At 73.3% G+C, this 114,804-nt stretch carries 102 protein-coding genes, 3 tRNA genes and 1 riboswitch (1 of these 106 only partly in view); of the genes, 64 read left to right on the forward strand and 41 right to left on the reverse strand.

Going from position 1 to position 114,804, the window contains the following annotated elements; translation table 11 throughout:
- Nucleotides 1-1,077: 1,077 nt before the first annotated feature.
- From ACFQTY_RS14720 to ACFQTY_RS14730, 3 genes are all read left to right on the forward strand, one after another.
- Nucleotides 1,078-1,341, forward strand: a complete 264-nt coding sequence (locus ACFQTY_RS14720; RefSeq protein ID WP_378101853.1) for a type II toxin-antitoxin system Phd/YefM family antitoxin — start codon at nt 1,078-1,080, stop codon at nt 1,339-1,341.
- A gap of 1 nt (nt 1,342) precedes the next feature.
- Nucleotides 1,343-1,735: a type II toxin-antitoxin system VapC family toxin gene (locus tag ACFQTY_RS14725; protein ID WP_378101856.1), complete on the forward strand. Its 393-nt coding sequence runs from the start codon at nt 1,343-1,345 to the stop codon at nt 1,733-1,735.
- 200 nt (nt 1,736-1,935) lie between these two features.
- Nucleotides 1,936-2,328 carry a hypothetical protein gene (locus ACFQTY_RS14730; protein WP_378101859.1) on the forward strand — a complete coding sequence of 131 codons (393 nt, stop codon included), beginning with the start codon at nt 1,936-1,938 and terminating at the stop codon, nt 2,326-2,328.
- A 23-nt stretch (nt 2,329-2,351) separates the two neighbouring features.
- Here ACFQTY_RS14730 and ACFQTY_RS14735 read toward each other — a convergent pair whose 3' ends face one another.
- From ACFQTY_RS14735 to ACFQTY_RS14745, 3 genes are all read right to left on the reverse strand, one after another.
- A complete protein-coding gene (locus ACFQTY_RS14735; protein WP_378101862.1) occupies nt 2,352-3,470 on the reverse strand; it encodes a tyrosine-type recombinase/integrase in 1,119 nt (372 codons plus the stop codon).
- Nucleotides 3,471-3,645: 175 nt separating this feature from the next.
- Nucleotides 3,646-3,716, reverse strand: a tRNA-Gly gene (locus tag ACFQTY_RS14740).
- A gap of 45 nt (nt 3,717-3,761) precedes the next feature.
- Complete coding sequence (locus ACFQTY_RS14745) at nt 3,762-4,466, reverse strand: hypothetical protein (protein WP_378101865.1); 705 nt, start codon at nt 4,464-4,466, stop codon at nt 3,762-3,764.
- A gap of 260 nt (nt 4,467-4,726) precedes the next feature.
- Here ACFQTY_RS14745 and tig point away from each other — a divergent pair, with 260 nt between their 5' ends.
- From tig to ACFQTY_RS14775, 6 genes are all read left to right on the forward strand, one after another.
- Nucleotides 4,727-6,130: a trigger factor gene (tig, locus tag ACFQTY_RS14750; RefSeq protein WP_378101867.1), complete on the forward strand. Its 1,404-nt coding sequence runs from the start codon at nt 4,727-4,729 to the stop codon at nt 6,128-6,130.
- Between the two features lie 265 nt (nt 6,131-6,395).
- Nucleotides 6,396-7,013 (forward strand): ATP-dependent Clp protease proteolytic subunit, encoded by a 618-nt coding sequence (locus ACFQTY_RS14755; protein ID WP_337975204.1) that lies wholly within the window; start codon nt 6,396-6,398, stop codon nt 7,011-7,013.
- Between the two features lie 28 nt (nt 7,014-7,041).
- Nucleotides 7,042-7,743, forward strand: a complete 702-nt coding sequence (locus tag ACFQTY_RS14760) for an ATP-dependent Clp protease proteolytic subunit (protein ID WP_337975205.1) — start codon at nt 7,042-7,044, stop codon at nt 7,741-7,743.
- A 229-nt stretch (nt 7,744-7,972) separates the two neighbouring features.
- A complete protein-coding gene (gene clpX / locus ACFQTY_RS14765) occupies nt 7,973-9,253 on the forward strand; it encodes an ATP-dependent Clp protease ATP-binding subunit ClpX (RefSeq protein WP_337975206.1) in 1,281 nt (426 codons plus the stop codon).
- Nucleotides 9,250-9,588, forward strand: coding sequence for a chorismate mutase (locus ACFQTY_RS14770; RefSeq protein ID WP_291762093.1), 339 nt, complete (start codon nt 9,250-9,252; stop codon nt 9,586-9,588). The genes clpX and ACFQTY_RS14770 overlap by 4 nt, the downstream gene beginning before the upstream one ends.
- 71 nt (nt 9,589-9,659) lie before the next feature.
- Entirely contained in the window at nt 9,660-10,847 is a 1,188-nt protein-coding gene (locus ACFQTY_RS14775) for a hypothetical protein (protein ID WP_378101874.1), read from the forward strand.
- A 77-nt stretch (nt 10,848-10,924) separates the two neighbouring features.
- Here ACFQTY_RS14775 and ACFQTY_RS14780 read toward each other — a convergent pair whose 3' ends face one another.
- From ACFQTY_RS14780 to ACFQTY_RS14795, 4 genes are all read right to left on the reverse strand, one after another.
- Nucleotides 10,925-12,739, reverse strand: coding sequence for an AMP-dependent synthetase/ligase (locus ACFQTY_RS14780; protein WP_378101877.1), 1,815 nt, complete (start codon nt 12,737-12,739; stop codon nt 10,925-10,927).
- Between the two features lie 116 nt (nt 12,740-12,855).
- Nucleotides 12,856-15,513 (reverse strand): valine--tRNA ligase, encoded by a 2,658-nt coding sequence (gene valS / locus ACFQTY_RS14785; RefSeq protein WP_378101881.1) that lies wholly within the window; start codon nt 15,511-15,513, stop codon nt 12,856-12,858.
- A 48-nt stretch (nt 15,514-15,561) separates the two neighbouring features.
- Nucleotides 15,562-16,659, reverse strand: a complete 1,098-nt coding sequence (locus tag ACFQTY_RS14790; RefSeq protein WP_378101884.1) for an alpha/beta hydrolase — start codon at nt 16,657-16,659, stop codon at nt 15,562-15,564.
- 1 nt (nt 16,660) lies between these two features.
- Nucleotides 16,661-17,218, reverse strand: a complete 558-nt coding sequence (locus ACFQTY_RS14795; RefSeq protein ID WP_378101887.1) for a CGNR zinc finger domain-containing protein — start codon at nt 17,216-17,218, stop codon at nt 16,661-16,663.
- Between the two features lie 84 nt (nt 17,219-17,302).
- Between ACFQTY_RS14795 and ACFQTY_RS14800 the strand changes: the two genes are divergently transcribed.
- From ACFQTY_RS14800 to cofE, 3 genes are all read left to right on the forward strand, one after another.
- Nucleotides 17,303-18,322, forward strand: coding sequence for an EamA family transporter (locus ACFQTY_RS14800; protein WP_378101892.1), 1,020 nt, complete (start codon nt 17,303-17,305; stop codon nt 18,320-18,322).
- Between the two features lie 71 nt (nt 18,323-18,393).
- Nucleotides 18,394-19,407, forward strand: coding sequence for a TIGR03557 family F420-dependent LLM class oxidoreductase (locus ACFQTY_RS14805; protein WP_337975212.1), 1,014 nt, complete (start codon nt 18,394-18,396; stop codon nt 19,405-19,407).
- Nucleotides 19,404-20,231 carry a coenzyme F420-0:L-glutamate ligase gene (cofE, locus tag ACFQTY_RS14810; RefSeq protein ID WP_378101896.1) on the forward strand — a complete coding sequence of 276 codons (828 nt, stop codon included), beginning with the start codon at nt 19,404-19,406 and terminating at the stop codon, nt 20,229-20,231. Before ACFQTY_RS14805 ends, cofE begins: the two co-directional genes overlap by 4 nt.
- 64 nt (nt 20,232-20,295) lie before the next feature.
- Here cofE and ACFQTY_RS14815 read toward each other — a convergent pair whose 3' ends face one another.
- The 3 genes from ACFQTY_RS14815 to ACFQTY_RS14825 are packed head-to-tail and all read right to left on the reverse strand — an operon-like array spanning nt 20,296 to nt 21,924.
- Nucleotides 20,296-20,682 (reverse strand): YbjQ family protein, encoded by a 387-nt coding sequence (locus tag ACFQTY_RS14815; RefSeq protein ID WP_337975214.1) that lies wholly within the window; start codon nt 20,680-20,682, stop codon nt 20,296-20,298.
- 45 nt (nt 20,683-20,727) lie between these two features.
- Complete coding sequence (locus ACFQTY_RS14820; RefSeq protein WP_378101899.1) at nt 20,728-21,303, reverse strand: HhH-GPD-type base excision DNA repair protein; 576 nt, start codon at nt 21,301-21,303, stop codon at nt 20,728-20,730.
- A gap of 57 nt (nt 21,304-21,360) precedes the next feature.
- Nucleotides 21,361-21,924, reverse strand: coding sequence for a MarR family winged helix-turn-helix transcriptional regulator (locus tag ACFQTY_RS14825; RefSeq protein ID WP_378101903.1), 564 nt, complete (start codon nt 21,922-21,924; stop codon nt 21,361-21,363).
- A 44-nt stretch (nt 21,925-21,968) separates the two neighbouring features.
- On the opposite strand from ACFQTY_RS14825, the gene ACFQTY_RS14830 reads away from it, so the two are divergent.
- Both ACFQTY_RS14830 and ACFQTY_RS14835 read left to right on the forward strand, forming a co-directional pair.
- Nucleotides 21,969-22,625: an NADPH-dependent F420 reductase gene (locus ACFQTY_RS14830; RefSeq protein ID WP_378101905.1), complete on the forward strand. Its 657-nt coding sequence runs from the start codon at nt 21,969-21,971 to the stop codon at nt 22,623-22,625.
- A 165-nt stretch (nt 22,626-22,790) separates the two neighbouring features.
- Nucleotides 22,791-25,466: a phosphoenolpyruvate carboxylase gene (locus tag ACFQTY_RS14835; RefSeq protein WP_378101907.1), complete on the forward strand. Its 2,676-nt coding sequence runs from the start codon at nt 22,791-22,793 to the stop codon at nt 25,464-25,466.
- Here ACFQTY_RS14835 and ACFQTY_RS14840 read toward each other — a convergent pair.
- Nucleotides 25,429-25,959 (reverse strand): NUDIX domain-containing protein, encoded by a 531-nt coding sequence (locus ACFQTY_RS14840; RefSeq protein WP_378101910.1) that lies wholly within the window; start codon nt 25,957-25,959, stop codon nt 25,429-25,431. The genes ACFQTY_RS14835 and ACFQTY_RS14840 overlap by 38 nt on opposite strands.
- A gap of 95 nt (nt 25,960-26,054) precedes the next feature.
- Between ACFQTY_RS14840 and ACFQTY_RS14845 the strand changes: the two genes are divergently transcribed.
- The 6 genes from ACFQTY_RS14845 (at nt 26,055) to ACFQTY_RS14870 (ending at nt 32,278) form a co-directional block, all read left to right on the forward strand.
- Nucleotides 26,055-27,101, forward strand: a complete 1,047-nt coding sequence (locus tag ACFQTY_RS14845; protein WP_378101912.1) for a sigma-70 family RNA polymerase sigma factor — start codon at nt 26,055-26,057, stop codon at nt 27,099-27,101.
- A gap of 73 nt (nt 27,102-27,174) precedes the next feature.
- Complete coding sequence (locus ACFQTY_RS14850) at nt 27,175-27,807, forward strand: hypothetical protein (RefSeq protein ID WP_378101914.1); 633 nt, start codon at nt 27,175-27,177, stop codon at nt 27,805-27,807.
- 40 nt (nt 27,808-27,847) lie between these two features.
- The gene (locus tag ACFQTY_RS14855) at nt 27,848-28,840 is read left to right on the forward strand and encodes a VOC family protein (protein ID WP_378101916.1); all 993 of its coding nucleotides are present in this window, start codon (nt 27,848-27,850) and stop codon (nt 28,838-28,840) included.
- Between the two features lie 37 nt (nt 28,841-28,877).
- Nucleotides 28,878-29,678, forward strand: coding sequence for an LLM class F420-dependent oxidoreductase (locus ACFQTY_RS14860; RefSeq protein ID WP_378101919.1), 801 nt, complete (start codon nt 28,878-28,880; stop codon nt 29,676-29,678).
- 56 nt (nt 29,679-29,734) lie between these two features.
- On the forward strand, nt 29,735-31,555 hold the full coding sequence (locus ACFQTY_RS14865; protein WP_378101922.1) for a metallophosphoesterase: 1,821 nt from the start codon (nt 29,735-29,737) through the stop codon (nt 31,553-31,555).
- A 51-nt stretch (nt 31,556-31,606) separates the two neighbouring features.
- The gene (locus tag ACFQTY_RS14870) at nt 31,607-32,278 is read left to right on the forward strand and encodes a metal-dependent transcriptional regulator (RefSeq protein ID WP_378101925.1); all 672 of its coding nucleotides are present in this window, start codon (nt 31,607-31,609) and stop codon (nt 32,276-32,278) included.
- Between the two features lie 24 nt (nt 32,279-32,302).
- Here the strand turns inward: ACFQTY_RS14870 and ACFQTY_RS14875 are convergent, their stop codons facing one another.
- Nucleotides 32,303-34,051 (reverse strand): helicase HerA-like domain-containing protein, encoded by a 1,749-nt coding sequence (locus ACFQTY_RS14875; RefSeq protein WP_378101928.1) that lies wholly within the window; start codon nt 34,049-34,051, stop codon nt 32,303-32,305.
- An 88-nt stretch (nt 34,052-34,139) separates the two neighbouring features.
- Between ACFQTY_RS14875 and leuS the strand changes: the two genes are divergently transcribed.
- The 5 genes from leuS (at nt 34,140) to holA (ending at nt 41,941) form a co-directional block, all read left to right on the forward strand.
- A complete protein-coding gene (gene leuS, locus ACFQTY_RS14880) occupies nt 34,140-37,070 on the forward strand; it encodes a leucine--tRNA ligase (RefSeq protein ID WP_378101931.1) in 2,931 nt (976 codons plus the stop codon).
- A gap of 65 nt (nt 37,071-37,135) precedes the next feature.
- On the forward strand, nt 37,136-38,092 hold the full coding sequence (locus tag ACFQTY_RS14885) for a DegV family protein (protein ID WP_378101935.1): 957 nt from the start codon (nt 37,136-37,138) through the stop codon (nt 38,090-38,092).
- A gap of 463 nt (nt 38,093-38,555) precedes the next feature.
- Nucleotides 38,556-39,251, forward strand: a complete 696-nt coding sequence (locus ACFQTY_RS14890) for a helix-hairpin-helix domain-containing protein (RefSeq protein WP_378101938.1) — start codon at nt 38,556-38,558, stop codon at nt 39,249-39,251.
- Nucleotides 39,248-40,879, forward strand: coding sequence for a ComEC/Rec2 family competence protein (locus ACFQTY_RS14895; protein ID WP_378101941.1), 1,632 nt, complete (start codon nt 39,248-39,250; stop codon nt 40,877-40,879). The genes ACFQTY_RS14890 and ACFQTY_RS14895 overlap by 4 nt, the downstream gene beginning before the upstream one ends.
- A 51-nt stretch (nt 40,880-40,930) precedes the next feature.
- A complete protein-coding gene (gene holA / locus ACFQTY_RS14900; protein WP_378101945.1) occupies nt 40,931-41,941 on the forward strand; it encodes a DNA polymerase III subunit delta in 1,011 nt (336 codons plus the stop codon).
- Nucleotides 41,942-41,961: 20 nt separating this feature from the next.
- Here the strand turns inward: holA and ACFQTY_RS14905 are convergent, their stop codons facing one another.
- Together ACFQTY_RS14905 and ACFQTY_RS14910 are read right to left on the reverse strand one after the other, a co-directional pair.
- Nucleotides 41,962-42,570 (reverse strand): EAL domain-containing protein, encoded by a 609-nt coding sequence (locus ACFQTY_RS14905; RefSeq protein ID WP_378101948.1) that lies wholly within the window; start codon nt 42,568-42,570, stop codon nt 41,962-41,964.
- 184 nt (nt 42,571-42,754) lie between these two features.
- Complete coding sequence (locus tag ACFQTY_RS14910) at nt 42,755-43,474, reverse strand: EAL domain-containing protein (RefSeq protein ID WP_378101951.1); 720 nt, start codon at nt 43,472-43,474, stop codon at nt 42,755-42,757.
- A gap of 201 nt (nt 43,475-43,675) precedes the next feature.
- Between ACFQTY_RS14910 and ACFQTY_RS14915 the strand changes: the two genes are divergently transcribed.
- Together ACFQTY_RS14915 and ACFQTY_RS14920 are read left to right on the forward strand one after the other, a co-directional pair.
- Nucleotides 43,676-43,804 carry a hypothetical protein gene (locus ACFQTY_RS14915; protein ID WP_263730224.1) on the forward strand — a complete coding sequence of 43 codons (129 nt, stop codon included), beginning with the start codon at nt 43,676-43,678 and terminating at the stop codon, nt 43,802-43,804.
- 104 nt (nt 43,805-43,908) lie between these two features.
- Entirely contained in the window at nt 43,909-45,228 is a 1,320-nt protein-coding gene (locus ACFQTY_RS14920) for a helix-turn-helix domain-containing protein (RefSeq protein WP_378101954.1), read from the forward strand.
- A gap of 238 nt (nt 45,229-45,466) precedes the next feature.
- On the opposite strand, the gene rpsT is transcribed toward ACFQTY_RS14920, so the two are convergent.
- The gene (rpsT, locus tag ACFQTY_RS14925) at nt 45,467-45,727 is read right to left on the reverse strand and encodes a 30S ribosomal protein S20 (protein ID WP_291762142.1); all 261 of its coding nucleotides are present in this window, start codon (nt 45,725-45,727) and stop codon (nt 45,467-45,469) included.
- Nucleotides 45,728-45,913: 186 nt separating this feature from the next.
- Nucleotides 45,914-46,450: a type II toxin-antitoxin system PemK/MazF family toxin gene (locus tag ACFQTY_RS14930; protein ID WP_378101957.1), complete on the reverse strand. Its 537-nt coding sequence runs from the start codon at nt 46,448-46,450 to the stop codon at nt 45,914-45,916.
- Between the two features lie 79 nt (nt 46,451-46,529).
- On the opposite strand from ACFQTY_RS14930, the gene ACFQTY_RS14935 reads away from it, so the two are divergent.
- The 5 genes from ACFQTY_RS14935 to hemW all read left to right on the forward strand — a co-directional run bounded on the left by ACFQTY_RS14935 (nt 46,530) and on the right by hemW (nt 53,061).
- Nucleotides 46,530-48,107 (forward strand): circularly permuted type 2 ATP-grasp protein, encoded by a 1,578-nt coding sequence (locus ACFQTY_RS14935; protein ID WP_378101960.1) that lies wholly within the window; start codon nt 46,530-46,532, stop codon nt 48,105-48,107.
- Nucleotides 48,101-49,030 carry an alpha-E domain-containing protein gene (locus ACFQTY_RS14940; protein ID WP_378101962.1) on the forward strand — a complete coding sequence of 310 codons (930 nt, stop codon included), beginning with the start codon at nt 48,101-48,103 and terminating at the stop codon, nt 49,028-49,030. The genes ACFQTY_RS14935 and ACFQTY_RS14940 overlap by 7 nt, the downstream gene beginning before the upstream one ends.
- Nucleotides 49,027-49,863, forward strand: coding sequence for a transglutaminase N-terminal domain-containing protein (locus ACFQTY_RS14945; RefSeq protein ID WP_378101964.1), 837 nt, complete (start codon nt 49,027-49,029; stop codon nt 49,861-49,863). The genes ACFQTY_RS14940 and ACFQTY_RS14945 overlap by 4 nt, the downstream gene beginning before the upstream one ends.
- 79 nt (nt 49,864-49,942) lie before the next feature.
- A complete protein-coding gene (gene lepA, locus ACFQTY_RS14950) occupies nt 49,943-51,826 on the forward strand; it encodes a translation elongation factor 4 (protein ID WP_337975236.1) in 1,884 nt (627 codons plus the stop codon).
- The gene (hemW, locus tag ACFQTY_RS14955) at nt 51,823-53,061 is read left to right on the forward strand and encodes a radical SAM family heme chaperone HemW (protein WP_378101968.1); all 1,239 of its coding nucleotides are present in this window, start codon (nt 51,823-51,825) and stop codon (nt 53,059-53,061) included. The genes lepA and hemW overlap by 4 nt, the downstream gene beginning before the upstream one ends.
- 127 nt (nt 53,062-53,188) lie before the next feature.
- Here the strand turns inward: hemW and ACFQTY_RS14960 are convergent, their stop codons facing one another.
- Nucleotides 53,189-53,668 carry a DUF4870 domain-containing protein gene (locus ACFQTY_RS14960; protein WP_337975238.1) on the reverse strand — a complete coding sequence of 160 codons (480 nt, stop codon included), beginning with the start codon at nt 53,666-53,668 and terminating at the stop codon, nt 53,189-53,191.
- 134 nt (nt 53,669-53,802) lie between these two features.
- Nucleotides 53,803-54,660 carry a DUF3097 domain-containing protein gene (locus ACFQTY_RS14965; protein WP_378101972.1) on the reverse strand — a complete coding sequence of 286 codons (858 nt, stop codon included), beginning with the start codon at nt 54,658-54,660 and terminating at the stop codon, nt 53,803-53,805.
- A gap of 124 nt (nt 54,661-54,784) precedes the next feature.
- Between ACFQTY_RS14965 and hrcA the strand changes: the two genes are divergently transcribed.
- Genes hrcA through ACFQTY_RS14980 form a run of 3 tightly spaced genes read left to right on the forward strand, consistent with a single transcriptional unit; the run spans nt 54,785 to nt 57,751 of the window.
- Entirely contained in the window at nt 54,785-55,810 is a 1,026-nt protein-coding gene (gene hrcA, locus ACFQTY_RS14970) for a heat-inducible transcriptional repressor HrcA (protein WP_378101975.1), read from the forward strand.
- 35 nt (nt 55,811-55,845) lie between these two features.
- Complete coding sequence (gene dnaJ / locus ACFQTY_RS14975; protein ID WP_263730235.1) at nt 55,846-56,970, forward strand: molecular chaperone DnaJ; 1,125 nt, start codon at nt 55,846-55,848, stop codon at nt 56,968-56,970.
- Nucleotides 56,971-56,983: 13 nt separating this feature from the next.
- Complete coding sequence (locus tag ACFQTY_RS14980) at nt 56,984-57,751, forward strand: 16S rRNA (uracil(1498)-N(3))-methyltransferase (RefSeq protein ID WP_378101979.1); 768 nt, start codon at nt 56,984-56,986, stop codon at nt 57,749-57,751.
- Between the two features lie 130 nt (nt 57,752-57,881).
- Here ACFQTY_RS14980 and ppdK read toward each other — a convergent pair whose 3' ends face one another.
- Nucleotides 57,882-60,590, reverse strand: coding sequence for a pyruvate, phosphate dikinase (gene ppdK, locus ACFQTY_RS14985; RefSeq protein WP_337975242.1), 2,709 nt, complete (start codon nt 60,588-60,590; stop codon nt 57,882-57,884).
- 185 nt (nt 60,591-60,775) lie between these two features.
- Here ppdK and ACFQTY_RS14990 point away from each other — a divergent pair, with 185 nt between their 5' ends.
- From ACFQTY_RS14990 to ACFQTY_RS15035, 10 genes are all read left to right on the forward strand, one after another.
- Nucleotides 60,776-61,849, forward strand: coding sequence for a PhoH family protein (locus ACFQTY_RS14990; RefSeq protein WP_337975243.1), 1,074 nt, complete (start codon nt 60,776-60,778; stop codon nt 61,847-61,849).
- Complete coding sequence (gene ybeY / locus ACFQTY_RS14995) at nt 61,846-62,298, forward strand: rRNA maturation RNase YbeY (RefSeq protein ID WP_291762161.1); 453 nt, start codon at nt 61,846-61,848, stop codon at nt 62,296-62,298. Before ACFQTY_RS14990 ends, ybeY begins: the two co-directional genes overlap by 4 nt.
- The gene (locus ACFQTY_RS15000; protein WP_378101984.1) at nt 62,295-63,596 is read left to right on the forward strand and encodes a hemolysin family protein; all 1,302 of its coding nucleotides are present in this window, start codon (nt 62,295-62,297) and stop codon (nt 63,594-63,596) included. Before ybeY ends, ACFQTY_RS15000 begins: the two co-directional genes overlap by 4 nt.
- On the forward strand, nt 63,593-64,507 hold the full coding sequence (gene era, locus ACFQTY_RS15005; RefSeq protein WP_337975245.1) for a GTPase Era: 915 nt from the start codon (nt 63,593-63,595) through the stop codon (nt 64,505-64,507). Before ACFQTY_RS15000 ends, era begins: the two co-directional genes overlap by 4 nt.
- A gap of 17 nt (nt 64,508-64,524) precedes the next feature.
- Complete coding sequence (locus tag ACFQTY_RS15010; RefSeq protein WP_378101987.1) at nt 64,525-66,102, forward strand: alpha/beta hydrolase family protein; 1,578 nt, start codon at nt 64,525-64,527, stop codon at nt 66,100-66,102.
- Nucleotides 66,103-66,202: 100 nt separating this feature from the next.
- On the forward strand, nt 66,203-67,054 hold the full coding sequence (locus ACFQTY_RS15015) for a PP2C family protein-serine/threonine phosphatase (protein WP_378101990.1): 852 nt from the start codon (nt 66,203-66,205) through the stop codon (nt 67,052-67,054).
- 9 nt (nt 67,055-67,063) lie between these two features.
- Nucleotides 67,064-68,518: a hypothetical protein gene (locus tag ACFQTY_RS15020; protein WP_378101993.1), complete on the forward strand. Its 1,455-nt coding sequence runs from the start codon at nt 67,064-67,066 to the stop codon at nt 68,516-68,518.
- Between the two features lie 166 nt (nt 68,519-68,684).
- The gene (gene leuA, locus ACFQTY_RS15025) at nt 68,685-70,481 is read left to right on the forward strand and encodes a 2-isopropylmalate synthase (RefSeq protein WP_378101996.1); all 1,797 of its coding nucleotides are present in this window, start codon (nt 68,685-68,687) and stop codon (nt 70,479-70,481) included.
- Between the two features lie 76 nt (nt 70,482-70,557).
- The gene (gene recO / locus ACFQTY_RS15030) at nt 70,558-71,289 is read left to right on the forward strand and encodes a DNA repair protein RecO (protein WP_378101999.1); all 732 of its coding nucleotides are present in this window, start codon (nt 70,558-70,560) and stop codon (nt 71,287-71,289) included.
- Nucleotides 71,289-72,080, forward strand: a complete 792-nt coding sequence (locus ACFQTY_RS15035) for an isoprenyl transferase (RefSeq protein WP_378102002.1) — start codon at nt 71,289-71,291, stop codon at nt 72,078-72,080. Before recO ends, ACFQTY_RS15035 begins: the two co-directional genes overlap by 1 nt.
- A 10-nt stretch (nt 72,081-72,090) precedes the next feature.
- On the opposite strand, the gene ACFQTY_RS15040 is transcribed toward ACFQTY_RS15035, so the two are convergent.
- From ACFQTY_RS15040 to ACFQTY_RS15050, 3 genes are read right to left on the reverse strand one after another with little or no spacing between them, the layout of a single operon-like run.
- Entirely contained in the window at nt 72,091-73,083 is a 993-nt protein-coding gene (locus tag ACFQTY_RS15040; protein WP_378102004.1) for a metal ABC transporter permease, read from the reverse strand.
- Entirely contained in the window at nt 73,080-73,880 is an 801-nt protein-coding gene (locus ACFQTY_RS15045; protein WP_378102007.1) for a metal ABC transporter ATP-binding protein, read from the reverse strand. The genes ACFQTY_RS15040 and ACFQTY_RS15045 overlap by 4 nt, the downstream gene beginning before the upstream one ends.
- A complete protein-coding gene (locus ACFQTY_RS15050) occupies nt 73,877-74,869 on the reverse strand; it encodes a metal ABC transporter substrate-binding protein (RefSeq protein WP_378102010.1) in 993 nt (330 codons plus the stop codon). Before ACFQTY_RS15050 ends, ACFQTY_RS15045 begins: the two co-directional genes overlap by 4 nt.
- Before the next feature lie 101 nt (nt 74,870-74,970).
- On the opposite strand from ACFQTY_RS15050, the gene ACFQTY_RS15055 reads away from it, so the two are divergent.
- From ACFQTY_RS15055 to dusB, 7 genes are all read left to right on the forward strand, one after another.
- Entirely contained in the window at nt 74,971-76,356 is a 1,386-nt protein-coding gene (locus ACFQTY_RS15055) for a glycine--tRNA ligase (protein WP_378102013.1), read from the forward strand.
- 100 nt (nt 76,357-76,456) lie between these two features.
- Complete coding sequence (locus tag ACFQTY_RS15060) at nt 76,457-77,407, forward strand: ABC transporter ATP-binding protein (protein ID WP_378102016.1); 951 nt, start codon at nt 76,457-76,459, stop codon at nt 77,405-77,407.
- Nucleotides 77,404-78,228, forward strand: a complete 825-nt coding sequence (locus ACFQTY_RS15065) for an ABC transporter permease (RefSeq protein ID WP_378102019.1) — start codon at nt 77,404-77,406, stop codon at nt 78,226-78,228. The genes ACFQTY_RS15060 and ACFQTY_RS15065 overlap by 4 nt, the downstream gene beginning before the upstream one ends.
- Nucleotides 78,229-78,275: 47 nt before the next feature.
- Complete coding sequence (locus ACFQTY_RS15070) at nt 78,276-79,457, forward strand: sensor histidine kinase (protein WP_378102023.1); 1,182 nt, start codon at nt 78,276-78,278, stop codon at nt 79,455-79,457.
- On the forward strand, nt 79,454-80,077 hold the full coding sequence (locus tag ACFQTY_RS15075; RefSeq protein ID WP_337975258.1) for a response regulator: 624 nt from the start codon (nt 79,454-79,456) through the stop codon (nt 80,075-80,077). Before ACFQTY_RS15070 ends, ACFQTY_RS15075 begins: the two co-directional genes overlap by 4 nt.
- 110 nt (nt 80,078-80,187) lie before the next feature.
- Nucleotides 80,188-80,583, forward strand: coding sequence for a VOC family protein (locus ACFQTY_RS15080; RefSeq protein WP_378102027.1), 396 nt, complete (start codon nt 80,188-80,190; stop codon nt 80,581-80,583).
- Nucleotides 80,584-80,675: 92 nt separating this feature from the next.
- The gene (dusB, locus tag ACFQTY_RS15085) at nt 80,676-81,875 is read left to right on the forward strand and encodes a tRNA dihydrouridine synthase DusB (protein WP_378102030.1); all 1,200 of its coding nucleotides are present in this window, start codon (nt 80,676-80,678) and stop codon (nt 81,873-81,875) included.
- An 80-nt stretch (nt 81,876-81,955) separates the two neighbouring features.
- Here dusB and ACFQTY_RS15090 read toward each other — a convergent pair whose 3' ends face one another.
- A complete protein-coding gene (locus ACFQTY_RS15090) occupies nt 81,956-82,849 on the reverse strand; it encodes a carbohydrate kinase family protein (RefSeq protein ID WP_378102033.1) in 894 nt (297 codons plus the stop codon).
- A gap of 87 nt (nt 82,850-82,936) precedes the next feature.
- Between ACFQTY_RS15090 and ACFQTY_RS15095 the strand changes: the two genes are divergently transcribed.
- The gene (locus ACFQTY_RS15095) at nt 82,937-84,439 is read left to right on the forward strand and encodes an alpha-amylase family protein (RefSeq protein WP_378102036.1); all 1,503 of its coding nucleotides are present in this window, start codon (nt 82,937-82,939) and stop codon (nt 84,437-84,439) included.
- Nucleotides 84,440-84,485: 46 nt separating this feature from the next.
- Here ACFQTY_RS15095 and ACFQTY_RS15100 read toward each other — a convergent pair whose 3' ends face one another.
- Complete coding sequence (locus ACFQTY_RS15100) at nt 84,486-86,192, reverse strand: glycoside hydrolase family 13 protein (protein ID WP_378102038.1); 1,707 nt, start codon at nt 86,190-86,192, stop codon at nt 84,486-84,488.
- Between the two features lie 125 nt (nt 86,193-86,317).
- Nucleotides 86,318-87,382 carry a LacI family DNA-binding transcriptional regulator gene (locus tag ACFQTY_RS15105; RefSeq protein ID WP_337975264.1) on the reverse strand — a complete coding sequence of 355 codons (1,065 nt, stop codon included), beginning with the start codon at nt 87,380-87,382 and terminating at the stop codon, nt 86,318-86,320.
- Between the two features lie 218 nt (nt 87,383-87,600).
- Between ACFQTY_RS15105 and ACFQTY_RS15110 the strand changes: the two genes are divergently transcribed.
- The 8 genes from ACFQTY_RS15110 to ACFQTY_RS15145 all read left to right on the forward strand — a co-directional run bounded on the left by ACFQTY_RS15110 (nt 87,601) and on the right by ACFQTY_RS15145 (nt 98,769).
- Complete coding sequence (locus ACFQTY_RS15110; RefSeq protein WP_378102043.1) at nt 87,601-88,848, forward strand: extracellular solute-binding protein; 1,248 nt, start codon at nt 87,601-87,603, stop codon at nt 88,846-88,848.
- 124 nt (nt 88,849-88,972) lie between these two features.
- The gene (locus ACFQTY_RS15115; protein WP_378102046.1) at nt 88,973-90,592 is read left to right on the forward strand and encodes an ABC transporter permease subunit; all 1,620 of its coding nucleotides are present in this window, start codon (nt 88,973-88,975) and stop codon (nt 90,590-90,592) included.
- 1 nt (nt 90,593) lies between these two features.
- Complete coding sequence (locus ACFQTY_RS15120) at nt 90,594-91,523, forward strand: sugar ABC transporter permease (protein WP_378102048.1); 930 nt, start codon at nt 90,594-90,596, stop codon at nt 91,521-91,523.
- A complete protein-coding gene (locus ACFQTY_RS15125) occupies nt 91,520-93,391 on the forward strand; it encodes a glycoside hydrolase family 13 protein (RefSeq protein ID WP_378102051.1) in 1,872 nt (623 codons plus the stop codon). Before ACFQTY_RS15120 ends, ACFQTY_RS15125 begins: the two co-directional genes overlap by 4 nt.
- Before the next feature lie 43 nt (nt 93,392-93,434).
- Nucleotides 93,435-94,727, forward strand: a complete 1,293-nt coding sequence (locus ACFQTY_RS15130) for a deoxyguanosinetriphosphate triphosphohydrolase (protein WP_378102432.1) — start codon at nt 93,435-93,437, stop codon at nt 94,725-94,727.
- A gap of 17 nt (nt 94,728-94,744) precedes the next feature.
- Nucleotides 94,745-96,712 (forward strand): DNA primase, encoded by a 1,968-nt coding sequence (gene dnaG, locus ACFQTY_RS15135; protein WP_378102054.1) that lies wholly within the window; start codon nt 94,745-94,747, stop codon nt 96,710-96,712.
- A gap of 99 nt (nt 96,713-96,811) precedes the next feature.
- A complete protein-coding gene (locus tag ACFQTY_RS15140; protein ID WP_378102057.1) occupies nt 96,812-97,714 on the forward strand; it encodes an ATP-binding cassette domain-containing protein in 903 nt (300 codons plus the stop codon).
- Nucleotides 97,711-98,769: an ABC transporter permease gene (locus tag ACFQTY_RS15145; RefSeq protein ID WP_378102059.1), complete on the forward strand. Its 1,059-nt coding sequence runs from the start codon at nt 97,711-97,713 to the stop codon at nt 98,767-98,769. Before ACFQTY_RS15140 ends, ACFQTY_RS15145 begins: the two co-directional genes overlap by 4 nt.
- Before the next feature lie 17 nt (nt 98,770-98,786).
- Here ACFQTY_RS15145 and ACFQTY_RS15150 read toward each other — a convergent pair whose 3' ends face one another.
- The 8 genes from ACFQTY_RS15150 to ACFQTY_RS15185 form a co-directional block, all read right to left on the reverse strand.
- The gene (locus tag ACFQTY_RS15150; protein ID WP_378102062.1) at nt 98,787-99,467 is read right to left on the reverse strand and encodes a LysE family transporter; all 681 of its coding nucleotides are present in this window, start codon (nt 99,465-99,467) and stop codon (nt 98,787-98,789) included.
- Nucleotides 99,464-100,201: a spermidine synthase gene (locus tag ACFQTY_RS15155; protein ID WP_378102065.1), complete on the reverse strand. Its 738-nt coding sequence runs from the start codon at nt 100,199-100,201 to the stop codon at nt 99,464-99,466. Before ACFQTY_RS15155 ends, ACFQTY_RS15150 begins: the two co-directional genes overlap by 4 nt.
- Complete coding sequence (locus ACFQTY_RS15160) at nt 100,198-101,238, reverse strand: LacI family DNA-binding transcriptional regulator (RefSeq protein WP_378102067.1); 1,041 nt, start codon at nt 101,236-101,238, stop codon at nt 100,198-100,200. The genes ACFQTY_RS15155 and ACFQTY_RS15160 overlap by 4 nt, the downstream gene beginning before the upstream one ends.
- 44 nt (nt 101,239-101,282) lie before the next feature.
- Complete coding sequence (gene galK / locus ACFQTY_RS15165; RefSeq protein WP_378102070.1) at nt 101,283-102,476, reverse strand: galactokinase; 1,194 nt, start codon at nt 102,474-102,476, stop codon at nt 101,283-101,285.
- Nucleotides 102,477-102,497: 21 nt separating this feature from the next.
- On the reverse strand, nt 102,498-103,469 hold the full coding sequence (galE, locus tag ACFQTY_RS15170; protein ID WP_378102072.1) for a UDP-glucose 4-epimerase GalE: 972 nt from the start codon (nt 103,467-103,469) through the stop codon (nt 102,498-102,500).
- A gap of 202 nt (nt 103,470-103,671) precedes the next feature.
- Nucleotides 103,672-103,744, reverse strand: a tRNA-Asn gene (locus ACFQTY_RS15175).
- 66 nt (nt 103,745-103,810) lie between these two features.
- On the reverse strand, nt 103,811-104,317 hold the full coding sequence (locus tag ACFQTY_RS15180; protein WP_378102075.1) for a hypothetical protein: 507 nt from the start codon (nt 104,315-104,317) through the stop codon (nt 103,811-103,813).
- A gap of 72 nt (nt 104,318-104,389) precedes the next feature.
- Nucleotides 104,390-104,463, reverse strand: a tRNA-Ile gene (locus ACFQTY_RS15185).
- A gap of 108 nt (nt 104,464-104,571) precedes the next feature.
- Nucleotides 104,572-104,647, forward strand: a riboswitch (cyclic di-GMP riboswitch).
- An 18-nt stretch (nt 104,648-104,665) separates the two neighbouring features.
- Between ACFQTY_RS15185 and ACFQTY_RS15190 the strand changes: the two genes are divergently transcribed.
- The gene (locus ACFQTY_RS15190) at nt 104,666-104,878 is read left to right on the forward strand and encodes a BldC family transcriptional regulator (protein ID WP_263730281.1); all 213 of its coding nucleotides are present in this window, start codon (nt 104,666-104,668) and stop codon (nt 104,876-104,878) included.
- A 90-nt stretch (nt 104,879-104,968) separates the two neighbouring features.
- On the opposite strand, the gene ACFQTY_RS15195 is transcribed toward ACFQTY_RS15190, so the two are convergent.
- The 3 genes from ACFQTY_RS15195 to ACFQTY_RS15205 are packed head-to-tail and all read right to left on the reverse strand — an operon-like array spanning nt 104,969 to nt 108,454.
- The gene (locus ACFQTY_RS15195) at nt 104,969-105,505 is read right to left on the reverse strand and encodes a TetR/AcrR family transcriptional regulator (RefSeq protein WP_291762353.1); all 537 of its coding nucleotides are present in this window, start codon (nt 105,503-105,505) and stop codon (nt 104,969-104,971) included.
- A gap of 13 nt (nt 105,506-105,518) precedes the next feature.
- The gene (locus ACFQTY_RS15200) at nt 105,519-107,651 is read right to left on the reverse strand and encodes a YhgE/Pip family protein (RefSeq protein ID WP_378102079.1); all 2,133 of its coding nucleotides are present in this window, start codon (nt 107,649-107,651) and stop codon (nt 105,519-105,521) included.
- Nucleotides 107,652-107,698: 47 nt separating this feature from the next.
- Entirely contained in the window at nt 107,699-108,454 is a 756-nt protein-coding gene (locus ACFQTY_RS15205) for an AAA family ATPase (protein WP_378102082.1), read from the reverse strand.
- A 154-nt stretch (nt 108,455-108,608) separates the two neighbouring features.
- Between ACFQTY_RS15205 and def the strand changes: the two genes are divergently transcribed.
- Together def and ACFQTY_RS15215 are read left to right on the forward strand one after the other, a co-directional pair.
- The gene (def, locus tag ACFQTY_RS15210) at nt 108,609-109,097 is read left to right on the forward strand and encodes a peptide deformylase (RefSeq protein WP_378102085.1); all 489 of its coding nucleotides are present in this window, start codon (nt 108,609-108,611) and stop codon (nt 109,095-109,097) included.
- Nucleotides 109,098-109,248: 151 nt separating this feature from the next.
- A complete protein-coding gene (locus tag ACFQTY_RS15215) occupies nt 109,249-109,749 on the forward strand; it encodes a DUF3145 domain-containing protein (protein ID WP_263730287.1) in 501 nt (166 codons plus the stop codon).
- A gap of 102 nt (nt 109,750-109,851) precedes the next feature.
- On the opposite strand, the gene ACFQTY_RS15220 is transcribed toward ACFQTY_RS15215, so the two are convergent.
- The 5 genes from ACFQTY_RS15220 to ACFQTY_RS15240 form a co-directional block, all read right to left on the reverse strand.
- Nucleotides 109,852-111,096, reverse strand: coding sequence for a beta-ketoacyl synthase (locus tag ACFQTY_RS15220; protein WP_263730288.1), 1,245 nt, complete (start codon nt 111,094-111,096; stop codon nt 109,852-109,854).
- 94 nt (nt 111,097-111,190) lie between these two features.
- Nucleotides 111,191-111,439, reverse strand: a complete 249-nt coding sequence (locus ACFQTY_RS15225) for an acyl carrier protein (RefSeq protein WP_263730289.1) — start codon at nt 111,437-111,439, stop codon at nt 111,191-111,193.
- A 61-nt stretch (nt 111,440-111,500) separates the two neighbouring features.
- Nucleotides 111,501-112,508, reverse strand: coding sequence for a beta-ketoacyl-ACP synthase III (locus ACFQTY_RS15230; protein ID WP_263730290.1), 1,008 nt, complete (start codon nt 112,506-112,508; stop codon nt 111,501-111,503).
- Nucleotides 112,505-113,479, reverse strand: coding sequence for an ACP S-malonyltransferase (locus tag ACFQTY_RS15235; RefSeq protein ID WP_378102090.1), 975 nt, complete (start codon nt 113,477-113,479; stop codon nt 112,505-112,507). Before ACFQTY_RS15235 ends, ACFQTY_RS15230 begins: the two co-directional genes overlap by 4 nt.
- An 89-nt stretch (nt 113,480-113,568) precedes the next feature.
- Nucleotides 113,569-114,804 carry the 3' portion of a PucR family transcriptional regulator gene (locus tag ACFQTY_RS15240; protein WP_378102093.1) on the reverse strand. The gene runs 36 nt beyond the window's last position, so 1,236 of the gene's 1,272 nt are visible here — the last part of the coding sequence; its start codon lies beyond the right edge, outside the window; it ends in the stop codon at nt 113,569-113,571.

The following is a 114,804-nucleotide window of genomic DNA, read 5'->3' on the forward strand; positions in this document are numbered from 1 at the left end:
CCACAGGGTCAATTCCAACCCGTCGTTGACAATCGGTCGTCGGAGTCGACGGCGACGTGATGAGAGGGGTTCGGCTCAGCGAGCTCGCCGACCGCCGCCTTCCCGGAACCTGCGGCCGTCCCGCGGCTTCGCAGGGCCGAAGTCGGGGTCTGGTGACCGCCTTGTTCACCGTAGACAGCACCTCTCCGCCGGTTGACCGACCTCGCGAGTAGCGATCGGGCCTGCAGCCTGGTCGCCCGACGTCGTCGTTCGGCCTCGCCGCATCGTCGTCACCCTCTCCGCCCCCCGTCGCACGCCACGTGTCACGGCGCACCGCCGTTGATGCCTCCGTGCAAGGCCAGTTCTCGGTCACTCCTCTGGCACTAGGGCGCAGCGGGCCTTGTCCCGTCCCACCCGCAGCCGCCTGACGGCGATGGTCGTCCCGATCGGCGCGTTGCCATCTGCACGGTCTCGGACGCGATCGGCAGGGCGCCGGAGAGGCTCATTGATCGGAGACTCTTCTTGCACCGCGCTCCGCGCCGGTGGCAGTGGAGGGCGACGGAGGCATCGCGCAGCTCGCAAGGTGGCATTACCGGCGTCCGGCCCCATGATCGGTCTGTGAGCGAGATCGAGGGGACGCCAGGTCATTCTTCCTGGGTGCTCTCGCCAGGCGGCTGGTCTGCTCCGGGGCGCTCGGCGCCCGGATGGAACTGGTTGCCGCCGGGCGGAGCTCGACCGCGTCTCGACTTGATGCCGAGGTGGGTGCGGGTCTGGTACCGGACACCGTTCATCGACCGATATGCGCACGTCTGGATGTGGCACCACGGCGGTTGGGAGGTCACCTTCCGATCCGGCGACTACGGCGACCCAGCAGGGGTTCGGGAGCCTCGTCGGCCAGCCCCGCCCGGTCCCGCCCTCTCCGCCGAGAGGTCGACCGTCCCACTGACCAGGCGTTCCGGGCTCGGGCCGCGTCGGGCACGCAGAGGTCGGTAGGTGTCCCTCGCTCCTCGGGTACTCGTCGAACACTGCAGGGCCGTTTGGCACACCGCTACGACGGAAGTCTGAGGGGCCGGCGACAGATGTTCTACACTGAAGAACATGAGCCAGGTGGGGATCAGAGCGCTGAAGCAGAACGCCTCGGCAGTCGTCGCCGAGGTGGTGGCGGGGGAGACCGTGACCATCACCGACCGCGGCCGTCCGGTCGCGCAGCTGTCCCCGATCCCGAGCTCGCCGCTGCACCGGTTGATCGCGGCCGGCGTAGCCAGGTCGGCGCGCCGCTCGATCGCCGAGCTCCCAGCGCCACAGCCCGGCGGTGCGCTGTCCGACGAGCTCGCGACCATGCGCGACGCCGAGCGGTATTGAGGTGGCGTTCTACCTCGACACCGCCGCGCTGGTGAAGCTCGTCGTCGCCGAGCAGGAGACGGCCGCGCTGCGTGCCTGGCTGGGCGAGGCGGACCGCCACCCGGTGTCGTGCGACCTCGCCCGCACCGAGCTGATGCGTGCGGTCCGTCGCGCAGCCCCGGACCGCGTGGTGCAGGCCCGCGCTGTGCTCGACGCGCTGACGCTGCTGGAGGTGACCACCGCGGTGTTCGAGGAGGCGGGGCGCCTCGATCCGGCCGTGGTGCGCAGCCTCGACGCGATCCACCTCGCCGCCGCACTGAGCCTGGGGGACGATCTCCAGGGTCTGGTCACCTACGACGAGCGGCTCGCCGACGCTGCCCGAGCCAACGGCGTCGCCGTCGTCGCACCCGCGTAGTCCGGTCGCCAGCGAAAGGGCCGCTGACCAGGCAGGGTGATCCGCCTGTCGATAGGGCCGCACCACGCCGTGATCACCCTGTCTATCGGGCTGTCTATCGGTCGGCGGTCACCGTGATGCCTGGTCAGGGTGCGTGTGATTGTTCTGTCTATCCCTCCTGTGGACGCTGGCGGCCTCGTCTCACCGAGGGGGTAGACGGCATGGCGATCAACGGCGAGACAGAGCGCGCTGACCGCCTCGAGCCCGTGACCGGCACCTTGCTGGACGCCCGGTCGGCGGCGGCCCGAGTGGGCGTCAGCGTCGACACCCTGCGTGCCGCCACCGCCACCGGCCAGGTCGCCCACGTCCGGTTGCGGGCGCGCGGCACCGGGAAGCGGGACGCCGTGCGCTGGCTGCCCCAGGACCTGGACGCCTGGATCGGTTCGCATCGCATCCCCGCGTCGCGGTCCGCCGTGGCACCGCGCTCCTCCGGCCACACCGTGGAATTGCCCGCTCCGGTACCCCACGGCTCGCGCTCGCGCGGGCGCGCAGCCCCGCTGCTGTCGGCCCGGGCGGTCCTGCGAGCGACGGGGAAGCGGAGCGACCACGGCTGAGCCGACGGCGGGCACGGCGACAGCTACCGGGAGGCGGCCCCACGGCCGCGGGTGGGAAGGGGCAGCACCTTCGCCCCGCCGGTGACCCCGGCCGCGATGCTCTCGGCGATCAGCGCATCCCGCTCGTCCACCGCGCGCTGGTAGATCATCGCGGCCCGCGGCGTCGACTGACCCATCCGCCGCATGATCTCCTTCGTCGACGCCCCGGTCTGTGCCGCGAGGGTGCCTCCGAGGTGACGGAAGCTGTGGAAGGTGACGCCCTCGAGCCCGATGTCGTCGGCCGCCCGGTGGACGAGGGCGTTGATCCAGTTGGTCGGCGGGGGAGTGCCGTTACGGGTGGTGAACACCAACGCGTCGGCACTCGGACCGACGTAGGCGGCCAGGTGCGCCTGCAGCAAGCCCTGGATCATCTTCGGCAGGAAGACGAGGCGTTCGGACGCCGGCCGCTTCGTCTCCCGGAAGGCGCCGCGGTACCACTGCCGCTCGATGCTGACGGTCATCCGCAGGACGTCGATGTCCCGGCGGCGGAGCGCCACGAGCTCGCCGTACCTGGCGGTCGACGTCGCGGCGAGCACGACGAGGAAGCGCCACCGGTGCGGCATGCGGGCCGCGATGCGTCGAGCCTGGACCAGGTCCGGCGTGGGCTTGGGCTTGTGCCGAGTCGTCCCGCCGCTCTTGATCCGGCACGGGTTGGCGGTGATGGCCCCGTCGTCGACGGCGACGTTGAGGATCTGCCGCAGCAGGGCGTAGGACCGGGCGCGGGCGGTCGGGGAGTTCTTCGACTCCATCGCGGCGTACCAGGCGCGCACCGTCGCCGGGCTGATCTCGCCGAGCTCCATCAGACCAAGGGTGGGCAGCAGGTGGTTGTCGAGGTACCCCGCGTACAGCTCCTTGGTGGTCGACGCGATGCGGGCGCTGGCGAGCCACGAGGTCGCGAAGCGATCGAACCGTTGGTGCGCCGCCGCCGGGTCGAACCACGAGCCTCGCTCGCGCTGGCGAACCAGCTCGTCGAGCCAGTCGCGCGCGTCCTGCGCGGCGGGGAAGTGGGTGGGGCAGTAGACGCGACGGCCGTCGGCGCCGGGGTAGAACGCCTGCCACCAGCCGGCCGGTCGACGGCGGACCCCGCCGAAGCTGCGCGCCATGATCCCCCGCTCCGGGCGCCCGTTTGATAGCCAGTCGCCCTCTGCCCGTGGAACCGAGTTGGAACCGAAGCGGGCTGAAACGAGCGTAGAACGGCCCGCGTGGAACCGAAAGGGCGTCTGTGCTGGACGGCTCAGCGGGGGGTCGATATCGCATCTGATCTGCGGAGATACACGGAGCGGACGACGGGAATCGAACCCGCGTAGCCAGTTTGGAAGACTGGGGCTCTACCATTGAGCTACGTCCGCACAGGTCCGCCAGGGCGGACCGCGGCCCTCAGGGTACCGGGCCGATCAGGCCTTCCGGCGCACCACCCGAGCTGCTTGGGCGGCGGCGATCCCGCCGATACCCCCGCGTCCCGCCCGCAGCCGCGTGAACGCCGACGCGTCCGGTCCGCCGGGCACCCGCCGCGGCAGCGAGTCGACGGCGACCAGCCAGCTCGGCCAGCCGAGCAGCCGTGCCACCGCCTGCAGCCGCTCCGACTCGTTCTCGCTCTCGCCGAGCCGCTCGGCCAGCAGCTCCTGCAGCTCGTCGGCGGCCTGCGCCCGGTCCGCCGCACGTGCGAGGGCCGAGGCCCCGTGCGCGCCGACCGGCCCGTCGGAGATCCCCATGGGGTTGCCGAACGGGTCCAGCTCGAGGGGAGCGTCCTCCGCACCGACGCTCGGGTCGCTGACGTAGTCGACCAGCTGCGCGCCTCCTCGGCCCGCCCACAGCCGCAGCAGCTCGTCCTTGACCACGACGACCGAGGCCACCACGGCGTCGGTGCGGTCGCTGATCGCCTCCGCGAGCTCGGGCAGCCGCCGTCGGTGCGAGGCGACGTGGCCGACCGGCGACTCGGGCACCGCGACCGTCCACCCGGCCTCCGTCGGCGCCACCCAGCCGGAGAACCGCTCCAAGGTGAGGATCTCCAGCAGCTCGTCGTGCGCCAGCCGGGTCACCAGCACGGCGTAGGTCAGCCCGTTGGGGCCGCCCACCTCGGTCTCGCCGTAGAAGCTCATCGGCGCCAGTCTGCCGGACCTCGGCGGTCTGCAACCCCGGACCGGGCCGGCCCGTGCGACCGCCCCTGGGTCCAGGCGGCGCGCATCAGTACCGCAGCCGGAGGGTCGGGGCCGATTGGGGCGCGAGGATGCCGTGACGTACGATCGAGGGTCGCCAGCGCGAGGTCGACGCCGCCCTGCTCGATCCCGGGCGGTACGCGCGACGCACGCGCCCCCGCCGGAGCACCGGCGCCCGCCGAACCAGTTGGAGAGCACCCGAAGTGAAGAGCGCCGTCGAGACCCTGGAGCCCACGAAGGTCAAGCTGACCGTCGAGGTGACGTACGACGAGCTCAAGCCGAGCATCGAGCACGCGTACCAGCACATCGCCGAGCAGGTCACCGTGCCGGGCTTCCGCAAGGGCAAGGTGCCGCCGCGCATCATCGACCAGCGTGTGGGCCGTCCCGCCGTCATCGAGCACGCCGTCAACGAGGGGCTCGGGGAGTTCTACGCGGAGGCCGTGCGCGACAACAAGCTGCGCCCGCTCGGCCAGCCGAACGTCGAGGTGACCCAGGTCCCGGGCCTGACGAGCACCAAGCCGGGCGAGGAGGGCGAGCTGCACTTCACCGCCGAGGTGGAGGTGCGCCCGGAGATCACCGTGCCGGAGCTCGACGGCGTGAGCGTCGCGGTCGACGACATCGAGGTGACGGACGAGGACGTGCAGGCGCGTCTGGACGGGCTGCGCGAGCGCTTCGGCACCCTGGTCGGCGTCGACCGGCCGGCCGCGGACGGCGACTTCGTGCAGATCGACCTGGTCGCGACGATCGACGGCGAGGAGGTCGACAAGGTCAGCGGCGTCAGCTACCAGATCGGCTCGGGCAACATGCTCGAGGGTCTGGACGAGGCGCTCACCGACCTGTCGGCGGGGGAGACCACCACGTTCGAGAGCGTCCTGGTCGGCGGCGAGCACGCCGGCCAGACGTCGCAGGTCACCGTGACGGCCTCCACCGTCAAGGAGCGTCAGCTGCCCGAGGCGGACGACGACTTCGCCCAGCTCGCCAGCGAGTTCGACACGCTCGAGGAGCTGCTGGTGGACCTGCGCGAGCAGGTCGGCCGCATCAAGACCCAGAACCGTGCAGTCCAGGCCCGCGACCGGCTGCTCGAGCAGCTGTTGGCCGACCTCGACATCCCGGTCCCGGCCGGCGTCGTCGAGGCCGAGGTGGTGCGCCACCTGGAGTCCGAGGGTCGCCTCGAGGACGACGTCCACCGGGCCGAGGTCACCGAGCAGGCCACCACCGCGCTTCGCAACCAGATCCTGCTCGACACCCTCGCCGAGGACCTGCAGGTGAAGGTCAGCCAGCCCGAGCTGGTCGACTACCTGATCAACGCCTCGCGGCAGTACGGCATGGACCCGAACACCTTCATCCAGACCATCGACCAGCAGGGGCAGATCCCCTCGATGGTCGCCGAGGTCGCCCGGTCCAAGGCGCTCGCCGTCGCGCTGCGCCGCGTGACCGTCACCGACCCGGCCGGCGCCACCGTCGACCTGTCCGAGTTCATCGGCACGGACGAGGAGGAGGCGGAGGCGCAGGCTGCCGAGTCCGACGAGGCCGGCGAGACCACGGAGCAGGCCTCCCCGGTCGCCACGGACGCCGCGACCGACATCTCGGCGATCATCCGCGACTGAGCTCGCAACCGTCACGACGGGCCCGGGTCGGCACCACGCCGGTCCGGGCCCGTCGCACGTCCGGCCGCACCGGCCGGGCTGCCGCAGCGGCTCGAAGCCGAGGTGTGCGCCCCGTGCGCCGTCAGCGAAACGGCCCCCGCGCCGGACATGGCCCCACCTGGCAGGGCGTTAGGGTCGCTGCAGCGTCGCCGCCCAGCACGGTCCCTCGCGGGACCCGGGCCGGGCGGCACGGTGATCCACCAGCACTCGACGAGGGAGCCCATCCGTGAACGAGCAGGTGCCGGCGATCGCCCGGGCCGATTCCCCGGGGTTCGGTCTCAACGACTCCATCTACAACCGACTGCTGCGCGAGCGCATCATCTGGCTCGGCTCGGAGGTGCGCGACGAGAACGCGAACGCCATCTGCGCCCAGATGATGCTGCTGGCGGCAGAGGACCCGGACAAGGACATCTGGCTGTACATCAACTCGCCCGGCGGCTCGATCACGGCCGGCATGGCGATCTACGACACCATGCAGTACGTCCAGCCGGACGTCGCGACCATCGGCATCGGCATGGCCGCCTCGATGGGGCAGTTCCTGCTCTCGTCGGGCGCCAAGGGCAAGCGCTACGCGACACCGCACGCCCGCGTGATGATGCACCAGCCGTCCGGCGGCATCGCCGGCACCGCGACCGACGTGCGGATCAACGCCCAGCTGATCCTGCACATGAAGACCGTGCTGGCCGAGCTGACCGCCCAGCAGACGGGCAAGACGATCGAGCAGATCAACTCCGACGCGGACCGCGACCGCTGGTTCACGGCGCAGGAGGCGCTCGAGTACGGCTTCGTCGACCACGTCGTCGAGACGGCCCACGCGGTCACCGGCCGCGGCGGCACGGCCTGACGTCCGACGACCTCAAGAGGAGACCTTGATGAGCATCGAGTCCCAGTTCGTCGCCGCCGCCGGCCGCCTGGCCGGCCCCGGCGGCCTCGCACCCGCCTCGCCGTCCGGCCGGTACGTGCTGCCTCAGTTCGAGGAGCGCACCGCGTACGGGTTCAAGCGGCAGGACCCCTACACCAAGCTGTTCGAGGACCGGATCATCTTCCTGGGCGTCCAGGTGGACGACGCGTCCGCGGACGACGTGATGGCCCAGCTGCTGGTGCTGGAGAGCACCGACCCGGACGGCCTGATCACCATCTACATCAACTCGCCCGGCGGCTCGTTCACGGCGCTGACCGCGATCTACGACACGATGCAGTACATCAAGCCGCAGATCCAGACGGTGTGCCTCGGCCAGGCCGCGTCGGCGGCGGCCGTGCTGCTGGCGGCCGGCACGCCCGGCAAGCGGCTGGCGCTGCCCAACGCCCGCGTGCTGATCCACCAGCCGGCCATGGAGGGCGGCGGCTACGCGCAGGCGTCCGACATCGAGATCCAGGCCAACGAGCTGATCCGCATCCGCGAGTGGCTCGAGCAGGCCCTCGCGCACCACACCGGGCAGCCGCTGGAGCAGGTGCGCAAGGACATCGAGCGGGACAAGATCCTCACCGCCCAGCAGGCCGCCGAGTACGGCCTGGTCGACCAGGTGCTGGCCAGCCGCAAGGGCGTGGTGCCCACGACGGTCCAGCCGTCCTGACGAACGCAGCGGCCGGTCGGCCGGCGCGGTGCACCACCGCAGGACCTGTGTCCTAGGTGCCTCCCGCGACCGGCTGACCGGCTGAGCAGGACACGCCGGTGGTTCCGGGGGGTACGGCTGACACGGCGCCTGCCGTGGTGTCCAATGGGAAGACGCGCACCGCCGCCGGAGCCGTGCTGCGGGACGATGCACGGAACGCACCGCGGGTGCACTCGAGGAAGGGGATTCTGTGGCTCGGATCGGGGACGGGGCCGACCTCCTCAAGTGCTCTTTCTGCGGGAAGTCGCAGAAGCAGGTCAAGAAGCTGATCGCCGGACCGGGCGTGTACATCTGCGACGAGTGCATCGACCTCTGCAACGAGATCATCGAGGAAGAGCTGGCGGAGAGCACCGAGGCGGGCATGGTCGAGCTGCCCAAGCCGAAGGAGATCTTCGAGTTCCTCGAGCAGTACGTGATCGGCCAGGACGCCGCGAAGCGGTCGCTGGCCGTCGCCGTCTACAACCACTACAAGCGCATCCAGGCCGGTGAGACCGGCCGCGTCGGTCCCGCCGAGGACCATGTCGAGATCGCCAAGTCGAACATCCTGCTGATCGGCCCGACGGGCTGCGGCAAGACGTACCTCGCGCAGACCCTCGCGAAGATGCTCAACGTGCCGTTCGCCATCGCGGACGCCACCGCGCTCACCGAGGCGGGGTACGTCGGCGAGGACGTGGAGAACATCCTCCTCAAGCTGATCCAGGCGGCGGACTACGACGTCAAGAAGGCCGAGACCGGCATCATCTACATCGACGAGGTGGACAAGATCGCCCGCAAGAGCGAGAACCCGTCGATCACGCGGGACGTGTCCGGCGAGGGCGTGCAGCAGGCGCTGCTGAAGATCCTCGAGGGCACGACGGCGTCGGTGCCGCCGCAGGGTGGCCGCAAGCACCCGCACCAGGAGTTCATCCAGATCGACACCACCAACGTGCTGTTCATCGTGGCGGGTGCCTTCGCCGGCCTGGACGAGATCATCACGTCGCGCGCCGGTCGTCGGGGCATCGGCTTCGGGGCGCCGCTGCACACGGCCGACGACATCGACGTCTACGACGAGGTCATGCCGGAGGACCTGCTGAAGTTCGGCCTGATCCCCGAGTTCATCGGCCGCGTGCCGGTGATCACCACGGTGTCCCCCCTGGACCGCGAGGCACTGGTGCGGATCCTCACCGAACCTCGCAACGCCCTGGTCAAGCAGTACCAGCGGATGTTCCAGATCGACGGCGTCGAGCTCGAGTTCGACGACGACGCGGTGGCGGCGATCGCCGACCAGGCGCTCCTCCGGGGCACCGGGGCTCGCGGGCTGCGCGCGATCATGGAAGAGGTCCTCCAGCAGGTGATGTTCGAGGTACCGAGCCGTGACGACGTCGCCCGCGTGGTGATCACCCGGGACGTCGTGCTGGCGAACGTGTACCCGACGCTGGTGCCGCGCGAGGCTCCGCGGGACAAGCGCCCGCCGCGCGAGAAGAGCGCGTGAGCGACAGCAGCCCGACCGGCCCCGTGGTGCCGGCCGAGCTCGCCCGCCTGCGGCACAGCATCGACAACATCGACGCGGCGCTGATCCACATCCTGGCGGAGCGCTTCAAGGCCACCCAGCGCGTCGGCGTGCTGAAGGCCGAGCTCGGGCTGCCCGCATCCGACCCCGGCCGCGAGGCCGTCCAGGTCGCCCGGCTGCGCGACCTCGCCCGTGAGGCGGACCTCGACCCGGTGTTCGCGGAGAAGTTCCTCGCGTTCATCGTGGAGGAGGTGATCCGCCACCACGAGGCGATCGCATCCGGGGTGGCGCTCGGCCGTGCGGGTGGCGGAAGGTAGAGGGGTCAGCCCCGGGGCCTTCGGCCCCGCCGTGGTCGCCGGGGACCGTCGAGCACCGAGGAGTCCTCTCGATGGATCTGCACTGGCTCAAGCCCCTGCTCGGGCGTCCCGCACCGTTCACCACCGTGTACCTGGATGCGACCCCGTCCCAGCTGTCCGCTGAGGCGGAGGCGGCGGACCGGTGGAAGGCGGTGCGTCGAGCGCTCGAGCGGGACGGGGCACCGGCCGAGGTGCTGGATCAGATCGGTGAGCGCCTCCAGGTGCCCGACGGTCGTCGCACCCCGCACGGCCGCGTGCTGGTGGCGGACGCCTACGGGCTGGTGGTCGACCGGCTGCTGTCCGCACCACCGGCGCAGTCGCAGGGCATGTTCGGGCCGGCGCCCGCGCTGCTGCAGGCGATCCACGCCGCCGACGAGACCGTCGACCTGCTCGTCGTCGCGGTGGACCGCAACGGTGCCGACCTGCAACGCGTGCAGGCCGGGGAGCGGGACGCCAAGCCGACCACCGAGGTGGTGCAGGGCGGTCACGACGAGGTGCACAAGACTCGCGGCGGTGGCCTGGACCGCCGGTCCCAGACCCGCGCCGAGGACTCCTGGCAGCGCAACGCGGAGGCGGTCGCCTCGGCGCTCGACCACCGCGTCGCAGAAGACCCGCCGGACCTCGTCCTGCTGACCGGCGACGTGCGGGCGGTCGCGCTGGTCCGTGACGCCGTCGGGCAGCCGGTGCGTGACCTCATGGTCGAGGTGCCGGGGGGTGGCCGCGGCGAGGGTGTGCACGGGGAGGCCTTCCACACCAAGAAGGTCGAGGCGGTGGACGCGTACCGCGCCCGGCGCCGGTCTGCGACGCTGGACCGGTTCCGGCAGGCGCTGGGCCAGGGGAACGCCGCCGTGACGGCCCTGGACTCCGTGGTGGAGGTGCTGCGGCGCGGTCAGGTCGCCGAGCTGGTGCTGGGCGACGGCGCCGCCGCGCTGACGCAGCGGACCCTGTGGGTGGGCCCGGACCCCCTCCAGCTGGCGACCAGCGCCGGGGACCTGGCGGCGATCGGCGTCACGTCCGGTGAGGCCCGTTCGATGCCGTGCGACGTGGCGCTGCTGCGTGCCGCCCTGGGCCAGGACGCGGGCGTGACGTTCGCGGGCGAGGGTGAGGCGGAGCTGGTCGAGGGTGTCGGTGCGCTGCTGCGCTGGTCCGACGGCTCGACGCCCAGCGGTGGTCTGCTGTCCCAGTCCGCCGACACGGCGCGGCTGCGCACGCTCGTCTGACGCCCGCGCGGGCGTCTCGTCCACGGCGCGGCCGCCGGCACCCTCGGGCGTGCCGGCGGCCACGCCGGCGGCACGGGTCAGTCGTGCTGGCGGGTGTCCTCGTACAGCTCGTCGATCTGCGCCGCGAAGTCCTTGAGCACCTGGGCGCGCTTCACCTTCAGCGACGGGGTCAGGTAGCCGTTCGCCTCGGTGAAGTCCGTGCTCAGCACGTGGATCTTGCGGATGGACTCCGCACGGGACACCGCCTCGTTGGTGCGGGCCACGGCGCGGTCGAGGGCCTCGAGGACCCCGGGGTTGGTCGCGGCGGTCTCGACGTCCATCGACGGCAGGCCGTGCATCGCGAGCCAGCCCGGCAGCATCTCGGCGTCGAGGGTGACCAGGGCGCCGATGAACGGTCGCTGGTCCCCGACCACCACCACCTGGCTGACCAGCGGGTGCCCGCGCAGGCGGTCCTCGAGGAGCGCAGGGGCGACGTTCTTGCCGCCGGCGGTGACGATGATCTCCTTCGACCGGCCGGTGATCCGCAGGTAGCCGTCCTCGTCGAGGGAGCCGAGGTCGCCCGTCTTGAACCAGCCGTCCACCAGCACCTCGGCGGTCTGCTCGGGCAGGTGCCGGTAGCCGCGGAACACGTGCGGCCCGGCGACCCAGATGGCGCCGTCGTCGTCCACCCGCACGCTGGTGCCGGGGAAGGCGGGTCCCACGGTCCCGACCTTGGTCAGGCCGGGCCGGTTCACCGCCGTCGGGGCGGTCGTCTCGGTCAGGCCGTAGCCCTCGAGCACGCGGACGCCGATCCCGCGGTAGAAGTGCCCCAGCCGCTCGCCCAGGGGTGCCCCTCCGGACACCGCGAACTCCGCCCGGCCGCCCAGGGCGCCGCGCAGCTTGCGGTGCACCAACCGGTCCGCGAGCCGGTGCTGGGCCGTGAGCACCGGGTTGGGACCCGACGGGGTGTCGAGGGCTCGTGAGTACGTGATGGCGACCTTGGCGGCCCACCGGAAGATGCGCAGCGGCAGACCGTCGCCCACCTTCTGCTCGGCGGAGTTGTAGACCTTCTCGAACACCCGGGGGACGGCGAGCACGAAGGTCGGCTGGAACGCCGCGAGGTCCGCGATCAGGTTCCGGGCGTTCGGTGCGTGCCCCATCACCGCACCGGACGGCACGCACAGCACCTCGATGAAGCGGGCGAACACGTGGGCGAGCGGCAGGAACAGCAGGGTGCGCGAGTACGGCTTCGCGCAGACCTCACCGAGTCCGGCCACGCCCTCCCGCGTGATCGAGACGAAGTTGCCGTGGGTCAGCTCGACGCCCTTGGGACGTCCGGTGGTGCCGGAGGTGTAGATGATCGTCGCCAGCGACGCGCCGTCCGCCAGGGCGCTGCGCCGGGCGATCTCGTCGTCCGGGACCTCGGCGCCACGGGTGACCAGGGTGTCGATCGCGCCCTCGTCGAGCACCAGCACCTCGGTCAGGCCCGGAAGGTCGTCGCGTACCTGGGCGACGGCCGCCGCGTGGTCGGGCGTCTCGACGACGGCGAGCCGGGCGCCGGAGTCCGAGACGATCCAGCGCACCTGCTCCGGGGACGACGTCTCGTAGACGGGCACGCCGAGGGCACCGGCTGCCCAGCACGCGAAGTCGACGACGGTCCACTCGTAGCGCGTCCGGGACATGATGGCGACGCGGTCCCCGGGCTGGATGCCCGACGCGACCAGGCCCTTCGCGACGGCGTTGACCTGGTCGACGAACTCCCGCACCGTCACGGTGGTCCAGCTGCCGTCGGGACCGCCCGAGCGCTCGGCGAAGACGTCGTCGGGGTCGTGGGCGAGGCGGGCGGCCAGCATGCCGGGGATGGACAGCGTGGGATCGTCCTCGACCTGCGCGGGGGACGTGAACTCGACCATGGGTGCTCCAGGTGCCGTGATGACGGACCGACCCTAGTGGCTGGAAGGTCACGCCCGGCCGGGTGGGGCTCCCCACGCCGGAAGGTCGTCGGGACCCTCCCGGCGCACGGGGACGGTCAGGCGCGCTGCTCGGCCACGCCCAGCTCCGCGTCGCGGGCGACGGACGAGCCGTCCTCCCCGCTGACCAGCGTCAGCGCCCCGGTCACGCGTCCGGCCGCGCGCACGTCGCCGAGGGCGAGCTCCACCGCGGCGCGGGCCGAGGACGGCACCGTGAGCGTCACAGCCGTGATGGGCGTGCGCATGGACACCTTCGCCTCGGACTTCACCTTGCGGAGGGCCGCGAGGGCCGCACCGGCTGCGGCGACCACACCGGCGTCCGCGTCGCCGGCCGCGACGCGCAGCGGCTCGGCCGTCGGCCAGGCGGCGCGGTGCACCGAGCCCTCACGCCACCAGGACCAGACCTCCTCGGTGGCGAACGGCAGCACGGGCGCGAACAGCCGCAGCAGCGTGTCGAGCGCGATGCCGAGCGCGGCGCGCGCCGAGGCGGCACCCTCCGGGTCGTCCTCCGCGGCGTAGGCGCGGTCCTTGACCAGCTCGAGGTAGTCGTCGCAGAACGTCCAGAAGAACGTCTCGGTCACCTCGAGGGCGCGGGTGTGGTCGTAGGCCTCGAGCGCCGCGGTGGCCGTCTCGACCACGTCGGCCAGGCCGGCGAGCATCGCCCGGTCGATCGGCTGCGTCACGTGTGCGGGGTCGAGCGAGACGGGCTCGTCGGCCGCGCCGAACGACAGCGCGAACTTGCTGGCGTTGAGCACCTTGATCGCCAGGCGGCGGCCGATCTTCATCTGGCCGACCTCGAACGCCGCATCCGTGCCGAGCTTCGCCGAGGCCGCCCAGTACCGGACCGCGTCGGAGCCGTGCTCCTCGAGCAGGCCCATCGGCGTGACGACGTTGCCCTTGGACTTGCTCATCTTCTTGCGGTCGGGGTCGAGGATCCAGCCGCTGATCGCGGCGTCGGACCACGGCAGCGCGCCGAACTCCAGGTGCGAGCGCACCACCGTGGAGAAGAGCCAGGTGCGGATGATGTCCTGGCCCTGGGGACGCAGGTCCATCGGGTACACGCGGGAGAACAGGTCGTCGTCGGACAGCCAGCCGCCGACGATCAACGGGCTCAGCGAGCTGGTCGCCCAGGTGTCCATCACGTCGGGGTCCGCAGCGAACCCGCCGGGCACGCCGCGCTGGTCCTCGGTGAAGCCCTCCGGGCAGTCGGTGGAGGGGTCGATGGGCAGGGCGCTCTCGGCCGGCACCAGCGGGTTGCCGTGGTCGGGGTTGCCGTCCTCGTCGAGCCGGTACCAGACCGGGAACGGCACGCCGAAGAAGCGCTGCCGGGACACCAGCCAGTCGCCGTTGAGGCCGTTCACCCAGTTCTCGTAGCGCACCCGCATGAACTCCGGGTGGAAGCCGAGCTCCGCACCGCGCGTGAGCAGCGCGGCGCGCAGCTCCTCGTCCCGGCCGCCGTTGCGGATGTACCACTGCCGGCTGGTGACGATCTCGAGGGGCTTGTCGCCCTTCTCGTAGAAGTTCGCCTTGCGCTGGGTCGCCACCGGCTCGCCGTCCAGCTCGCCCGAGTCGCGCAGGCCGGCGACCACGGCCTCCCGCGCCGAGAACGTCGTCTTCCCCGCCAGCTCCGCGTACAGCGCACGGCCGCCGTCGGAGGTGATCCAGTCGGGCGTCTCGCGCTGCAGCCGGCCGTCGCGACCGACCACGGACCGGGTCGGCAGGCGCAGCTCGCGCCACCACTGCACGTCGGTCAGGTCGCCGAACGTGCAGCACATCGCGATGCCGGCACCCTTGTCCGGCTCGGCGGCCGGGTGGGCCAGCACCGGCAGCTCCACGCCGAACAGCGGGCTGGTCACGGTGCTGCCGAACAGGTGCTGGTAGCGCTCGTCGTCCGGGTGGGCGATCAGCGCGACGCACGCCGGGAGCAGCTCGGGACGGGTCGTCTCGATGTGCACGTCGCCGCCCCCGTCGGTGCGGTGGAACGCGACGCGGTGGTACGCGCCGGGGTAGTCGCGGGCCTCGAGCTCTGCCTGAGCCACCGCCGTCTGGAAGGTGACGTCCCAGAGGCCGGGCGCCTCGGCCTGGTAGGCCTCGCCGCGGGCGAGGTTCCGCAGGAAGGCCGCCTGGGCGACCGCACGGGCCCGCTCGCCGATGGTCTGGTAGGTCCGCGACCAGTCGACCGACAGCCCCAGCCGGCGCCAGAGCGCCTCGAACTGCTGCTCGTCCTCCGCCGACAGGCGCACGCACAGCTCGATGAAGTTGCGCCGGGACACCGGCACCTGGTCCTTCGCGGACTTGCCGCCTGAGCCCGCATCGCCCTGGTGCGGCGGCACCAAACCCTCGACGTAGGGGAGCGAGGGGTCGCAGCGCACGCCGTAGTAGTTCTGCACGCGGCGCTCGGTCGGCAGGCCGTTGTCGTCCCAGCCCATCGGGTAGAACACCTCGGCGCCGCGCATCCGGCGGTACCGGGCCACCACGTCGGTGTGCGTGTAGGAGAACACGTGACCCACGTGCAGCGAGCCGGACACCGTGGGGGGCGGGGTGTCGATCGAGTAGACCTGCTCGCGCGCCGCCGTGCGGTCGAACGCGTACAGCCCCTGCTGCGACCACGCGGCGTCCCAGCGCTCCTCGACACCGTCGAGCGAGACCCGGTCCGGTACCTCGCGCACGGCACGGGTTGCCGGGACACGGGGCGACAGGGGGTTCAGCTCGGCCATGACCGCCATTCTCCCAGAAGCGCAGGTGGTGCTGCGCACGGGTGGACGTCAGCGCGACTGGTGCGCGACGAGCCAGTCGAAGGCGGGCGCCGCCATCTCGCCCCACACCGACCAGTTGTGACCGCCCTTGGGGAGCACCTGCACGTCCACCGAGACCCCCGGGCCCACGGCCGCCTTCAGAGCCTGCGCGTCCTTCACCGTGGCGCCGTCCTGCGCCGTCGCGGTGAGCAGCAGGGCGACCGGCGGGTTCGTGCCGTGAGCGGCCAGGGTCCGCAGGTCGGCCGCGGTCCGGTCGGCGGCCGTGCCGGACAGGGCCGGGGCGTCCGGGGCGTTGCTGCCGGACATGCTGATCGCCGTGCCGAAGCGGGTGGGGTCCGTCAGCAGCAGCCGTGCGGCGCAGTAGCCCCCGCTCGACAGTCCGACGGCCGTCCATCGTGCGGCCGGATCGGCGTCGAACTCCCGCACCATCAGCTCGCGGACGTCCCGGGTGAGCCAGGTCGGCACCTGAGGGCCGCCGACGACGTCGGCGCAGTCCCCGTTCTTGCCGCCGACGTTGGTCGTCGCCGCCACGACGATGGTCGGCGGCAGCGTGCCGGCCTGCATGCGGGCCGCCACCTCGGACGCCAGGTGCAGGCCGATGATCGCGTCGACGGGGTTCCCCGGGTACCCGGCGAGGCCGAGGATCACCCGGTACCGCGGGTGACGTGCGGGATCCCAGCCCGGGGGCAGCGCGACGACCACGTCGCCCTCGACGCCGGACGCGGTGCCTGTCAGGTGCCCGCGGACGAACCCGTCGGCGGAGCGGGTGAACCCCTCGGGCAGCGCCGCCGCTGTGCCGGACGGCGTGGCGGCGGGCTCCGCACCACCGTGCTCCGCGGGGGAGAGCGCCGCCCGGGCGGCGTCCGCGGGGCCGAGTGCGCCCCGCAGGTCGCTCCACGAGGTGAAGAACGGGTTGACGTGGTTGATCGCCGCCGCCGCGGTCGCCACCGCGAGCAGCTGGCACAGCAGCAGGAGGCCGATCCGCTGCAGCGTGCGCAGCGGCCGCGTGCCCCGCACCCGGTTCCACAGCAGGACCGCGGCCGCCATCGCCGCGAGCAGCAGCACCGCGACGGCGACCACCACCGTCAGACCGTCAGGCCTGCTCATGTCACACGGGGTCCGCGGCTGCTCGGCGCGCGCGGTAGGCGGCGACGTGGGCGCGGTTGGCGCAGTTGTTCACGTCGCAGAACCGCCGGGACCGGTTGCGGGACAGGTCGACGAGCACCGCCTGGCAGTCCGGCGCCTCGCAGAGCGCCATCCGCGCGTACTCGTCCGACCGGATGACGTCGACGACCGCCATCGCGGCCTCGACCATGATCCGCACCGGCAGCGGGGCCTCCATGTCGGTGGCGTGCAGGTGCCAGTCCCAGCCGTCGTGGCGGGCGAGGTAGGGCAGGGCGCCCGCCTCGCGCAGCATCTCGTTGACGAGCCCCGCCGCCTCGTCGCGGTCGACCTCCCACAGGCGGTGCAGGCGTTCCCGCACGGTGCGCACCGCGGCGACCTCGTCGTCGTCCCTGTCGTGGCGGCCGGCGTAGCCGAAGTCCGCGTAGAAGCGGTCGAGGTCGGCCACGGACGTCAGGGTGTCGACGCCGTCCCGGCGCAGGCCCGTGTTGACGAGCCAGGCGGCCGCTGTGAGCGACACCTCAGTGTCAGGGGCGAACGTCACTTTGACTCCTGTCGGCGTGTCTGGGTACTGTCACGAGCATAAATCGCGTTCACCCCTGACATCGGGGCGTTGGAGGGGGTAGTCGTGCGCACTGCGGGATCCCGCGGGGGCGGCGTGGTGGCCGGGCTCGTGGCGGCGGCCGCGTTCGCGACGTCGGGGCCGGTGGCCAAGCCGTTGCTCGAGGCGGGGTGGACGCCCGGCGGCGCGATCCTGTTCCGCCTCTCGTTCGGTGCACTGCTCCTGCTCGGCCCCGCGCTGTGGGCGCTGCGCGGCCGGTACCGCCTGCTGGTGACGGAGCGCCGGACGCTGCTGCTGTTCGGCCTCGTCGGCGTCGCCGGGTCGACGTCCCTGTACTACCTCGCCGTCGACCGGCTGCCCATCGCCGTCGCCCTGCTCGTCGAGTACACGGCGCCGCTGCTGCTGCTCGGCTGGGCGTGGGCCCGGACCCGTCGCACGCCCTCTCGGCTCACGCTGGTCGGCGCCGCGCTGGCGATGGGCGGGCTGGTCCTGGTGCTCGACCTGACGGGCAGCATCCACCTCGACCCCGTGGGTCTGCTGTTCGCGTTCGCCGCCGCGGTGGGGAACGCCGCGTACTTCGCGATGACGGCGCGCCCGTCGCCGCTGCCCCCCGTGGCGGTCGCCGGCTCGGGGCTGGTGGTCGGCGCCCTGGTGATCGGGCTGCTGCTGGTGGTCGGCGTCCTCCCGCTCCGCACTCCCGCGGTGCCGGTGCACGTCGCCGGCACCAGCACGTCGTGGCTGGTGCTCGCCCTGGTGCTCGGAGCGCTCCCCACGGCGTTCGCCTACGGCGTCAGCACGGTCTCGGTGCGCATCCTCGGGGAGCGCACGGCGTCGTTCCTCGCCCTCGCCGAGGTGCTCTTCGCCGTGGTGCTCGCCTGGGCGCTGCTGGGCGAGGCCCCCGCCGGGGTCCAGCTGGTCGGCGCTCTGCTGGTGGTGGGCGGCGTGGCGCTGGTCCGCCGTGGTGCGACGGACGAGTCGGAGGCCCTGCTGGTCGAGCCGGCGGCCGCCGACGTCCTGGTGCTTCCCACGTCGGACGCGCCGCTGCCGGACGCAGACCTGCGGGAGCCGCAGCCGCTGGCTGTCTGACAGGGGCGTCCTAGGCTCGTCGTCGTGTGCGCGGGACGACCTGGCCCCCGCGGTGGGCGGACGGAGACGATGTGGCAGTGACGGCGAACGGTCTGACGGTCGGCTACGCGGCGAGCCTCGAGCAGTTCCACCCGACCGAGGCGGTCGAGCTGTCGGCGGTCGCCGAGCAGCACGGGTTCTCCGGGGTGATGGCGGCGGACCACTTCCAGCCGTGGGTCCCCGCCCAGGGACAGTCGGCCTTCGTCTGGAACGTGCTGACGGCCGTCGGCGAGCGGACGACCGGTGACTTCGGCCCCGGTGTCACGGCGCCGACCTTCCGCTGGCATCCCGCGATGGTCGCTCAGGCATCGGCCACGCTCGCCGCCATGTACCCCGGTCGGCACTGGCTGGGCCTCGGCTCCGGCGAGGCCCTGAACGAGCACGTCATCGCCGGGTACTGGCCGGAGGCACCCGAGCGGATCAACCGGATGTTCGAGGCGATCGAGATCATCCGCAAGCTCTTCACGTCCTCGCTGGCGGGCAAGGACACCAAGCACGCCGGGGCGTTCTACAAGCTCGAGTCGACGCGCCTGTGGACCATGCCGGAGGTGCCCCCGGAGATCCTGGTCGCCACCGCGGGTCCGGTCACGGCCAAGCGCGCCGGCCGGCACGCGGACGGGCTGATCACCGTCGGTGCGCCCCTGGAGAAGATCGGCGGCCTGTTCACCCGCTTCGCCGAGGGCGCGCGCGAGGCCGGCAAGGACCCGGACGCGATGCCGAAGGTGCTGCAGCTGCACCTGTCCTGGGCGGCGACGGACGAGGAGGCGATGGCCAACGCGATGCACGAGTGGCCCAACGGCGGGATGAAGTTCCCCAAGGGTGACGTCCGCTCGCCGTTCGACTTCGAGCAGATGGCCCGGATGGTGCGGCCGGAGGACTTCGCCGGTCGGATGGTGGTCTCGGCCGACCCGGACGTGCACAGGGCGGAGATCCAGCGGTACGTCGACCTCGGGTTCGACCGGATCTACCTGCACAACGTCGGGCGCAACCAGCGGGAGTGGCTCGAGGTGTTCGGGCGGGACGTGCTGCCGGCGCTGAGCCGATGACGGGTGGCGACCGCGAACCGTCCGAGCTGCGGGTCTGGGCACCGGGCGGCGTCGGCGAGGTGCGCCCCGGCGACGACCTCGTCACCCTTCTGCTCGACGCGCTCGCGGCGGACGACGACCCGGACCACCGTCCGGCCGACGGCGACGTCCTGGTGCTGACCAGCAAGGTGGTGTCCAAGGCCGAGGGACGGGTGGTCGCGGCCGAGGACCGCGAGCAGGCGATCACGGACGAGACCGTGCGGGTGGTCGCGACGCGCGAGCACGCCGCCGGGGTGACGCGGATCGTGGAGAACCGGCTGGGGCTCGTGATGGCCGCCGCCGGGGTGGACGCCTCGAACACCCCGGCCGGCACGGTGCTGCTGCTGCCGCTCGACCCCGATGCCTCCGCGCGGGCCCTCCGGGACGGCGTCACCGCGAGGTTCGGGGTCACGGTCGGCGTGATCGTCAGCGACACCGCCGGTCGGCCGTGGCGCGACGGCGTGGTGGACATCGCCATCGGCGTCGCCGGCCTGGCACCCCTCGAGGACCTGCGGGGGCTGGCGGACAGCTTCGGGCGACCGCTGACGATGACGGTGACGGCGGTGGCCGACGAGCTGGCAGCCGCGGCCGAGCTGGTCAAGGGCAAGGCGTCCGGCCGGCCGCTCGCCGTGGTCCGCGGCGCAGGCCGGTGGGTCACCGCGGAGCACGGGCCCGGTGCGCGGCCGCTCCAGCGGACGGGGCCCGACGACATGTTCCGGCTCGGTACCGCCGAGGCCTACGAGGAGGGCTTCGCCGCGGGACGGGCCGCCGCCGGTGGCACGCCCGAGGGGCGCACGCAGGCGTAGCCGACGGCCCGACGCGCACCGGCGGCTCGACGTGCGCTGGCGGTCAGGCGGCCCGAGGCTGCGGTCAGACCCCGGCGCCCGGGGTGCCCGTCGCGAACTGCACGGACTGGGGTGTGGCGCCCGGCTCGCCGGCGGCGATCGGCTCGACGACGGCGGCGGTGCCGTACGCGCACACCTCGCTGAACTGCCCGATCGAGTCGGTGTCGAACCGCATCGCCAGGATCGCGTTGGCGCCGCGCTGCTCCGCCTCGGTCACCATCCGGCGCATCACCTCGTGCCGGCTCTCGTACATGATCTTGGTGTACTCGGGGATCTCCCCGCCGCCGATGGCGCGGAAGCCGGCGGTGAAGCTGGCGCCGATGTTGGTGGAGCGGACGGTCAGACCCATCACCTCGCCGAGGACGGCGAGGACGCGGTAGCCGGGCAGGTCGTTGGAGGTGACGACGATCATGGCGGCGATCCTGCCAGCGACACCGGCCCCGCGGGAACGGTCGAGTCAGGCGCCGGCGGCCTTGAGCGCCGCCTTGTAGGCCCGCTTCGCCTCGCGGACGGACGCCAGGCTCTCCGGGCCGGTGACGTCCGCGATGGAGCGCAGGACGCCCTCCTCGCCGTAGGGGCCGGCGGCCTCGCGCCACCCCGGCAGGTCGACGCCGCGGCGCTTGGCCAGCATGGCGAGGAAGATCTGCGCCTTCTGCTTGCCGAAGCCCGGCAGCGCCGTCAGCCGGCGCAGGACCGTGGCGGCATCCGGGTCACCGTCGGTCCACAGCCGCGTGGTGTCGCCGTCGTACTCGTCGACGACGGTGCGGGCGACCGACTGGATGCGACCGGCCATCGCGCGCGGGTACCGGTGCACCGCCGGAGGGGTCGCGGCCAGCTCCTCGAACGCGGCCGGGTCCGCCTCGGCGATCCGGTGCACGTCGAACCCGCCCATCCGGTCGGCGAGCTTGCGCGGGCCCGCGAAGGCGGCCTCCATGGTCATCTGCTGGTCGAGCAGCATGCCGATCAGCAGGGCGAACGGGTTCTCGTCGAGGAGCCGGTCGGCCGACTCGTCACCGGTGAGCCAGAAGGTCATGGGGCCCATGGTGGCGAGTCCAGGCCCTCACCGGGAGTACGTCCCGCTGTCGGCCCCTCAGCGGTTGCGGCGCAGCAGCCGGTCCTCGGGGTCGAGCCGCGTGAGCAGGGCTGAGGTGATCGCCTCGAGCTGGGCGACCTGCTCGTCCGTCAGGACGTCGATCACCAGCTCGCGCGCGGTGCGGACGTGCCCCGGCGCCGTCCGGACCAACGTGTCCCAGCCCAGGTCGGTCAGGTGCGCGTTGGTGGCGCGGGCATCCCCGGGACAGGGGAGGCGTTCGACCAGCCCACGGACCTCGAGCCGCTTCACCACGTGCGACAGCCGGGGGAGGGTGGCACTGGTGCGCTGGGCCAGACCCGTCATCCGCAGAGTGCGCTCCGGCGCCTCGGACAGCATCGCCAGCACCTGGTAGTCGAAGTGCGTGAGGTCGGCGTCGCGCTGAAGCTGGGAGTCGAGGCGAGCCGGCAGCAGCTCGGCGACGGAGATCAGGCCGATCCACGCCCGGAGCTGGTCCGGGGTGAGCCACGGCACGTCCTGCTGGTCGGCGGACGCGGCGACGTCGCAGGCGCGCCCCGCCGCGGCCACCGCAGCGGCCGGCTCGTCATGGGTCGAGATCGTCATGCGACCAGACTACGGCATCAGTTGACACGTCAACCATTTCGAGTATGTTGGTTGTACCGACAAACTTCTGGAGGATCAGCATGAGCACGGTCACGGTCATCGGGACAGGCAACATGGGAACGCAGATCGCCGGGCTCGCCGCCAAGGGCGGCGCCACGGTCCAGGTGCTCGACCGGCACGTGGAGAAGGCCGAGGCGCTCGCAGCGAGCATCGGGGGCACGCCCGGCGCCGTGGGTGAGCCGATCACCGGCGACATCGTCGTGCTCGCGGTCCCGTACCCCGCCGTCGCGGAGCTGGTCGGCACCTACGGCAGCCAGCTTGCCGGACGCACCGTCGTCGACATCACCAACCCGGTCGACTTCGCCACCTTCGACTCCCTCGTGGTGCCCGCGGGCTCCTCGGCGACCGAGCAGATCGCCGCGCAGCTGCCGTCGTCCGCGGTGCTCAAGGCGTTCAACACCAACTTCGCGGGCACGCTCGCCTCGGGGACCGTCGGGGCGCTCCCGACGACGGTCCTGGTCGCCGGGGACGACGCCGCCGCGAAGGCGGCCTTCACCGAGGTCTTCGGCTCCGCGATCACCGTCGTGGACGCCGGTCCCGTGCGTCGTGCGCACGAGCTGGAGGCCCTGGGCTTCCTGCAGATGACCCTCGCGGCCGCGGAGAAGATCGCCTGGACCGGCGGTTTCGCCACGGTCCGCTGACCCGCGGCGCCGGTGGACGCCCTCGCTGTCCACCGGCGCGGCACGACGCGGCGCCCGTCCGGTCTCGGCCGGTACGTGGCGCCGCGTCGTCGTATCCACGGGGGCCGTGCCTCACGTCGCGGACAGGTACGGCAGTCATGGGACCTTGGCCCTACGGTTGGCCCCGTGACGTCATCCGAGAGCACCCCTGAGGCCGTTCGAGGCCTGGCCCGGCACGAGGTCCCGGAGCCGCTACGGACGGATGTCCGGCTGCTCGGGGAGCTGCTGGGACGTGTGCTGCGCGAGGCCGGCGGCGACGAGCTGTTCGAGGACGTCGAGCGGCTGCGGGAGCTGGCGATCCGCGCCCACGACGACCCCGAGTCGGACGCCCTCGCTCAGGCCGAGGCGCTGGTCGAGGGCTTCGACCTGACCCGTGCCGAGCACGTGGCCAGGGCGTTCACCTGCTACTTCCACCTGGCGAACCTCGCCGAGGAGTACCACCGGGTGCGCGTGCTGCGGGAGCGGGAGTCGCAGATCGCGGCCGACGAGCTCGCGCCCGACGACTCCCTCGGGTCGGCGTACGCCCAGCTGGCCGCCGAGGTGGGACCGGATGAGGCGCGCGCCCGGCTGGGGGCCGTCGAGTTCCGTCCGGTGTTCACCGCCCACCCGACCGAGGCCCGGCGCCGCGCCGTCGCCCGGTCGATCCGGCGGATCGCCGACCTGGTCGCCGAGCGGGACGCGCTGAACATCGGCGGGACGACCCTCGCGGAGAACGAGCGCCGGCTGCTGTCCGAGATCGACACGCTCTGGCGCACCTCGCCGCTGCGCGCCGAGAAGCCGACCGTGCTCGACGAGGTCGCCACGGTGCTCAACATCTTCGACACCACCTTGTTCGACGTGCTGCCGGCCGTGTACCGCCGGCTGGACGACTGGCTGCTCGGGGACGCGGCCGGCACCACGGCTCCGGTGGTCCAGCCGTGGTCGCACCCCGGCAGCTGGATCGGTGGTGACCGCGACGGGAACCCGAACGTCACCGCCGAGGTGACCCGAGCCGCGGCGGTGCTCGCGTCCGAGCACGCGCTGACGGCTCTCGAGGCGTCCGCCCGCCGTACCGCCGAGGCGTTGACGCTGGACGCCGACGGCACGCCACCCTCGGCGGGCCTGCTGGCGCTGTGGCAGCGGCAGCGGTCCCTGTCCGACTCGCTGACCGCCGCGGTCGCCGCCGAGTCGCCGAACGAGCCGCACCGCAGGGTGCTGCGCGTGATCGCCGAGCGGATCGCCGCGACGCGTCGGCGGGACGCCGACCTGGCCTACCCCGACGCGGCGGCCCTCGAGGCCGACCTGCTGGTGCTGCAGAGGTCCCTCGCGGAGGCGGGGGCCGTCCGCGCGGCCTACGGAGACCTGCAGCGCCTCGTGTGGCAGGTGCAGACCTTCGGCTTCCACATGGCCGAGCTGGAGGTGCGCCAGCACTCCCAGGTGCACGCCGAGGCCCTGGCGGACATCGCCGAGCACGGGCTCGGTGGTGAGCTGGCGCCCCGGACGGTCGAGGTGCTCGACACCTTCCGTGCGATCGGCAGCGTGCAGCGCCGGTTCGGGCTCGCGGCGGTGCGCCGGTTCATCGTCTCGTTCACGCAGTCCGCCGAGCACCTCGCCGCGGTCTACCGGCTGGCGGAGCTCGCGTTCGACGGTGCCGACGACGCACCGGTGATCGACGCGATCCCGCTGTTCGAGACCTTCGCGGACCTGCAGGCGAGCGTCGACATCCTCGAGGAGTCGCTGGCGATACCGCAGGTGCAGCATCGTCTGGAGCAGACCGGCCGGCACCTCGAGGTGATGCTCGGGTACTCGGACTCGTCGAAGGACGTCGGGCCGGTCTCGGCCACGCTCGCGCTGGACGACGCGCAGCGGCGGATCACCGCGTGGGCGCGCGAGCACGACATCCGGCTGACGCTGTTCCACGGTCGCGGCGGTGCTCTCGGCCGCGGCGGCGGCCCGGCGAACCGCGCCCTGCTGGCCCAGCCACCGGGGAGCGTCGACGGTCGTTTCAAGCTGACCGAGCAGGGTGAGGTGATCTTCGCCCGCTACGGCGACCCGACGATCGCCGCCCGGCACATCGAGCAGGTCACCGCGGCGACCCTGCTCGCCGGTGCGCCCTCCGTCGAGCGGCGCACGGCCGAGGCGGCCGAGCGTTTCGGCGACCTCGCGGCGCGCCTCGACGTCGCCTCGCGCCAGCGGTTCCACGCCCTGGTCCGTGCCGAGGGCTTCCCGCAGTGGTTCGCCGAGGTGACCCCGCTGGAGGAGGTCGGCCTGCTGCCGATCGGCTCCCGGCCGGCACGACGCGGCCTGTCGGTGTCGTCCCTGGACGACCTGCGCGCGATCCCGTGGGTCTTCTCCTGGTCGCAGGCCCGGATCAACCTCGCCGGCTGGTACGGCCTGGGCACGGCGCTCGACTCCGTCGGCGACGTCGACCTGCTGCGCAGCGCGTACGCGGACTGGCCGCTCTTCGCCACCGTGATCGACAACGTCGAGATGTCGCTCGCGAAGACGGACGAGCGCATCGCAGCTCGCTACCTCGGCCTCGGCGAGCGCGCCGACCTCGCCGCGCTGGTGCTGGAGGAGATGGCGCTCACGCGCAAGTGGGTCCTGGCGATCACGGACTCCGAGGTGATGCTGTCCCGCCGGCGGATCCTCGGCCGCGCCGTCGCGCTCCGCAGCCCCTACGTCGACGCCCTGTCGTTGCTCCAGCTGCGCGCGCTGCGTGCGCTGCGGACCGGTGAGTCCCAGGAGAGCGTCGAGGACCTGCGCCGGCTGCTGCTGCTCACCGTCAACGGTGTGGCGGCAGGTCTGCAGAACACGGGCTGACCGGCACCGACATCACGGCGGGCAGCAGCTCGCCGTGCGCCAGCGCGTCGAGGACCGTCCGCTCGTGCGGGACGACCGGTTCGGGCAGCGCGTTCAGCGGGTACCAGGCCATGGCGGCGGCACGGTTCGCCTCGCGCAGCTGCGGCTCACCGGTCCAGCGGTCTGCCGCGAAGAAGACGTCGACGCGCTGCTCGACGGCCGGGCCGCCGCGCTCGAACCGGTGCAGCACCGTGAGCGGCTGCAGGTCGTCGATGCGCACCTGGACGCCGGCCTCCTCGGCGGCCTCCCGGCAGGCTGCCTCGTGCACCGACTCGCCCGGGTCCACGTGGCCGGCGAGCGTCGCCCAGTGCTCGTCCCTGTACCCGGTGCCGCGGCGCAGCTGCAGCAGCACCTCGTCGCCCTGCGGTCCCGGGCGACGCAGCACCAGGTACGCCGCGGCGACGAGCAGGGTGCGGCCGGCCAGGTGGTCGTCGTCGGCGTAGCGCTGGGTCACCCGCGCAGTCTGGCACCGGGTCCCTCCGCTGCCTCGGGGAGCGGCTGCCACGACGGGGCTGCCGCGGTGTCGGAGGAGCGGGTTACCGTCCTGGTGTGACGCAGACCACAGGCGCGGTCGCCGCGTCGTCCGCCGCACCGGACGACGGCGGCGCACCGGTCGTGCAGGACGGGTTCGACGCCCTCGTCGCGCCGCTGCGCCGCGAGCTGCTCGCCCACTGCTACCGGATGACCGGGTCGCTGCAGGACGCCGAGGACGCCCTGCAGGAGACCTGGCTGCGGGCGTGGCGCGCGCTGCCGGACTTCGAGGGCAGGTCCTCCCTGCGGACGTGGATGTACCGCATCGCGACGCGCGTCTGCCTGTCGCACCTCGAGGGCAGGGCGCGACGGCCGCTCCCGGTGGGTCTCGGTGGACCGCCGGCGGACCCCGCCGTCGAGCCGCAGCAGGACCGCTCGGTGCCGTGGCTGGAACCCCTGCCCGACCGCCTGCTGTGGAGCACTCCGGACGCCGACCCGGCCGACCGGGCGGTGGACGTCGACACCGTGCGCCTGGCCTTCGTGGCGGCGCTGCAGCACCTCACCGCGCAGCAGCGCGCCGTCCTGCTGCTGCGGGACGTGCTGGCCTGGACGGCGGCGGAGGTGGCCCAGGCGCTGCGGCTGTCCGTGGCGGCGGTCAACTCCACGCTGCAGCGGGCGCACGCCCGCATGGCCACGCTCGACGTCCCGCCGGCACCCGCGGAGCTCACGCCCCACCAGGAGCACCTGCTGCGCCGGTACGTGGCGGCCTTCGAGGCGTACGACGTGCCGGCCCTCGTCACGCTGCTCGCGGCGGACGTCGTCTGGGAGATGCCGCCGTACCCCGAGTGGTACCAGGGTCCCGACGCGGTCGGGAACCTGATCTGCCGCTGGTGCCCCGCGACCGGCCCCGGCAGCATGCGGCTGCTGGGCACGTCGTCGAACGGGTTGCCGACCTTCGGCCTCTACATGCGGGAGGCGGACGGCCGCCACCACGCCTTCCAGCTGCAGCAGGTGACCGTCGGCCCGGACGGCGTGCAGCGGGTCACCGTCTGGTTCGCGCCCGAGCTGTTCGGCGCGTTCGGCCTGCCCGACGTCGTGCCGCCGGACGCGGAGAGGCGCCACTAGGCTCAGCGGGTCGGCGCGTGAGCGCACCGCCGCAGGCACGGCCGCCGTGGCGGCCACGGCTCGGGAGGCCCCGATGAGCGACTCCGGCGAGGGCGACTTCGAGTTCGAGCGGAGGTTCGTCGCGCGGGACGTGCCGGCCGAGCTGCTCGAGGCGACCCCGACGTTGATCGTGCAGAGCTACCTTCTGGCCGCCGACGGCTATGCGGTGCGCGTGCGGGTGCAGGCGCCGGGGGTCCCGGCGGTGCAGGACCCGGGGCTGGACGAGCTCCTGCTGCTCGAGCGGTACGTCGACCGCGTCGAGTTCGCCTCGGTGACCGTCAAGGGCCCGATGGTCGCGGGCACGCGGTACGAGGCCGAGCGGGAGCTCGACCCCCTGATGGGCATCGAGATCGTCCGCCGTGGACCCGCGCGGGTGGCCAAGCTCCGCCACGCCGTCTGGCTCGGTGACGACGGCTGGGTCATCGACGTCTTCACCGGCGCGAACGCCCCTCTGGTGGTCGCGGAGGTGGAGCGAGGGGGACCTGTCACCGACCTGGCCATCCCGTCCTTCTGCGTCACCGAGGTCACCACCGACCACCGCTTCGCGAACGACGCCCTGGCGTCGAGGCCGTTCAGCACGTGGGCGGCAGAGCTCGACGCCGAGCTCGCCGAGCACGGACCCGTCTTCCTCTCCGAGCTGGGCACCAACCGGCGCCTCGAGCCGTGACTGCTTGGAAGTTGACCCTTCAACTATTACAGTAGTTGACATGACAACCACTTCGTCCGCGTCCGGCACCGCTCCTCGACCCGGGGCCGGGGCCCGCACGGCCGTCGCGCCGACGCTCGCGCAGGCTCACGAGTCCATCGCGGCGGGCACCGGCATGGACGCGGTCACCCTGCTCGTCGGGGACCTGGACAACCAGCTGCACTTCTACCGAGACGTCCTGCGCCTTGCGGTGGTCGAGCAGCCGGTCGACCGGCTCGGCACCGGGCCGGCGCAGTTGACGCTGGGCAGGGGGACCACGCCCCTCGTCGTGCTGCGGCACACGCCCGACCTGCCGCCCGCGCGCCGCGGATCGGCCGGCCTTTTCCACACCGCCCTGCTGTTCGACGACCGTGCGGACCTGGCCGAGACGCTGGCCTCGGTCGCACGCCACGCGCCCGGCACCTACACCGGCTCGGCCGACCACCTCGTGTCGCTGGCGTTCTACCTGACCGACCCCGAGGGGAACGGTGTCGAGCTGTACTGGGACCGGCCGCGTGACGAGTGGCGGCACTCCGCCGACGGCGGCGTGCTGATGGACTCCCTGCGGCTCGACCCGAACGAGTTCCTGGGCGAGCACCTGGGGGAGGCGCAGCTCGAGCGGCTGGAGCAGGCGGCACCTGATCCGGCTCCGGTCGACGGGGAGACCGTCGTCGGCCACGTGCACCTGTCGGTCGGCGACGTGCCCTCGGGTCGGGCGTTCTACGTGGACGCGCTCGGCTTCGACGTCACCGCGCAGTGGCACGGGGCGCTGTTCGTCTCCGCCGGCGGCTACCACCACCATCTGGCGATGAACACGTGGGCGTCGGCCGGCGCGGGACCACGCGCGTCGTCCCTCGGCCTCGGCGAGGTCCGCATCCTGGTGCCGACGGACGACGACCTCGGGGCGCTCGCCGCACGGGTCGCCCGCGCCGGGGTGCGGGGCGAGCACGACGGCCGGACGTTGCGTTTCGAGGACCCCTGGCGCAACGTGATCCGGGTCGCGGCCGCGGCCTGAGCAGCAGGTCTGCGCCTCGGGACGTAGCCTGCACGGCGTGACGCATCCCGTACGCATCGGTGTCCAGCTCCAGCCCCAGCACGCCGACTACCCCCGGATCCGCGACGCCGTGCGCCGCGCCGAGGACCTCGGCGTCGACGTGATCTTCAACTGGGACCACTTCTTCCCGCTGTCCGGCGACCCCGACGGCAAGCACTTCGAGTGCTGGACGATGCTGGGCGCCTGGGCCGAGCAGACGAGCCGGGTGCAGCTCGGCGCTCTCGTCACGTGCAACTCGTACCGGAACCCCGAGCTGCTCGCCGACATGGCGCGGACCGTCGACCACATCAGCGGTGGACGGCTGATCCTGGGGATCGGCGCGGGCTGGAAGCAGAAGGACTACGACGAGTTCGGCTACGAGTTCGGCACGCCGGGCAGCCGGATCGCGGACCTGGCGCAGGCGCTGCCGCGGATCAAGGCTCGCCTGGTGGCGGGCAACCCGGCGCCGACGCGGGAGATCCCCGTGCTGATCGGCGGGGGCGGTGAGCGCAAGACCCTGCGTGTCGTCGCCGAGCACGCCGACGTGTGGCACTCGTTCGGTGACGTGACCGAGCTGCGGCGCAAGAGCGCGATCCTCGACGAGCACGGCGCCGCCGTCGGACGCGACACCGCATCCCTCGTCGAGCGCTCGGTGGGCGTCGGTGCGCCGCCGGAGGCTGTCGCCGACGACCTGCTCGCCGCAGGCGTCACGCTGTTCACGGTGGGGACCGGCGGACCGGACTACGACCTCTCGCTCGCGCAGCAGTGGGTGCGGTGGCGGGACGAGCGGGCGCGGCGTGAGGGGGACGAGGGCAGGTAGCCGGGGCGGACAGCCCGGAGGTCGCCCCGACCGGTGGCGCGCCTAGGGTGGTGACGATGCGACGTCCACGCTTCCCCCGACGCTCCCGGCGGTGGTGGCTGCGCGCGAGCCTGCTCGTGCTGCTCGACCTGCTCGTCGCGGTGGTCGTCGGGGTGACGACCGCCTCGGTGCACGGGTCGTTCGGCCCGCACGAGGCACGGTACGAGGTCACCACCGACTCGACCGTCACCATCGACGTCGGTCCGCTCGGCAGGCTGCTGGTGCGCTCACCGTTGCCCCTGACGCTCGGCGTGCGGGCCACGGTCGAGGAGATCCCCGACACGCTGACGTCGGTGGACCCGGCGACCACGCTGGCCGCGCTGAGCGGGGACCTGCAGTCCTACGTCCAGTTCTTCAGCGCACCGCAGTCCACGGTCCACGACGTCACCCTGGCGCTGATCGCCGACGCGGCGGTGCGTGCGGCGGTGACGGCGCTGCTCCTCGCCGGCCTCTGGTACGTCGGTCGGTGGCTGCTGGGCCCGGCTCGACGCGCCGAGCTGGCGACCGCGCTGCGGGTCCACCGGCGCCTCGTCGTGGCCGGGGTCGCCGGGGTCGCCGTGTGCGGCACGGTGCTCACCTCGAGCACCGGGCCGACCCCGACCCGTTCGACCGCGGCGATCTCGCCCGTGTTCAACGGCACCCCGCTGCAGGGCGCCCGCGTCACCGGTCGGCTCGGTGGCGTGATCGACACCTACGGCGGCTACGTCCTCTCGGCGGTGCGCGAGAACGACGCGTTCTACCAGGCGGCCGACCAGGCGCTCGTCACCGCGTGGGGCTCCAGACCCGCCGATCCCGTCGTCTGGTCCCGGCCGTCCCCGACCGCGACCCCGACCGCCACCCCGTCCGTGTCCGCGGCCGGCTCGACCGCCAGCGCCACCGACTCGCCGACGGGGCTCGCGCCGCAGGCGACCGGTCTCGCGCCGCAGGCGGCCGGCCTGGGCGGCGCCGTCTCCGCGTCGCCCACGTCCTCGTCGAGCGCCTCGCCCAGTCCGTCACCGACGCGCGCCCAGGCGAAGCTGGTCACCGTCGTGGTGGTCTCCGACCTGCACTGCAACGTCGGGATGGCGTCCCTGATGCACTCCGTGATCACGCTGTCCCGGGCCTCGCTCGTCCTCGACGCGGGCGACACGACCCTCGACGGCACACCGGTGGAGCAGTACTGCGACACCACCTTCGCGCGCGCCGTCCCGGCCGGCGTCGCGCTGGTGACGTCTCCGGGGAACCACGACTCGGACACCACGAGCAAGCGGTACGCCCGTTCGGGCGCCACGGTGCTCGCGGGTTCGGTCGTGACGGTCGACGGCATCCGGATCCTCGGCGACCACGACCCGAGCCAGACCCGGGTCGGTGGCGGTACGACCTCGGTGGCCGGTGAGACCGTCACGGACGCCGGTGCACGACTCGCGGACGTCGCCTGCGCCGACAAGACCGGCGTGGACCTGCTGCTGATCCACAACCCGCCGGTCGGCCAGGAGGCGCTGGATCGCGGCTGCGTGCCGGCGCAGATCTCCGGGCACTACCACGTGCGCACCGACCCCGAGGTGGTCGGTGAGGGGGTGCGGTACATCAGCAGCACGACGGCGGGCGCCCAGGTGAACCAGCCGACGATCGGGCCGCTGCACGGGGTGGCGGAGCTGACGGTGCTGCGCTGGGACACCGAGACCCGCAGGTTCGTGGACTACCGCGTGATCGCCGTGCACCCCGACCGGACGGTCACCGTCGGTGCCGCGCAGCCGTGGCCGGCGCTGCCGCCCGCACCGTCGTCCGCCGCCGGGTCGTCGTCCGCTCCCGGAACGGGCGCGACGGTCGGCACGGTGCCGGCGACCGCGGCACCCTGAGGTCGCCGATCCCGCCCGGCACCGACCGGCCCGGCCCCTACGCTGGACGTCGTGAGCCAGTCCCCCCAGTCGCTGACGGCCGTCAGCCAGGACTACCTCAAGGTGATCTGGTCCGCCCAGGAGTGGTCGGATGCGCCCGTGACCACCAAGGCCCTGGCCGCGCGCCTGGGCGTCGGCGCGTCGACGGTCTCGGAGACCGTCCGGCGGCTGGCCGACGCCGGTCTGGTGACGCACGAGCCCTACGGCGCGGTGGGGCTGACGCCCGAGGGGCGGGCGCACGCGCTGGCGATGGTGCGGCGGCACCGCCTGCTGGAGACCCTCCTGGTCGCCCATCTCGGCTACGCGTGGGACGAGGTGCACGACGAGGCCGAGGTGCTCGAGCACGCCGTCTCGGACACGTTCGTCGAACGCATCGCCGCCCACCTGGGGCACCCGACCCGGGACCCGCACGGCGACCCGATCCCCGGTCCCGACGGGTCGATGGACGTGCCGGCCGCGAGGACGCTCTGGGACGTGGAGCCGGGGGAGTGGCGGGTGGTCCGCATCTCCGACGCCGACCCCGAGCTGCTCCGCTACCTCGCGGCCCGGGGGCTGGGTCTCGACGCTCGCGTGAGCGTGACCCGGCACTCCGTCGCCGGCGTCGTGTCCGCGCGCGTCGGTGACCAGGAGCAGGTCGACCTCGGTGAGGTCGCCGCTTCGGCGATCTGGGTCGGGAGCCCGTGACGGCTGACGGGTCGTGCTGACGCGTCAGCGTCGGCGCAGAGTGCCCAGCAGCGTCCGGGTCAGCTCGCGTCCCAGCTGCGTGCCGGCCGACCGCAGGAACGAGTCCAGCGGGTCCGCCGTCCGGGACCTCGCCCTGGGGCGGTACGACGAGCGGGCGTCGCGCTCCGCCTCGCGCCGCGCAGCCTCGGCGTCCTTCTCCTGCTGCGCAGCCTCCTGCTGGGCCGCGACCCGTGCCGCCGCCTCCTGCGCCCGTGCGGTGAGCAGCTCGTACGCCGACTGCCGGTCGACCGGCGTGCCGTAGCGCGCTGCGAGGGGGGACGCCGCGACCGCACCGAGCACGGCGGCGTCCGGTGCGGCACCCATCGACGCCTGCGGCGCCCGCAGCCGCGCCCACGCCACGGGGGTCGGGGCACCGGTCTCCCCGAGCACGGTGACGATCGCCTCGCCGGTGCCCAGCTGGGTGAGCACCTGCTCGAGGTCGTACGACGACGTGGGGTAGGTGCGGGCCGCCGCGCGGAGGGCTGCCGCGTCCTCGGGCGTGAAGGCACGCAGCGCGTGCTGCACACGGCTCCCGAGCTGACCGAGCACGTCGGCCGGCACGTCCTTGGGGCTCTGCGTGACGAAGACGATGCCCACGCCCTTGGACCGGATCAGCCGCACGGTCCGGACCACCTGGTCGAGGAGCTGCGGCGAGGCGTCGTCGAACAGCAGGTGCGCCTCGTCGAAGAAGAAGACCAGCCGCGGCTTCTCCGGGTCGCCGACCTCCGGGAGCACCTCGAACAGCTCGGCGAGCAGCCACATCAGGAACGTGGAGAACAGGGCCGGCCGGTCCTGCACGGCGGGCAGCTCGAGGGCCGACACGACGCCGCGTCCGTCGGGAGCCGTGCGCAGCAGGTCCGTGACGGTGAACGCCGGCTCGCCGAAGAAGGCCGCGGCCCCCTGCGACTCGAGCGTCACGAGCTCGCGCAAGATCACCCCGGCGGTCGCCGCCGACAGCCCGCCGATCGCCTTGAGCTCGGCCTTCCCCTCGTCGGAGGTGAGGAACTGGACCGTCGCCCGCAGGTCGGCCAGGTCGAGCAGCGCCAGGCCCTGGGTGTCGGCCCAGTGGAAGATCAGGCCGAGGCTCGACTCCTGCGTCTGGTTCAGCCCGAGCACCTTCGACAGCAGCAGCGGGCCGAACTCGCTGACGGTGGTGCGGATCGGCACGCCCGGGCCCATCCCGCCGAGCGTGAACAGCTCCACCGGGAAGGACGACGGCGTCCAGTCCTGCCCGATCGCGCGCGTGCGCTCCAGCAGCTTGTCGTTCGGGGTGCCGGGCACCGTCAGACCGGTGAGGTCGCCCTTGATGTCCGCGACCAGGACGGGGACACCGGCGGCGGAGAGGGACTCGGCCATCAGCTGCAGCGTGCGCGTCTTGCCGGTGCCCGTCGCCCCGGCGACCAGTGCGTGCCTGTTCAGCATGCCGAGCGGGATGCGGACCTGGGCCGCCGGGTCCGGGGAGCCGTCCTGCACCAGCGCACCCAGGGCGAGTGCCGGACCCGTGAACGTGTAGCCGGCAGCGACCTGGTCGGCCAGGGCGGACGACGCGGGAACGGTCGTGGCCGCCGGCGCGCCGGACACCTGCGCCGCGGCGAGTGCGGTGGCTGCCGCGACGGCCTCCGCCTCGGCTGCCTCCGCCCTGGCCTTCGCGGCATCGGCAGCGGCGCGCGCTGCCTCCGCCTGCAGCTGCGCGAGCCGTGCGGGGTCGACCTGGTCACCCGTCTGCGACGACATCTTCGGAGTCTAGGAAGGACGGTAGGGCGCCGACCAGGGGAGCCGTCGCCGTCCGAGGTCCCGGCCCCCCGCCGGTAAACTCGCCCAGGTGACGTCGCAGGAGATCAGCGCCCCCCGACCGGCCGCGACCCCCGACGAGGTGCCCTACCGCTACACCCCGTCGCTCGCCGCGAAGATCGAGGCGCGCTGGCAGGACGAGTGGGACCGCCGGGGGACCTTCTTCACGCCGAACCCCACCGGTCACCTCACCGACGGCGCAGGCCGCCACGCCGAGCCCGGTCGGCGCCCGTTCTTCGTGATGGACATGTTCCCGTACCCGTCCGGGGCCGGTCTGCACGTCGGCCACCCGCTCGGGTACATCGCCACGGACGTCGTCGGCCGCTTCCGGCGGATGCAGGGCGACAACGTGCTGCACGCCCTGGGCTTCGACGCCTTCGGCCTGCCTGCGGAGCAGTACGCGGTGCAGACGGGCCAGCACCCCCGCGTCACCACCGAGGCGAACATCGCGATCATGCAGCGCCAGCTGCGGAGGCTGGGCCTGGCGCACGACCCGCGGCGGTCGTTCGCGACGATCGACCCCGAGTACATGCGCTGGACCCAGTGGATCTTCCTGGCGATCTACAACTCCTGGTACGACGAGTCGGCGCCCAACGCCGACGGCGGACTGGGTCGCGCCCGGCCCATCGCGGAGCTGGAGGCCGAGCTGGCGTCCGGCGCGCGGCCCGTGCCCGACGGCGTGCCCGGCGTCCCGGCCGGCGCCGCCTGGGCCGACCTCGACGAGCCGGCCCAGCGGCGGGTCGTGGACGCCCACCGTCTGGCCTACCTCTCGGAGACGCCCGTGAACTGGGCGCCGGGTCTGGGCACCGTGCTGGCCAACGAGGAGGTCACGGCCGACGGCCGCTCCGAGCGGGGCAACATGCCTGTGTTCCAGCGCAGCCTGCGGCAGTGGAACATGCGTATCACCGCCTACGCCGACCGACTGGCGGACGACCTGGACGCCATCGACTGGCCCGAGAAGGTCAAGTCGATGCAGCGGCACTGGATCGGACGGTCCACCGGCGCCCGCGTCCGGTTCGCCGTCGAGGGCGGTGCCGAGCTCGAGGTGTTCACCACCCGCCCGGACACCTTGTTCGGCGCCACGTTCATGGTGGTCGCGCCCGAGCACCCGCTGCTGGACGAGGTGCCGGTGCAGTGGCCGGACGGCACCCGGTCGGCCTGGACCGGGGGCTTCGACTCGCCCGCGGCTGCCGTGGCCGCGTACCGCGCCGAGACGGCGGGCCGCTCCGCGGTCGAGCGGCAGGCCGACGCCGGCCGCAAGACCGGGGTGTTCACCGGCCACCTCGCGATCAACCCCGTCGACGGCGCGCCGCTGCCCGTGTTCACCGCCGACTACGTGCTGATGGGCTACGGAACGGGCGCGATCATGGCCGTGCCCGGCGGCGACGAGCGCGACTACGCCTTCGCGCAGGCGTTCGAGCTGCCGGTCGTCTACACGGTGGCCGCGCCGGAGGGCACCCCGGACGGTGCGCGGACCGGTGATGGCGCGGTGATCAACTCGGCCAACGACTCGCTCGACCTGAACGGCATGGACGTCGTCACGGCCAAGGACCGCACGATCGCGTGGCTTCAGGAGCGTGGCCTCGGAGAGGGCACCACCACCTACCGCCTGCGCGACTGGCTGTTCAGCCGCCAGCGGTACTGGGGCGAGCCGTTCCCGATCGTGTACGACGAGCACGACCAGCCGGTCGCCCTGCCGACGTCGGCGCTGCCCGTCACCCTGCCGGAGGTGCCGGACTACGCCCCGCGCACCTTCGACCCGCACGATGCGGAGTCCTCCCCGGAGGCGCCGCTCGGCCGCAACGAGGACTGGGTCAACGTCACGCTCGACCTGGGCGACGGTCCCAAGCAGTACCGCCGCGACACCAACACCATGCCCAACTGGGCCGGTTCGTGCTGGTACTACCTGCGCTACCTCGACCCGGACTCGGACCAGGTGCTGGTGGACCCCGAGCTGGAGCGCTACTGGATGGGCCCCGGCCACGGGTCCCAGCCGGAGGGTTCCATCGGCGGCGTCGACCTGTACGTCGGCGGTGTGGAGCACGCCGTGCTCCACCTGCTGTACGCCCGGTTCTGGCACAAGGTGCTGCACGACCTGGGTCACGTCAGTGCCGGGGAGCCCTTCTACACGCTGTTCAACCAGGGCTACATCCAGGCGTACGCCTACACCGACGAGCGCGGCGTGCACGTGCCGGCGGCCGAGGTGGTCGAGGACCCCGCGGCCGGTACCGGCTACAGCTGGCAGGGCGAGGCCGTCAACCGCGAGTACGGGAAGATGGGCAAGTCCCTGAAGAACGTGGTGACGCCCGACGAGATGTACGCCGAGTACGGCGCGGACACGCTGCGCGTGTACGAGATGTCGATGGGTCCGCTGGACCTGTCGCGCCCGTGGGAGACCCGGGCGGTGGTGGGTGCGCAGCGCTTCCTGCAGCGGCTGTGGCGCAACGTGGTCGACGAGGGCACCGGCGCGACGGTGGTCAGCGACGACGAGCCGTCGGTGGAGACGCTGCGCGTGCTGCACCGCACCATCGCCGAGGTCGGCGACGACATGGCGGCGATGCGGGTCAACACCGCCATCGCCAAGCTGATCGTCCTGAACAACCACCTCACTACGCTGGACCGCGTCCCTCGGGCCGCCGTCGAGCCGCTCGTCCTGATGACGGCACCGGTGGCGCCACACATCGCCGAGGAGCTCTGGGACCGGCTCGGCCACGAGGAGTCGCTGACCTACGCACCGTTCCCCGTCGCCGACCCGGCCCACCTGGTCGAGGAGTCGGTGACCTGCGTCCTGCAGGTGGCGGGCAAGGTGCGCGGGCGCGTCGAGGTGGCGCCGTCGGTGTCCGACGACGAGCTGCGCGAGCTGGCGCTGGCCGATGCCGGTGTGCAGCGGGCGCTCGACGGCAGGGCCGTGCGCACCGTGGTGGTACGCGCGCCCAAGCTCGTCAACGTGGTGCCGGCCTGACGCTGCTCGGCCCCACCCCGATGTCACGCCTCGGCTCAGCACGGCTGCCGGCACACGTCGCCGTCGTGACGGACTCGACCGCGGCACTGCCCGCCGGCGCCGCCGAACGCTGGGGCGTGCGGGTGGTACCGCTTCAGGTCCTCGTCGACGGTGCGCCGCTCGTCGGTACGGACCTGGCCGCGGCGACGATCTCGGCCCTCCAGCGCGGGGCGCGCGTCACCACGTCCCAGCCGTCGGCGGCGACGTTCGCGGACGCGTACGCCGCGGCGGCGTCCGACGGGGCGACGGCGGTGGTGTCCGTCCACCTGTCCGGTGAGCTGTCCGGGACGGTGCAGGCGGCCCGGTCCGCCGCCGAGCGGGCACCGTTGCCGGTCCACGTCGTCGACTCCCGGACCGCCGCGATGGGGCTGGGGTTCGCGGCACTGGCGGCGGCGTGGGTGGCCGGTGGGACGCCGGTGGAGGGCGCCCGGGTCGACGGTCCGGCGGTCGAGGGCGCGCGTCGACCAGCCTCCCGGTGGCGCCTCCGGCGCAGCGGCGCCGCCGACACCCGTCCCGCCACCGACGTCGAGGCGGTCGCCCGGGCAGCGCGGACCGCCGCGGAGTCGTCCAGGGTGTGGTTCCTGGTCGACTCCCTGGAGCACCTGCGGCGTGGTGGTCGGCTCGGCGCGGCTGCGGCCGCCCTCGGGACCGTGCTCGGGCTGCGGCCGCTGCTCACCGTCGCGGACGGTCGGCTCGTCGTCGCGGAGAAGATCCGCACCCGTCGGGCAGCGGTCGAGCGGCTGGTCGCCGTGGCCACGGCGGCTGCGCTCGCTCGCCCCGGCGCGCGGGTCGCCGTGCACCACGCCGATCGCGCCGACGCCGCCCAGGACCTCGCACATCGGCTGACCGAGGCGACCCGCGGCTCCCTGCGGGAGATCGTCGTGAGCCCGGCCGGTGCCGTGCTGACGGCGCACGTGGGCCCGGGGCTGCTCGCGGTCGTCGTCTCGGACGGCGTTTCCGGTGAGGCGCCGGCCCGGCTCTGACCGAGCCATCCCCAGCCCGCGACGTCGTGCGGGCCATCGGACTCCGCTGCGACGCTCGTCGGGGCGCCCGGCTCTCGCGCCTAGCGTCCCCGGCGTGTTCCGTGCCGACGTCAGCGCCGCCCGCCGTCGGCTGGACCGACTGACCCGCCGGGCGGAGCCACACCCGCAGGCCGCGGATGCACCGCCCGTCGGACCACCCGTCGCGGACCGACCGCTGCTCGATCGACCACTGCTCGATCGACCGGTGGCCGAACGACCAGGGGCTGACGAGCCACCCGCCGCGTCCGTGTCGCGGCCGACTGTCCGCGGTGAGGGCCTCGTCGGTCCTCCGCCACCGGAGCCGGCAGCGCCGCTGGCTCGCACATCGTGCGTGCCCTCGGTGCTCGGACCCGATGCCGCCCCGTCGGGCGGTCCAGGTCGGGCAGGGCCGACCGCCGGGCTCGGAGGGTGGGTCCCGACCGCCGTGCGCGCAGCGGCGGTCGAGTACCGGGACTCGTACGGGGTCGCGACGGACCTCAGCGTCGCCGACGAGCCCCCGCAACGGGTGCGCTGGAGCGTGCCCTGGCGGCTGGCCGCCTCGGCGGCGACCGCGGTCGCGCTCGTGGTCGGCGCCACCCTGATCCGGGCGTCCGCCCTCGCACCGGGGGACCCGGTCGAGCTGCCCACGCCGGTGCCCGCCACCGCCGGCAGCTCGGCCACGGGATTCGCGACACCGGCGTCCCCGCTGTCGACGGACGCCGCTCAGCTCGTCATCCACGTCGTCGGAGCCGTGGCCCGGCCCGGCGTGGTACGGCTGCGGCCCGGAGCGCGGGTGCAGGACGCCATCGAGGCGGCCGGTGGTGCGGCCGACGACGCGAACCTCGCGGCGGTGAACCTGGCGCGGCCGGTGACCGATGGCGAGCAGCTCGTCGTACCGGGTCCCGGCCAGGCCGCCCCGCCGTCCGTCCCGCCGAGCCCGAGCAGCGCGGGAGGTCGCCTGGACCTCAACACGGCCACGCTCGCCGACCTCGACGCCCTCCCGGGTATCGGCCCGGTGCTCGCGCAGCGCATCCTCGACCGGCGTCTGCAGCATCGCTTCACCTCGGTCGACGAGCTCGGCGAGGTCAGCGGCATCGGCCCCACCCTGCTGGAGCGGCTCCGCCCGACGGTGCGCGTGTGAGTGCCCGTGAGACGCGTTCCGGCACCGCTCCACGGCACCGCCCCGGAGCAGCCCCGCGTGCCGGTGCGCGTGTCGACGCCCGTCAGGACGGTGCGCCCGCCGCCGGGACGCCCGAGGCACTGGAGGTGCTCGACCTGCGCCTGCTGCCGGTGGCCGTCGGGTGCTGGTCGGGTGCCGCGCTGGGAGTCGCCGGTGGTCCGACGGTCGCGCGGTGGATCGGGACCGCGGCCGTCGTGGTCGTGCTGGTCCTCGTCGTCGCGCCGCGGTGCCGGCGCCCTCGGCGGCCGGGGCACCGCGTCTCCGCCACCGTGGCACTCGCGGTCGTCGTGCTCGCGCTGGCGCTGCTCGACGCGTCCGCGCAGCGCGCACTCCGGACCGGCGGTCTGCTCGGCACCGCCCTCCGAGAGGGTGCGACCGCGACGGTCACCGGACGTGTCGTGGACCCCCCTGTGCCGATGGACGCCCGGTGGAGCGACGGCGAACCGGATCGTCGGTACACGGTCTCGGTGCGCTGGGTGGAGAGCCGTGGGCGACGGTCCGGCGCTGCTGCTTCCGTGGTGGTCGTCGCGCCGGGTGACGCGCCGCCCGGCAGCATCGTCCGCGTCACCGGACGGCTGACGCCGTCGGATGTCACGGACAGCACCGTGGCGACGCTCACCGCGAGGTCGGCGGCCCAGCTCGTGGCCCCGCCCGCCTGGCCGGACCGCGCCGCGGAGCGCGTGCGCGCGGCAACGCGTGGGATCGCCCAGCGGCTGCCGGCCGACGCGGGCGCCCTGCTCGTGGGCATGGCGCTAGGCGACGGCTCGCGTGTCCCGGACGACCTGTCGGAGGCGATGCGAACAGCCGGGCTGACCCATCTCATCGCCGTCTCGGGATCCCACTTCGCGCTCATCGGTGCGATCGCGGCGGCCGCGGCGGCGGCGTGCCGACTGCCCGTGACGCTCCGTGCAGGTGTCGTCCTGCTGACGGGGGCGGGCCTGCTCGTGCTCGTCGGGCCGCAGCCCAGCGTGCTTCGCGCCGCCGTCACCGGGGTGGTCGGCCTGCTCGGCCTCCTGTCCGGCCGACCTGCCCGAGCACCTGCAGCCCTCGCCACCACGGTCACGGCGCTGCTGCTGACCGACCCGTGGCTCGCGTTCCAGATCGGCTTCGCCCTCTCCGTGGTGGCGACGGCGGCGATCGTCGTCCTCGGCGGCGCATGGGTACGCATGTGGTCGCCTCGGCTCGGTCGTCCTCTCGCGGCTGCCGTGGCCGCTCCGCTCGCCGCGCAGCTGGCCTGCGCACCGGTCCTGCTCGTGCTGCGGCCCTCGGTCGGCACGTACGCGCTGCTCGCCAACCTCGCCGCAGCGCCGGCGGTCCCGCCTGCCACCGTGCTGGGCCTCCTGACCGCCGTGGTCGCCCCGTGGTCGCCGCACGGGGCCTTGGTGCTGGCACAGCTCGCCGGCGCCGCGTGCTGGTGGGTCGCAGCCGTCGCACGGGTCGCGGCGGCGGCGCCGGGTGCCCAGCTCGCGTGGGCCCCTGGCGCCGGTGGCATCGTCGCGATGGCCGGCGTGTCGGCTGCGGTCGGTGCCCTCGTCCTGTCGGCACGGCGGCGCCGGCACCGCAGAGCACCCCCGCGCGTCCGGGCCTGACCACCGTGACGGTGGCTGACTCCTGTCCGTGCTGTCTGGCAGGCTGGTGCTGTGCCCAGCGCCCGACGTCCGACGTCCCGAGCCGCGCAGAGCGGGATCGGCTGGCAGGACGCACCGGTCGCACCCGTGGTGCTCGTCTCCGGTGCCGAGGCGCTCCTCGCCGAACGTGCCGTGGACCGGATCGTCGAGCAGGTGCGGGCACGGATCCCCGACGTGGCGGTCGAGCGCCTCGATGCCGCGGAGTACACGCCCGGTGCCCTCGCCGTGCTCACCAGCCCCAGCCTGTTCTCCGACGACAAGGTGGTCGTCCTCGAGGGCCTCGAGCGAGCGTCGGACGAGCTGCTGTCGGACGCGGTCGCGTACGTCGGTGCTCCGCTCGACTCCGTCGTCGTGGTGCTCCGCCACGGGGGCGGTGCCCGGGGCAAGCGTCTCCTCGACACGTGCAGGGCTGCCGGCGTCCCCACCGTGGCCGCCGATCCCGTCAAGTCGGATGCCGACAAGGTGGCCTTCGCCGCCGCCGAGCTCCGGCGTGCCGGCCGCCGCGCCGACCCCGCGGCGCTCCGTGCGCTCGTGGACGCCGTCGGCGCGGACCTGCGCGAGCTGTCCGCCGCCTGCTCGCAGCTCGCCGCCGACACCACCGGGCTCATCGCTGCCGAGACCGTCGAGCGGTACCACGGGGGGCGTGTCGAGGCGACCGGCTTCCAGGTCGCCGACGCCGCGGTGGTCGGCGACGCCGGCCGCGCGGTGGCCCTGCTCCGGCACGCCCTGTCCACCGGCCTCGACCCCGTGCCTATCGTCGCCGCGCTCGCGGCCCGGCTCCGCATGCTGGCCAAGGTCGGTGCGGTGCGGAGCCGGGGCGCTGCCGCCGCGCGGGAGCTCGGCCTGGCTCCGTGGCAGGTCGACCGGGCCGCCGGTGAGCTGCGCCGCTGGACACCCGAGGGTCTGGCTGCCGCGATCAGCGCCGTCGCGCAGGCCGACGCCGAGGTGAAGGGCGAGAGCAGGGACGCCGAGTTCGCCGTCGAGCGTGCCGTCCTGCGGGTCGCGGGTGCCGTCCGCCGCTGACGGCGCGCGGCTCCCGTTCCTCAGCAGGCCTGCGTCGTCGCGGCGCCCAGGGCGTCACCCTGGAGGAACTCGAAACCGAGGTCGAGGGCGCGCACCAGCATCTCGACGTCGCACACGTGCTCGGCGACCAGCTGCGCACCGTAACGCCGTGCCTCTTCCAGAGCGTCGCCCGGCAGCCGCACGAGGTCGCGGCAGTCCACCTTGACGAAGTCGGCGTACGGCAGCATCGCCCGCTGGTCCGGCGACGCGGTGTAGTCGTCGACGGCGATGCGGTAGCCGCGGGCTCGCAGCCGCCGAAGCCCGAGCAGCACCCCGGCATGGGCCGGAACGGTCTCGACGACCTCGAGGACGAGCCGGCCTCGCGGTGCGGGCAGCGGTCGGTCGCGGACCAGGAACGAGCGCGTGACGTTGACGAAGGCCAGAGCCGACCCCGCGGCCACGCCGCCGTCGCCGAACATCGTGCGCAGCACCGAGGCGGACGCCTCGTCCTGCCGCGCCGCCGCCCAGCTGTCGACCCCGGCCGGCCGGCCGGAGATCGACCGGTACAGGTACTCGTGCCCGAGGAGTACTCCGTTCGTGGCCCAGATCGGCTGGAGAGCGACGGGAAGCCGCTGCGTGGGGACGCCCATCGGCGTGCTCCCGCCTCCACGCGTCCGGTGCACCTGTGCGGTCACATCGGATGAGAGCGGTGGTCGTCGGGATCGTGACGGCGCATCGCCCGTTCGGTCCAGTCGACCATGACGCGACACGGCTCCGCTGCGGGTCACCTGGAGACGCCGCAGGCACCCCAGGACGGTGCGGGGGACCGACGGCTCAGGGGACGACGGGCCGCGCGTCGGCCCGGTCGAGCACGCCCGCGCGCTCGAGCAGATTGCCCTGGAAGAGGTTCACGCCGAGCTCGCGCGCGTGCTGCAGCTGGTCCGGTCGTTCCACGTACTCGCCCACGACGAGCGCGCCGTACGACCGGGCGGCGCGGACGACGGGCCGGCCCTCCACGTCGAGGTCACGCACGTCGATCTTGACGAAGTCGACGAGCGGCAGCAGCTGACGTTCGCTCGGAACGTTGGTGAAGTTCGGGAGCGCGATCCGGAAACCCTGGGCGCGCAGCCGCCGGATCCCGCCGATGACGGCCGGGTCCACCGAGTCGCTCACCTCGATGACCAGCCGGTCCGGGCGGTGCGGCACCCGCAGCTCGCCGACCAGGTAGGCGCGTGGGCACCGGACGAACAGCAGCCGTCCCTGAGCGACGTCCTCCAGGTCGGCACGGCCGAACGTCGCGTCCAGGACGTGCGCGGTCGCCTCTTCGTGCTGCCGAGCGCTCCACGCGGAGGGGTTCTCCAGACGGTGCCCCGGTGACCGGAACGAGAGCTGGTAGGCGAAGGCCCGGCCGTGCTCGGTGAAGATGCCCTGCCGTGCGACGAGCACCGGCGCGCGTGCGACGTGCCGGTCCCACTCCAGTCGCAGCTGAGGCGGGATCGCCTCGTCCACCGCGGCGCCCAGCCAGGTCAGGCTGTCGTCGCTCTCGGGCGTCATGCGGTTCATGACACCACATGTGTGCCCCAGGCACGCAGTTCGGCGGGGGTGGATTTTGGGGCGAGGCGATGCGGCCTTTGTGACGGTCCGTCGTTCCCGTGCCGACACGCCCCGAAACGTACCGAGAAGTAGGGACATCGTGCGGTCCAGGTGTGATGATGGGAATGACCGCACGCACAACCCTCATGACAGGAGCCCGTCATGTCCCGCGCCGCCAAAACCCTCACCGCCGCCCTCGCCCTCGTCGCCCTGCTCGGCCTGAGCGCGCCCCAGGTCGCGCCCGGTTCGTCGACCGCCGGCGGCGCGATCGGCTGCTGCAAGACCTACTGAGCGTTCGTGCCGGCCGGGGCGGTTGTGACCCCATGCCGCCCCGGCCGGAATTGACCCGCTGTTGAAGGCGTCACCTACCGAGGTCACAGGTAGAGTGACTTGGTATGACGACCATCGCTGACCGTGTGCGGGAGGCGCGACTGGCTGCGGGCCTGTCCCAGACCGCCCTCGCCGGCAACGCGTTCTCGCCCAGCTACATCTCGCTCATCGAGTCCGGGCACCGGGAGCCGACAGATGCTGCGCTCACGGTCCTCGCCGAGCGCCTGGGCAGCACGCTCGAGTACCTCAAGCACGGAGAAGAGGGCCCCAACGAGGCCCGGATCCGCTTGGAGCTCAGCTACGCCAGGCTCGACGTCACCACGGGGGACACCGAGGCAGCGCGCCGTCGCCTCGAGGCGCTCGACCTCGCGGTCGTCACGCCCGCGCTGCGCGTCGAGGTGCTGTCGGAGCTCGCTCGCACCCACGAGCTGCTCGGTGACCTCGAGGCGGCCGTCGAGATCCTCGAGCCGCTCCACGCCGACGAGCGCGTCCGGGGGCACCACCTCGAGGCGGCCAAGCTCGCCAACGCCCTTGTCGTCTCCTACCTCGAGGGTGGCGACCTGCACCGAAGCGTGGAGGTCGGAGAGGCCGCGCTGGAGGACCTGGTCCAGCAGGACCTGGTCGGCACCGACGAGCACCTGCGGCTCGGGTCGACCGTCCTGTGGTCCTACGTCGAACGTGGTGACCTGCTCTTCGCCACCCATCGAGCCGCCGAGCTGATCCAGCTCGCTGAGTCGCTCGGCTCACCGCGCGGCCGCGGGTCGGTGTACTGGAACGCGGCGCTGGTCGCCGAGGAGCGGCGGGACTACGCGCTGGCCCAGCAGTACACGGAGCGGGCGCTCGCCCTGCTGTCCGAGGGCGAGCCGGACCGCGACCTCCCCAGGCTCCGGCTGAACTACGCCTGGCTGCTGCTGCGCTCGGACCCCCCGGAGCCGGCGGCGGCCCTGCAGCACATCCGTGGTGCGGCGCGCGACCTCGAGGTGCTCGGGTCCACCGTCGAGCTCGCGGCGATGGACGTCGAGACGGCGCGGGCGCACCTGCTGCTCGGAGATCCCGAGCTGGCGGAAGAGCAGGCCCGGCACGCGATCGAGCGCCTCGGCGCCGCACCTCGCCTCGAGTCCGCGGTGGCGCACCTCGCGCTGGGCGACGCGCTCCACGCCCTTGGTCGTACCGACGAAGCGGCCGGGGCCTACCAGTGGGCTGCCGACGTCCTCGGCATGATGTCCGCCTCCCGACAGTCTGCGGCTGCATGGCGGGACCTGGGGGACCGCTACCGGGCGCACGGCGATTCGGCTGCCGCCGCCCAGGCGTACGACCGCGCACTCGCGGAAGCGGGCTTCCGCAGCACCGTGCCGGTCGGCGGTTGGCAGGTCTGGGCGCGCTGAGGAGAGGTGCCGGCGGCCGGTCGCCAGGAGGGCGGTGACCGACCGGCGGCTTCACCCGCGGCTGCGGGCACCGGCTCGCAGCCGATGGCCGCCGGGCTCGGGCACGACGGCTCGGGCACGACTGAGGGCGTCACCCCGCGGGGTGACGCCCTCAGTCGTCGTGCGAAGCGGTGCCCTGCCGGGCTACCTCACGGAGCTGCGGCCGAACGGCTTGGCGGCGCGGTGCGCGCCGCCGCTGTCAGAGGCCGTTGACCGACTTCGCGAGGGCCGACTTCTTGTTGGCGGCCTGGTTGGCGTGGATGACGCCCTTGGAGACGGCCTTGTCGAGCTTGCGGGACGCGGTGACCAGCGCCTCGCCGGCCTTCGCCTTGTCGCCGCCGGCAACAGCCTCGCGGACGCGCCGGACGTAGGTCTTCAGCTCGGACTTCACGGCCTTGTTCCGCATCCGCGCCTTCTCGTTGGTGCGGATGCGCTTGATCTGAGACTTGATGTTTGCCACGTGTGGACTCTCTGGTGTTCGCCGAAGCGGTCTGACAGGTCGTGAGGGCGGTCCGGCTCCGGGACCGAGGCGGTGGGGACGCCCGTGCGGAGGAGCTGGACCAAGCAGCGCAGACGTGCCGTGCAGGTGGTCGGTGAGGTGGATCCCGCCGACGCAGGGCCGCCGGGCACGCGAGCGACCATGCTATCAGGCCGGGCGGTCGGCCATCGCGCGCGTGACCAGGTCGAACGTCGCACGCGGAAGCACGGCGCCCTCGCGACGCACCGCTGCCGGGTCGATCCGCAGCACGCGGTCGAGGCGTACCTCGCTCGGCCGGCGGCGTGGGTCCCAGGGCCCGGTGCCGAGGTCCAGCCACACCTGGCCGTGGCGGTCGGCACGCACGCCGCCGGCCTCGCCGGCAGGGACGTGGTCCTTGCTCGTCAGCATCAGTCCCAGCAGCCACGGTCCGTCTCGGCTCACGAGCAGGGTGGGCCGGTCCTTGCCCTGGCTCGGGTCCTCCTCGAAGGGCACCCAGGTCCAGACGATCTCGCCGGGGTCCGGTGCACCGTCGAGGTCAGGCGAGTAGACCGGGCGCACGGTCCCCTGGAAGTCGCGGAGCGCCCGGTGACGAGCGACCGACGCGGCCGACGCAGCGCCCGCGGCGGTGCGTGGGGCTGACGTCGGCACGGGACTCCCCGACGGTCGCCACCGGTCGAGGAGGGTGCGCCACCAGCTGCCGGCCATGGTGGGGAACGGTAGCGGTCGGTCGTCGCACGTAACACGGCGTAACGCGGCCGAGACATCGCACTCCTAGCCTCCCGGCATGGCGGACCTGTTCGACGGCTATCCCACCGGGAGGGCGTGGGACGAGATGCTCGGTCCCGACGGGACCGTGCTGACCGCGTACCAGCAGGTGCACGCGGCGGTCGCGCGGCTCACCGCCGACGAGCTGCGTGCCCGAGCCGACGGCCTCGCGCGGTCGTACCTCAAGCAGGGCGTCACCTTCGACTACGCCGGTGAGGAGCGGCCCTTCCCGGTGGACGTGGTGCCGCGCGTGCTGGCAGAGGACGAGTGGGACCACGTCGCCCCCGGGGTCGCCCAGCGCGTGCGCGCCCTCGAGGCGTTCCTGGCGGACGTGTACGGACCGCAGCGGGCCGTGGCGGACGGCGTCGTGCCGCGTTCGGTCATCGTGTCGTCGCACCACTTCTGCCGGGCGGCCCGAGGCATCGAACCGCCGAACGGGGTCCGGGTGCACGTGTCCGGCATCGACCTCGTTCGGGACGGGCACGGCGGATGGCGGGTGCTGGAGGACAACGTCCGCGTGCCCAGCGGCGTGAGCTACGTGCTGGCCAACCGACGGTCCATGGTGCAGACCTTCCCGGAGCTGTTCGCGACGCTGCGGATCCGCCCCGTCGCCGACTACCCGCGTCGGCTGCACGCCGCGCTGACCGCTGCTGCGCCTGCGGGCGTCGACGAGCCGACGGTCGTCGTCCTCACCCCGGGGGTGCACAACAGCGCGTACTTCGAGCACACGTTGCTCGCCCGGATGATGGGCGTCGAGCTCGTCGAGGGCAGGGACCTGTTCTGCGCGGGCGGTCGCGTCTGGATGCGCACCACGCAGGGCCGTCGTCGGGTGGACGTGATCTACCGGCGGGTGGACGACGACTTCCTCGACCCGGTGGTGTTCCGTTCGGACTCCGTGCTGGGCTGCCCCGGGCTGCTGGCGTGCGCGCGCAACGGGACGGTGACCCTGGCCAACGCCGTCGGCAACGGCGTGGCCGACGACAAGCTCGTCTACACGTTCGTCCCCGACCTGATCCGGTACTTCCTGAGTGAGGAGCCGATCCTGGCGAACGTCGACACGTGGCGGCTCGAGGAGCCGGGTGCGCTCGAGGAGGTGCTCGACCGGCTGGACGAGCTGGTGATCAAGCCGGTCGACGGGTCGGGCGGGAAGGGCATCGTCGTCGGACCCGCCGCGAGCGGCGCCGAGCTGGCCGCGTTGCGCGACCGGCTCCTGGCCGACCCTCGCGGGTGGATCGCCCAGCCGGTCGTCCAGCTGTCCACCGTCCCCACCCTCGTGGAGGAGGGGCTCCGGCCGCGGCACGTGGACCTGCGGCCGTTCGCCGTCAACGACGGCGAGCACGTCTCGGTGCTGCCAGGTGGGCTCACCCGCGTGGCGCTGCCCGAGGGCCAGCTGGTCGTCAACTCGTCCCAGGGCGGCGGCTCGAAGGACACGTGGGTGCTCGGTCGGATGGCACGCCGAGGTCCCGCCGCACCGCACACCCCGCCGCAGCCCGTCGCGAAGGATGCGTCGGTGCCGATCGACGCGGGTCCGGAGGACCTGCGCGGTCAGCAGATGCAGCAGCAGCAGGCCCGGACGACCGGCGGTGCACCGTGCTGAGCCGCATAGCCGAGGCGCTGTTCTGGATCGGCCGCTACGTCGAGCGTGCCGACGACACCGCCCGCCTGCTCGACGTGCACGTGCAGCTGCTCGCGGAGGACCCGTGGGCCGAGGAGGACCTGGCGTGCCGGTCGCTGCTCTCGGTGATGGACCGGCCGGTGCCGGCGCCCGACGTGGAGGTCGGCCGGGAGCAGGTGCTGGCCGTGCTGGCCTACGAGCGGTGGTCCGCCTCGTCCGTCACGGGCGCGGTCCTCGCCGCCCGGGAGAACGCACGGCGCGTGCGGGAGATCATCTCCACCGAGCTGTGGGAGTGCCTGAACGCGACGTGGAGCGTCCTGCCCGCCATGACGACGAGCACCGGTCCCCACGAGTTCTTCACCTGGGTGCGGGAGCGGTCCGCGATGGTGGCAGGCATCGTCGACTCGGCCCTGTCCCGCGACGAGACGTGGCAGTTCCTGGTGCTGGGGCGGTCGATCGAACGGGCGGACATGACGGCTCGGCTGCTGACCACCCGGGCGCTCGCCGGCTCGACGGGGCCGAGCTGGACCGCTCTGCTGCGGTCCTGCGGGGCGTACGAGGCGTTCCTCCGTACCTATCGCGGGGCGGCGTCCGACGAGCGGATGGCCGGGTTCCTGCTGCGGGACCGGCTGTTCCCGCGCTCCGTGGTGCACGCGCTCGAGCAGGCGGACGTCTGCCTCTCGGGTCTCGAGCCCGTCGTGGACCGGTCGACGGTCGAGGACGCCCGGCGGCACGTGGGCCAGGTGCGCGCAGCGCTGGAGTTCAGCAGCCTCGGCGACCTGGTGGACGACCTGCCCGGCCAGATGGCCCTCGTACAACGCGGCTGCTCGGCCGCGTCCGACGCCGTGCGGGCACGCTACTTCCCGACGCCGCTGGTCACCACGTGGGTGGGGGAGGCGCTGTGAGCCGCCTGCGCATCGTGCACACGACGACGTTCCGCTACCCCCAGCCGGTGGCCGTGTCGCACAACGAGGCCCGGATGACACCCGTGGACGAGCCGGGTCAGCGGGTGCTCTCGACGCGTCTGGACGTGCAGCCGAGCACCTGGTCGACGACCTTCCGGGACTACTGGGGGACGGCCGTGACCGCCTTCGAGGTGGTGACGCCGCACACCACCCTGAGCATCACCGCCGAGCACGTCGTCGAGGTGGGTGGGCGACCGGACGTCGTCCCGGTCGACTGGGACGTCGTCCGCTCCGGGCAGGTCCGCGACCGGTACGCCGAGCACCTCGCCGACCCGCCCAGCACGCAGGTCCCCGACGAGGTCGTCGCACTCGCCGTGTCCGCGGCCGCCGGTCTCGCGCCCGATGCCGCGGCCCGGGCCGTCTGCGCGGCCGTGCACGATGCGATGGAGTACGTCCCGGGCGTCACCACCGTGCACACGCCCGCGGCCGAGGCATGGGCCGCACGCACGGGCGTCTGCCAGGACCTGACCCACCTGGCGCTGGGCGCGCTGCACGCGATCGGGCTGCCGGCGCGGTACGTGTCCGGATATCTGCACCCCAAGGCCGACGGCCCGACGGGACAGCCGGTGACCGGGGAGTCGCACGCGTGGCTCGAGTGCTGGGTGGGGGACTGGCTCGCCCTGGACCCGACGAACCTGGGCGTCGTGGCGGACCAGCACGTGGTCCTGGCACGTGGTCGGTCGTACGAGGACGTGCCGCCCCTGCGCGGCATCTACGCCGGGCCGGCGGCGCAGGAGCTGAGCGTGCAGGTGCAGGTGACCCGCCAGGCCTGAGGTCGTCGTGTGAGGGCCTCGCACGGCATGGGACGATGAGGGGCCCCCCGCCCTCCCGTCGTCCGGAGCCCGACCGCCCGTGTCACCGATCCCGAGCACCGCCGCCGCGGCCCGCATCCGCCCCGCGGCGACCCCGCCGGAGCTGCTGCGCAACTTCTGCATCATCGCGCACATCGACCACGGCAAGTCCACGCTGGCCGACCGGATGCTGCAGCTGACCGGCGTGGTGGACGCGCGGGCGATGCGCGCGCAGTACCTCGACCGGATGGACATCGAGCGTGAGCGCGGCATCACCATCAAGTCGCAGGCCGTCCGGATGCCGTGGGAGAAGGACGGCACCCCGTACGCCCTGAACATGATCGACACGCCGGGGCACGTGGACTTCACGTACGAGGTGTCGCGGTCGCTGGCCGCCTGCGAGGGAGCGGTGCTGCTGGTCGACGCCGCCCAGGGCATCGAGGCGCAGACGCTCGCGAACCTGTACCTGGCGCTCGAGAACGACCTGGCGATCATCCCGGTGCTCAACAAGATCGACCTGCCGGCCGCGCAGCCCGAGAAGTACGCCGAGGAGCTCGCCCATCTGATCGGTGGCCAGCCCGAGGACTGCCTGCGCGTCTCCGGAAAGACCGGTGAGGGCGTGCGCGAGCTGCTCGACCGGATCGTCGAGCAGGTGCCGCACCCCGAGGGTGACGCCGCCGCTCCGGCGCGGGCGATGATCTTCGACTCCGTGTACGACACCTACCGCGGGGTCGTGACGTACGTCCGCGTCGTCGACGGGCACCTGGACCCGCGCGAGCGCATCGCGATGATGTCGACCCGAGCGACGCACGAGCTGCTGGAGATCGGCGTGATCTCCCCGGAGCCCGTTCCGACCAAGGGCCTCGGCGTCGGCGAGGTCGGCTACCTGATCACCGGCGTGAAGGACGTCCGCCAGTCCAAGGTGGGCGACACGGTGACCAACGCCGCGCGGCCGGCGAGCGAGTCGCTCGGCGAGTACCGCGACCCCAAGCCGATGGTGTTCTCCGGGCTGTACCCGCTCGACGGGACGGACTACCCGAACCTGCGCGACGCCCTCGACAAGCTGAAGCTGAACGACGCGGCCCTGCACTACGAGCCCGAGACCTCCGTCGCGCTCGGGTTCGGCTTCCGGGTCGGGTTCCTCGGGCTGCTGCACCTGGAGATCGTCCGGGAGCGGCTGGAGCGCGAGTTCGACCTCGAGCTGATCTCCACGGCACCGAACGTCGAGTACGACGTGACGATGGAGGACCGGACCGAGATCCGGGTGACCAACCCGAGCGAGTTCCCCGGCGGCAAGATCCGCGAGGTGCGCGAGCCGGTGGTGACGTCGACCGTGCTGGCCCCCAGCGAGTTCGTCGGCACGATCATGGAGCTGTGCCAGTCGCGACGTGGCGAGCTGCTCGGCATGGACTACCTCTCCGAGGACCGGGTCGAGCTGCGGTACCGCCTTCCCCTGGCGGAGATCGTCTTCGACTTCTTCGACGCGCTGAAGTCCCGGACTCGCGGGTACGCGAGCCTGGACTACGAGCCCGCCGGTGAGCAGGCGGCCGACCTGGTGAAGGTGGACATCCTGCTGCAGGGCGAGCAGGTGGACGCGTTCAGCGCGATCGTGCACAAGGACAAGGCGTACGCGTACGGCGTCGCGATGGCGTCCAAGCTGCGGGAGCTGATCCCTCGCCAGCAGTTCGAGGTGCCCATCCAGGCGGCGATCGGCTCCCGGGTGATCGCCCGCGAGACCATCCGCGCGATGCGCAAGGACGTGCTGGCCAAGTGCTACGGCGGTGACATCACCCGCAAGCGCAAGCTGCTGGAGAAGCAGAAGGAGGGCAAGAAGCGGATGAAGACGATCGGTCGGGTCGACGTGCCGCAGGAGGCCTTCATCGCGGCGTTGTCCTCCGAGGCGGCGCCGTCGACCGCCAAGGACAAGGACGCGAAGCGCAAGTGAGCCCGGCGCTGCCGGACGGCGACCCGGCACCCGAGGACGGCGCGCTACCGGCATCGGCCGCCGTCGGTGCGGAGAACCGCCGGTTCGGGGTGTACCTGCACGTGCCGTTCTGCACGGTGCGGTGCGGGTACTGCGACTTCAACACGTACACCTCCGCCGAGCTCGGCGGGGGTGCCAGCCAGGTGGCCTACGCCCGGACGGCGGTCGACGAGATCCGTCTGGCGGCACAGGTGCTCCACGACGCCGGCCTCCCGTCGCGGACCGCGTCGACCGTCTTCGTGGGCGGTGGCACGCCGACCGTCCTGCCCGTGGCCGACCTCGGGACGATGCTCGGCGCCGTCCGGGACGGCTGGGGCCTCGCCGAGGGCGCCGAGGTGACCACCGAGGCGAACCCTGACTCGGTGGACGCCCGGTCGCTCCTGGCGTTGGCGGAGGCCGGGTACACGCGGGTGTCCTTCGGGATGCAGTCCGCGGTGCCGCACGTGCTGGCCACCCTCGACCGGACGCACGACCCGAGGCGGATCCCGGAGGTGGTGCGCTGGGCGCGCGACGCCGGGTTCCGCGTGTCGCTCGACCTCATCTACGGCACGCCCGGGGAGTCGGTCGACGACTGGCGTCGGTCGCTCGACGCGGCACTCGCCACCGGTGTCGACCACGTGTCGGCGTACGCCCTGGTGGTGGAACCCGGCACCCGCATGGGGGCGCAGGTGCGTCGCGGTGAGCTGCCGATGCCCGACGAGGACGACCAGGCGACGAAGTACGAGCTGGCCGACTCCGCCTTCGAGGCCGCCGGGCTGCACTGGTACGAGGTGAGCAACTGGGCCCGCGGCCCGCAGGACGTCAGTCGGCACAACCTCGCCTACTGGCGCGGCGACGACTGGTGGGGCGTCGGGCCCGGCGCCCACTCCCACGTGGGCGGGGTCCGGTGGTGGAACGTCAAGCACCCGCGGGCGTACGCGGACCGGCTCGCTGCCGGACGCTCACCCGCGGCCGGCCGCGAGGTGCTGGACGAGGACACCCGCGCGATGGAGCGGGTCCTGCTGCGCGTGCGGCTCGCCGAGGGGCTGGCCGTGGACGAGCTCTCGACGACGGCACGCAAGCGCGTCGCCGAGCTGGTGGCCGACGGTCTGATCGACCCGGTGGCGGCGCTGGGAGGCGCGGGCGCGCGGCGCCTGGTGCTCACCCTGCGCGGGCGGCTCCTGGCCGATGCGGTGGTGCGCACGCTCGTCGCCTGACGGCCTGGCGCCGCTCGCGGCGGCCCGTCGACCGGGCACGAGGCGCTCCGGACGCGACGGAGGCCGGCACCCGCGGGCACCGGCCTCCGTGTGGTCCCGGCCGACCGCGACGGTCAGCCTGCACGGCTCACTTGATGATGCGCCAGTTGAACGGGTAGCGGTACAGCTCACCCTTGTTCGCGGCGACCGCGCCCATGATCCCGAAGATGATGGTCGCCAGCCACGCGAGGGCCAGGATCAGGCCGCCGATGAGGACCACCGTCAGGATGCCACCGACGATGTAGGCGATCAGGATCAGGATCTGGAAGTTGAGGGCCTCCTTCGCCTGGTCGTTCACGAATCCGCTGCGCTCGCGGAACACCAGCCAGACGACCAGCGGCGCGATGAAGCCGAGGACGATGCCGCCCACGTGCGCCAGGGTCGCCCAGAGCCGCTCGTCGCTCGGGCTGAGCGGCGCCGCGTAGACCGGCTGCCCGTAGACGGGCGGCGTCTGGCCGTAGCCAGGGGGCGGAGCCTGGTAGGCGGGGGGCGTCTGGGGCGGGGTGGGGGAGTCCGGCGGCGGGTAGGCCCCGGGATCCGGGGTGCCCTCGGGAGGGTTCGTGGTCATGGTTCCAGCTCTCTCATCGGGGGTCGCCAGCCGCGTCGGGCGCGGCCTTGCGCCGACAGTAGCGCCGCGCACTGCCGCGGTGGAGGTGCTGGCAGGGCGGTTTTCGACCAGTTCGTGGCCGTTGCGCGGACCGGTCAGGAGGTGACGAAGTCGATGAGCTCCTCGACGCGTCCCAGCAGGCTCGGCTCCAGGTCCGCGTACGACCGCACCGTCCGCAGGATGCGTTGCCAGGCGCGTGCGACGTCGGCCTGGTCGTCGGCCGGCCAGCCGAGCTCGCGCAGGATGCCGAGCTTCCACTCGGTCCCCCGCTCGATCGTCGGCCACCGGTCGAGACCCACGCGTTCCGGTCGGACCGCCTGCCACACGTCCACATAGGGGTGGCCGAGCACCAGCACGCTCCCGGGTGGACCGCACCGCCTCGCCTCGACGGCGATCCGCTCCTCCTTCGAACCGGCGACGAGGTGATCGACCAGCACCCCGACCCGACGGTCCGGACCTGGGGCGAAGCTCCGCAGGTGTTCCACCAGGTTGTCGACCCCGTCGAGCAGCTCGACCACCACGCCCTCGATGCGCAGGTCGTCGCCCCACACCTTCTCGACCAGCTCGGCGTCGTGCCGGCCCTCGACCCAGATCCGGCTGGCGCGGGCGACACGCGCGGGGGCGCCTGCGACGGCACGCGAGCCGGATGCCGTGCGCGCCGGTGCCGCCGGCGCTCGTCGGCCCACCGGTGCGGTGAGGACCACCGGTTCGCCGTCGACCCAGAAGCCGGGCCCCAGCCCGAAGGTGCGGGTGCGGCCGCGGCGGTTCTCCAGCACGACGACGTGCTGACCACCCGACTTCTCCACCCGGACCACCGCGCCGACCCAGCCCGTCTCGACGTCCTCGACCACGAGCCCCGGCTCCGCCGGGCACGGCCGGGCGCGGGGCGCGGCTCGGTGGGGGACGGCCTGGGTCCCGGCCAGCACGTCGCGGCCGTAGCGGTCCTCGGTCACCCGGGCACTGTAGGGGCACGAGGACGGCGCCTCCGTCACCCTCCCGCGACGTTGCGTAGAATTGGCACTCGACTGCGTGGAGTGCTATCCGCAGCGATCCGGCTGTGACGGGCGGGAGGGACGCATGAGCAGCGAAGACCGACGCCTCGACGTCCTGCGCGCGATCATCGAGGACTACGTGGCGACCCGTGAGCCGGTCGGTTCGCGGGCCCTGTCGGAGCGGCACCAGCTCGGGGTGTCGCCCGCGACGATCCGCAACGACATGGCCGCCCTCGAGGAGGCCGGCCTGATCGTCCAGCCGCACACCTCGGCCGGTCGGGTCCCCACCGACATGGGCTACCGGCAGTTCGTCGACCGGCTGGCCGAGGTCAAGCCGCTCTCCCTGCCCGAACGGCGGGCGATCAGCGCTCTGCTGGAGCAGGCGGTCGACCTCGACGACGTCATCGACCGAGCCGTGCGGCTGCTCGCCCAGCTGACCCAGCAGGTCGCGGTGGTGCAGTACCCGTCGCTGCGGCGCTCGTCGCTGCGGCACGTGGAGCTGGTCCCCGTCGGCGCCCGTCACCTGCTCGTCGTCATCATCACGACCACCGGCCGGGTGGAGCAGCGGACGCTGGAGCTCGCGGAGGACCTCGACGAGGCGCTGGTGGCTCGCCTGCGGGTGCGGCTCAACGTCGCCCTGTCCGGGCTGCGGCTCGCCGAGCTCTCCAAGGCGCTGGAGAACCTCGTCACCGAGCTGAGCCCCGCCGGCGCAGCACTGGTGCGCGTCGTCGTCGCAGCCGTGTCCGAGACGCTCGCGCAGGAGAGCGAGGAGCGGGTGGTCGTCGCCGGTACCGCCAACCTCGCCAGGACGGCCGGAGCCGACTTCAGCCGCACCATCGGTCCGGTGCTCGAGGCGCTGGAGGAGCAGGTGGTGCTGCTGCGCCTGCTCGCCGAGATGGCGGAGGACCACACGGCCGTCGCCGTCCGGATCGGGCGCGAGACGCAGCACGCAGGCCTCGCCGAGACGAGCTTCGTCACCAGCGGCTACGGCGGAGAGGGGTCCGGCGTGGCCCGCGTGGGCGCCGTCGGACCCCTCCGCATGGACTACCCGGGCACGATGGCCGCCGTGCGTGCGGTCGCCCGGTACCTCACCAGGATCCTGGCCGGCTGACCGGCCGACCTCGAAGGAAGCGAGCACACCTGCTTGTGACGGACTACTACGAGATCCTCGGCGTGCCGCGGGACGCGACCCCCGAGCAGATCAAGAAGGCCTACCGGCGCCTGGCCCGCGAGCTGCACCCCGACGTCGCGGGCAACGACCCGGCGTCCGAGGAGCGCTTCAAGGACGTCTCGCGCGCCTACGACGTGCTCGGCAACCCGGACAAGCGCCGCGCGTACGACCTGGGCGGCGACCCGAGCGCTGCGGGCGGCATGGGTGGCGGCTTCGGCTTCCAGGACATCTTCGAGACGTTCTTCGGCGCGGCGACCGGGGCGACGGCGCAGCGAGGGCCGATCCCGCGCGCACGACGCGGTCAGGACGCGCTGGTCCGGCTGGACATCGACCTCTCGGAGGCGACCTTCGGGTCGCACCGCGAGGTGCAGGTGGACACCGCCGTCGTCTGCCCGACGTGTCAGGGCAGCTGCTGCCGGCCGGGCACCTCGCCGCGCACGTGCGAGGTGTGCGGCGGCCGGGGTTCCGTCCAGCGCGTCGCCCGGTCGTTCCTCGGCCAGGTGATGACGACGCAGCCCTGCGCCGCCTGCCAGGGCTTCGGCACCGTGATCCCCGAGCCGTGCACCGAGTGCGCCGGTGAGGGTCGCGTGCGTTCCCGTCGCACCATCTCCGTGGACGTGCCCGCCGGCGTGGACACCGGGACGCGGATCAAGCTCACGGCGCAGGGCGAGGTCGGTCCGGCCGGGGGTCCCGCCGGCGACCTGTACCTCGAGGTGCGTGAACGCCGGCACGACGTGTTCGTCCGCCGCGGCGACGACCTCCACGCGACGCTCCCCGTACCGATGACGGCCGCGGCGCTCGGCACGGTGCTGACGCTGGACACGCTCGACGGGCCGCAGGAGGTCGATCTGCGACCGGGCACCCAGCCCGACCAGGAGGTCGTGCTCAAGGGCCTGGGCGTCGGGCACCTGCACACCGGTGGCCGGGGTGACCTCCACGTGCACGTGGACGTCCAGGTGCCGGTGGCGCTGGACGACGAGCAGGCGGAGCTGCTGCGACGGCTTGCGGCGCTGCGCGGCGAGGAGCGCCCCGACGCCCGGCTCGCGACCGCCAGCACGGGGATGTTCGCGCGGCTGCGCGACAAGCTCGCCGGACGATGAGCCGCGACCGGCGATGAGTGCGCCCGTCTTCCTGACCGAACCGGGGGACCTCCGCGGCGTGGTGGCCGGCGGGACGTACCTGCTGGACGGCGCCGAGGGGCGGCATGCCGGCGTGGTGCAGCGGCGCGGCCCCGGTGAACGGGTCGACGTGGTGGACGGCAGCGGTGTCCGGCTCGTCGGCGTCGTCGACTCGACCGGCCCGGACGGCGTGCGGCTGCGGGTCCTGGCCCGCAACGAGGAGCCGCCCGACCGGCCGGCCCTGGTCCTGGCCCAGGCGTTGGCCAAGGGCGACCGCGACGAGCTGGCGATCGAGGCGGCCACCGAGGTCGGGGTCGACGCGGTGCTGCCGTGGCAGGCGGCGCGGTCGATCGTGGTCTGGCGTGGGGACCGGGCGGCGAAGAGCCGGGCGCGCTGGCTCGCCACGGTGCGGGCGGCCACGAAGCAGGCGCGCCGTTCCCGCGTGCCGGCGGTGGAGCTCGCCGTGGACACGGCCGGGCTCGCCCGACGGGTCGCCGACGTGGTGGCCGCGGGGGGAACGGCACTCGTGCTTCACGAGGAGGCCACCGTGCCGCTGCGGACCGCCGCCCTGCCGGTCGACGGCTCGGACGTCGAGGTCCTGGTGGTCGTCGGCCCCGAGGGCGGGATCTCCCCGGACGAGCTGGACCGTCTGGTGGAGGCGGGAGCGGTGCCCGTGCGTCTGGGACCGTGGGTGCTGCGCACGTCGACGGCGGGCCCCGTGGCGGTCGCGCTGCTGGCCGAACGTCTCGGGCGCTGGAGCTGATCAGGGCTGACGGCGGCGGCGCCTGGAGCGTGGGCCTGCTGCCGCGCGGGTGCGAGTGCGCTCGTCGTCGGATCCTCCGACGAGCCCGCGGGGGGCCGGGCCCAGCCCTGGCCCGACCCCCCGCGGGGACTCAGCGGGCGTCGCTCGTGCTGCTGTCGATCGCCGCGCGACCGGCCTCGAGCCGGGCCACCGGCACCCGGAACGGGGAGCAGGACACGTAGTCGAGCCCGACGGAGTCGAAGAACCGGATCGACTCCGGGTCGCCGCCGTGCTCGCCGCACACGCCGAGGTGCAGGTCCGGCCGCGTCGCGCGGCCCTCCTCCACTGCGATCTTCACGAGGCGGCCGACGCCCTGGGCGTCGATCGTCTCGAACGGGGACACCGACAGCACGCCGTTCGCGGTGTACTGCGCGAAGAAGGCGCCCTCGACGTCGTCGCGGGAGAAGCCCCAGGTCGTCTGCGTCAGGTCGTTCGTGCCGAAGGAGAAGAACGCTGCCTCCTCCGCGATGCGTCCGGCCGTCAGCGCCGCGCGGGGCAGCTCGATCATGCAGCCGATCGGCAGGTCGAGCGTGATGCCGTGCTTGGCGCCGACCTCGGCCATGATCTCGATCGCCGAGTCGCGGACCAGGTGCAGCTCCTGCACCGAGCCGATGAGCGGCACCATGATCTCGGCCTTGGGGTGACCGCCGGCGGCGATGCGTGCGGCCTGAGCCTCGCAGATCGCACGGATCTGCAGCTCGAACAGGCCGGGGATCACCAGACCGAGCCGGACGCCGCGCAGGCCGAGCATCGGGTTCGCCTCGTGCATCCGCTCGACCGCCGCGAGCAGCTCGACGTCGTGCTGGTCGACCTCGCCGCGCTCCTTGGCGAGCGCCACCTTGACGGACAGGGCCGTCAGGTCGGGGAGGAACTCGTGCAGCGGCGGGTCGATGAGCCGGATCGTCGTCGGCAGGCCGTCCATCGCCTCGAAGATCTCGATGAAGTCCTGCGTCTGCACGGGGAGCAGCGCGTCGAGAGCCGCCTGGCGCTCGTCGTCCGTCCGGGCCAGCACCACGTGCTCGACGAGCACCCGGCGCTCGCCGAGGAACATGTGCTCGGTACGGCACAGCCCGATGCCCTGCGCACCGAGGCTGCGGGCACGGCGGGCGTCCTCCGGGGTGTCGGCGTTGGCACGCACCCCGAGCCGGCGGGCGGCGTCGGCGTGCGTGATGATCCGGTCGACGGCGCGTACCAGCTCGGAGGTGTCCTCGTCGGCCGCCTGCTCGAGCGCGGCGTCGAGGCCCTCCTCGAGGTACGTGCTGACGGGGGACGGTACGACCGGCACGTCGCCGAGGAACACCTCGCCGGTGGTGCCGTCGATGGCGATGACGTCGCCCTCCTTCACGACCGTCGCGCCGCAGGTGAACTGGCGAGCGACCGGGTCGACGACCAGCGCCTCGGCACCGACGACCGCCGTGCGACCCATGCCGCGCGCCACGACCGCCGCGTGCGACGTCTTGCCGCCGCGCGCCGTCAGGATGCCGACCGAGGCGATCATGCCGCCGAGGTCGTCGGGGTTGGTCTCGCGGCGGACCAGGACGACGTCCTTGCCCTTCGCAGCCCACTCGACGGCCGTCGCGGAGTCGAAGACGGCCTCACCGACGGCCGCGCCAGGGGAGGCCGCCATCGCCTTGGTCAGCAGGGTGGTGGACGAGCCCGGCGCGAACTGCGGGAACAGGAGCTGGGTCAGCTGGGCGCCGGTCACGCGGGCCAGGGCCTCGTCCATCGTGATCAGGTGCTCGTCCACCAGCTGCGAGGCGATCCGGAACGCGGCGGGTGCGGTCCGCTTGCCGACGCGCGTCTGCAGCATCCACAGCTTGCCGTGCTCGATGGTGAACTCGATGTCGCACAGGTCGCGGTAGTGCGTCTCGAGCTGGCGCATCACGCGCTTGAGCTCGTTGTGCGCCTCCGGGTCGATCCGCTCGAGGTCCGCCAGGGACATCGTGTTGCGGATGCCCGCCACCACGTCCTCGCCCTGGGCGTTGGCCAGGTAGTCGCCGTAGTCACCGGTCTCGCCCGTGGACGGGTTGCGGGTGAACGCCACGCCGGTGCCCGAGTCCGGGCCGAGGTTGCCGAACACCATCGCGACGACGTTGACGGCGGTGCCGAGGTCGTCGGAGATGCGCTCCTTGCGCCGGTACAGCCGGGCGCGCTCGGTGCCCCACGAGCCGAACACCGCGACGATGGCCAGGTCGAGCTGCTCGCGGGGGTGCTGCGGGAACTCCCGGCCGGTCTCGTCGATCACGATCTGCTTGAACGTGCCGACCAGCTCGCGCAGGTCGTCGGCCGTCAGGTCGACGTCGTTGGAGACGCCGCGGGTCGCCTTGGCCTTGTCGAGCGCGTCGGCGAACTTGTCGCCCTCGATGCCGAGCACCGTGCGGCCGAACATCTGGATCAGCCGGCGGTAGGAGTCCCAGGCGAACCGCTCGTTGTGGGCGAACTCGGCGAGTCCGCGCACGGAGGCGTCGTTCAGGCCGACGTTGAGGACCGTCTCCATCATGCCGGGCATCGAGAACTTGGCGCCGGAGCGGACGGAGACCAGGAGCGGCTCGTGCACGTCGCCGAGGGTGCGGCCCATCGTGTCCTCGAGGTGCCGGAGCGCCTGCGTCACCTCGACCCGCAGCTCGGGAGGGACGTCCCCGGACTTCATGTAGGCCCGGCAGGCCTCGGTGGTGATGGTGAAGCCGGGCGGTACCGGGAGGCCGAGCCGGGTCATCTCGGCAAGGTTCGCGCCCTTGCCCCCCAGCAGGTCCTTCTGGTCCTTGTCGCCTTCGGTGAAGTCCTTGACGTACCTGGCCACGGTGGCACCTCCGCGTGCGCCGCCGGGCTCCGTTGCCCGGCGTCCTCGCCCGTCAGTGTCGTCCTCGCTGTTGGCGAACGACAGGACCATCGGCCCACCGCTGAGCAGGGCTGCACGGGGGTTGCCAGGTAGGATCGCCTTGCCTGCCGGACCGACCGAAGGAGCGCACGGCGCACGCCGAGCACATGGCTCAACCCACACCCGCCCAGCCCTCGTCGGGCACCCCCGGCGCGACGCCTCCGGCTGCGGGCGCCCCGGTCCTCTCGACCCCCCTCCAGCGTGGCCGGCCCGACGCCGTCCCGGCCCGCGTCGAGCACCGCATCACGGTGCCGTCGCAGGTGCCGATGGTCGAGCTGCTCGGGCTCCGCGACGAGGTGCTGCGCGAGATCGAGGCCGGCTTCACCACCGTCGACGTGCACGTCCGCGGCAACGAGGTCACGCTGACCGGTCCGGTGGGCGACGTCGCGCTGGTCGCACGCCTGGTGGAGGAGCTCGTGGAGACGGTCTCCGCCGGGACGCCGCTCAGCCCCGAGGTGGTCAACCGTTCCGTCGCCATGCTGACCGCGGCGTCCTCGGCCCGGCCGGCCGACGTGCTCACCTTCAACATCCTGTCGACGCGAGGGCGCGCCATCCGGCCGAAGACCGCCGGGCAGAAGGAGTACGTCGACGCGATCGACCGGCACACGCTGACGTTCGGCATCGGGCCCGCCGGCACGGGCAAGACGTACCTGGCCATGGCCAAGGCGGTGCAGGCGCTGCAGGCGCGGCAGGTGAACCGGATCGTGCTCACCAGGCCGGCGGTGGAGGCGGGGGAGCGGCTGGGCTTCCTTCCCGGGACGCTGGCCGAGAAGATCGACCCGTACCTGCGCCCGCTGTACGACGCGCTGCACGACATGGTCGACCCGGAGTCGATCCCCCGGCTGCTCGACGCCGGCACCATCGAGGTGGCACCCCTCGCGTACATGCGGGGCCGCACCCTCAACGACGCCTTCGTCATCCTCGACGAGGCGCAGAACACCTCCTCGGAGCAGATGAAGATGTTCCTCACCCGGCTGGGCTTCGGCTCGAAGGTCGTGGTGACCGGCGACGTCACGCAGGTCGACCTGCCGTCCGCCGCCACCTCCGGCCTCCGCCAGGCCGAGCAGGTGCTGCAGGGCGTGCCGGACGTCGAGTTCTGCCGCCTCACGTCCTCCGACGTGGTCCGTCACCGCCTGGTGGGGGACATCATCGACGCCTACGCCCGTTGGGACTCCGCATGAGCATCGAGGTCAACAACGAGTCGGGCGTCGAGGTCGACGAGGCCGAGTTCGCCGCGCTGGCACGCCACGTGCTCGACGAGATGCACGTCCACCCGCAGACCGACCTGTCGGTGCTGCTGGTCGACACCGACGTGATGGCGGACCTGCACGTGCGCTGGATGGACGAGCCGGGCCCGACCGACGTGCTGTCGTTCCCGATGGACGAGCTGCGGCCCGGAACCGACTCCGAGCCGACGCCCGCGGGGCTGCTCGGCGACGTGGTGCTGTGCCCGCAGGTCGCCGCGGACCAGGCGCGGGCCGCAGGCCACTCGACCATCGAGGAGCTGCTGCTCCTGGAGACGCACGGGATCCTGCACCTGCTGGGCTACGACCACGCGGAGCCGGAGGAGGAGAAGGAGATGTTCGCGCTGCAGCGACGTCTGCTGCTCACGTTCCTGGCCGGCCGATGACTGGAGCACCGCTGGTGCTGCTGGGCGCGCTGGTGGTGCTCGGCATCGCTCTCGCCGCGCTCCTGTCCGCCGGCGAGGTCGCGGTGATGCGCGTGACGCGCGCGCAGGTCACCGAGCTGCTCGCAGCGCACCACCCGGCGGCACCGCAGGTGCAGCGGCTGGTGGCGCACCCGTCCCGGGTCGCGTCCGCGGCGGCGTTCGTCCGGCTGCTCGGCGAGATGACGGCGACCGTCAGCGTGACGCTGGCCGCCTCCGAGCTGGTGCGGCCGTGGTGGGCGGTGCTGCTGACGTCGTTCGGCGTCTGCGTGGTGATGGCGCTCGTGCTGGTGCGCGTCAGCCCGCGCACCGTCGGCCGGCGCCGGCCCGTCGCGACCCTGACGGCGCTCGCCGGTCTGCTGTCCGCGGTCACGGCGGCGTTCGGCGGTCTGGGCCGGGCGGCGGCGGCAGGCCGGACCACGGCCGAGGAGGACGAGAACGAGCTGCGGGACATGGTGCAGCGCGTGGCGGAGTCCGAGGTGATCGAGGACACGGAGCGGGCGATGTTCCGGTCCGTCCTGCAGCTGGGGGACACGCTGACGCGCGAGGTGATGGTGCCGCGCACGGACATGGTGGTGACCCACGAGGACACACCGGTGCGCAAGGCCCTCGCGCTCCTCATGCGGTCAGGGTTCTCGCGGGTGCCGGTGATCGGCGAGTCGGTGGACGACGTCCGGGGGGTGCTGTACCTCAAGGACGTGGTGAGTCGCCTGGCGCCGGACCGCCCGCGGGACGCCGCGGAGCTGGACGTCCCCGTCAGCGCGCTGGTGCGACCGGCGGTGTTCGTTCCCGAGTCCAAGCCGGTGGACGACCTGCTGCGGGAGCTGCGCGACGGCGCCAGCCACATGGCGATGGTGGTCGACGAGTACGGCGGCATCGCCGGGCTCGTCACCATCGAGGACGCGCTGGAGGAGATCGTCGGTGAGCTGACCGACGAGCACGACCGCACCGCGCCGACGGTCCAGGACCTCGGCGACGGGGTGTTCCGGGTGCCGGCGCGGATGGGCCGTGACGAGCTGGGCGAGCTGTTCGGGCTCGAGGTGGAGGACGAGGACGTGGACACCGCTGGGGGCCTGCTGGCCAAGGCGCTGGGGATGGTGCCCCTGCCGGGCTCGGCGGGGGACATCCACGGGCTGCACCTGGTCGCCGACCGGGCGGAAGGACGGCGCCGACGCCTCGCGACCGTGCTCGTGAGCCGGTCCGTCGAGGGCCAGGTCGGCGAGGGAGCCGAACATCCCGGCGGAGCAGAGGTCGAGCGATGAGCCACCGCTCCGGCTTCGCCTGCCTGATCGGCCGTCCCAACGCGGGCAAGTCGACGCTGACCAACGCGCTCGTCGGCCAGAAGGTGGCGATCACCTCGGGCCGTCCGCAGACCACGCGGCACACCGTCCGCGGCATCGTCACGCGGCCGGACGCCCAGCTGGTGCTCGTGGACACCCCGGGGCTGCACCGCCCTCGCACGCTCCTCGGTGAACGGCTGAACGACCTCGTCAAGGACACGCTCGGCGAGGTCGACGTCATCGGGTTCTGCATGCCGGCCGACCAGCAGGTCGGGCCCGGTGACCGGTACATCGCGGCCGAGCTCGCGTCGCTGGGTCAGGGCAGGCGCCGGACCCCGGTGGTCGCCATCGCGACGAAGGCGGACCTGGTCGGCAAGGGCCGGCTGGCCGAGCACCTGATGGCGATGAGCCGGCTGGGTGAGTGGGACGACGTGGTGCCGGTGTCGGCGCGTTCGGGCTACCAGGTGGACGTGCTGGCCGACGTGCTGACCGGTCATCTGCCGGAGGGACCGGCGCTGTACCCGGACGGCGAGCTGACCGACGAGCCCGAGGCGGTGATGGTCGCCGAGCTGGTCCGCGAGGCGGCGCTCGAGGGTGTGCACGACGAGCTGCCGCACTCGTTGGCCGTGGTGGTGAACGAGATCGTGCCGCGCGGGACCGCAGGCCGGGACGACGTTCCGCTGCTCGACGTGCGCGTCGACCTGTTCGTCGAGCGGGACTCGCAGAAGGCGATCGTCATCGGCAAGGGCGGCGGTCGGCTGCGGGACGTGGGCACGCAGGCTCGGCGCGAGATCGAGGCGCTGCTCGGCGCGCGCGTGTTCTTGGACCTGCACGTGCGGGTGGCCAAGGACTGGCAGCGCGATCCCAAGCAGCTCGGCCGGCTCGGGTTCTGAGCGTGAGCCTCCACACGGTGACGTCTCTCCCGCACCTGCTCAACCAGGACGGTCACCGGCGTGCGCCGCACGCCGTCTCGCGCGCCGGCAACGTGTACCGGGTTCTCGCGTCCTCGGTCCTGGGCGTGCTGGTCCTCGCCGTCGTCGGCGCCGTGCTCGGGCCGCAGTGGGACCCGGCGCCGCTGACGCAGCCGCTCCAGGTGCAGAGCTCCTCGACCGCGATCACCGGGGCACCGTCGCTGCACACCTACCCGGTGCGGACCGAGGTGGTCACGGTGCAGCTGGACGGCACCACCGTGCAGGCTCAGATCAGCGAGCCGGTCGGAGCGCCGGGACCGCGCCCCGGCGTGGTGTTCATCCACGGCGCCGGCACGGGCAAGTTCGCGGTGGCGTTCCGCTCACAGGCGGCCGTGCTGGCCAGCGCCGGAGTCGTGGCGATGGTCCCGGACAAGCGGCTCGACACCTACACCACGGCGCACCGCGACTACGTCGCGATGGCCGCCGACTACGAACGGTCCGTCCAGCTGCTGCGCGCGCACCCGGGCGTGGACCCGTCCCGGGTCGGGGTGTACGCCGAGAGCGAGGGCGGCTGGATCGCCCCCGTCATGGCGGCCACCGACCACCAGCTTGCCTTCGTCATCCTCGTCTCCTCGCCGGTGGTGCCGCCGCGGCAGCAGGCCGCCTTCGCCTCCGACCACTACCTGCGCAACACCGGCGTGCCGCACGGGGTGTTCCGCGCGATCCCCCGGGCGGTGGGGATGACCCTGCCGGGTGGTTTCGAGTACGTGGACTTCGACGTGCAGCCGTACCAGCAGCGGATGACGCAGCCGGTCCTGGTCGTCTACGGCACGGGCGACGCCTCGATGCCCGTCGTCCAGGGCGCTCAGCAGATCCTCGCCGACACGGCACGGGCCGGCAACGACGCGGTGACCGTCCGTTACTACGCCGGGGCGGACCACGGCCTCAAGGTCGACGGGATCGTGTCCGCCACGTTCCTGCAGGACATGACCGGTTGGGTGCTCGGTCTGCCGGCCACCGCGTCGGGCGTGCCGCAGGTCGCCGGCGCCCAACCCGTCCAGCTGTACCTCGCGGGGCCGGTCCCGCAGCCGCAGCAGCTGCGGGACGGGAACGTCGTGCTCCTCGTGGTCCTGGGGGCGGGCGGCCTGGTGGTGCTCGGCTGCCTGCTCGTGGTCGGCCACCGGGTCGGCGAGGCGTGGACGAGCCGCCGCTCGAACCGCGACCGTCGCGCCGGAGCGCGCTGGCCCTCGGGCTACGCGCGGTACCTCGTGGCGTTCGGCGGTGGCGCGATCCTGACGGTGGCGGGGCTGGTGTGGTACCTGCTGTCGGTCGCGCGGCTGGCGATGGACTACCAGCACAACTCCGTGCTGGTGCAGGGCGGATGGCTGGCCGTCCGGTTCGCCGGGATGCTGGTCGTGGTCGCCGGGGTGCTCGCCGTGCGGCGCGCGAGGGCCGGCCGGGTGCCCGGCTCCGGGCCCGGCGTCGTGCGGACCGCCGCGTCGTGGACGGTCGCCACCGGAGGCCTGGTCCTGCTCGTCGTGCTCGCGTACTGGGGTGTCTACCAGCTGGGCGTCTGAGGTCCCGCCAAGATGGGCACGGGCGCCGGTACCGTCGACGCTCAGGTTGGCGTCCCTCGACGCCGATGTCATCGTGAAGAGTGCGGACGGGAGGTGCAGGGTGCGGACGTCGTGGGGCTCGGCCAGCGACCGCGGTCGCGTGCGCGACGTCAACGAGGACGCCCTGCTCGCGTGCCCGCCTGTGTTTCTCGTCGCGGACGGGATGGGCGGGCTCGACGCCGGCGCCATCGCCAGCCGGGTGGCGGTCGAGGAGTTCGCCCGCCTCGCCGGGCGGCCCTCCGTCGGCACCGCGGACGTGCTGGCCTGCCTCGACAGCGCATGGGCACGCCTGCGTGAGGAGCTGACGGGTGACCGCCAGGGCGGTACGACGGTCGCCGGCGTCGCCACGGTGGAGGACGAGGGACGTCCTTCCTGGCTGGTGTTCAACGTGGGCGACTCGCGGGTGTACCGCTGGGCCGACGGTGTGCTGCACCAGGTGACGGCCGATCACTCGGTGGTGCAGGAGCTGCTGGTCGAGGGCCGCGTCACCCCGGAGGAGGTGGCCCGACACCCGGAGCGGAACGTGCTGACGCGCGCGCTCGGCACCGGCCGCCGCCCCGACCCCGACCTCTGGATCCTTCCGGCGGGCCCCTCCGACCGGTTCGTCATCTGCACCGACGGCCTGACCCGGGACGTCCCGGCCAACCGCATCGCCGAGCTGCTCAGCCAGGAGCCGGACGCGCGCCGGGCGGCGAGCGCGCTCGTCGCCGAGGCGCTGCTGAACGGCGGCCACGACAACGTCAGCGTCGTCGTGGTCGACAGCGGCACGCGGGCGGACGGTGCGGACGGAACGCAGCCAGCCGCTGCCGAGCCGCGGGACACGCTTCCCCGTCAGCGCCGCGACGCTCCGCCGCACGAGGGGCCGACGGCAGCGCCCGCCACCCCTCCCGCGCGTTCAGGACGGCACTCCTAGACTCGGAGCATGACCGGGATCCACCCGGCCGCGAGGATGCGGCCGGTGGAGCTCGACGAGGACGTCACCGCTCGGCGGTGGCACCGCTCGTCGGTGAGTGGTGCGCCCACTGCACCTGCCGTGCCCGCCCGTTCGACGTCCGGCGACGTCTCCGACTCAGGTGCTCGCACGCGCCGCTGGCCGTGGTTGAGCGTGGCCGTGCTGGTGACGCTCGGTGCCCTGCTGGTCGCCGGGAACGCCGTCGACAGCCGCCGGCGGGCCCTGGCGGACCGGATCGCCGCAGTGCCCGGCCTGGTCCGGCCGATGCAGGACGCGCCCGTCGAGCTGTGGCGTGCGGCCGCCGCCGAGGGTCCCGGCACGGTGCTGCAGGCGTCCGGGTCGGTCGTGCTGGTGTCGCTGCGCGCCGCCGTGTGGTGGGTGACGGCGTACGAGCCGCGCTCGGGTGTCCAGCGCTGGACGGTTCCGGTGACGCCCACGACGGCGGACGGCGGCCCCGTCACGGTGCGGTGCCCGTGGGACGCCGGCACCGATGACGGGGTCGTGCTGTGCCTGGCCGGTGGACCTCGCGACTCGGCGGCACCGGCCAGCGTGGTCGCCCTCGACGCGGTCGGTGGACGCCTGCTGGGCCGGTGGGCGGTGGACGGCCCGGTCATCGGCCTCGCACGGATCGGCGACGACCTGGTGCTCGGATCGGTCCGGCCCGACGGACGCGTGCGCGTGCAGCGCTCCGACGGGCTGACCGGCACGGTGCGCTGGGAGCACGTCACGGCGGGTGTCGTCGACGACGCGGCGTCGGGGCGTATCGCCGAGGTCGCCGTGGGCCCGCGCAGGACCGTCGTCCGCGGTGCGGGCTCCGAGGTGCTGGACGACGCGACCGGATCTGTCCTGGTCACCGCGCCGGTGGGCGTGGAGCTCCAGGTGGTGGACGTGCCCGGCGGCTTCGCGACGTTCGGAGGGATCCAGGGCGGCCGGATCTACCGGGACGGCTCGGACTCGTGGGTGACTCTGCGTGGGAGGACGGTCCAGCTCGAGGCGGACGACGGTTCCGCTCCTGGTCTGCTGGTGGTCGACACCGGCCCGCAGCTGCGCGGCGTCGACCGGGTGACCGGGACCGTGCGATGGCAGCTGCCGACCGACCTCGACGCGGTGGCCGTCGCCTCGGGCGTCCTGGTCACGGCGGCGGACGGCGTGTACGGAGCGGTCGACGTGCGCACCGGGGCCGCCCTGTGGCAGGTGCGGGCCGGCCTGGAGGGCGGCGCGCGCACGTGGGTCCCGCGCACGGACGGTACGCAGGTCATCGGGCTCGAGGTCGCGTCGGGCGGGGCGTTGGCCATCGTGGGCCGGGGCCTGCGCGACGGGGTCCGGACCTGGAGCGTGCCCGTCCCGGTGGGGACCGACCGGCTCGACACGGCCGGCGGTCGGCTCCTCGCGCGCGGGCCGGCGGACGTCGTCGTGCTCGGCTGAGCGTGGACGCGTTGCCGGGTCTCGCGAACGGGGGAGTAGGGTGCCAACCGTGCTCCGGAGCGTTCTCCTTCTTCGTCGCCGCGGCGAGGCCCTCTAGGCCGGATCCTCGTCGCGGTGTCCGCTGCGCCGGCTGAGCACCCGCCGCGACGACTGACGAGGAACCCCGATGACCGACGTTGCAGAGCGCAACCCCCAGCAGCCCTCCGGGATGCCGGTGCACAAGTACCGGCCCTTCCACGAGCAGATCCGCGTGGACCTGCCGGACCGGACCTGGCCCGACCGCCACGTGACCCACGCCCCGCGCTGGTGCGCCGTGGACCTGCGGGACGGCAACCAGGCGCTGATCGAGCCGATGAACCCCGCCCGCAAGCTCGCGATGTTCGAGCTGCTGGTGCAGATGGGCTACAAGGAGATCGAGGTCGGCTTCCCGTCCGCCTCGCAGACCGACTACGACTTCGTCCGGATGCTGATCGAGGAGAACCGCATCCCCGACGACGTCGCCATCCAGGTGCTGACGCAGTGCCGCGAGCACCTGATCGAGCGCACGTACGAGGCGATCGCCGGCGCGAAGCAGGCGATCGTGCACTTCTACAACTCGACCTCGGTGCTGCAGCGGCGCGTCGTCTTCAACGCCGACGAGGACGGCATCCTCGACATCGCGGTGTCCGGCGCGCGGTTCTGCAAGAAGTACGAGGAGCTGGTCCCGGACACCGAGGTGTTCTACGAGTACAGCCCCGAGTCGTACACCGGGACCGAGCTCGAGTACGCCGTGCGGGTGTGCAACGCGGTGCTCGACGAGCTGGAGCCCACCCCCGACCGGAAGGTCATCATCAACCTGCCGGCGACGGTGGAGATGGCCACGCCGAACGTCTACGCCGACTCGATCGAGTGGATGGGTCGGCACCTGCACCACCGCGAGAACGTGGTGCTGTCGCTGCACCCGCACAACGACCGTGGCACCGCCGTGGCGGCCGCCGAGCTGGGCTACCTGGCCGGGGCCGACCGCATCGAGGGCTGCCTGTTCGGCAATGGCGAGCGGACCGGCAACGTCGACCTGGTCACGCTCGGCATGAACCTGTTCAGCCAGGGCATCGACCCGCAGATCGACTTCTCGGACCTGCCGCACGTGCGGTCCGTGGTGGAGCACTGCAACCAGCTGCAGGTCGCCGAGCGCCACCCGTACGGCGGTGACCTGGTGTTCACGGCGTTCTCCGGCTCGCACCAGGACGCGATCAAGAAGGGCCTGACGGCGATGGAGGTGGACGCCGCCGCGGCCGGCACCACCACGGACCAGCTCGAGTGGGCGGTGCCCTACCTGCCGGTCGACCCGAAGGACGTCGGCCGCAGCTACGACGCGATCATCCGGGTGAACAGCCAGTCCGGGAAGGGCGGCATCAGCTACCTGATGAAGTCCGAGCGCGACCTCGACCTGCCGCGCCGGCTGCAGATCGAGTTCTCGCAGGTGGTGCAGCGGCACACCGACACCCACGGCACCGAGGTGACGGCGGACGACCTGTGGCGGATCTTCGTCGACGAGTACCTGCCGGTGGAGATGGCGGCCGCGGCGCGTCCGCGACAGACGGACGGCGCCGAGGGCGAGGCGGGTCAGCCGCTGGACCCGTGGGGGCGGTTCTCGCTGCGGGGGACCCGGGCGACGAGCACCGAGGGCGGTGAGGACCATCTCGAGGTGGACCTGGTCGACCGCGGGGTCGAGCGGACCATCGTCGGCAACGGGAACGGCCCGGTCGCCGCGTTCGTCGCGGCGCTGCGGTCCATCGGCGTCGACGTCGCCGTGATGGACTACGCCGAGCACGCCCTGTCGTCCGGTGGTGACGCGACGGCGGCCGCCTACGTCGAGTGCGCGGTGGGGAGCGACATCCTGTGGGGTGTCGGCATCGACCCGTCGATCACCACGGCGTCCCTCAAGGCGATCATCTCCGCGGTGAACCGGCAGCAGCGCTGACGCTCCACCGTCCGGCCACCGACGCGCCGCGTCCTGCGCATCCCGGCGCGTCGGTGGTCCGGGGGAGAATGGGCCGGTGAGCCTCTACCGCGACGAGGCGATCGTGCTGCGCACCCATCCGCTGGGTGAGGCGGACCGCATCGTCACCCTCCTGACCCGCACCAACGGCAAGGTGCGTGCGGTCGCCAAGGGGGTGCGGCGCACCACGTCCCGGTTCGGCTCACGGCTCGAGCCGTTCATGCACGTGGACGTGCAGCTCAGCACCGGGCGGTCGCTGCACGTCGTCACCCAGGTGGAGACCCTCGGTGCGTACGGGCGGCCGGTGTGCGAGGACTACGCGCTGTACACGGCGGGCACCGTGATGCTCGAGACGGCCGACCGGCTGGTCGAGGCGGAGCACGAGCCGGCGGTGCAGCAGTACTGGCTGCTGGTGGGCGCCGTACGGGCGCTCGCCAGGCGGGAGCACGCACCTGGTCTGGTGCTGGACAGCTACCTGCTGCGGGCCCTCTCCGTCGCCGGGTGGGCGCCCAGCTTCGCCGACTGCGCCCGGTGCGGGGCAGCGGGCCCGCACCACTCGTTCGCCGTGGCGATGGGCGGTGCGGTGTGCAACGCGTGCCGGCCGGCGGGTGCAGCGGCACCTGCGCCGGAGACGTTCGCCCTGCTCGCCGCCCTGCTGGTCGGTGACTGGTCCACGGCGGACGGCAGCGCCGAGCGGCACCGCGCCGAGGGCAACGGGCTGGTGGCGGCGTTCAGCCAGTTCCACCTCGAGCGACGGCTGCGGTCGCTGCCCATGGTGGAGCGCGTCTAGTGGCCGCCGCACGCACCCCCGTCCCACCGCCTCCGCACCCGTCCGGCGCCAGGCCGCCCGCGATCCCGCGCGAGCTGGTGCCGCGCCACGTCGCGGTCGTGATGGACGGGAACGGCCGGTGGGCCAACGCCCGCGGCCTGCCGCGGACGGCCGGGCACGCGGCCGGCGAGGCGTCGCTGCTCGACGTGGTCGCCGGCGCCATCGAGGTAGGCGTGGAGTACGTGTCGGCATACGCCTTCTCGACCGAGAACTGGTCGCGGTCACCCGACGAGGTGCGGTTCCTCATGGGGTTCAACCGCGACGTGCTGCACCGGCGGCGCGACCTGATGGACTCGTGGGGCGTGCGCGTGCGGTGGGCCGGCCGCCGGCCGCGGTTGTGGCGGTCGGTGATCTCGGAGCTCGAGCGGGCCGAGGAGCAGACCAGGGACAACACCGTCTGCACGCTGACGATGTGCGTCAACTACGGCGGGCGGGCGGAGATCGCCGACGCGGCCCGCGCCATCGCCCTCGAGGTCGCCGCCGGTCGGCTCGACCCGAAGAAGGTCAGCGAGAAGACGATCCAGCGGCACCTGGACGAGCCGGACCTGCCGGACGTCGACCTGTTCGTGCGGTCGTCCGGCGAGCAGCGCACGTCGAACTTCATGCTCTGGCAGGCGGCCTACGCCGAGCTGGTGTTCCTGGAGGAACCGTGGCCGGACGTGGACCGGCGGCACCTGTGGCGGGCCGTGGAGACCTACGCGCGCCGTGACCGCAGGTACGGCGGGGCGGTGGACAGCCCCGCCGCGACCTAGCGGCGAGGGCCTACTGGCGGCCCACCCGATCGGCCTGCACCGAGGCGTTCGGGTGCCGACGCGGTGCGGGCACGGGGACCTGGCACTCGTCGTCCGAGTCGGCGAGCAGCACGTCGTCGGCCATCTCGGGGTGCGGGTCGGAGGCCGCGGCCCGTCGACGCACCATCGGCCGCAGCGCCGCCGAGACCGCGTAGACGGCGATCGCGAGCACCACGATGGTGGCCCCCGGCGGGATGTCGTTCCAGTAGGTGAGCACCAGCCCGACCACGCTGACCGTCACACCGACACCGCTGGCCGTCGCCATGGTCCGGCCGAACGACCGGGCGTACAGCTGGGCGACGGCGACCGGCACGATCATCAGCGCGCTGACCAGGAGCAGGCCGACCACCCGCATCGCCACCGTCACCGTCACGGCGGCCATCACGGCGACCACCATCGCCAGGGCGCGCGTCGGCAGGCCACTGGCGCGGGCGAACTCCTCGTCGTGGCTCACCGCGTACAGCGCGGTCCGCAGCCCGACGCCGACGGCGAGCACCACGGCGGCCAGCGCGACGGTCCACACCAGGTCGGTCGGGGAGACCGTGGAGATGGAGCCGAACAGGTAGGCCATCAGGTTCGCGTTGGTGCCGCCGGCCACCTTGATCAGCAGCACCCCGCCGGCGATGCCGCCGTAGAACATCAGCGCCAGCGCGAGGTCGCCGGTGGTCCGGCCACGTTCGCGGACCAGCTCGATGACGACGGAGCCGACGACGGCTGCCACCACGGCGCCCGGGACGGCGAGGGCGCCGTTGGGCACCAGCCCGGCCCAGCTGCCGACCAGCCAGCCGAGCGCCACGCCGGTGAGCGCCACGTGCCCGATGCCGTCGCCCATCAGCGCCATGCGCCGCTGCACCAGGAAGGTGCCGACGACCGGTGCCGCGGCGCCGACGAGCACCGCGGCCAGCATGGCGCGCTGCATCAGCGGCGAGGTGGCCATGGCCACCACCTGGTCCCAGAACGTCACGGGGTCACCTCCACCGACAGGCCGGATGCGGCGCTCGGCGGGTCGCCGTGCGCGTGCGCGTGGTCGTGCGCCGGTCCGGCGTGCTCGATGCGGGCGACCGGTGGGGCGCCGTCGTGCACCACGCGCCCGTGCCGAAGCACCACGGAACGCTGGATCAACGGTCCGAACTCGCCGAGCTCGTGGAGCACCACGACGACGGTGCCGCCGCTCTCGTGCATCCGCCGCACGGTGCTGACGAACGCCTCCTGCGTCGGCAGGTCGATGCCCGAGGTCGGCTCGTCGAGCACCAGCAGGTCCGGCCGTCGCACCAGCGCCCGGGCGATCTGGACGCGCTGCTGCTGCCCCCCCGACATCTCCTGGACGCGCTGACCGGCACGGCCCGCCATGCCGACCTCGTCGAGCGCGGCCAGCGCGCGGGTCCGCGCGTCCCGCGGCGGCCGCAGCGACCGGCCCGACAGCAGACCGGAGCGCACCACCTCGAGGGCCGTCGACGGCATGCCGGACGCGACGGGCACGCGCTGCGGGACGTACCCGACGCGCAGCCACGGGACACCGGGCCCGAGGGGCTCGCCGAACAGGCGGACGCTGCCGCCGCTGAGCGGGACGGCACCCAGCAAGGCGCGGATCAGGGTGGACTTGCCGGAGCCGTTGGCGCCGAGCACCGCCAGCACCTCGCCCCGCGGCACCTCGAGGTCCACCCCGCGGACGATCGGCAGCCCACCGAGCGTCACCTGCAGGTTCACCGCCTCGATCACCGGTGCGGTGTCGGGGCCCGCTGTCGTGGTCGCGGCGCTCATGCGCAGCCCAGCGCCGTGCGGAGCGTCGCCAGGTTGTCCTGCGCGACGGAGAAGTAGTCGGCGCCCGGTGCGGTGATGGACTCCATCGGGTCCAGCACGGTCGCCTGGACGCCCAGGTCGGAGGCCAGCGTGCGGGCCACCTTCGGGCTCGCCAGCGTCTCGAAGAAGATCGTCGTCACACCCTCTCGTCTCACCACGTCTCCGATCTGTGCCAGCCGGGCCGGCGACGGTTCGGTCTCCGGGTCCAGCCCGGAGATGCCGACCTGCTGCAGGTGGTACCGGAGCGCGAGGTACCCGAAGGCCTCGTGCGAGGTGACCAGCACCTGACGCCGGCAGTCCGCCAGGCCGGTGCGGTAGGCCGTGTCCAGGGAGGTGAACCGGGCGGAGAGCCGGTCGGCCGCCGCGCGGTAGTCCGCAGCGCCCGCCGGGTCGACCTGGCTCAGTGCCGTGGCGACGTCGTCCGCCAGCGCGGGCAGGCGGGACGGGTCCAGCCAGAAGTGCGGGTCGAGCGTGCGGGTGGCGGCGGTGCCGGCGCCGGCACCGGCGAGCGGGTCGGCTCCCTCCGAGGCCTGCTCGGTGCCCAGGTCCATCAGGCCGGCGTGCACCGCCGCGTCGAGCACGTGGCGCGGGCGCACCTGACGGACCGCGTCGTCCACCGCTGCCTGGAACCCGGAGAGGTAGACCACCAGGTTCGCGGTCTCGACGGCGGAGACCTGGGCGGGGGACAGCTCGACGTCGTGCGGCTCCGCGCCGGGAGGTGTCAGGGAGTCGACGTGCACCCGGTCGCCACCGACCTGCTGCGCCACGAACTGCAGCGGGTAGAACGACGCGAGCACCTGCACCTTCCCGGCAGGTGCGCCGGCGAGGCTGCCGCCGGCGCCGGCCGTGCCGCACGCGGTCAGGGCGGAGAGCGCCACGACGACCGCCGCCGCCAGCCCGCCGATCCGTCCTCTGCTCACGACGAGGATCTTGCCGAAGACGAGAATCATTGTCAAAAGGGCGCACGGGGCGGTGTTGCCGCAGGCCGGTAGCCTGGGGCGGCTGTTCCCGCGGCACCCAGCCGCGGGCCCTCGACCCAGGAGTGCTCACCGTGGCCGCACCGTCCCGCCTCGACAACGCCATCGCCCTCGCCAAGCGGCGCGGCTTCGTGTTCCCGAGCGGCGAGATCTACGGCGGTACCAGGTCGGCGTGGGACTACGGGCCGCTCGGCGTGGAGCTGAAGGAGAACATCAAGCGGCAGTGGTGGCGGTTCATGGTCACCAGCCGCGAGGACATCGTCGGCCTCGACTCGTCCGTGATCCTGCCCCGGCAGGTGTGGGTCGCCTCCGGTCACGTCGGCGTGTTCACCGACCCGCTCACCGAGTGCCTGCACTGCCACAAGCGGTTCCGTGAGGACCAGCTGATCGAGGAGTTCACCGAGCGCAAGGGCCACGAGCCCGTGGGCGGCCTCGCGTCGGTGCCGTGCCCCAACTGCGGCACCAAGGGTCAGTGGACCGAGCCGCGCGACTTCAACATGATGCTCAAGACGTACCTCGGCCCGGTCGAGGACGAGTCCGGGCTGCACTACCTGCGGCCCGAGACCGCCCAGGGCATCTTCGTCAACTTCGCCAACGTGCTGACCGCCGCGCGCAAGAAGCCGCCGTTCGGCATCGGCCAGATCGGCAAGTCGTTCCGCAACGAGATCACCCCGGGCAACTTCATCTTCCGCACGCGCGAGTTCGAGCAGATGGAGATGGAGTACTTCGTCGAGCCGGGCACGGACGAGACGTGGCACCAGTACTGGATCGACACGCGCACCGACTGGTACGTCGGCCTGGGCATCGCCCGCGACAACCTGCGGCACTACGAGCACCCCAAGGAGAAGCTGTCCCACTACTCGAAGCGGACCGTGGACATCGAGTACCGATTCGGGTTCCAGGGGAGCGAGTGGGGCGAGCTGGAGGGCATCGCCAACCGCACCGACTTCGACCTCTCGACGCACTCGCAGCACTCCGGCGCGGACCTGTCGTACTTCGACCAGGGCCGCGGTGAGCGGTACGTGCCGTACGTCATCGAGCCCGCGGCGGGTCTGACGCGCTCGCTGATGGCGTTCCTGGTCGACGCCTACACCGAGGACGAGGCGCCCAACACCAAGGGCGGCGTGGACACCCGCGTCGTGCTGAAGCTCGACCCGCGCCTCGCACCGGTGAAGGCCGCGGTGCTGCCCCTGTCGCGCAACGAGCAGCTGTCGCCGAAAGCCCGCGACCTGGCCGCCGAGCTGCGCCGGGCGTGGAACGTCGACTTCGACGACGCCGGCGCCATCGGCCGTCGGTACCGCCGCCAGGACGAGATCGGCACGCCGTTCTGCATCACGGTCGACTTCGACACCCTCGAGGACGACGCCGTGACCATCCGCCACCGCGACGACATGTCGCAGCAGCGCGTGGGGCTCGGTCACGTGTCGGAGTACCTCGCGCAGCGGCTGATCGGCGCCTGAACCGGATCGCTCGAGCCACCGGCTGGGCATGACATCCGTCATGCCCAGCCGGTGACGCGCGGCGTGGGCCGCTGACCTGGTACGTCGCCAGGATCGGTGCATGACCTTCACCGAGACCTCCCTCCGGCCACGTGCGGCCGGGGATGCCCCGCCGGCCATCCACCTGCGCGGGCTGCACAAGTCGTTCGGCTCCGTGCGCGCCGTCGACGGCATCGACCTGGCCGTCGAGCCGGGCGAGGTCGTCGCGTTCCTCGGACCGAACGGCGCGGGGAAGACGACGACGATCGACCTGCTGCTCGGGCTGTCCGTGCCGGACGCCGGGACGGTGCAGGTGCTGGGCCTCGACCCGACCCGGGCGATCGCCGAGGGCCGTGTGTCGGCCGTCATGCAGACCGGCGGGCTGCTCAAGGACCTCACCGTCGGCGAGACGGTCGAGGTGACCGCCTCGTTCTTCCGGTCGGCCCGGTCCGCGGCCGAGGTGCTCGGCCGTGCCGGGATCGCCGACATCGCGGGACGCAAGGTCGGATCCTGCTCCGGCGGTCAGCAGCAGCGGCTGCGGTTCGCGCTGGCGCTGCTGCCGGACCCCGACCTCATCGTGCTCGACGAGCCGACCACCGGGATGGACGTCGAGGGCCGCCGGGAGTTCTGGACAGCCCTGCGGGCGGATGCGGCGCGGGGCCGCACCATCCTGTTCGCCACGCACTACCTCGACGAGGCGGACGCGTACGCCGACCGCATCGTGCTGGTGAGCCACGGCCGGATCGTCGCCGACGGCTCGGCCGCACAGGTGAAGAACCTCGCGTCCGGCCGGCTGGTGTCGGCCACCCTGACCGACCTGACGCCGACGGACGAGGCCGCGCTCCGCGGACTGCCCGGGGTGCAGTCCGTCGAGCTGCGCGGAGACCGGCTGCTGGTGCGCACCTCGGACTCCGACGGGGTCGCGCGGCTGCTGCTCACCTCCACCACGGCCACCGACATCGAGATCACCGCACGCGGGCTCGAGGACGCATTCCTCGCGCTGACGAGCGCGACCGCAGGGAGCCCCTCATGACCACGACCGAGACCACCAGCACGGCCGCGGCGACCCGTGGCACCGCCCAGCGCCCGACGACGGCACCGGACCGGACGCCGCGCACGGGCCTGCTGAACGGCCGCTTCCTCGCCGTCGAGCTGCGCCGGCTGCTGCGCAACCGCCGCACGGTGATCTTCACCCTGGTGATGCCGCCGATGTTCTTCCTCATCTTCGGGGCCAACGCCGGCTACCGGCACCAGTCCGTCGGCCACGGCAACGTGACGGCCTTCATCATGGTGTCCATGGCGCTGTACGGCGCCATGCTCGCCACCACCGGCGGTGGCGCCAGCGTCTCGGTGGAGCGTGCCCAGGGGTGGACCCGTCAGCTGCGGCTCACGCCGCTGCGTCCCGCCACCTACGTGACCACCAAGGTGCTGGTCGCCATGGTGCTCGGCCTCGCAGCCGTGGTCGTGGTCGGTGCGGTCGGTCTCGCCGAGGGCGCGACGGGCCAGGGCGGCGCGCTCGTCTGGTCGCTCCTGCTCGCCTGGGTCGGTTCGGTGGTGTTCGCGGCGTTCGGCCTGTTCATGGGCTACCTGCTGCCGGCCGAGAACGTCATGCAGATCCTCGGACCGGTGCTCGCGCTGCTCGCGTTCGCCGGTGGGCTGTTCGTACCGCTCGGTGACGGGGTGTTCGCGCAGATCGCCAAGGCGGTCCCGACGTACGGGGTGGCCCAGATCGTCCGGGCGCCGTTGACGGGTGAGGCCGTGACGGGGTGGGCGGTGCTCAACGTGGTCGGCTGGGCGGTGGTCTTCGGGCTCGGGGCCGCGTGGCGGTTCCGGCGGGACACCGCACGGGTGTGACCCGCGGGCGGCCGGTGCCGGTGCGGCCGCCCGCTACCGTGGGCGCCGTGAGGCGCGGGCGGCCCGGTTGGGGCGAGCAGCCGGTCGCGGCGTCGGGGTCCGACGGCGTGGCACGGCCGCAGCACCGACCGGTGATGCGGGTGGTCGGGCCCGCCATGGGCGTCGTCTGGGTCGTCTTCCTGGTGCAGCCCTGGTTGGCGGCCTGGCGCAGCCACGTGGGTCTCGCCCGGGACGTGTCGCTCGCGGCCGTCGCGGGGCTCGCGGTCAGCTTCGCCTGGACCGTCGTGACCCGCGGCGGCGGCCGTGGTGAGCGGATGGGGAGCCGCGGTGTCGTGCTGGTGCTCGGCGGGCAGGCCGTGCTGGTCGGGCTGTCGACCCTGGCCGCTGCCGAGCAGGGGCTGGTCGGGCTCGTCTTCCTCTCCGTCTCGGCCGTCTTCCTGATCGGCCAGGCGCGCGCGCTGCTGGTGCCCCTCGGGGCGAGTGCCGTGGTGGTGGGCCTGCCGCGGGTCGTCCCGGGCTGGTTCACCATCGACGGGCTCGTGCTGTCCGTGCTGCTGGCGTCGTTCGCGGTGTTCGGGTTCACGCAGCTGGTGCAGCGCAACCGCCAGCTGCAGCTGGCCCAGGCCGAGGTCGCGGTGCTCGCCGTGGAGCGGGAGCGGGAACGGATCGCCCGCGACATGCACGACATCCTGGGGCACTCGTTGACGGTGATCGCGGTCAAGGCGGAGCTGGCCGGCAAGCTGTTCGAGCTGGACCCGGAGCGGTCCCGTGCCGAGATGGCCCAGGTGCAGGCGCTCGCCCGCGGCGCTCTCGCCGACGTCCGCGGGATGGTGTCGGCGACGCGTGCCGTCACGCTGGCGGGCGAGCTCGCCGGCGCCCGGCAGGCGTTCGACGCTGCGGGCGTCCAGGCGCAGGTGCCCGGCAGCGTCGACGACGTCCCGGAGCACCTGCGTGAGCTGTTCGCCTGGGCGTTGCGAGAGGGGACGACGAACGTGCTGCGACATGCGGCGGCGACCCGTGTGGAGGTGACCATGACGGCGGACTCCCTCGTCGTCGACGACGACGGGCACGGACCCTCGGGCGGTTCCGGTGGGGAGCCGACCGCGCCGGGGAACGGCCTGCACGGGCTGACGGAGCGGGCGCGGGCCGCCCGGGCTCGCCTCGAGGTGTCGAGGAGCCCGTTGGGCGGCTACCGGCTCGCGGTGATCGCGCGGAACGAGGGCCGATGAGCGAGCGACCGATCCGGCTGCTCCTCGCCGACGACCAGGCGCTGGTCCGCGGCGCCCTCGCCGCCCTGCTGGATCTCGAGGCGGACCTGACCGTCGTGGCGCAGGTCGGACGCGGCGACCTGGTGGTGGACGCCGCGCGCGCCAACGGGGCCCAGGTGGCGCTCCTCGACGTCGAGATGCCGGGCATGGACGGGATCGCCGCCGCCGCGGCCCTGCGTGCCGCCTACCCGTCCTGCCGGTCGTTGGTGGTCACCACCTTCGGCCGGCCCGGGTACCTGCGGCACGCGCTCGACGCGGGCGCGAGCGGGTTCGTGGTCAAGGACACCCCCGCCGAGCAGCTCGCGGACGCGGTCCGCCGCGTGCACGCGGGGTTGCGCGTGGTGGACCCCGACCTCGCGGTCGAGTCGCTGGCGGTGGGCGCGAGCCCGCTGACCGACCGCGAGCGGGACGTCCTGCTGGTCGCCGGGCGCGGCGGGACGGTGGCGGACATCGCGCGGGAGACGTTCCTGTCCGAGGGCACCGTGCGCAACTACCTGTCCGCCGCGATGGGCAAGACGGGTGGCCGGACGCGGGCGGAGGCAGTCCGCCTCGCCCAGGAGAACGGGTGGCTGCTGGGCTGAGTCGCGGGTCCGCGACGCGGCCGCCGGAGGCGTCGTGGCTCACCGAGCGGGCGACGTGGGCCGCTGCCAGAGTGGGGCCGTAGATCCGCATCGTGCGCAGGAGGTCCATCGTGTCCCGTGTCGTGCACTTCGAGATCCACGCGGACGACGTCGCCCGGGCCCGGGAGTTCTACGGGTCCGTGTTCGGCTGGCAGTTCCAGGACTGGTCGGGCGTGGCGGACGACGAGTACTGGGGCGTGACCACCGGCGGGGGTGACCAGGTCGGCATCGACGGGGGCCTGCTGAAGCGGCGAGCCGCTGCGCCGGCCGCGGAGCAGGGCCCCAACGCGTTCGTCTGCACCGTCCAGGTGGACGACTTCGACGCCACCGCCACGGCGATCGAGGCCGCCGGTGGCCGTGTCGCGCTGCCCAAGTACGCCCTGACCGGCATGGCGTGGCAGGGCTACTTCCTCGACCCCGAGGGCAACACGTTCGGCATCCACCAGGCCGACCCCGAGGCACGCTGACCGGTCGGTCGTCGTCCGCGCGCCGACGGCCCGCTCCCGGTGACGTGCCGGCCACCGGGGGTCGTCGACGGCCGGATGCGACACTGGACGGCATGCCCCCGGTCCTCGACGACGCCGACGCACGCCCGGCCGCCCCGACGGTCGGTGCCGTGCTGCCCCCGCTGCGCATCGGTCCGATCGTCGTGGACACCCCCGTGGTGCTCGCGCCGATGGCCGGCGTGACCAACGCGGCGTTCCGCCGGCTCTGCCGCGAGTCCGGTGCCGGCCTGTACGTCGCCGAGATGGTCACCAGCCGGGCCCTCGTGGAGCGCAGCCCGGAGTCGTTCCGGATCATCGACTTCGCACCGGACGAGCGCCCCCGCTCGGTGCAGGTGTACGGCGTGGACCCGGCGACCGTCGGTGCGGCCGTCCGGATGCTGGTCGAGGAGGACCGCGCCGACCACGTCGACCTGAACTTCGGCTGCCCGGTGCCGAAGGTCACCCGCCGCGGCGGGGGAGCGGTGCTGCCCTGGAAGCGGGACCTGTTCTCGTCGATCGTGGAGGCGGCCGTGGCGGCCGCGGCCCCGGCCGGGGTGCCGGTGACGGTGAAGATGCGCAAGGGCGTGGACGACGACCACCTGACGTACCTCGAGGCGGGGCTGCGTGCTCAGGACGCCGGCGTGGCGGCGGTCGCGCTGCACGGGCGCACGGCGGCGGACTACTACTCCGGCACGGCGGACTGGGACGCCATCGCGGCGCTCAAGGCCGCCGTGACCGACATCCCGGTGCTGGGCAACGGAGACATCTGGTCGGCGGAGGACGCGCTCGAGATGGTGGCGCGCACCGGTGTGGACGGCGTGGTCGTCGGCCGTGGGTGCCAGGGACGGCCGTGGCTGTTCGCCGACCTCGCGGCGGCGTTCTCCGGTTCTGACGCGCGGGTGCGCCCGGGACTCGGCGAGGTCGCGGCCGTGGTGCGCCGGCACGCCGAGCTGATGGTCGACACCTTCGGCGAGGAGTCGAAGGCGCTGCGCGAGATGCGCAAGCACATGGCCTGGTACTTCAAGGGCTACGTGGTGGGCGGTGAGCTGCGGGCCCGGCTCGCGATGGTGTCGACGACGGCGGAGCTGGACGACCTGCTGGCGCTGCTGGACCACGACCAGCCCTATCCCGGTGCCGCCGCCGAGGGGCAGCGGGGCCGTGCCGGGTCCCCGAAGCGGCCGCACGTGCCGGACGGGTGGCTCGACTCGCGGGAGCTGTCGGAGGACTTCCGGCGCACGCTGCGCGAGGCCGAGCTCTCGGTGTCGGGCGGCTGACGCCGCCGCGCATCTGCCCGGCATCGGCCGCCTGGCCACCGCGCGCGAGAGGCCGGCTGCGCAGGGCAGCGGCGTGGGGCTCAGTGCCGACGGACCCGCACCGAGGTGGCCAGCGTCGTCGCCTCCGCGCGCGTGACCGAACCGCCACCGAGGCCGGGCTGCGCGACGGCGAGCGCCGCGACGGCAGAGGCGAGAGCCAGGCCGTCCGGCGTCGGCAGCCCGTCGAGGTGCGCCGCCAGGAGCCCCGCGAGGAAGGCGTCACCGGCCCCCTCGGCGTCGACCACCTCGACCCGGACGGCAGGGATCTCCCACCAGCCCTCCGCGTCGCGGGCCAGCGCGCCGGCGGACCCTGCGGTGCAGACGGCCAGCCGCGTCCCGGCAGCGACCCGGGCGTCGAGGTACGCCCTCGGGTCGTCGAGCCGTGCCGCACTGACGAGCAGCACGTCCGCCGCCTCCGCGAACGCACGTGGGTACGGCGCCGCACCGTCGTCGTCGTGCACGTCGCACCACACGGGCACCCCGCTGCTCCGCGCGGTCTCGAGCAGCGGACGGGAGTGCTCCGCCAGGTCGAGGACCGCGACCGGTGCCTCGCGCAGCTCCGTGAGCAGATCGGGCGGCGTGGGTCCCTGTGCCTCAGGCAGCTCGAGGTAGATCGACACCCGGTCGCCGTCGTCGGCGACGAGGTTGAGGTGCTGCTCGGTGCGACCGCGGGCCGCGGGACGGGCCAGCACGCGGAGCCGGGGCCGCTCCAGCACCGCGCGCACAAGGGCGCCCGGATCGTCGTCACCCAGCACGGTCGAGAGCAGCACGTCGACGCCGAGCGCGGCCAGCGTCACCGCCTTGCCGGCGGAGGTACCGCCCAGACCGTGCTCGACGGAGCGCGCTGCGAGCGTCTGGGGTCGCGGCTCCGGCAGTGCGTCGAGCCGCACCAGGGTGTTCCACGACGCGGGCCCGTTGATGACGACGGCTGGCACGGCGGGAGCCTACGGCCCCCGTTGGCGGGCTACACTCGGCGCGCCGAAACTTGCTGCAAGTCCTTGCGGCCCGACCTGGTGGTGACGATGACGCACCGCACGACGCCCTTCGCCCGCCCTCGGCGGTTGCTCCGGACCGCGACGCTGGCCACCCTCCTCGCGCTGCTGGCCGCCTGCTCGACACCCGGCCGGTCCGCCTCCACGACGGCCGCCCCTGCCGTCCGCGACGTCGGCGTCCAGCTGTTCCAGTGGACCTGGCCGGCGATCGGCCGTGAGTGCACGGACCGGCTGGGCCCCGCCGGGTACGGCTGGGTACTGACCTCGCCTCCGCAGGAGCACGTGCTGGGCAGCCAGTGGTGGACCTCCTACCAGCCGGTCAGCTACCGGCTGGAGAGCAGGCTCGGCAACCGCGAGCAGCTCGCCGCCATGGTCACGGCCTGCCACGCCGCCGGCGTGAAGGTCTACACGGACGCCGTGGTCAACCACATGACCGGCCAGGACGCCCCGGGCGTCGGCTGGGCCGGCTCGTCGTACTCGCACTACGACTACCCGGGCCTGTACTCGGACGCCGCAGGCGACTTCCACCACTGCGGGCTCACGCCGGGCGACGACATCGTCAGCTACCAGGACGCGACCCAGGTGCGCACGTGCCAGCTGTCCAACCTCGCCGACCTCGCGACCGAGAAGCCGCAGGTGCGCCAGAAGATCGCGGCCTACCTCGCCGACCTCGTCTCGCTCGGCGTCGACGGCTTCCGCATCGACGCGGCCAAGCACATGGCACCGGAGGACATCGCGGCGTTCACCGCCTCGCTCCCGGCCGGCACGGGCGTGGTCCAGGAGGTGATCCGCGGCAGCGGCGAACCCATCACCCCTGAGCAGTACCTCGCCAACGGGAAGGTGCTCGAGTTCTCCTGGGGCCGGGACGTCAAGGGCATGCTGGCCGGCTCGATCGGTCCGGTCCTGGCACTCGGGACCGGCAGCCGGTACGCGCCGACCGACAAGGCGGTCGTCTTCGTCGACAACCACGACACCGAGCGGAACCGCTCCACCCTCAGCTACCGCGACGGCACCACCTACCAGCTGGCCGACGTGCTGATGCTCGCAGGCGCCTACGGCACGCCGCTGGTGTACTCCGGGTACGCGTTCGACGACCGCGACGCCGGTCCGCGCCAGGACGCCCGCGGTGCCGTGCTGGATGCCGCGTGCGGCGCCGCACCCGGCCCGGGTGCCGCGCTGCAGCCCGGCGACTGGGTGTGCCAGCACGCGTGGCCGGCCGTGGCCGGCATGGTCGGGTGGCGTGCCGTCGCCGGCTCGGCAGCCCTGGTCGACACGTGGTCGGAGGGCGACGCGGTCGCCCTCGGGCGCGGCGGTCTCGGCTTCGTCGTCGTGAACAACGGGGACAGCCCGCTGGCGACGAGCATCCCGACGCACCTGCCGGCCGGCACCTACTGCGACGTGCTGGCGGGTGGTGCGCCGGTGAGCGGAGGCCGGTGCACCGGGTCGTCGGCGACCGTCAAGGGCGGTGAGATCGCCATCCAGGTGGCGCCCCACTCGGCGCAGGCGTGGGACGTGTCCGCACGGCGAGGTTGATGCGGTCGCGCCCGCAGCGAGACGGTCGCCGCGCCGCGCGCGGCCGTCAGCGCAGCTCGACCCAGACCGTGGTGGCGGCCGGCACGGTGCCCTCGGGCCCCACAGCCAGCGGCGCGGAGGACAGCAGCACGTGTCCGTCGTCCGGCAGCTGCACCGAGCCCTCCCCGAGGTTGGCCACCACCAGGACGTCTCGGTCGACGAATGCGAGCACCGTCGGGTCGGTCGACACCTCCGGCGCCCAGCTGAGGTCGCCCGAGCCCAACCTGTGGTCCCGCCGCAGCCGCAGGGCCGCCCGGTAGAGCTCGAGGGTGGAGCCGGCCTGGTCACGCTGGACGTCCACGGCGAGGCGCGCCCATTCCTCCGGCTGCGGCAGCCACGTCGCGCCGGTCGGTGAGAAGCCGTACGCGGGTGCGTCCGCGCGCCACGGGAGCGGGACCCGGCAGCCGTCGCGACCCAGCTCGGTGCCACCGGTCCGGAAGAAGGCCGGGTCCGTCCGGACGGACGGGTCGAGGGTGGTGTGGTCCGGCAGCCCCAGCTCCTCGCCCTGGTACAGGTACGCGGAGCCGGGCAGCGCCAGCACCAGGAGCGTCGCGGCGCGCGCACGCCGCAGCCCGAGCTCGGCGTCCGGCTGGACGTCGTCCGGCCCGATGCCGTTGGGCCGGCTGGTCGGGTCGGGCAGGCCGAGCCGGGACGCGTGCCGGACGACGTCGTGGTTGGACAGCACCCAGGTGGTGGGAGCGCCCACGGCGTCGTTGGCGGCGAAGGACGAGTCGATCACCCGCCGCAGCCGCGCCGCGTCCCAGCCCGTGACCAGCACGTCGAAGTTGAAGGCCTGGTGCAGCTCGTCGGGCCGCACGTACCGGGCCAGCCGGGGGAGCGGGTCCACCCACGCCTCGGCGACCATCACGCGCTCGCCGGGGTACTCGTCCAGCACCCGGCGCCACGCACGGAAGATCTCGTGCACACCCTCCTGGTCGAACATCGGGTTGGTGCCGCCGGGGACGGTGCCCTGCTCGTCGCCCTCGATCATCGCGACGTGCCCCGACCAGTCCGGCAGCCCCTCCGCCTTGACCATGCCGTGCGCGACGTCGACGCGGAAACCGTCGACGCCGCGGTCCAGCCAGAACCGCAGCACGTCCTCGAACTCGGCGCGGACCTCCGGGTTGTCCCAGTTCAGGTCCGGCTGGCCGGCGTCGAACAGGTGCAGGTACCACTGGCCGGGGGTGCCGTCCGCCTCGGTCACCCGCGTCCACGCACGTCCGCCGAAGACCGACTCCCAGTTGTTCGGCGGCAGCTCACCGTGCTGTCCCCGGCCGTCCCGGAACAGGTACCGGGCCCGCTCCGGCGAGCCAGGTGCCTCCGCGCGGGCGGCCCTGAACCACGCGTGCTCGTCCGAGGTGTGGTTGGGCACCAGGTCGACGATCACCCGCAGCCCGAGCCGGTGCGCCCGTTCGAGCAGTGCGTCGGCGTCGGCCAGCGTGCCGAACAGCGGGTCGACGTCCCGGTAGTCGGCGACGTCGTAGCCCGCGTCCACCTGGGGCGACCGGTAGAACGGTGACAGCCACAGGGCGTCGACGCCCAGCTCGGCCAGGTGGTCCAGGTGGGCCGTGATGCCGGGCAGGTCGCCGATGCCGTCACCGTCCGAGTCGGCGAACGAGCGCGGGTACACCTGGTAGATCACGGCGGAACGCCACCACTGCGCGTCCGCCGGGGCGGTGTGCACGCGGACGCGGTCGGGAGCGGTGCTGGTCATGGAGGCCTCTCGGACGGTGCGGCGGGGCGCCGCGCGGGCGCGTCGGGACGTGACGGTGCAGGACGTGACGGCTCGGGCGGTGAGGTGGGTGCGGTGCCGGCGGCACCGGACGGCCGGAGCCGTCGTCAGACCGCGGCGGCCCCGGGTCCGGGGAGCACCAGGGCACCGGCGGGCGCAGCGCCGGTGGAACCGCGCACGACCAGCTCCGGCTGGAACAGCAGCTCCGCCCGGGAGACCGGGGTGGAGCGGATCTCCGCGACCAGCGCCGCGACGGCGGCGTGCCCCATCGCCGCCACCGGCTGCCGGATCGTGGTCAAGGGCGGGTCGGTGAAGGCGATCAGCGGCGAGTCGTCGAAGCCCACCACGGAGAGGTCGTCCGGCACCCGGAACCCGCGCGAGCGGGCGGCACGGACGGCGCCGAGGGCCATCAGGTCCGACCCGCAGATCACCGCGGTGTGCCCGGACTCGATCAGCTCGAGGGCGGCGGACTGACCACCCTCGACCGTGAAGAGGGTCGAGACGATGTGCTGCTCGGGCTCGGCGACGCCCTGCCGCCGCAGCAGCTCGGAGAACGCGTCGATCTTGCGGCGCACCGGCACGAACCGCGTCGGCCCCACGGCCAGCCCGATCGACCGGTGGCCGAGCGAGGTCAGGTGCCGGACGGCCTGCTCCATCGCGGCCGCGTCGTCCGTCGACACCGTCGGCGCGTCGACCCCCGCGGCGAACCCGTTGACCAGCACGAGCGGGATGCCGCGGCTGCGCAGCCGCTGGTAGCGCTCGGTGCTGGCGGACGTGTCGGCGTGCAGGCCGGACACGAAGACGATGCCGTCCACGCCGTGCTCGAGCAGCATCTCGACGTACTGGTCCTCGGTGGTGCCGCCCGGCGACTGCGTGCACAGCAATGGCGTGTACCCGCGGTCGGACAGCATCGTCTCGATCACCTGCGCGAACGCCGGGAACACGGGGTTGCTCAGCTCCGGCACCACCAGCCCGACGAGGCCGGCAGGCCGCGAGTGCAGCCGGTCGGGCCGTTCGTAGCCGAGCACGTCGAGGGCGGCGAGCACCGCCTGGCGGGTGTGGGAGGACACCCCGTGCTTGCCGTTGAGCACGCGCGACACCGTGGCGGTGCTGACACCTGCCTGTTCGGCGATGTCGGTCAGCCGGGTGCGTGCCGGCGGCAGCAGAGACACGGGACCTCCTCGTCCATCACGGGTGCGACGGTCAATCATGCCCGGCGCGTCGTCGGCGTGTCTCCGTCCGACGTCCCAGCCCTGCAAACCGTTGCCTGAAAGTTACCGTAACGAGTTGCTGATGCGATCACAAGCGCGTTACCGTCCCAGCCATCAGGCCATCGTCGGCGGGCGTCCCGTCGGCCGACGGCACGACTTCCACCGAGGAGCACACAACGATGCGACGGAGCATCCCCCTCGCGGCGATCGCCGGAGTGACCCTGGCGCTGGCCGCATGTTCGGGCTCGGGGTCGGGTTCCGGCTCCACCGCGAGCGCCACCGCGAGCGCGAAGCCGACGCTCAGCGGCACCCTGACCATGTGGGTCGACGAGACCCGCATCGACTCCATGAAGCCGATCGTCGACGAGTTCCAGCAGCAGACCGGCGTGAAGGTCGACCTGGTGCAGAAGGTGTCGGGCGACATCCGCACCGACTTCGTCTCCCAGGTCCCCACCGGGCAGGGCCCCGACGTGATCATCGGCGCGCACGACTGGACCGGTGAGTTCGTCAACAACGGCGTCGTCGCCACCGTCCAGCTCGGCGACAAGGCGAAGGACTTCAGCAAGTCCGCCGTCTCCGCCTTCGCGTACAACGGCCAGCAGTACGGCGTGCCCTACGCGATCGAGAACATCGCGCTGGTCCGCAACAACAAGCTCCTCAAGGACACGACCGCGAAGACGTTCGACGACCTGGTGACGCAGGCCAAGACGGCCAACACCCCGTTCTCCGTGCTGATCCAGCAGGGTGACAAGGGCGACGCGTACCACCTGTACCCGCTGCAGACGTCCTTCGGCGCCCCGGTGTTCAAGCAGAAGGACGACGGCTCGTACACCAACGAGATCGGCATGAGCGGCGACGCGGGCACCAAGTTCGCGGCCTACCTGCAGAAGCTGGGCCAGGAGAAGGTGCTCGACGCCTCCATCGACGGCGACAAGGCCAAGCAGGCGTTCCTCGACGGCAAGGCGCCGTACATCATCACCGGCCCGTGGAACACGACGGCCTTCACCAAGGCGGGCATGGACATCTCCGTGCTGCCGATCCCGAGCGCCGGTGGCCAGGAGGCCAAGCCGTTCGTCGGCGTCCAGGGCGCGTTCATCTCGGCGAAGAGCAAGAACCCGCTGCTCGCGCAGGAGTTCGTGGTCAACTTCCTCACCACCGAGAAGGTGCAGACCGAGCTGTACAAGAGCGGTGGCCGCCTGCCGGCCCTCACCGCCGCGGCCAGCAAGGTGGACGACAAGGTGCTCGCCGGCTTCAACGCCGCCGGTTCCACCGGTGCGCCGATGCCGTCCATCCCCGAGATGGGCTCCGTGTGGTCCTTCTGGGGCACCACCGAGGTGCAGCTGATCAACGGCCAGGCGGCCGACCCGGCCGGCGCCTGGACCACCATGATCACCAACATCCAGAACGCCATCGCCACCAAGAAGTGACGCCCGTGACCGGTCGCTGATCGGTCAGGGAGAGGCGGCCGCCAGGCGCCGCCGTCCGGACAGGACCACCATGAGCCGCAGACGACGACGTCACCCGGCCGTCCCGGCCGCCTCGAGGAGCACCATGTCCCACCAGGGAACCCAGGTAGAGATCCCGGACGAGGCGCCCCCGCGCACGCCGTCCGGCCGGCGCACCGGCGTGGGGGACACGTCCCACGCCCGCAGCTGGTCCCGCGGCTTCTTCGTCAAGCTGGTCGTCGTCGCCATCGCCGACGCCGTCAGCGTGTACGGCATCCTCACCGCGGCCGCCGTGCAGTCCTGGGGTGTCGCGGCGTTCCTGCTCGTGGCGCTCGTCGCCATCACGTGGGTGTACTTCTCCCGGCGCGGCCTGCCGGCCAAGTACCTGCTGCCGGGGCTGCTCTTCCTGCTCGTGTACCAGCTGTTCGTGATGGGGTACACCGCCTACGTCGCCTTCACCAACTACGGCGACGGGCACAACTCCACGAAGAGCGATGCGGTCGCCCAGATCCTGGTGCAGAACGAGAAGCGGGTGGAAGGCTCGGCCACCTACCCGCTCACCGTGGTCGACAAGGCCGGCACGGTCGGCTTCGCCGTCGTCGTCGACGGCAAGGCGGAGGTCGGCTCGGCGTCGCAGCCGCTGACCGCGGTGGACGGTGCGACCGTCGACGGCGGCAAGGTGACCGCGGTGCCGGGCTGGCAGGTGCTGGACTTCGCCTCGATCGCCGGCCGGCAGGACGAGATCGTCAACCTGCGCGTGCCGTTCTCCTCGAACCCGGACGACGGGTCGCTGCGCACCCAGGACGCGCAGAACGGCTACCTGTACAGGTCGGCGCTGACGTACGACGCGGCGGCCGACACGATGACGGACACGAGCACGGGCACGGTGTACCAGCCCGACTCGCGCGGCAGCTTCGTCTCGCCCGACGGGACCGCGCTGACCCCCGGCTGGCGCGTCGCCGTCGGCTTCTCGAACTTCACGCAGATGTTCACCGACAGCCGGTTGTCCGGGCCGTTCACCCAGATCCTGGTGTGGACCTTCGTGTTCGCGGGGCTCTCGGTGCTGACGACGTTCGCGCTGGGGCTGTTCCTGGCGATCACGTTCAACGACCCGCGGGTCCGTGGCCGGCGCATCTACCGGTCCCTGCTGATCCTGCCGTACGCCTTCCCGGCCTTCCTGTCCGCGCTGGTCTGGCGCGGCATGCTCAACCAGCGGTTCGGGTACGTCAACGAGGTGCTGCTGGGCGGGGCGAACGTGCCGTGGCTGACCGACGGCACGCTGGCCAAGGTCTCCGTGCTGATGGTGAACCTGTGGCTCGGCTTCCCCTACATGTTCCTGGTGTGCACGGGGGCGCTGCAGTCGATCCCGACGGACATCATCGAGTCGGCGCGGATGGACGGCGCGAGCCCGTTCCGCATCTTCCGGTCGATGACGCTGCCGCTGCTGATGATCTCCGTCGCGCCGCTGCTGATCTCGAGCTTCGCGTTCAACTTCAACAACTTCTCGCTGATCTACATGCTGACCGGCGGCGGACCGAGCTTCACCGGCACCCCGGTGCTGATCGGGCACACCGACATCCTGATCTCGATGGTCTACGCGGTGGCGTTCGGCAGCGGCCTGAAGCAGTACGGCCTGGCGAGCGCCGTCTCGATCCTCATCTTCATCGTCGTCGGCGCCATCTCCTGGTGGGGCTTCCGGCGCACGCGCACCCTCGAGGAGCTCTGACATGGCCGCGACCTCGACCCGGACCGGTACCGTCCTGCGGACGTCGACCAAGCCGACCCGCTCGCTCGAGCACCACGCCCCCGTGCACGGGGTGCGGTGGTGGCGGGAGCTCGGCTGGCGGCACGTGGTGGCCGTCGTCATGGTGGTGGTCTGCGTGCTGCCGCTGCTGTACGTGCTGTCCGCCTCGTTCAACCCGGGAGGGACGCTGACCGGGTCCAACCAGCTGTTCCGGCACGTCTCGGCGCAGAACTACCAGAACCTGTGGGGCCGGTACTTCGGCTCGTGGCTGCTGAACTCGTTGCTGGTGTGCACCGTGACCGCCGTCGGCACGGTGCTGATGGGGGCGGCCGCCGCCTACGCGTTCAGCCGGTTCCGCTTCCGCGGGCGCCGGGGCAGCCTGACGTTCCTGCTGCTGGTGCAGATGTTCCCGCAGATGCTCGCGTTCGTCGCGATCTTCCTGCTGCTGCTCAGCCTGTCCAAGGTGTTCCCAGCGATCGGCGTGAACAGCCAGCTCGGGCTGATCGCGGTGTACCTCGGCGGTGCGCTGGGCGTGAACACGTTCCTGATGTACGGGTTCTTCAACACGGTCCCGCGCGAGCTGGACGAGGCGGCCAAGATCGACGGTGCCACGCACGCGCAGATCTTCTGGACGATCATCCTGCGGCTGGTCGCCCCCATCCTCGCGGTGGTGGGGCTGCTGTCGTTCGTCTCGTCGTACGGCGAGTTCATCATCGCCAAGATCGTGCTGCAGCGGCCGGAGAAGTGGACGCTCGCGGTCGGCCTGTACAGCTGGGCGGCCGACGAGAAGACCGCCCCCTGGGGGCTTTTCGCGGCCGGCGCGGTGCTGGCCGCCATCCCCGTGGTGCTGCTGTTCCAGTTCTTGCAGAAGTACATCGTGTCCGGGCTGACGGCCGGTTCGGTCAAGGGGTGAGCCGGGAACGCACTCGGCAGGTCCCGCGGCACCGGCTCGACCGGCCGCACCACGACGGCTCGGCGCTCCACGTGGCGCCGGGCACCCCGGCGCTCGGCGACGCGGTGCCGGTGCGGGTCCGCGTGCCTGCCCACCGGCCGGTCGACTCGGTGTGGGTGCGCGTGCTGCGGGACGGCGAACCGGTGATGGTGCCGGCCCGCGCGGACGGCGGCGACGGCGACGAACGGTGGTTCACGGCGGATGTCACCGTGCACAACCCCGTGACCGGGTACCGCTGGTTGCTGGACGAGCCCGGCGGCGCGCGGTGGCTGAACGGCACCGGCCTGCACGCCCGGGACGTCACCGACGCCGCCGACTTCCGGCTCTCGGTGCACCCACCGGCGCCGTCGTGGACGAGCAGCGCCGTGGTGTACCAGGTGTTCCCGGACCGGTTCGCCCGCGCCGACGGGTACGACGGGCCACCGGTCGGAGGGCCGTCATGGGCCGAGCCCATGGCGTGGGACGTGCCGCCCGCGGCGACCGGACGCTCCACGGGTCGCCAGCTGTACGGGGGAGACCTCCGCGGGATCGCCCAGCGGCTGGACCACCTCGAGCGGCTCGGGGTCGACACCGTCTACCTCACGCCGGTGTTCCCGGCGCGGTCGGTGCACCGGTACGACGCGACCAGCTTCGACCACGTCGACCCCCTGCTCGGCGGGGACCAGGCGCTCGCGGGCCTGTCCCGCGCGGTGCACGAGCGCGGGATGCGGCTGGTCGGCGACCTGACGACGAACCACACCGGGGCGGGCCACGACTGGTTCGAGGCCGCGCGGGCGGACCGCTCGGCGCCCGAGGCGTCCCTGTACTACTGGACGGACACCGAGCCCGGCTACGTCGGGTGGCTGGGACACCCGTCGCTGCCCAAGCTGAACTACGGCGCGGACAGCACGTTCGAGCGCATGGTGTCGAGCCCGGGCTCCGTGACGGCACGCTGGCTGCGCGAGCCCTACGCGCTCGACGGCTGGCGGGTCGACGTGGCGAACATGACCGGTCGGCACGGGTCGGACGACCTGACGCACCGGGTGGCACGCGAGATGCGGGCGACGATGTCGGCCGTCTCGCCGGAGACGGTGCTGGTCGCGGAGCACTTCCACGATGCGGGGGAGGACCTGCGGGCCGGCGGCTGGCAGGCGGCGATGAACTACGCCGGGTTCGCGACGCCGGTGGGCGGCTGGCTGGTGGACCCGTCGTCCGGCCTGACCATGCCCGGCATGCCCGTACCCCGGCCGCGGCGGCGCGGGAAGGCGATGGTGGCGACGATGCGCGAGGTGCTCGCGGGCGTGCCGTGGTCGGTGGCGGCGCACCAGTGGAACCTCCTCGGCTCGCACGACACGCCCCGCATCCGGACGCTGGCGGGCAGCGCGGCCGCGGTGGAGGTGGCCGCCGGGCTGCTCTTCACGTACCCCGGCACCCCGATGGTCTTCGCGGGGGACGAGGGGGGGCTGACCGGGTCCACGGGCGAGGCGGCGCGGGTGCCGATGCCCTGGGCCGACATCGACGGCGGCGGGTCGCGGTGGGACCGGGGCACGTTCGACGTCTACCGCCGGCTGATCGAGGTCAGGCGGGGCAGCCGGGCGCTGCGCGAGGGCGGTCTGCGCTGGGCGGTGGTGCACGACGACGCGGTGGCGTTCCTGCGCGAGACCGCCGACGAGCGCGTGCTGGTGCTGGTCGCCAGGGGTCGCTGGCCCGGGGCGGCGTTGCCCCCCACCCTCCTGGCCGCGGGCGCGGCGCCCCAGCGGCTGTACGGCGGCGGCGAGCTGGAGGTCCGGCGGGACGGGCTCGTCCTTCCCGGCGACGGACCGGCGGTCCACGTCTGGCGACTGTCCTGACCGGCGCGGTGCCCGGTCGCCTAGGGTTTCCCGCGTGACCGTCGTGCACCCCGCCGTGCCCGGCAACCCGGCCGCCCTCGTTCCCGGCTACGCCGAGCGGGACCTGCAGCGCTGGGTGTCCGAGGGGTCGAAGAACCAGGAGCGCACACCGTTCGAGCGCGACCGCGCCCGCCTGGTGCACTCCTCGGCGCTCCGGCGGCTCGGCGCCAAGACCCAGGTGCTCGGCCCCGCGTCGGACGACTTCGTGCGCACGCGCCTCACGCACACCCTCGAGGTCGCGCAGGTCGGCCGCGAGCTCGGCAAGGCGCTCGGGTGCGACCCGGACGTCGTCGACACCGCCTGCCTCGCCCACGACCTCGGCCACCCGCCGTTCGGGCACAACGGCGAGCGGGCGCTCGCCGACCTGTCCCGGCACATCGGCGGCTTCGAGGGCAACGCCCAGACGCTCCGGCTGCTCACCCGCCTCGAGCCCAAGGTCGTCGGCCCCGACGGCCCGGTCGGCCTGAACCTGACGCGCGCCAGCCTCGACGCCTCGGTGAAGTACCCGTGGCGGTATGGGGAGGGGCCGGTCAGCGCGGCGAGCGGCCGACCGACGCACAAGTTCGGCGTGTACGAGGACGACCTGCCGGTGTTCACGTGGCTGCGCCAGGGGGCGCCGGCCGGCCGCAAGTGCCTGGAGGCGCAGGTGATGGACCTCGCCGACGACATCTCCTACTCGGTGCACGACGTCGAGGACGCGGTGGTCGGCGGCCGGTTCGACCTGGTGGTGCTGACCGACGACGACGAGCGGGCCCGCGTCGTCGAGGCGGTGGAGACCTGGTACGGCGACCAGGTGGACGCCGACGGTCTGCAGGCCGCCATGGACCGGCTGGTCGACGCCGAGCTGTGGACCACCGGCTTCGACGGGTCGCGCGGCGCGCTGGCCATGCTCAAGGACGCCACGAGCCAGCTGATCGGCCGCTTCGCCGCCGCGGCCCAGCGGGCCACCCGCGAGCAGTACGGTCCGGGACCGCTCACCCGGTACGCCGCGGACCTGATCGTGCCGATCGAGACGGTGGCCGAGATCCTCGTCCTCAAGGGCCTCGCAGTCGCCTACGTGATGGCGCCGCGCGAGCTCGAGCCGCTCTACCAGCGGCAGCGCGAGATGCTGGTCGACCTGGTCCGGGTGCTGTCCGAGCGGGCGCCCATCGCGCTCGAGCCGCCGTTCGCCGCCGACTGGGCGGAGGCGTCGGACGACGCCGCCCGGCTGCGGGTGGTGATCGACCAGGTCGCCTCCCTCACGGACGTCTCGGCGGCCTCCTGGCACGCCGACCTGGTCGCACCGCCCTACCGCTGACGACCTACACTTCGCGCGTGGCGGGGCGCATCCGGCGGGAGGACGTGGAGGCGGTCCGCGAACGCGTCCGCATCGAGGACGTCGTCGGTCAGCACGTCGCTCTGCGGCCCGCGGGCGTCGGATCCCTCAAGGGTCTGTGCCCGTTCCACGACGAGAAGTCGCCGTCGTTCCACGTCCGCCCGCAGGTGGGCCGGTACCACTGCTTCGGCTGCGGCGAGGGCGGCGACGTCATCGCCTTCGTGCAGAAGGTCGACGGCCTGGGCTTCACCGAGGCGGTGGAGTACCTCGCCGCCCGGGTGGGTCTGCAGGTGCGGTACGAGGAGGGCGGCGCCCCGCGTCCCGGCGACGAGCCCGGGCGACGACGCCGGCTGCTGGACGCGCACCGCGTGGCAGAGGAGTTCTACCGGGAGCAGCTCGCGGGTCCCTCGGCCGCGGCGGGGCGCCGGTTCCTCGGCGAGCGCGGTTTCGACCGTGCCGCTGCCGACGGCTTCGGCGTCGGGTACGCGCCGCAGGGCTGGGACGGGCTGCTGCGCCACCTGCGCGGGCGCGGGTTCACCGAGCCGGAGCTGATCGCGTCGGGCCTGGTCAGCCAGGGGCAGCGCGGGGTGTACGACCGGTTCCGCGGGCGGCTGGTGTGGCCGATCCGCGAGGTCACCGGCGAGACCGTCGGTTTCGGTGCACGGCGGCTGTTCGACGAGGACAACGGGCCCAAGTACCTCAACACCCCCGAGACGGTGCTGTACCGCAAGTCGCACGTGCTCTACGGCATCGACCTGGCCAAGCGGGAGATCGCCCGCGAGCGGCAGGTGGTCGTGGTCGAGGGGTACACCGACGTGATGGCGATGCACCTGTCCGGCGTCGGGACCGCGGTGGCGACCTGCGGCACGGCGTTCGGCAGCGAGCACGCGCGGATCGTGCGGCGGCTGATGGGCGACTCCGGCGGGGCCGGTGGGGTGCAGCTCGCCGGGGGCGGGTCCGTCGGAGGTGCCGTCGTCTTCACGTTCGACGGCGACGCCGCCGGCCAGAAGGCGGCGCTGCGTGCGTTCGGCGAGGACCAGTCCTTCTCCGCGCAGACGTTCGTCGCCGTCGAGCCCTCCGGGATGGACCCGTGCGAGCTGCGGCAGGCGAAGGGGCCCGACGCGGTGCGGGCCCTCGTCGCGGGGCGGCAGCCGCTGTTCGAGTTCGTCATCCGCTCCACCCTCGCCAGCTTCGACCTCGGTACGGCCGAGGGCCGCGTCGGGGCGTTGCGCGCGGCGGCGCCGGTGGTCGCGGGCATCCGGGACGCCGCACTGCGGCCGGAGTACACCCGCCTGCTCACGGGCTGGCTCGGGCTGGGTGACGAGGCGCAGGTGCGCCGGGCGGTCGCCGCGGCCGGGCGGTCCGCGCCTGCCGGCGACCGCGCCCGGGGCGACGAGCGCTCTCGGGGCGACGGCGACGGACGCGGGGCCCATCCGGGTCGAGAGGTGCAGCCCCCGCCGGCCCCGCGGCTGCCCGTCCCGGACCGGCGCGACCCGGTCGCCTCCCTCGAGCGCACCGCCCTCGAGGTGCTCCTGCAGCTGCCGGCGCTGGTCCCGTCCGACGCCGACGACCTCGGCTCCGACACCTTCACCGTGCCGGCCTACCGGGCGGTGCACGAGGCGCTCCGGGCCGCGGGGGGACCGCAGGCCGGCCGCGTCGTCGCGGCCGGCGGGGACGCGACCGGGTGGGTGGGCCAGGTGATCGAGGAGGCGTCCGAGCCCGTCCGCCCGCTGGTCACCGAGCTGGCGGTGGCGCCGGTCCCGGAGGACCGTGCCGACGCGCTCGCGGACTACGTCCGCGGCGTGGTGCTGCGGCTGGTGGAGATCGGCTGCACGCGGCAGATCGCCGAGCTGCGCGGGCGGCTGCAGCGGATGGACGCACAGGCCGACGCGGCGGCGTACTCCGCCGCCTTCGCCGAGCTCGTGGCGCTGGAGGGTCGGCGCCGCACGCTGCGGGAGAGCGCCTGACGGCTGCGGGGCGTCGGGCTGCGGGCCGACGGGAGCGGTATGGCGGCCGCGAGCCCGACGGGCTGGTGGCCGCGGGGCGGCCGGTGGTGAGGTGGGCCCATGGGCGTCCGCATCGACGTGTCGCACCTGACCATGACCTACGGGGCACTGGTCGCCGTGGACGACGTCTCGTTCGTCGTCGAGCCGGGGGAGTTCTTCGGCCTGCTCGGGCCCAACGGCGCCGGCAAGACCACGGCTCTGGAGGCGATCGAGGGGCTCCGGCGACCCGCCGGCGGGACCGTCCGGCTGGACGGCCACGACCCCTGGCGGCGCGACCCCGCCTTGCAGCGCCGGATGGGCGTGCAGCTGCAGGCGTCGTCCTTCTTCGAGCGGCTGACCGCTCGTGAGCAGCTGCGCACGTTCGGCGCGCTGTACGGCGTCCCAGCCGCTCGTGCCGATCGGCTGCTCGGCACGGTCGGTCTGGAGGACAAGGCGGACGACCGCACCGAGAAGCTGTCCGGCGGCCAGCGTCAGCGGTTGTCGATCGCCTGCGCCCTGGTGCACGACCCGGAGGTGGTGTTCCTCGACGAGCCCACCGCCGCGCTCGACCCGCAGGCGCGTCGCAACCTGTGGGACCTGCTGCGCGGCCTGACCGCCGACGGACGGACCGTGGTGCTCACCACCCACTACATGGACGAGGCCGAGGCGCTGTGCGACCGCGTCGCGATAGTCGACGAGGGCCGGCTGCTGACCGTGGACACCCCGGCCGGACTGGTGAGGGGCCTCGACGCACCGGTGCGGATCACCCTCGCCCCGGGCGCGCTGGCGATGGACCAGGTGCCCGGGATCGGCGGCATCGCGAGCGCCGAGGAGGACGACGGCGGCCTCGTGCTCACCACCCGTGAACCCGCCGCGGTGCTCGGCCGGCTGGCGGCGCGCGGTGCGTTGACGGGGCTGAGCGTCCGCGGCGCGACCCTCGAGGACGTGTTCCTGCAGCTGACCGGACGGGAGTACCGCTCGTGACCGCGCTGCGCTCGCTCACCGCGGCGATGGCGAAGGGCTTCGTCCGCGACCGCATGACGATCTTCTGGTCCGTGGTGTTCCCCCTGATGTTCCTGGTGCTGTTCGGCGGCATCTTCTCCGACCGCTCGAGCCCGCGGCTGGACGTGGTCGCTGTGGGTCCGGTCGCGGTGCTCGACCGGCTGCCCGCTGACGCCCGTGCCCAGCTGGACCAGTCGATCTCCGTCACGACGAGCGACGACCTCGACGGTTCCCTGGCCCGGGTGCGGTCCGGTGCCGCCGCCGCCGTGGTGACGCAGGACGGTCCCACCGTGGACGTGCACTACTCGCGTGCCGACCAGGTGCGCGCCGCCCAGGTGCTCGGCACGTTCCGGGGGCTGGTGGACGCGACGAACCTCGCGGCGTCGGGCGCTCCGCCGGCACTCTCGCTGCGCACCGCCCAGGTCGAGGACACGTCGTTGCGGACCATCCAGTTCGTCACGCCCGGCCTGCTCGGCTGGGCGGTGGCGATGAGCGCGACGTTCGGTGCCGCGGTCAACCTCGTGGCGTGGCGCACCAACGGGCTGCTGCGCCGGATGCGGCTCGCTCCCGTGTCGACCGCGTCGGTGGTGCTCGCGCGCGTCGGGGTCAGCCTCGCCGTCGCGTTCGGTCAGGTGGTGATCTTCCTCGCCGTGGCGGTCGCCTTCTTCGGCCTGAGGCTGACCGGGTGGTGGCCGATGGTGTTCCCGCTGACCCTCGTCGGGACGCTCGCCTTCCTGTCGATCGGCCTGCTCGCCGGTTCGGTGGCCAAGACGGAGGAGGCCGCCGTGGGGCTCGCCAACGTCATCGTGCTGCCGATGGCGTTCCTGTCGGGGTCGTTCTTCTCGCTGGCAGGTGCGCCGGGCTGGTTGCAGGGCGTCTCCCGCGTGCTGCCCCTGCGGTACCTGAACGAGGCGATGCTCGACACGATGGTGCGCGGGAGGGGTCCGTCGTCCGTGGTGCTGCCCGTGCTGGTGCTGCTGGCGTTCACCCTGGTGCTGACCGCCGTGTCGGCGCGGCTGTTCCGCTGGGAGCCGTGAGCGGAGCTGATGCCCCGTCAGCCGCCCGCTGCCGTCGCCACCGCCAGCGCGCCGACCGCCACAGCCCCCGCCGCCGCCGTCCAGCGCCGCGCCCGCGGGCCCGTGAGCACGCCTCCGACGGCCGAACCCGTACCGGCGAGCAGCAGCTGCCAGCAGGCGGAGCCGAGGAGTGCGCCGACGACGAACGCCGCCCGCTGGGGCGGGTTCGTGACTGTCCGGGCGGCCGGACCCGCCACCAGCGCCGCGAAGTACACCACCGTGGCCGGGTTGACGGCCGTCAGGCCGACGACGGTCAGGTACGCCCGCCCGGGTCTCAGAGCTGACCGCTTCTCGGCCGCCGTGGTCGGCGCGGCAGCGGCGGGCCGCCAGGCCGGCCGGGCCAGCACCACCGCCACCGCCGCCAGCACGACGGCGGACGACCACCTCAGCGTCGTGCGGTGGGCCTCGATCAGCGGGGCCAGGGCCGCGCCCGCCACCAGAGCGACCGTCGCGTACGCGCCGTCGACGGTCGCCGCACCGAGCCCTGCCGCGGCGCCCACCCGCCACCCGCGCTGGGCGGCGACCATGACGATCAACGTCGAGACGGCACCGACCGGCACCGCGATCGCCAGCCCGGCCACGACGCCGGATGCGAACGCCGTCGCGAGCCCGCCGGGGGTTCCGGCGAGCGCCGCGACGGTGCTCAGCAAGCCGCTCATCGTCCGCCGACCGCGACGGCCAGGTACAGGGCGTACTCCAGGTCCCGTCCGTCGCGCCGCACGGCCGAGGTCACCTCCCGGCAGTCGGCGCCGGCGGTGCGCAGCGCGTCGGCGAGGGCCGGCGCCCGGTCGGCCGACCACACGGCCAGGACACCGCCCGGCGCCAGCAGGTCCAGCGCGGTGCGCAGGAACCGCGGCTGGTAGACGGCCGCGTTCGACGGATGGATCAGGAAGCCCGGGCCGTTGTCGACGTCCAGCAGCAGGGCGTCGAACGAGCCGGACCGCATCCTCGGCAGCAGGTCGACCACGTCGCCCACCGTGACCGTCAGGCGGGGATCGCTCAGCGCAGCGGCGGGCAGCGGCAGCATCCCGGCGCGCGCCCACTCGACGATCGCCTCGTGGAGCTCCACGACGTGCACGGTCGCCACCCGTGGGTCGGCCAGCAGCGCCGCCGTCGTGAACCCCAGGCCGAGCCCGCCCACCAGCACCCGGGCCTCAGGACGCCCGCCCGGGTCGCCCTCCTCGAGGCCCTGGCCGTCGTCCCCCTGCCAGCGGTCGAGCGCCAGCCGCGCGAGGGCACGTTCCGTCCCGGTGTCGACCGTGTCCATCGCGAACACCCCGTCGACGATCAGCTCGGTCACCGCTCCCCGCCGCGCGAGCGCCACCTCCGCGCGCTCGTCCTGCGCCCGTGCGACGACGACGCGGTGCACCTCCCGCGCGTCCGGCGTCCTCACGACCCGGTCCCGGGCCGGGGAGGGGCGGTGCTCGCACGGACGGCCAGCGGGGCAGGCACCACGACGCGCTCGGCGCCCAGCTCGGACCCGTCCCGGATCTGCCGCACCAGCAGCTCGACCAGCGCGGCGCCGACCTGCTCGAAGTCGTGCACCACCGTGGTCAGCGGTGGCCACAGGTAGCCGGCGAGCGGGATGTCGTCGAAGCCGACCACCGACACGTCGTCGGGCACCCGTCGTCCCGCCTCGAACAGGGCGCGCACCACACCGACCGCCATCTCGTCGTTGGCGGCGAAGACGGCGGTCACGGACGGGTCGAGCGCCAGCCTGCGGCCGGCCTCGTACCCGGACTCGGCGCTCCAGTCACCCACCTCGGGCGGGGGTGTGCCGACGCCGGCCGTCGCGCACGCCGCGCGCCACGCGTCGCGGCGCAGGCGGGCCGGCACCGAGTCCTCGGGACCGGCGACGTGGTGGACCTGAGGGTGCCCGAGCGCCAGCAGGTGCTCGACGGCCGACCGCGCACCGGCCGTCTCGTCGGCGCCCACGGTGGCGTGCCGACCGACCTGACGCGGATCGGCGACCACGACCGGGAGGTGGGACGGTAGCGCCAGCGTCTCGGGGGTCGCCGTCTCCGCGCGGATCACCACCAGCCCGTCGACGGCCTGGTTGTCCAGCCGCTGCACCGCGTCGCTCACGTCGTCCGGCGACGGCGTCAGCACGTCGACCAGGGAGACCGTGAAGCCCTCGCGCCGGGCCGCCTCGACGACCGCCTCGAAGATCCGCGTCTCGCCGGTGCGTGGCAGGCGGTGCGCCACCACCCCGATCGCCTGGAAGCTGCCGTACCGCAGCGCCCGCGCCGCGTGGTTGGGGGCGTAGCCGAGGCTGGACATCGCCTCGAGCACCCGCGCCCGCGTCCCGGGCCGGACGGAGGCCGAGCCGTTCGACACCCGGGACACCGTCTGCAGCGAGACGCCGGCGAGGCGCGCGACGTCACCGATGGACGCGCGGCCGCCTCGGCCGGAACCGGTCGGGCTGGGCATGTGCCGAGCATAGGGAGGCTGCGGGGCACCCTCCGCCGTGCTGCTCAGACGACCCGGGACCCCGGTGCGGCGGTGTCCGCCACGAGGAAGCCCGGCTCACCCCACCCGCGTGCGGCGTAGGCCGCCGAGACGGCATCGGCCACCGCGGCGACGTCGACGGTCCGGACCAGGGCGATCGCCGACCCGCCGAAGCCCCCGCCGGTCATCCGTGCGCCGAGGGCCCCGGCCGCCCGAGCGGTCTCCACCGCTACGTCAAGCTCCTCGCACGAGACCTCGTAGTCGTCGCGCAGCGAGGCGTGCGACGCGTCCAGCAGCGGACCGGTGCCGGCCAGGGCCCCCGAGCGCAGCAGCGCGACGAACTCGCGGACGCGGGCGATCTCCGTGACGACGTGCCGTGTGCGGGCCCGCTCGACGGGGTCGGTCAGGACGAGCAGTGCCGCGTCGAGGTCGGTGACCTCCCCCAGCGAGCCGAGCCCCAGCTTCTCCGCGGCGGACTGGCACTGCTGCCGACGCAGCCCGTACTGCCCGTCGTTCAGGCTGTGCGGCGCCCGGGTGTCGATCACCAGGATCGCCAGGCCGTCGGCCGCGGGAGCGAACGGGATGTGGTCCACCGAGAAGTCCTGGCAGTCCAGCAGCAGCGCGTGGTCGGCGCGGGACCGCAGGCTGGCCGCCTGGTCCATGCCGCCGGTCGGTGCGCCGGCGATCTCGTTCTCCGCCCGGACGCACGCGGCCGCCAGGTCGGCACGCGCCGCATCGTCCAGCGGACCGACACCGGCCAGCTCGCGGACCGCCAGCACCACGGCGCCCTCGATCGCGGCCGACGACGACAGCCCGGCACCGAACGGCACGCAGGACGTGACGGCCGCGTCGAAGCCGCGCACCGGCACGCCCTCGTCGCGCAGCACCCACGCCGGACCACCCGCGTAGGCGGTCCACCCGGTCGCCCGGCCGGGCCCGAGGTCGTCGAGCGACCCCTCGAAGACGGCCCCGGGCGCCTGTGCCGAGACCAGCCGCACCCGGTCGTCGTCCCGCGCCCGGACCGCCGCGAACGTGCGGTGCGGCAGCGCGACCGGCAGGCAGAGCCCGGCGTTGTAGTCGACGTGCTCACCGATCAGGTTGATGCGTCCGGGGGAGGCCCACACACCGTCCGGCGGGGTGGCGAACGTCTGCGTGAAGAGCTCGGAGGCGCGTGCGGCGCCGGTGGGGTCGTCCCAGGAGGGCTGGATGGCGCTCGACATCGGTGGCGGCGTCCTCTCGTGTCAGTCGGTGGTGGGGTGGGTCTGACGCGCGTGCCACGCGCTCGCCACCATGTCGGTGAGCGTGCGGTGCGGGTCCCACCCGAGGTCGCGCGTGGCGAGCGCCCCGGAGGCGACGATGCGTGCCGGGTCACCCGCACGGCGCGGGCCGACGACGGGCTCGAACGGAGTCCCGGTCACCTGCGCGATGGCCGTCATGATCTGCCGCACCGAGACGCCGTCGCCGGCGCCGAGGTTGTAGACGGGCTGCAGCGGGGTGCCGGCGGACAGCGCCTGCGCGGCCGCGACGTGGGTCTCGGCCAGGTCCTGCACGTGCACGTAGTCGCGCACGCACGTGCCGTCGGGCGTCGGGTAGTCGTCGCCGTTGACCACAGGGATACGGCCGGCCAGGAGCGCGTCGAACACCAGGGGGAACAGGTTGTGCGGCGACGTGTCCACCAGGTCGCCGTGGCCCGATCCGACCACGTTGAAGTACCGCAGGGACGTGTGCCGCAGTCCGGTCGCGGTCGCCTGGTCGGCCAGCAGCCACTCGCCGATCAGCTTGCTCTCGCCGTAGGGCGACTCCGGCCGCGTCGGGGTGGTCTCGGTGACGACGTCGACGTCGGGCGTGCCGTAGACCGCCGCCGACGAGGAGAAGACGATCGCCGTCACGTCGGCCGCCGCCATCGCCTCCAGCAGGTGCGCGGTGCCGGTGACGTTCTGCTCGTACGTGTGCAGCGGGCGCTGCACGGAGACGCCGGCGTACTTGAACCCGGCGAGGTGCACGACTCCCTCGACGCCGTGCTCGCGCAGCGTGCGCGTCACCAGCTCGGTGTCCAGCACGGAGCCGACCACCAGGGGAGTCCCCGCGCTGACGAACCGTCGGTGCCCGGAGGAGAGGTCGTCCAGCACCACGGCCTCGACACCGGCCGCCTGGAACGCCCGAACCACGTGCGAGCCGATGTACCCGGCACCGCCGGTGACCAACCACGTCATGCGCGTTGCGCTCCGTCTCGAGGTCGACGCCGTCGTCGAGGCAGCCGCGCCCCGCCGGCACCGGGCCGGGACGACGATGTGCACGCCCCGTCTGCGGTGCGTGGCAACGTTAACACGGCCCCGGTCGCGGCCGGATGAGACCTGTCCGGGACAGCGAAGAACCCCCACCAGGCAGCTGCCCGATGGGGGTTCGTGAGCGTTGCTCCCCCGACTGGACTCGAACCAGTAACCCTCCGATTAACAGTCGGATGCTCTGCCAATTGAGCTACGGGGGATCGCGGGCAGAACTGTATCAGCCGGCCGGCGGCGTCCCGACACGCAGGAGGCCCTCCCGGTGCCGGTCAGCGGAGCCCGGCGGCCTCGCGCACCCGCGCCTCGGCCTCGTCCAGCAGACGTCGCACCTGCGGGTCGGACAGGTCGACGCGCGGGCCGCCCAGCACCTGCGTGAACAGCTCGCCGTCCTCCCCACGCCGCAACGCCACCTGCACCTGCCCGCCACCGGGGACCGTCACGGTCGTCGCGTGCACCACCGACTGCTGGACCCGCTCGCGGAACGTGCGGGCGAACGCCTTCCCGTCGGCGTCCTCGGGCAGCTCGATGGCCGCCGTCGCCCCTGTCACCCAGTGCACCGTCAGCGTGTGGCTGGCGGTGTCGAGCGTGCCCCGCTCGATCGCCGACCACGGGACGTGCGCCACCTCGCCGACGACGGGCACCAGGTGCAGCGCCCGACGGCTCGCCACCGCCCACCGCTCGTCGGTCATCCGCACGGCGACCAGCAGGGCGTCCCCGTGCGTGAGGGCGAGCCGCTGGCGGACGTCGGCGGGCGGACGGTGGGAGAGGCGGGGCATCGATACCTCCGTGCGTGCCGGCTGCGGGGACGCGGGGCGGCGTCGCGGGCGGCGCCGTGGGTGGGTGGCGGGTGGGGCAGGTGGGGCTTGAACCCACGACCGACGGATTATGAGTCCGCTGCTCTGACCGGCTGAGCTACTGCCCCTGGTGCGAGGGCAGGCTACCGCTGTGCACATTTCACCCGGTATCGGGGGTGCGTGGAGAGGGCGGTTGTTGCGCAGATGTCCTGTTTTCGGGCATAGTCCCCCCTGTCAGCGAAAAACGGCAAACCCACCGCAAGGCGGGGACGCAAAGCCACGGGACCCACGCAGGTCAGCCGAGCTACCGAACGACAAGGAGTGCCACAGATGGCAACCACCCACACCACGCTCCCGCAGGGCGCACTCCTCACCCCTGGTGAGGTCGCGGTCATGTTCCGGGTCGACCCGAAGACCGTCACCCGCTGGGCGCAGGCGGGCAAGCTCTCCGCGGTCCGCACGCTCGGCGGGCACCGCCGCTTCCACGAGGACGAGGTCCGTCAGCTGCTCGAGGGTGTCCCGCAGCAGCGCGTGGCGGACTAGCCTCCCGGTCGCGTCGACCGAGATCCCGCACAGCAGTCGAACGCCGGTGGTGACCGCGAAGGTCACCACCGGCGTTCGTGCGTCAGCGGGTCACCGGATGGTGGCGAGCACGGCGTCCCGGACGTCCTCCAGCGAACGCTCCGGCTGGAAGACGAGCCACTCGAGGCCGGTGATCACCGTGGCACCGAACAACGCGGCCGCGGTGAGCGTCGCGTCCCGCTCGGGCCACGCCTGCGCCACCACGGTCCGGAACGCGCCGATCGAGTCCTCGCGGATGTTGCGGATGGACTCCTGCCACTGACGTCCCGTCCGGAACACCTCCGCGACCGCCAGCTTGGCGAAGTCGGGGTGGTCGCGGATGTGCACCAGCAGCTGCGTCACCATCGCCTCGACGGCCGCCCGACCCGTCAGCCCGTCGCTCGCCGCCTGCAGCGCGGCCGTCAGCCGGGCGACGCCCTCGGCGATGATCGTCTCGAAGAGAGCCGACTTGCTGCCGAAGTTGTAGAACACGCTGCCCTTGGCCACGCCCGCGGCCGCCGCGATGTCGTCGATCGAGGTCGCGGCGATGCCGCGGTCCGCCACGAGCGCGAGTGCTGCCGAGACGATGTGGTCCCTCGTGGCCGCCATGTGCGGAAGCCTGTCAGATCGACAGCACGGGGTGCAGGCGTGACAGCGTCCACGTGCGCATCCGACCGGCGCGCCACGCCGTGATCGCGAGCGACCCCACCAGCACCCCGACCAGCACCAGCACCGCGACCAGCAGCCGCCCGTCCGCACCGCCCGTGATCACCTCACGCAGGCCGCTCACCGCATAGCTCATGGGCAGCCACGGGTGCACCGCCTGGAAGAAGGCGGGGGTGGTCTGCACCGGGTAGGTGCCGCCGGAGGAGGCGAGCTGCAGCATCAGCAGCGCCAGGACCGCCACCTTGCCTCCGGCCGGACCGAGCACGGCCACCAGCATCTGCTGCAGGGCGAGGAACGCCGCGACGACGAGCAGGGTGAACGCGACGATGCCCACCGCGGATGCCGGCTGCAGCCCGACCCCCCAGTGGATGACGGCGAGCATCACCGCGACCTGCGCGACGCCGATCACCATCGCCGGCAGGAACCCGGCGAACGTCGCGCGCCAGCCCGACGCCGGTGTGGCCAGCGCTCGTGAGGGCAGCGGGCGCAGCAGCAGCCAGGTGATCAGGGAGCCGACGAACAGCGCCAGCGGGATGAAGAACGGCGCGAACCCCTCGCCGAAGCCGGCGGCGGCGTGCACGTCGGTGCTCGTCAGCCGGACCGGCGTGCTGAGCGTCGCGGCCCGCCTCGCCTGCGTCCCCGGGTCGTCCGCCGGGATGGACGAAGCGCCGCTGTGCAGCGCGTCCGCCAGCGTGGCGGAGCCGGCTCCGAGCTGGTCCGAGCCTGCGGCGACGCGCGAGGCTCCGGACGCCAGGGTGCTCGTACCGCCGGCGAGCGTGGTCGCGCCCGTCGCGAGCGTCGCGGTGCCGGCGGCGAGCTGGTCGGCACCGGCCGCGAGGTCGTGCGCCCCGGCGGCGGCCGACACCGCTCCGCCGGACACCTGCGCCGTCCCGCCGGCCAGGGCGGCGGCACCGGAGCTGAGCTGCGACGCAGACGTGCTCAGCGTGCCCAGTCCGGAGCTGAGCTGACCCGCACCGCCTGCGACCTTGGTCGCACCCGCCTGCAGCTGGGACAGCTGCTCCGTGGTCTGCGCGATCTGGGAGGCCGAGGGCAGTGCGGCGGCGTCCTTCTGCATCCCGCTCAGGAGCGCGGCCGCGGTCGGGTCCACCGGTGCCCGGGCGGCGAGGTACGTCATGACGGAGGACAGGCCCCCCGACAGGTCTCCGAGCTGCGTCGTGAGCGCGGACACCTGTCCCGCGGTGCTCGTGACGCCGGCGGACACCTGCGCCGCGCCGGTGGCGAGCGCGGTCGCCGACGTCGCCGCCGTCGTGCTGCCGTCGGCGAGCCGGGCAGCACCGGCGGCGAGCGTCCGTGCCCCCGAGGCGGTGGCCTGCGCGCCGGTGGCGAGCGTCGAGGTGCCGTCGGCCAGGGCGTGCGCCCCCTTGTCGAGCGTGGCAGACCCGCTCGCTGCTGCCGCGCTGCCGGAGGCCAGGCTCGCGGCGCCCCCGGCCGCGGCATCGGCACCGGAGGCCACCTGGTGCGCGCCCGACGACAGCGTCCCGGCCGCCGCCTGCAGCGTCAGCGCACCGTCCGACGCACGGGCGAAGCCGTCACGCGCCGACCCGAGCCCGACCAGCACCTGGTCGGCCGCCTGCTGACCGATCGTCGCCCGGACGGCGTCGGACACCTGCGCCATCGCGCTGCGGCCGAGCGTGGTGGCGAGGAACGAGTTGGTGTCGTCGTACGTCACCTGCAGCTGGGCGGGGTGCGGCTCGCTCCCGCCGGCGGACACGACGGAGGCGGAGAAGTCGGCCGGGACGGTGAGCGCGAAGTAGTAGCGGCCGTCCCGCACACCCGTCGCGGCGTCCCCGGCGTCGGTGCGCACCCACTTGAGCGCCTTGGAGTCGACCAGCGCCGTGGTGACCTCGTCTCCCGCGTGCACCGGTGCGCCGTCGCGCACGGCGCCGGCGTCGGAGTTGACCAGGGCGACGGGCAGGCGGTCGAGGTGCCCGGTCGGGTCCCAGAACGCCCACAGGTAGAGGGCGCCGTACAGCAGCGGCACCAGCACCATCGCGGCGATCGCGAGCTTGGGCAGCAGCCCGTGGCGAAACCGGCGCAGCTCGGTGCCGGTGGAGGTGAGGGAGGTCATCGCAGTCCTCGGGAGGGTGGTCGGGGGTGTGGCGCGGCAGATGGGGGTCAGGCGGCGGCGGGCACGGCGTGCGGACCCGAGGAGAGCGCCACCCGCGTCGGTGGCGACGTCCACTGCATCCGCGCGAGCTCGTCGAACGAGGCGACGGCGGCGACGACGGTGGTGCCGGACGCCGTCAGCGCCTCGAGGCAGCCCCACACCGTCTGGCGCCGGGTGCTGTCGTGGACCTGGTCGACGTCGTCGACCAGCAGGAGGTCGGGTGCCTGCGCCATCGCCAGCGTGACGCGCAGCAGCATGGCGTCGACCTCGTCGAGGTCCCAGACCAGGGTGTCGACCTGGGGGAGCGGCCGCGGTCCGAACACCGGTGCCGCCAGCCGGCCGAAGGCGGCCTGGTCGACCCGCGGCGAGCGCGCCCACCACGGTCGCAGCCACGCCAGCCGTTCGCGCACGGTCGCACCGACCGTCACCGAACCGTCGAGGTCGTCGATACCGGCGAAGCCCGCGACGGCGGCCCGTCGCTGCACCGCCCGCCGCCGACGGGGGAGCGGCTCGCCCAGGACCTCCAGCTGCGACCCGGCGTCGGGCACCATGCGGCCCGCCAGCGTGAGCAGCAGGCTGGACCGCCCGCCGCCCTGCGGCCCTTGCACCACGACGAGGCCGCCGCTCGGCAGCTCGAGGTCCAGGGGTCCGTAGACGGTGCCCCTGCTGCCGTGCAGCGCGAGTCCCGTGGCCCGTACGGCAGGCGGTACCTCCCTGGGCGCGGACGCGACGGCGGTGGGCAGATGGCGTGCGTCGGTGTTCACGGAGCCTCTCTCACACTGACCAGTCAGTACAAAGACACGGTACCCCGCGCAAGCGGCAGGACTCGCGCCTCGCGTCGTCTGGTGCGTCACATCCGGGCGGCGACGCAGTCGGGCGGCTCACCGGCGCCGGGTCGCTTCATGGGAGGATCGAGCCATGGCCCTGCGTGAGATCCGGATCGTCGGCGACCCCGTGCTGCGCACCCCGTGCGACCCCGTGACGACCATCGACGCCCGTGTCCGCGGGCTGGTGGAGGACCTGCTGGAGACCGTCGACCAGGAGGGACGTGCCGGCCTGGCTGCCAACCAGATCGGCGTCAGCCTGCGCGCCTTCTCGTGGAACATCGACGACGAGATCGGCTACGTGCTGAACCCCGTGATCGTCGAGCTGTCGGAGGACGAGTACCAGGACGGCGACGAGGGCTGCCTCTCGGTGCCCGGCCTCTGGTACCCCACGCGGCGCGCCTGGTACGCGCGGGTGGTCGGTACCGACCTCGACGGCCACGAGGTGGTGGTCGAGGGCACCGAGCTCATGGCCCGCGCCCTGCAGCACGAGGTGGACCACCTCGACGGGATGCTGTACCTCGACCGCCTCGAGCGGTCCGTCCGCAAGAAGGCGATGCGCGCGATCCGCGAGCAGCTGTAGCCGCTCGGAGCGGGGCGCGCCGCGCTCGCGCTGGCGCTGGCGGCGTGTCGTCAGGCATGCTGGCCCCGTACGCCGCGAGCGCCACGAAGTCTCCTGGGTGCTGAGCGAGGTCGTTGGGGAAGGCGAACCTCGATCCGCCCAGGAGGATGACATGGCCGGTGCTCTGACCCGCGGTGTTCTTTTCGTGCACTCAGCACCCCGCGCGCTGTGCCCCCACGTCGAGTGGGCGGCCGGCAACACGCTCGGGGTGCGCGTCAGCATGGACTGGACCGTGCAGCCGGCGGGGCCGGGCTTCTACCGGGCGGAGCTGTCCTGGCAGGGCCCGCAGGGCACGGGCGCGCGGCTCGCGTCGGCACTGCGCGGCTGGGCGCACCTGCGGTACGAGGTGACCGAGGAGGCGAGCCACGGCGCCGACGGCGCGCGGTGGAGCCACACGCCCGAGCTGGGCATCTTCCACGCCGCGACGGACGTGCACGGCAACATCGTCGTGCCGGAGGACCGCATCCGCGCCGCGCTGGAGCACGCCGGCGACGCCGCCCGGCTCCGTGCCGAGCTCGACCTGGCGCTCGGGCAGGCGTGGGACGACGAGCTCGAGCCGTTCCGGTACGCCGGTGCCGGGGCGCCTGTCCGCTGGCTGCACCGCGTCGGCTGACGCGAGCAGGCGAGGCGACTCCCGACGCGAGGACGACGACGGGCGCCGGACGACCTGGGTCGTCGGGCGCCCGTCGTGCGTCGCCGTCAGGCGGGGCCGCCGTCAGGCGGAGGTGACCACCAGGGCCACGTTGTGCCCGCCGAAGCCGAACGAGTTGTTCACCGCGGCGATCTGACCGTCCGGCAGCGGCCGCGGCTCGGACCGGACCAGGTCCAGCACCAGCTCGGGGTCGGGCTTGTCGACGTTGATCGTCGGCGGTGCCTGGCGGTCGTGCAGCGCCAGCACCGTGAAGATCGTCTCCAGCGCTCCCGCGCCGCCCAGCAGGTGCCCGGTCATCGACTTGGTGGCCGACAGGGCCACGTGGTCCGCCTCGTCGCCGAGGAGGCCCCGGATGGACCGCGCCTCGATCAGGTCGCCGACCACGGTCGAGGTGGCGTGCGCGTTGACGTGCACCACGTCCCGCGCCGCCACGCCGGAGTCCTTCAGCGCGGCGCTCATCGCGCGGATCTGGCCGTCGCCGCTCGGCTCGGGCGACGTGATGTGGTAGCCGTCCGAGGACAGCCCGACACCGGCGATCCGGGCGTAGACCCGGGCGCCGCGGGCGGCGGCGTGCTCGGCGCTCTCCAGCACCACGATGCCCGCGCCCTCGCCGAGCACGAACCCGTCGCGGTCGACGTCGTACGGCCGGGACGCGGCCTGCGGGTCGTCGTTGCGGAGCGAGAGGGTGCGAGACGCCGCGAACGCCGCGACGGGCATGGGGTGGATCGAGGCCTCGGTACCGCCTGCCACCACGACGTCGGCCCGGCCGCTGCGGATCATCTCCACGGCGTAGCCGATCGCCTCCGCGCCGCTCGCGCACGCGGACACCAAGGCGTGCGCCCCGGCCCGTGCGCCGAGCTCGAGCGAGACGAAGGCCGTCGGGGAGTTCGGCATGAGCATCGGCACCGTCATCGGGAGGACGCGACGGGCGCCCTTCTCGCGCAGCGTGTCCCAGGCGTCCAGCGTGGTCCAGATGCCACCGATGCCCGAGGACACCACGACACCGAGACGTTCGCGGTCGACCTCGGGGGAGCCGGCGTCCGCCCACGCCTCACGCGTCGCGATCATCGCGTACTGGGCCGACGGGTCGAGCTTCTTCAGCTCCGGCACGGGCAGGACGTCCCGCGGCGACACCTTGATGGTGGCCGCGAAGGTGACGGGGAGCCCGTACCGCTCCACCCAGTCGTTGTCGAAGGGTCGTGCCCCCGACTCACCGGCGAGCGCCGCGTTCCACGTGCTGGTGAGGTCACCGCCGAGGGGCGTGGTGGCCCCCATCCCGGTGACGACGACGTCGGGTACGGGTGTCATCGGATGCTCCTGGTCGTGAGGGGGACGGGGGTGTCACCGGCCGGTGCGGGCACCGAGGGCGCCGGCACCGGCCGGTGACAGCGGCCGGAGCCGATCAGGCCTGTGCGCCGGCGATGAACGACACGGCGTCGCCGACGGTGGCGAGGTTCTTGACCTCGTCGTCGGGGATGGTGACCGAGAACTTCTCCTCGGCCAGCGTCACGATCGTCATCATCGAGAGCGAGTCGATGTCGAGGTCGTCGGTGAAGGACTTCTCGGGCAGGACGGAGTCGGTCGGCAGGCCGGTCTCCTCGCTGACGATCTCGGCCAGGCCGGCCAGGATCTCCTGCTCGGTGTACGCCATGGGGGTTCTCCTCGTGTCGGTGGTGCGGGTCGGACGAAACCTACAGCGGGTCGCGACGGCGTCAGGGCAGCACGACGACCTGGGCGGCGTACACCAGCCCCGCGCCGAAGCCGATCTGCAGGCACAGGTCGCCGGACTTCGCCTTGCCCTCGCGGCGCAGACGCTCCGTCGCCAGGGGGATCGAGGCGGCCGACGTGTTGCCGGTGTCGGCGATGTCACGTCCGACCACGACGGTCTCGGGCAGCTTCAGCTGCTTGATCAGCAGGTCGATGATCCGCATGTTCGCCTGGTGCGGCACGAAGACGTCGATCTGGTCGGCCGTCACGCCGGCGGCGTCCAGCGCCTTCTGCGCGATCGGGGCCATCTGCCAGACGGCCCACTTGAACACCGACTGACCCTCCTGCCGCAGCGTCGGCCAGCCGAGCGAGGAGTCCTCGCGCCACTGCAGCCACGAGTGCGTCTGGCGGATCAGCTGGGACTGCCCGCCGTCGGACCCCCACACCGTCGGGCCGATGCCCGGGAAGTCCGACGGACCGACGACGACGGCACCGGCGCCGTCGCCCAGCAGGAACGAGATCGACCGGTCGGTCGGGTCGACGAACTCGCTCATCTTCTCGGCGCCGATCACCAGCACGTTGCGCGCGGCTCCCGCCCGGACCAGGGCGTCGGCCTGGCCGATGCCGTAGCAGTAGCCCGCGCACGCCGCCGAGATGTCGTAGGCGGCAGCCGGCGTCGCACCGATCCGGTCGGCGACGATCGCGGCGCCGGCCGGCGTCTGGTGGAAGTAGGTGACGGTCGACAGGATCACCGCGTCGATGTCCGCACCGGTCAGCCCTGCGTCGGCGATCGCGGCGCGGGCCGCCTCCTCGGCGAGGTCCAGCACCGAGACGTCGGCGCCGGCCCGGCGCCGGGTGACGATGCCGGTGCGCTGCTGGATCCACTCGTCGGACGAGTCGATCGGGCCGACCAGCTCGTCGTTCGGCACGACGCGCTCGCCGCGTGCGCCTCCGAGACCGAGGATCCGGCTGTGCGCGGCACCGCTGGACTGCGTCAGGGTGGGACGGGTCACTGCTGCTCCTTCGCGGTGGGCGCGGCGTGCCGGAGCACGAGGTCCCGCGCGGCGTCCAGGTCGGCCGGCGACTTCAGCGCGACGGTCTCGACCCCGGGCAGCGTACGCCGGGCCAGTCCGGTCAGGACGCCGCCGGGGGCCACCTCGAGCAGCCCCGTCACGCCCTGCTCCGCCATCGTCTGCTGGCACAGGTCCCACCGGACCGGACGTGCGACCTGCGCGACGACGCGTGCGAGGGCGTCGGCGCCGGACGAGACGAGCTCGCCGTCGGCGTTGCTGAGCAGCGGGGTGGTCGGATCCGCCGGCAGCACCTGGTCGGCTGCCGCCTGCAGGTCGGCCACCGCGGGTGCCATCACGTCCGTGTGGAACGCTCCGGCGACCTGCAGGGCGATGATCCGGGCCTTGGCCGGCGGTTCTGCGGCCAGCGCCGCGAGGCGGTCCAGCGGTCCGGCGGCGACCACCTGACCGCCACCGTTGACGTTGGCGGCCACGAGCCCGTGCCGGGCGATCGCGGTCAGCACCTCCTGCGGGTCGCCGCCGAGCACGGCGCTCATCCCGGTGGTCGGTCCGGCAGCGGCTGCCCGTGCCATCGCGGCGCCCCGCACGGCGACCAGGCGCAGCGCCTCGTCGTCGGACACCACGCCCGAGATCGCCAGCGCCGCCAGCTCTCCCACCGAGTGCCCGCCGACGCCGCCCAGTCGTCCCGCGGCCACCTCGGTCCAGCCGGCGGTGGGCTCGGAGGCGCCCAGGACCGCTCGCAACGACGCGAGCGCCGAGGCGACCAGCAGGGGCTGGGCGACGGCCGTGTCGCGGATGGTGTCGGCGTCCGACGTGGTGCCGTGACGGACCAGGTCGACGCCCGTCACCTCCGCGGCGTGGTGGAGCGCGGGGGCCACGCCGGGCACCTCGAGCCAGGGGGTGAGCATGCCGGGGGACTGGGCACCCTGGCCGGGGCAGACGACGACGAGCACCCGACCACTGTGCCGGGTGACGTCAACCCGTCCCGGTCACGGCGGGCACCAACCTCGTCGGACGCCCTTGTGAGAGTCCTACAAGCCGATCAGCTCGCGGGCGCCACGCCGTCGAGGCGCCCGAGCGCGACCGACGTCTGGAGCACGTACGAGTCGCGTGCGTCCAGCGGGTCCCAGCCCGTGATCTCGGCGACGCGACGCAGGCGGTACCGGACCGTGTTCGGGTGCACGTAGAGCGACCGCGCCGCCGCCTCGAGCGAACGTCCGGTGCCGAGGTACGCGGTCAAGGTGTCGAGCAGGGCGCCCTGGCCCGCGGCGAGCGGCGCGTAGGCCCGCGCGACCAGCTGGCGGCGGGCGGTGGTGTCACCGACCAGGACGCGTTCCGGGAGCAGCTCGTCCGCCTGGACCGGTCGTGGGGCGTTCGCCCAGGCCGCGGCCGCCTGGAGGCCGGCCAGCGCCGCCCGGGCCGAGCGTGCGCAGTCGGTGAGGTCCTGGGCCGGCGGACCCACCACGACGGGCCCCGGACCGAACCGCGGCAGCAGGCTGGTCACCACGGCACCGAGGTCCCCGTCGCCGGAGAGGAACACGACGAGGCGGTCGCCCTGGATGCCGACGAGGACGTCGGCCTCGCGACGCGTCGCGCGGCGCAGGTCCGTGGCGCGAACCTCCTCCAGCGAGGACGTCGTCGTGCCGACCACCACGAGCATCGCGCCGTGGCCGCGCCAGCCGAGCGCGGCGACCCTGGACCGGAGCGAGTCGTCGACGTCGCCGCGGACCAGCGAGTCGACGACCAGCGCCTCGAGGCGGGCGTCCCACGCGCCCCGCACCTCCGCCGCCCGGGCGTAGACGTCCGCCGCCGAGAAGGCGACCTCGCGGGAGTAGCGCAGCACCGCCTCGCGCAGCTCCCGCTCCTCGCCCGGGGCGGCGAGGCGGTCGCTGTGCGCCTCGACGACGTCCACGCCGATGCGCACCAGCTGCAGCGTGTGCTGCAACGAGATCGACCGGGTGAGCTCGGGCGGTGCGCCGGAGAAGATCTCCCCGGCTCCGGCCGGTGCGCGGGTCGGGTCCGAGAACCACTGGACGAAGGCGGTGATGCCCGCCTGGGCGACCAGCCCCACCCACGACCGGTCCTCGGCGGGCAGCGCCCGGTACCACTCGAGGTCGGCGTCGAGGCGGCGCATCGTCGCCGCGGCGAGGTCGCCCGCGGCCTCCCGCACGCGGCGCTGCGTCTCCGGGCTGGTGGAGGGGGACGGTGCCACCCGTGGTCCCCGCGGCGGGCGGTGCGTGCCGTCGGGGCCCCGTCCCGCTGTCGTCGACGCACGACC

Origin of the sequence: Cellulomonas sp. T2.31MG-18 (assembly GCF_964266755.1) — a bacterium.
Classification (GTDB): Bacteria; Actinomycetota; Actinomycetes; order Actinomycetales; family Cellulomonadaceae; genus Cellulomonas.

Bases quoted from the DNA above. Each gene is read 5' to 3' on its own strand.
- ACFQTY_RS14720 (WP_378101853.1), top strand. From the start codon at position 1,078: ATGAGCCAGGTGGGGATCAGAGCGCTGAAGCAGAACGCCTCGGCAGTC.
- ACFQTY_RS14730 (WP_378101859.1), top strand. From the start codon at position 1,936: ATGGCGATCAACGGCGAGACAGAGCGCGCTGACCGCCTCGAGCCCGTG.
- ACFQTY_RS14735 (WP_378101862.1), bottom strand. From the start codon at position 3,470: ATGGCGCGCAGCTTCGGCGGGGTCCGCCGTCGACCGGCCGGCTGGTGG.
- ACFQTY_RS14745 (WP_378101865.1), bottom strand. From the start codon at position 4,466: ATGAGCTTCTACGGCGAGACCGAGGTGGGCGGCCCCAACGGGCTGACC.
- ACFQTY_RS14760 (WP_337975205.1), top strand. From the start codon at position 7,042: ATGAGCATCGAGTCCCAGTTCGTCGCCGCCGCCGGCCGCCTGGCCGGC.
- ACFQTY_RS14775 (WP_378101874.1), top strand. From the start codon at position 9,660: ATGGATCTGCACTGGCTCAAGCCCCTGCTCGGGCGTCCCGCACCGTTC.
- ACFQTY_RS14780 (WP_378101877.1), bottom strand. From the start codon at position 12,739: ATGGTCGAGTTCACGTCCCCCGCGCAGGTCGAGGACGATCCCACGCTG.
- valS (WP_378101881.1), bottom strand. From the start codon at position 15,513: ATGGCCGAGCTGAACCCCCTGTCGCCCCGTGTCCCGGCAACCCGTGCC.
- ACFQTY_RS14790 (WP_378101884.1), bottom strand. From the start codon at position 16,659: ATGAGCAGGCCTGACGGTCTGACGGTGGTGGTCGCCGTCGCGGTGCTG.
- cofE (WP_378101896.1), top strand. From the start codon at position 19,404: ATGACGGGTGGCGACCGCGAACCGTCCGAGCTGCGGGTCTGGGCACCG.
- ACFQTY_RS14815 (WP_337975214.1), bottom strand. From the start codon at position 20,682: ATGATCGTCGTCACCTCCAACGACCTGCCCGGCTACCGCGTCCTCGCC.
- ACFQTY_RS14820 (WP_378101899.1), bottom strand. From the start codon at position 21,303: ATGACCTTCTGGCTCACCGGTGACGAGTCGGCCGACCGGCTCCTCGAC.
- ACFQTY_RS14825 (WP_378101903.1), bottom strand. From the start codon at position 21,924: ATGACGATCTCGACCCATGACGAGCCGGCCGCTGCGGTGGCCGCGGCG.
- ACFQTY_RS14830 (WP_378101905.1), top strand. From the start codon at position 21,969: ATGTTGGTTGTACCGACAAACTTCTGGAGGATCAGCATGAGCACGGTC.
- ACFQTY_RS14850 (WP_378101914.1), top strand. From the start codon at position 27,175: ATGAGCGACTCCGGCGAGGGCGACTTCGAGTTCGAGCGGAGGTTCGTC.
- ACFQTY_RS14855 (WP_378101916.1), top strand. From the start codon at position 27,848: ATGACAACCACTTCGTCCGCGTCCGGCACCGCTCCTCGACCCGGGGCC.
- ACFQTY_RS14865 (WP_378101922.1), top strand. From the start codon at position 29,735: ATGCGACGTCCACGCTTCCCCCGACGCTCCCGGCGGTGGTGGCTGCGC.
- ACFQTY_RS14875 (WP_378101928.1), bottom strand. From the start codon at position 34,051: ATGTCGTCGCAGACGGGTGACCAGGTCGACCCCGCACGGCTCGCGCAG.
- ACFQTY_RS14905 (WP_378101948.1), bottom strand. From the start codon at position 42,570: ATGGGCGTCCCCACGCAGCGGCTTCCCGTCGCTCTCCAGCCGATCTGG.
- ACFQTY_RS14910 (WP_378101951.1), bottom strand. From the start codon at position 43,474: ATGACGCCCGAGAGCGACGACAGCCTGACCTGGCTGGGCGCCGCGGTG.
- ACFQTY_RS14915 (WP_263730224.1), top strand. From the start codon at position 43,676: ATGTCCCGCGCCGCCAAAACCCTCACCGCCGCCCTCGCCCTCGTCGCC.
- ACFQTY_RS14920 (WP_378101954.1), top strand. From the start codon at position 43,909: ATGACGACCATCGCTGACCGTGTGCGGGAGGCGCGACTGGCTGCGGGC.
- ACFQTY_RS14930 (WP_378101957.1), bottom strand. From the start codon at position 46,450: ATGGCCGGCAGCTGGTGGCGCACCCTCCTCGACCGGTGGCGACCGTCG.
- ACFQTY_RS14935 (WP_378101960.1), top strand. From the start codon at position 46,530: ATGGCGGACCTGTTCGACGGCTATCCCACCGGGAGGGCGTGGGACGAG.
- ACFQTY_RS14960 (WP_337975238.1), bottom strand. From the start codon at position 53,668: ATGACCACGAACCCTCCCGAGGGCACCCCGGATCCCGGGGCCTACCCG.
- hrcA (WP_378101975.1), top strand. From the start codon at position 54,785: ATGAGCAGCGAAGACCGACGCCTCGACGTCCTGCGCGCGATCATCGAG.
- ACFQTY_RS14980 (WP_378101979.1), top strand. From the start codon at position 56,984: ATGAGTGCGCCCGTCTTCCTGACCGAACCGGGGGACCTCCGCGGCGTG.
- ACFQTY_RS14990 (WP_337975243.1), top strand. From the start codon at position 60,776: ATGGCTCAACCCACACCCGCCCAGCCCTCGTCGGGCACCCCCGGCGCG.
- ybeY (WP_291762161.1), top strand. From the start codon at position 61,846: ATGAGCATCGAGGTCAACAACGAGTCGGGCGTCGAGGTCGACGAGGCC.
- ACFQTY_RS15000 (WP_378101984.1), top strand. From the start codon at position 62,295: ATGACTGGAGCACCGCTGGTGCTGCTGGGCGCGCTGGTGGTGCTCGGC.
- era (WP_337975245.1), top strand. From the start codon at position 63,593: ATGAGCCACCGCTCCGGCTTCGCCTGCCTGATCGGCCGTCCCAACGCG.
- ACFQTY_RS15020 (WP_378101993.1), top strand. From the start codon at position 67,064: ATGACCGGGATCCACCCGGCCGCGAGGATGCGGCCGGTGGAGCTCGAC.
- leuA (WP_378101996.1), top strand. From the start codon at position 68,685: ATGACCGACGTTGCAGAGCGCAACCCCCAGCAGCCCTCCGGGATGCCG.
- ACFQTY_RS15045 (WP_378102007.1), bottom strand. From the start codon at position 73,880: ATGAGCGCCGCGACCACGACAGCGGGCCCCGACACCGCACCGGTGATC.
- ACFQTY_RS15050 (WP_378102010.1), bottom strand. From the start codon at position 74,869: ATGATTCTCGTCTTCGGCAAGATCCTCGTCGTGAGCAGAGGACGGATC.
- ACFQTY_RS15060 (WP_378102016.1), top strand. From the start codon at position 76,457: ATGACCTTCACCGAGACCTCCCTCCGGCCACGTGCGGCCGGGGATGCC.
- ACFQTY_RS15065 (WP_378102019.1), top strand. From the start codon at position 77,404: ATGACCACGACCGAGACCACCAGCACGGCCGCGGCGACCCGTGGCACC.
- ACFQTY_RS15075 (WP_337975258.1), top strand. From the start codon at position 79,454: ATGAGCGAGCGACCGATCCGGCTGCTCCTCGCCGACGACCAGGCGCTG.
- dusB (WP_378102030.1), top strand. From the start codon at position 80,676: ATGCCCCCGGTCCTCGACGACGCCGACGCACGCCCGGCCGCCCCGACG.
- ACFQTY_RS15095 (WP_378102036.1), top strand. From the start codon at position 82,937: ATGACGCACCGCACGACGCCCTTCGCCCGCCCTCGGCGGTTGCTCCGG.
- ACFQTY_RS15100 (WP_378102038.1), bottom strand. From the start codon at position 86,192: ATGACCAGCACCGCTCCCGACCGCGTCCGCGTGCACACCGCCCCGGCG.
- ACFQTY_RS15110 (WP_378102043.1), top strand. From the start codon at position 87,601: ATGCGACGGAGCATCCCCCTCGCGGCGATCGCCGGAGTGACCCTGGCG.
- ACFQTY_RS15115 (WP_378102046.1), top strand. From the start codon at position 88,973: ATGTCCCACCAGGGAACCCAGGTAGAGATCCCGGACGAGGCGCCCCCG.
- ACFQTY_RS15120 (WP_378102048.1), top strand. From the start codon at position 90,594: ATGGCCGCGACCTCGACCCGGACCGGTACCGTCCTGCGGACGTCGACC.
- ACFQTY_RS15140 (WP_378102057.1), top strand. From the start codon at position 96,812: ATGGGCGTCCGCATCGACGTGTCGCACCTGACCATGACCTACGGGGCA.
- ACFQTY_RS15150 (WP_378102062.1), bottom strand. From the start codon at position 99,467: ATGAGCGGCTTGCTGAGCACCGTCGCGGCGCTCGCCGGAACCCCCGGC.
- ACFQTY_RS15160 (WP_378102067.1), bottom strand. From the start codon at position 101,238: ATGCCCAGCCCGACCGGTTCCGGCCGAGGCGGCCGCGCGTCCATCGGT.
- galK (WP_378102070.1), bottom strand. From the start codon at position 102,476: ATGTCGAGCGCCATCCAGCCCTCCTGGGACGACCCCACCGGCGCCGCA.
- galE (WP_378102072.1), bottom strand. From the start codon at position 103,469: ATGACGTGGTTGGTCACCGGCGGTGCCGGGTACATCGGCTCGCACGTG.
- ACFQTY_RS15180 (WP_378102075.1), bottom strand. From the start codon at position 104,317: ATGCCCCGCCTCTCCCACCGTCCGCCCGCCGACGTCCGCCAGCGGCTC.
- ACFQTY_RS15190 (WP_263730281.1), top strand. From the start codon at position 104,666: ATGGCAACCACCCACACCACGCTCCCGCAGGGCGCACTCCTCACCCCT.
- ACFQTY_RS15195 (WP_291762353.1), bottom strand. From the start codon at position 105,505: ATGGCGGCCACGAGGGACCACATCGTCTCGGCAGCACTCGCGCTCGTG.
- ACFQTY_RS15200 (WP_378102079.1), bottom strand. From the start codon at position 107,651: ATGACCTCCCTCACCTCCACCGGCACCGAGCTGCGCCGGTTTCGCCAC.
- def (WP_378102085.1), top strand. From the start codon at position 108,609: ATGGCCCTGCGTGAGATCCGGATCGTCGGCGACCCCGTGCTGCGCACC.
- ACFQTY_RS15215 (WP_263730287.1), top strand. From the start codon at position 109,249: ATGGCCGGTGCTCTGACCCGCGGTGTTCTTTTCGTGCACTCAGCACCC.
- ACFQTY_RS15220 (WP_263730288.1), bottom strand. From the start codon at position 111,096: ATGACACCCGTACCCGACGTCGTCGTCACCGGGATGGGGGCCACCACG.
- ACFQTY_RS15225 (WP_263730289.1), bottom strand. From the start codon at position 111,439: ATGGCGTACACCGAGCAGGAGATCCTGGCCGGCCTGGCCGAGATCGTC.